At 39.7% G+C, this 115,343-nt stretch carries 108 protein-coding genes and 1 CRISPR repeat array (2 of these 109 cut by a window edge); of the genes, 63 read left to right on the top strand and 45 right to left on the bottom strand.

Annotated elements, in window-relative coordinates; translation table 11 throughout:
• A protein-coding gene (locus PL11201_RS21860) for an iron uptake porin (protein ID WP_079680946.1) crosses the window boundary here: on the bottom strand, positions 1 to 549 show its 5' end (the start). The gene continues 1,356 nt to the left of window position 1, outside the view; 549 of the gene's 1,905 nt are visible here — the first part of the coding sequence; the start codon lies at positions 547 to 549; its stop codon lies off the left edge, out of view.
• Positions 550 to 937: 388 nt separating this feature from the next.
• The gene (locus tag PL11201_RS21855) at positions 938 to 2,773 is read right to left on the bottom strand and encodes a vWA domain-containing protein (RefSeq protein ID WP_200816831.1); all 1,836 of its coding nucleotides are present in this window, start codon (positions 2,771 to 2,773) and stop codon (positions 938 to 940) included.
• Positions 2,774 to 2,794: 21 nt separating this feature from the next.
• Between PL11201_RS21855 and PL11201_RS27385 the strand changes: the two genes are divergently transcribed.
• The 3 genes from PL11201_RS27385 to PL11201_RS21845 all read left to right on the top strand — a co-directional run bounded on the left by PL11201_RS27385 (position 2,795) and on the right by PL11201_RS21845 (position 3,634).
• Entirely contained in the window at positions 2,795 to 2,920 is a 126-nt protein-coding gene (locus PL11201_RS27385) for a hypothetical protein (protein ID WP_255377738.1), read from the top strand.
• Between the two features lie 248 nt (positions 2,921 to 3,168).
• Entirely contained in the window at positions 3,169 to 3,291 is a 123-nt protein-coding gene (locus PL11201_RS21850; protein ID WP_079680945.1) for a photosystem II protein Y, read from the top strand.
• A gap of 91 nt (positions 3,292 to 3,382) precedes the next feature.
• The gene (locus PL11201_RS21845) at positions 3,383 to 3,634 is read left to right on the top strand and encodes a MoaD/ThiS family protein (RefSeq protein WP_079680944.1); all 252 of its coding nucleotides are present in this window, start codon (positions 3,383 to 3,385) and stop codon (positions 3,632 to 3,634) included.
• A 26-nt stretch (positions 3,635 to 3,660) separates the two neighbouring features.
• Here PL11201_RS21845 and PL11201_RS21840 read toward each other — a convergent pair whose 3' ends face one another.
• Positions 3,661 to 4,392, bottom strand: a complete 732-nt coding sequence (locus tag PL11201_RS21840) for a glutathione peroxidase (protein WP_079680943.1) — start codon at positions 4,390 to 4,392, stop codon at positions 3,661 to 3,663.
• Positions 4,393 to 4,725: 333 nt separating this feature from the next.
• On the opposite strand from PL11201_RS21840, the gene rpaB reads away from it, so the two are divergent.
• Positions 4,726 to 5,487, top strand: coding sequence for a response regulator transcription factor RpaB (rpaB, locus tag PL11201_RS21835; RefSeq protein ID WP_079681068.1), 762 nt, complete (start codon positions 4,726 to 4,728; stop codon positions 5,485 to 5,487).
• A 229-nt stretch (positions 5,488 to 5,716) separates the two neighbouring features.
• On the opposite strand, the gene trmB is transcribed toward rpaB, so the two are convergent.
• Both trmB and csaB read right to left on the bottom strand, forming a co-directional pair.
• A complete protein-coding gene (gene trmB / locus PL11201_RS21830; RefSeq protein ID WP_079680942.1) occupies positions 5,717 to 6,400 on the bottom strand; it encodes a tRNA (guanosine(46)-N7)-methyltransferase TrmB in 684 nt (227 codons plus the stop codon).
• Between the two features lie 30 nt (positions 6,401 to 6,430).
• A complete protein-coding gene (csaB, locus tag PL11201_RS21825; RefSeq protein ID WP_079680941.1) occupies positions 6,431 to 7,471 on the bottom strand; it encodes a polysaccharide pyruvyl transferase CsaB in 1,041 nt (346 codons plus the stop codon).
• Positions 7,472 to 7,582: 111 nt separating this feature from the next.
• Between csaB and PL11201_RS21820 the strand changes: the two genes are divergently transcribed.
• From PL11201_RS21820 to PL11201_RS21800, 5 genes are all read left to right on the top strand, one after another.
• Entirely contained in the window at positions 7,583 to 7,888 is a 306-nt protein-coding gene (locus PL11201_RS21820) for a DUF2499 domain-containing protein (protein ID WP_079680940.1), read from the top strand.
• A 54-nt stretch (positions 7,889 to 7,942) separates the two neighbouring features.
• Positions 7,943 to 8,239, top strand: coding sequence for a DUF3593 domain-containing protein (locus tag PL11201_RS21815; RefSeq protein ID WP_079680939.1), 297 nt, complete (start codon positions 7,943 to 7,945; stop codon positions 8,237 to 8,239).
• Between the two features lie 4 nt (positions 8,240 to 8,243).
• Complete coding sequence (locus PL11201_RS21810) at positions 8,244 to 9,458, top strand: phosphate/phosphite/phosphonate ABC transporter substrate-binding protein (RefSeq protein ID WP_079680938.1); 1,215 nt, start codon at positions 8,244 to 8,246, stop codon at positions 9,456 to 9,458.
• 37 nt (positions 9,459 to 9,495) lie between these two features.
• Positions 9,496 to 10,089 (top strand): hypothetical protein, encoded by a 594-nt coding sequence (locus PL11201_RS21805; RefSeq protein WP_234996797.1) that lies wholly within the window; start codon positions 9,496 to 9,498, stop codon positions 10,087 to 10,089.
• A gap of 107 nt (positions 10,090 to 10,196) precedes the next feature.
• Complete coding sequence (locus PL11201_RS21800; RefSeq protein WP_079680937.1) at positions 10,197 to 12,305, top strand: serine/threonine-protein kinase; 2,109 nt, start codon at positions 10,197 to 10,199, stop codon at positions 12,303 to 12,305.
• Between the two features lie 26 nt (positions 12,306 to 12,331).
• Here the strand turns inward: PL11201_RS21800 and PL11201_RS21795 are convergent, their stop codons facing one another.
• Complete coding sequence (locus PL11201_RS21795) at positions 12,332 to 13,708, bottom strand: NB-ARC domain-containing protein (RefSeq protein WP_079680936.1); 1,377 nt, start codon at positions 13,706 to 13,708, stop codon at positions 12,332 to 12,334.
• A 218-nt stretch (positions 13,709 to 13,926) separates the two neighbouring features.
• On the opposite strand from PL11201_RS21795, the gene PL11201_RS21790 reads away from it, so the two are divergent.
• The 3 genes from PL11201_RS21790 (at position 13,927) to PL11201_RS26245 (ending at position 15,520) form a co-directional block, all read left to right on the top strand.
• Entirely contained in the window at positions 13,927 to 14,106 is a 180-nt protein-coding gene (locus PL11201_RS21790; protein WP_079680935.1) for a hypothetical protein, read from the top strand.
• A gap of 255 nt (positions 14,107 to 14,361) precedes the next feature.
• Entirely contained in the window at positions 14,362 to 15,195 is an 834-nt protein-coding gene (locus tag PL11201_RS21785; protein ID WP_079680934.1) for a CFI-box-CTERM domain-containing protein, read from the top strand.
• 154 nt (positions 15,196 to 15,349) lie between these two features.
• Positions 15,350 to 15,520, top strand: coding sequence for a type II toxin-antitoxin system HicB family antitoxin (locus PL11201_RS26245; RefSeq protein ID WP_144017849.1), 171 nt, complete (start codon positions 15,350 to 15,352; stop codon positions 15,518 to 15,520).
• A 184-nt stretch (positions 15,521 to 15,704) separates the two neighbouring features.
• Here the strand turns inward: PL11201_RS26245 and PL11201_RS21780 are convergent, their stop codons facing one another.
• The gene (locus tag PL11201_RS21780) at positions 15,705 to 16,106 is read right to left on the bottom strand and encodes a type II toxin-antitoxin system VapC family toxin (protein WP_079680933.1); all 402 of its coding nucleotides are present in this window, start codon (positions 16,104 to 16,106) and stop codon (positions 15,705 to 15,707) included.
• Positions 16,097 to 16,297 carry a hypothetical protein gene (locus PL11201_RS21775; protein ID WP_079680932.1) on the bottom strand — a complete coding sequence of 67 codons (201 nt, stop codon included), beginning with the start codon at positions 16,295 to 16,297 and terminating at the stop codon, positions 16,097 to 16,099. The genes PL11201_RS21780 and PL11201_RS21775 overlap by 10 nt, the downstream gene beginning before the upstream one ends.
• A 237-nt stretch (positions 16,298 to 16,534) precedes the next feature.
• Between PL11201_RS21775 and PL11201_RS21770 the strand changes: the two genes are divergently transcribed.
• Together PL11201_RS21770 and PL11201_RS21765 are read left to right on the top strand one after the other, a co-directional pair.
• Positions 16,535 to 16,825, top strand: coding sequence for a hypothetical protein (locus PL11201_RS21770; protein WP_079680931.1), 291 nt, complete (start codon positions 16,535 to 16,537; stop codon positions 16,823 to 16,825).
• Between the two features lie 181 nt (positions 16,826 to 17,006).
• On the top strand, positions 17,007 to 17,192 hold the full coding sequence (locus tag PL11201_RS21765; RefSeq protein WP_079680930.1) for a type II toxin-antitoxin system HicB family antitoxin: 186 nt from the start codon (positions 17,007 to 17,009) through the stop codon (positions 17,190 to 17,192).
• 90 nt (positions 17,193 to 17,282) lie between these two features.
• Here the strand turns inward: PL11201_RS21765 and PL11201_RS21760 are convergent, their stop codons facing one another.
• From PL11201_RS21760 to PL11201_RS21750, 3 genes are all read right to left on the bottom strand, one after another.
• Positions 17,283 to 19,967: a PAS domain S-box protein gene (locus PL11201_RS21760; protein ID WP_079680929.1), complete on the bottom strand. Its 2,685-nt coding sequence runs from the start codon at positions 19,965 to 19,967 to the stop codon at positions 17,283 to 17,285.
• The gene (locus PL11201_RS21755; RefSeq protein ID WP_079680928.1) at positions 19,954 to 21,099 is read right to left on the bottom strand and encodes a response regulator; all 1,146 of its coding nucleotides are present in this window, start codon (positions 21,097 to 21,099) and stop codon (positions 19,954 to 19,956) included. Before PL11201_RS21755 ends, PL11201_RS21760 begins: the two co-directional genes overlap by 14 nt.
• A gap of 209 nt (positions 21,100 to 21,308) precedes the next feature.
• Positions 21,309 to 21,647 carry a ribbon-helix-helix domain-containing protein gene (locus PL11201_RS21750; protein ID WP_079680927.1) on the bottom strand — a complete coding sequence of 113 codons (339 nt, stop codon included), beginning with the start codon at positions 21,645 to 21,647 and terminating at the stop codon, positions 21,309 to 21,311.
• A gap of 556 nt (positions 21,648 to 22,203) precedes the next feature.
• Between PL11201_RS21750 and PL11201_RS21745 the strand changes: the two genes are divergently transcribed.
• Positions 22,204 to 22,596: an alr0857 family protein gene (locus PL11201_RS21745; RefSeq protein WP_079680926.1), complete on the top strand. Its 393-nt coding sequence runs from the start codon at positions 22,204 to 22,206 to the stop codon at positions 22,594 to 22,596.
• Positions 22,597 to 22,692: 96 nt separating this feature from the next.
• Here the strand turns inward: PL11201_RS21745 and PL11201_RS21740 are convergent, their stop codons facing one another.
• Positions 22,693 to 23,079: an SMU1112c/YaeR family gloxylase I-like metalloprotein gene (locus PL11201_RS21740; RefSeq protein ID WP_079680925.1), complete on the bottom strand. Its 387-nt coding sequence runs from the start codon at positions 23,077 to 23,079 to the stop codon at positions 22,693 to 22,695.
• A gap of 281 nt (positions 23,080 to 23,360) precedes the next feature.
• On the opposite strand from PL11201_RS21740, the gene PL11201_RS21735 reads away from it, so the two are divergent.
• Entirely contained in the window at positions 23,361 to 23,972 is a 612-nt protein-coding gene (locus PL11201_RS21735) for a hypothetical protein (protein WP_079680924.1), read from the top strand.
• Between the two features lie 61 nt (positions 23,973 to 24,033).
• The gene (locus tag PL11201_RS21730; RefSeq protein WP_079680923.1) at positions 24,034 to 24,447 is read left to right on the top strand and encodes a DUF1824 family protein; all 414 of its coding nucleotides are present in this window, start codon (positions 24,034 to 24,036) and stop codon (positions 24,445 to 24,447) included.
• Positions 24,448 to 24,533: 86 nt separating this feature from the next.
• Here the strand turns inward: PL11201_RS21730 and glgA are convergent, their stop codons facing one another.
• A complete protein-coding gene (glgA, locus tag PL11201_RS21725; protein WP_079680922.1) occupies positions 24,534 to 25,994 on the bottom strand; it encodes a glycogen synthase GlgA in 1,461 nt (486 codons plus the stop codon).
• A gap of 248 nt (positions 25,995 to 26,242) precedes the next feature.
• On the opposite strand from glgA, the gene PL11201_RS21720 reads away from it, so the two are divergent.
• Positions 26,243 to 26,806, top strand: a complete 564-nt coding sequence (locus tag PL11201_RS21720) for a hypothetical protein (protein ID WP_079680921.1) — start codon at positions 26,243 to 26,245, stop codon at positions 26,804 to 26,806.
• Between the two features lie 17 nt (positions 26,807 to 26,823).
• Here PL11201_RS21720 and PL11201_RS21715 read toward each other — a convergent pair whose 3' ends face one another.
• The 5 genes from PL11201_RS21715 to PL11201_RS21695 form a co-directional block, all read right to left on the bottom strand.
• Complete coding sequence (locus tag PL11201_RS21715; RefSeq protein WP_079680920.1) at positions 26,824 to 27,768, bottom strand: XdhC family protein; 945 nt, start codon at positions 27,766 to 27,768, stop codon at positions 26,824 to 26,826.
• 57 nt (positions 27,769 to 27,825) lie between these two features.
• Positions 27,826 to 30,135 (bottom strand): xanthine dehydrogenase molybdopterin binding subunit, encoded by a 2,310-nt coding sequence (gene xdhB / locus PL11201_RS21710; protein ID WP_079680919.1) that lies wholly within the window; start codon positions 30,133 to 30,135, stop codon positions 27,826 to 27,828.
• Positions 30,136 to 30,263: 128 nt separating this feature from the next.
• Positions 30,264 to 31,664 (bottom strand): xanthine dehydrogenase small subunit, encoded by a 1,401-nt coding sequence (gene xdhA / locus PL11201_RS21705; protein WP_079680918.1) that lies wholly within the window; start codon positions 31,662 to 31,664, stop codon positions 30,264 to 30,266.
• 98 nt (positions 31,665 to 31,762) lie between these two features.
• Positions 31,763 to 32,866, bottom strand: a complete 1,104-nt coding sequence (locus tag PL11201_RS21700) for a tetratricopeptide repeat protein (RefSeq protein ID WP_079681066.1) — start codon at positions 32,864 to 32,866, stop codon at positions 31,763 to 31,765.
• 170 nt (positions 32,867 to 33,036) lie between these two features.
• Positions 33,037 to 33,555 carry a hypothetical protein gene (locus tag PL11201_RS21695; RefSeq protein WP_079681065.1) on the bottom strand — a complete coding sequence of 173 codons (519 nt, stop codon included), beginning with the start codon at positions 33,553 to 33,555 and terminating at the stop codon, positions 33,037 to 33,039.
• Between the two features lie 283 nt (positions 33,556 to 33,838).
• Here PL11201_RS21695 and era point away from each other — a divergent pair, with 283 nt between their 5' ends.
• Positions 33,839 to 34,768 carry a GTPase Era gene (gene era, locus PL11201_RS21690; protein ID WP_079680917.1) on the top strand — a complete coding sequence of 310 codons (930 nt, stop codon included), beginning with the start codon at positions 33,839 to 33,841 and terminating at the stop codon, positions 34,766 to 34,768.
• 270 nt (positions 34,769 to 35,038) lie between these two features.
• A CRISPR array of direct repeats spans positions 35,039 to 37,914; the repeat unit is 37 nt; unit sequence GTTGCAATAACCAATAATCCCTTTCAGGGATTGAAAC.
• 73 nt (positions 37,915 to 37,987) lie between these two features.
• Here era and PL11201_RS21685 read toward each other — a convergent pair.
• From PL11201_RS21685 to PL11201_RS27190, 4 genes are all read right to left on the bottom strand, one after another.
• Positions 37,988 to 39,040 carry a Fe(3+) ABC transporter substrate-binding protein gene (locus tag PL11201_RS21685; RefSeq protein WP_079680916.1) on the bottom strand — a complete coding sequence of 351 codons (1,053 nt, stop codon included), beginning with the start codon at positions 39,038 to 39,040 and terminating at the stop codon, positions 37,988 to 37,990.
• Between the two features lie 331 nt (positions 39,041 to 39,371).
• Positions 39,372 to 39,575: a pentapeptide repeat-containing protein gene (locus tag PL11201_RS21680; RefSeq protein ID WP_369821849.1), complete on the bottom strand. Its 204-nt coding sequence runs from the start codon at positions 39,573 to 39,575 to the stop codon at positions 39,372 to 39,374.
• A 79-nt stretch (positions 39,576 to 39,654) separates the two neighbouring features.
• Entirely contained in the window at positions 39,655 to 39,978 is a 324-nt protein-coding gene (locus PL11201_RS27195) for an RNA-guided endonuclease InsQ/TnpB family protein (RefSeq protein ID WP_144017848.1), read from the bottom strand.
• Between the two features lie 10 nt (positions 39,979 to 39,988).
• Positions 39,989 to 40,423, bottom strand: a complete 435-nt coding sequence (locus PL11201_RS27190; RefSeq protein ID WP_144017847.1) for a helix-turn-helix domain-containing protein — start codon at positions 40,421 to 40,423, stop codon at positions 39,989 to 39,991.
• 187 nt (positions 40,424 to 40,610) lie between these two features.
• Here PL11201_RS27190 and PL11201_RS21670 point away from each other — a divergent pair, with 187 nt between their 5' ends.
• Positions 40,611 to 41,078 carry a YraN family protein gene (locus PL11201_RS21670; RefSeq protein WP_079680915.1) on the top strand — a complete coding sequence of 156 codons (468 nt, stop codon included), beginning with the start codon at positions 40,611 to 40,613 and terminating at the stop codon, positions 41,076 to 41,078.
• Between the two features lie 9 nt (positions 41,079 to 41,087).
• Here the strand turns inward: PL11201_RS21670 and PL11201_RS21665 are convergent, their stop codons facing one another.
• Complete coding sequence (locus PL11201_RS21665) at positions 41,088 to 41,477, bottom strand: hypothetical protein (RefSeq protein WP_079680914.1); 390 nt, start codon at positions 41,475 to 41,477, stop codon at positions 41,088 to 41,090.
• Positions 41,478 to 41,859: 382 nt separating this feature from the next.
• On the opposite strand from PL11201_RS21665, the gene queA reads away from it, so the two are divergent.
• On the top strand, positions 41,860 to 42,987 hold the full coding sequence (gene queA / locus PL11201_RS21660) for a tRNA preQ1(34) S-adenosylmethionine ribosyltransferase-isomerase QueA (protein WP_079680913.1): 1,128 nt from the start codon (positions 41,860 to 41,862) through the stop codon (positions 42,985 to 42,987).
• A 99-nt stretch (positions 42,988 to 43,086) separates the two neighbouring features.
• Here queA and PL11201_RS21655 read toward each other — a convergent pair whose 3' ends face one another.
• The 5 genes from PL11201_RS21655 to smc form a co-directional block, all read right to left on the bottom strand.
• On the bottom strand, positions 43,087 to 43,683 hold the full coding sequence (locus tag PL11201_RS21655) for a CHAP domain-containing protein (RefSeq protein WP_079680912.1): 597 nt from the start codon (positions 43,681 to 43,683) through the stop codon (positions 43,087 to 43,089).
• Between the two features lie 248 nt (positions 43,684 to 43,931).
• Entirely contained in the window at positions 43,932 to 45,020 is a 1,089-nt protein-coding gene (gene hppD, locus PL11201_RS21650) for a 4-hydroxyphenylpyruvate dioxygenase (protein WP_079680911.1), read from the bottom strand.
• Positions 45,021 to 45,056: 36 nt separating this feature from the next.
• Complete coding sequence (locus PL11201_RS21645; protein WP_079680910.1) at positions 45,057 to 45,764, bottom strand: SDR family oxidoreductase; 708 nt, start codon at positions 45,762 to 45,764, stop codon at positions 45,057 to 45,059.
• 184 nt (positions 45,765 to 45,948) lie between these two features.
• Entirely contained in the window at positions 45,949 to 47,340 is a 1,392-nt protein-coding gene (locus tag PL11201_RS21640; RefSeq protein ID WP_079680909.1) for a PIN domain-containing protein, read from the bottom strand.
• A 211-nt stretch (positions 47,341 to 47,551) separates the two neighbouring features.
• Complete coding sequence (smc, locus tag PL11201_RS21635) at positions 47,552 to 51,205, bottom strand: chromosome segregation protein SMC (RefSeq protein ID WP_079680908.1); 3,654 nt, start codon at positions 51,203 to 51,205, stop codon at positions 47,552 to 47,554.
• An 800-nt stretch (positions 51,206 to 52,005) separates the two neighbouring features.
• Between smc and PL11201_RS21630 the strand changes: the two genes are divergently transcribed.
• The 7 genes from PL11201_RS21630 (at position 52,006) to PL11201_RS21600 (ending at position 57,131) form a co-directional block, all read left to right on the top strand.
• Positions 52,006 to 52,524, top strand: coding sequence for a phycocyanin subunit beta (locus PL11201_RS21630; protein ID WP_079680907.1), 519 nt, complete (start codon positions 52,006 to 52,008; stop codon positions 52,522 to 52,524).
• 99 nt (positions 52,525 to 52,623) lie between these two features.
• Positions 52,624 to 53,112, top strand: coding sequence for a phycocyanin subunit alpha (gene cpcA / locus PL11201_RS21625; RefSeq protein WP_079680906.1), 489 nt, complete (start codon positions 52,624 to 52,626; stop codon positions 53,110 to 53,112).
• A gap of 162 nt (positions 53,113 to 53,274) precedes the next feature.
• On the top strand, positions 53,275 to 54,090 hold the full coding sequence (locus tag PL11201_RS21620) for a phycobilisome linker polypeptide (RefSeq protein ID WP_079680905.1): 816 nt from the start codon (positions 53,275 to 53,277) through the stop codon (positions 54,088 to 54,090).
• Positions 54,091 to 54,272: 182 nt separating this feature from the next.
• The gene (locus PL11201_RS21615; protein ID WP_079680904.1) at positions 54,273 to 55,142 is read left to right on the top strand and encodes a phycobilisome linker polypeptide; all 870 of its coding nucleotides are present in this window, start codon (positions 54,273 to 54,275) and stop codon (positions 55,140 to 55,142) included.
• Positions 55,143 to 55,223: 81 nt separating this feature from the next.
• On the top strand, positions 55,224 to 55,469 hold the full coding sequence (locus PL11201_RS21610; RefSeq protein ID WP_079680903.1) for a phycobilisome linker polypeptide: 246 nt from the start codon (positions 55,224 to 55,226) through the stop codon (positions 55,467 to 55,469).
• A 174-nt stretch (positions 55,470 to 55,643) separates the two neighbouring features.
• Positions 55,644 to 56,480, top strand: coding sequence for a HEAT repeat domain-containing protein (locus PL11201_RS21605; RefSeq protein WP_079680902.1), 837 nt, complete (start codon positions 55,644 to 55,646; stop codon positions 56,478 to 56,480).
• Between the two features lie 24 nt (positions 56,481 to 56,504).
• Positions 56,505 to 57,131, top strand: coding sequence for a HEAT repeat domain-containing protein (locus tag PL11201_RS21600; protein ID WP_079680901.1), 627 nt, complete (start codon positions 56,505 to 56,507; stop codon positions 57,129 to 57,131).
• A gap of 185 nt (positions 57,132 to 57,316) precedes the next feature.
• Here PL11201_RS21600 and PL11201_RS27425 read toward each other — a convergent pair whose 3' ends face one another.
• Entirely contained in the window at positions 57,317 to 58,246 is a 930-nt protein-coding gene (locus tag PL11201_RS27425) for a M10 family metallopeptidase C-terminal domain-containing protein (RefSeq protein ID WP_079680900.1), read from the bottom strand.
• A 388-nt stretch (positions 58,247 to 58,634) separates the two neighbouring features.
• Here PL11201_RS27425 and PL11201_RS21590 point away from each other — a divergent pair, with 388 nt between their 5' ends.
• The 5 genes from PL11201_RS21590 to PL11201_RS21570 all read left to right on the top strand — a co-directional run bounded on the left by PL11201_RS21590 (position 58,635) and on the right by PL11201_RS21570 (position 62,918).
• Positions 58,635 to 60,485 carry an N-6 DNA methylase gene (locus PL11201_RS21590; RefSeq protein WP_079681064.1) on the top strand — a complete coding sequence of 617 codons (1,851 nt, stop codon included), beginning with the start codon at positions 58,635 to 58,637 and terminating at the stop codon, positions 60,483 to 60,485.
• Positions 60,482 to 60,709 carry a type II toxin-antitoxin system HicB family antitoxin gene (locus PL11201_RS21585; protein WP_079680899.1) on the top strand — a complete coding sequence of 76 codons (228 nt, stop codon included), beginning with the start codon at positions 60,482 to 60,484 and terminating at the stop codon, positions 60,707 to 60,709. The genes PL11201_RS21590 and PL11201_RS21585 overlap by 4 nt, the downstream gene beginning before the upstream one ends.
• Complete coding sequence (locus PL11201_RS21580) at positions 60,702 to 61,940, top strand: type ISP restriction/modification enzyme (RefSeq protein ID WP_079680898.1); 1,239 nt, start codon at positions 60,702 to 60,704, stop codon at positions 61,938 to 61,940. Before PL11201_RS21585 ends, PL11201_RS21580 begins: the two co-directional genes overlap by 8 nt.
• A 113-nt stretch (positions 61,941 to 62,053) precedes the next feature.
• Complete coding sequence (locus PL11201_RS21575; RefSeq protein ID WP_079680897.1) at positions 62,054 to 62,221, top strand: type II toxin-antitoxin system HicB family antitoxin; 168 nt, start codon at positions 62,054 to 62,056, stop codon at positions 62,219 to 62,221.
• A gap of 136 nt (positions 62,222 to 62,357) precedes the next feature.
• Entirely contained in the window at positions 62,358 to 62,918 is a 561-nt protein-coding gene (locus PL11201_RS21570) for a hypothetical protein (RefSeq protein ID WP_234996796.1), read from the top strand.
• On the opposite strand, the gene PL11201_RS21565 is transcribed toward PL11201_RS21570, so the two are convergent.
• Positions 62,902 to 63,171: an FmdB family zinc ribbon protein gene (locus PL11201_RS21565; RefSeq protein ID WP_079680895.1), complete on the bottom strand. Its 270-nt coding sequence runs from the start codon at positions 63,169 to 63,171 to the stop codon at positions 62,902 to 62,904. The genes PL11201_RS21570 and PL11201_RS21565 overlap by 17 nt on opposite strands.
• 626 nt (positions 63,172 to 63,797) lie before the next feature.
• Here PL11201_RS21565 and PL11201_RS21560 point away from each other — a divergent pair.
• Together PL11201_RS21560 and PL11201_RS21555 are read left to right on the top strand one after the other, a co-directional pair.
• Positions 63,798 to 64,394: a hypothetical protein gene (locus PL11201_RS21560; RefSeq protein WP_079680894.1), complete on the top strand. Its 597-nt coding sequence runs from the start codon at positions 63,798 to 63,800 to the stop codon at positions 64,392 to 64,394.
• A gap of 83 nt (positions 64,395 to 64,477) precedes the next feature.
• A complete protein-coding gene (locus PL11201_RS21555; RefSeq protein ID WP_144017846.1) occupies positions 64,478 to 66,079 on the top strand; it encodes a tetratricopeptide repeat protein in 1,602 nt (533 codons plus the stop codon).
• A 179-nt stretch (positions 66,080 to 66,258) separates the two neighbouring features.
• Here PL11201_RS21555 and PL11201_RS21550 read toward each other — a convergent pair whose 3' ends face one another.
• Together PL11201_RS21550 and PL11201_RS21545 are read right to left on the bottom strand one after the other, a co-directional pair.
• The gene (locus PL11201_RS21550; protein WP_079680892.1) at positions 66,259 to 66,645 is read right to left on the bottom strand and encodes a type II toxin-antitoxin system VapC family toxin; all 387 of its coding nucleotides are present in this window, start codon (positions 66,643 to 66,645) and stop codon (positions 66,259 to 66,261) included.
• 2 nt (positions 66,646 to 66,647) lie between these two features.
• On the bottom strand, positions 66,648 to 66,878 hold the full coding sequence (locus tag PL11201_RS21545) for a type II toxin-antitoxin system Phd/YefM family antitoxin (protein ID WP_234996795.1): 231 nt from the start codon (positions 66,876 to 66,878) through the stop codon (positions 66,648 to 66,650).
• 186 nt (positions 66,879 to 67,064) lie between these two features.
• Between PL11201_RS21545 and PL11201_RS21540 the strand changes: the two genes are divergently transcribed.
• Positions 67,065 to 67,559, top strand: coding sequence for a DUF29 domain-containing protein (locus tag PL11201_RS21540; protein ID WP_079680891.1), 495 nt, complete (start codon positions 67,065 to 67,067; stop codon positions 67,557 to 67,559).
• Positions 67,560 to 67,745: 186 nt separating this feature from the next.
• Positions 67,746 to 70,664: an aminomethyl-transferring glycine dehydrogenase gene (gene gcvP / locus PL11201_RS21535; RefSeq protein WP_079680890.1), complete on the top strand. Its 2,919-nt coding sequence runs from the start codon at positions 67,746 to 67,748 to the stop codon at positions 70,662 to 70,664.
• 212 nt (positions 70,665 to 70,876) lie between these two features.
• Here gcvP and PL11201_RS21530 read toward each other — a convergent pair whose 3' ends face one another.
• Positions 70,877 to 72,826: an ATP-dependent nuclease gene (locus tag PL11201_RS21530; protein ID WP_079680889.1), complete on the bottom strand. Its 1,950-nt coding sequence runs from the start codon at positions 72,824 to 72,826 to the stop codon at positions 70,877 to 70,879.
• A gap of 279 nt (positions 72,827 to 73,105) precedes the next feature.
• Here PL11201_RS21530 and PL11201_RS21525 point away from each other — a divergent pair, with 279 nt between their 5' ends.
• A complete protein-coding gene (locus PL11201_RS21525; protein ID WP_079680888.1) occupies positions 73,106 to 74,320 on the top strand; it encodes a hypothetical protein in 1,215 nt (404 codons plus the stop codon).
• A gap of 100 nt (positions 74,321 to 74,420) precedes the next feature.
• On the opposite strand, the gene PL11201_RS21520 is transcribed toward PL11201_RS21525, so the two are convergent.
• Positions 74,421 to 75,056, bottom strand: coding sequence for a TMEM165/GDT1 family protein (locus PL11201_RS21520; RefSeq protein WP_079680887.1), 636 nt, complete (start codon positions 75,054 to 75,056; stop codon positions 74,421 to 74,423).
• Between the two features lie 430 nt (positions 75,057 to 75,486).
• Positions 75,487 to 76,698 carry an RNA-guided endonuclease TnpB family protein gene (locus PL11201_RS21515; protein WP_079681063.1) on the bottom strand — a complete coding sequence of 404 codons (1,212 nt, stop codon included), beginning with the start codon at positions 76,696 to 76,698 and terminating at the stop codon, positions 75,487 to 75,489.
• A gap of 180 nt (positions 76,699 to 76,878) precedes the next feature.
• Between PL11201_RS21515 and malQ the strand changes: the two genes are divergently transcribed.
• On the top strand, positions 76,879 to 78,375 hold the full coding sequence (gene malQ / locus PL11201_RS21510) for a 4-alpha-glucanotransferase (protein ID WP_079680886.1): 1,497 nt from the start codon (positions 76,879 to 76,881) through the stop codon (positions 78,373 to 78,375).
• A gap of 126 nt (positions 78,376 to 78,501) precedes the next feature.
• Here malQ and PL11201_RS21505 read toward each other — a convergent pair whose 3' ends face one another.
• A complete protein-coding gene (locus PL11201_RS21505) occupies positions 78,502 to 79,419 on the bottom strand; it encodes a helix-turn-helix domain-containing protein (protein WP_079681062.1) in 918 nt (305 codons plus the stop codon).
• 6 nt (positions 79,420 to 79,425) lie between these two features.
• Entirely contained in the window at positions 79,426 to 80,220 is a 795-nt protein-coding gene (locus PL11201_RS21500) for a pseudouridine synthase (RefSeq protein ID WP_079681061.1), read from the bottom strand.
• Between the two features lie 164 nt (positions 80,221 to 80,384).
• Between PL11201_RS21500 and PL11201_RS21495 the strand changes: the two genes are divergently transcribed.
• Entirely contained in the window at positions 80,385 to 81,143 is a 759-nt protein-coding gene (locus PL11201_RS21495; protein ID WP_079680885.1) for an LmeA family phospholipid-binding protein, read from the top strand.
• Positions 81,144 to 81,197: 54 nt separating this feature from the next.
• Here PL11201_RS21495 and PL11201_RS21490 read toward each other — a convergent pair whose 3' ends face one another.
• The 3 genes from PL11201_RS21490 to PL11201_RS21480 all read right to left on the bottom strand — a co-directional run bounded on the left by PL11201_RS21490 (position 81,198) and on the right by PL11201_RS21480 (position 83,997).
• Positions 81,198 to 81,743 (bottom strand): DUF456 domain-containing protein, encoded by a 546-nt coding sequence (locus PL11201_RS21490; protein WP_079680884.1) that lies wholly within the window; start codon positions 81,741 to 81,743, stop codon positions 81,198 to 81,200.
• A gap of 281 nt (positions 81,744 to 82,024) precedes the next feature.
• Positions 82,025 to 82,990, bottom strand: a complete 966-nt coding sequence (locus PL11201_RS21485; protein ID WP_079680883.1) for a heme o synthase — start codon at positions 82,988 to 82,990, stop codon at positions 82,025 to 82,027.
• Positions 82,991 to 83,070: 80 nt separating this feature from the next.
• The gene (locus PL11201_RS21480; RefSeq protein WP_079680882.1) at positions 83,071 to 83,997 is read right to left on the bottom strand and encodes a COX15/CtaA family protein; all 927 of its coding nucleotides are present in this window, start codon (positions 83,995 to 83,997) and stop codon (positions 83,071 to 83,073) included.
• Between the two features lie 358 nt (positions 83,998 to 84,355).
• Between PL11201_RS21480 and PL11201_RS21475 the strand changes: the two genes are divergently transcribed.
• The 4 genes from PL11201_RS21475 to PL11201_RS21460 all read left to right on the top strand — a co-directional run bounded on the left by PL11201_RS21475 (position 84,356) and on the right by PL11201_RS21460 (position 89,445).
• Positions 84,356 to 85,339, top strand: a complete 984-nt coding sequence (locus tag PL11201_RS21475; RefSeq protein WP_079680881.1) for a cytochrome c oxidase subunit II — start codon at positions 84,356 to 84,358, stop codon at positions 85,337 to 85,339.
• Positions 85,340 to 85,599: 260 nt separating this feature from the next.
• Positions 85,600 to 87,369, top strand: coding sequence for a cytochrome c oxidase subunit I (gene ctaD / locus PL11201_RS21470; RefSeq protein WP_079680880.1), 1,770 nt, complete (start codon positions 85,600 to 85,602; stop codon positions 87,367 to 87,369).
• Positions 87,370 to 87,465: 96 nt separating this feature from the next.
• Positions 87,466 to 88,089 carry a cytochrome c oxidase subunit 3 gene (locus tag PL11201_RS21465; protein WP_079680879.1) on the top strand — a complete coding sequence of 208 codons (624 nt, stop codon included), beginning with the start codon at positions 87,466 to 87,468 and terminating at the stop codon, positions 88,087 to 88,089.
• 159 nt (positions 88,090 to 88,248) lie between these two features.
• Positions 88,249 to 89,445 carry a hypothetical protein gene (locus PL11201_RS21460; RefSeq protein WP_079680878.1) on the top strand — a complete coding sequence of 399 codons (1,197 nt, stop codon included), beginning with the start codon at positions 88,249 to 88,251 and terminating at the stop codon, positions 89,443 to 89,445.
• 137 nt (positions 89,446 to 89,582) lie between these two features.
• On the opposite strand, the gene PL11201_RS21455 is transcribed toward PL11201_RS21460, so the two are convergent.
• Complete coding sequence (locus tag PL11201_RS21455; protein ID WP_079681060.1) at positions 89,583 to 91,085, bottom strand: CPBP family intramembrane glutamic endopeptidase; 1,503 nt, start codon at positions 91,083 to 91,085, stop codon at positions 89,583 to 89,585.
• A gap of 147 nt (positions 91,086 to 91,232) precedes the next feature.
• Here PL11201_RS21455 and PL11201_RS21450 point away from each other — a divergent pair, with 147 nt between their 5' ends.
• From PL11201_RS21450 to PL11201_RS21380, 16 genes are all read left to right on the top strand, one after another.
• On the top strand, positions 91,233 to 92,591 hold the full coding sequence (locus PL11201_RS21450) for a histidine phosphatase family protein (RefSeq protein WP_079680877.1): 1,359 nt from the start codon (positions 91,233 to 91,235) through the stop codon (positions 92,589 to 92,591).
• Positions 92,592 to 92,835: 244 nt separating this feature from the next.
• Positions 92,836 to 94,182 carry a dihydroorotase gene (locus tag PL11201_RS21445; RefSeq protein ID WP_079680876.1) on the top strand — a complete coding sequence of 449 codons (1,347 nt, stop codon included), beginning with the start codon at positions 92,836 to 92,838 and terminating at the stop codon, positions 94,180 to 94,182.
• A gap of 67 nt (positions 94,183 to 94,249) precedes the next feature.
• Positions 94,250 to 95,548, top strand: coding sequence for a DNA cytosine methyltransferase (locus PL11201_RS21440; protein ID WP_079680875.1), 1,299 nt, complete (start codon positions 94,250 to 94,252; stop codon positions 95,546 to 95,548).
• A gap of 101 nt (positions 95,549 to 95,649) precedes the next feature.
• Entirely contained in the window at positions 95,650 to 96,330 is a 681-nt protein-coding gene (gene deoC / locus PL11201_RS21435) for a deoxyribose-phosphate aldolase (protein ID WP_079680874.1), read from the top strand.
• Positions 96,331 to 96,343: 13 nt separating this feature from the next.
• Entirely contained in the window at positions 96,344 to 97,276 is a 933-nt protein-coding gene (gene recO / locus PL11201_RS21430; RefSeq protein WP_079680873.1) for a DNA repair protein RecO, read from the top strand.
• A gap of 164 nt (positions 97,277 to 97,440) precedes the next feature.
• Positions 97,441 to 98,721 carry an RNA-guided endonuclease InsQ/TnpB family protein gene (locus PL11201_RS21425; protein ID WP_200816830.1) on the top strand — a complete coding sequence of 427 codons (1,281 nt, stop codon included), beginning with the start codon at positions 97,441 to 97,443 and terminating at the stop codon, positions 98,719 to 98,721.
• A 118-nt stretch (positions 98,722 to 98,839) separates the two neighbouring features.
• A complete protein-coding gene (locus PL11201_RS21420) occupies positions 98,840 to 100,318 on the top strand; it encodes an MFS transporter (protein WP_079680872.1) in 1,479 nt (492 codons plus the stop codon).
• 58 nt (positions 100,319 to 100,376) lie between these two features.
• A complete protein-coding gene (locus PL11201_RS21415; protein ID WP_079680871.1) occupies positions 100,377 to 100,991 on the top strand; it encodes a hypothetical protein in 615 nt (204 codons plus the stop codon).
• Between the two features lie 89 nt (positions 100,992 to 101,080).
• Entirely contained in the window at positions 101,081 to 102,316 is a 1,236-nt protein-coding gene (locus tag PL11201_RS21410; protein WP_079680870.1) for an LL-diaminopimelate aminotransferase, read from the top strand.
• A gap of 138 nt (positions 102,317 to 102,454) precedes the next feature.
• Positions 102,455 to 102,631, top strand: coding sequence for a hypothetical protein (locus tag PL11201_RS26555; protein WP_159451567.1), 177 nt, complete (start codon positions 102,455 to 102,457; stop codon positions 102,629 to 102,631).
• 181 nt (positions 102,632 to 102,812) lie between these two features.
• The gene (locus tag PL11201_RS21405; RefSeq protein ID WP_079680869.1) at positions 102,813 to 103,727 is read left to right on the top strand and encodes a hypothetical protein; all 915 of its coding nucleotides are present in this window, start codon (positions 102,813 to 102,815) and stop codon (positions 103,725 to 103,727) included.
• A 3-nt stretch (positions 103,728 to 103,730) separates the two neighbouring features.
• Positions 103,731 to 104,066, top strand: coding sequence for a GIY-YIG nuclease family protein (locus PL11201_RS27560; protein WP_079680868.1), 336 nt, complete (start codon positions 103,731 to 103,733; stop codon positions 104,064 to 104,066).
• Positions 104,067 to 104,143: 77 nt separating this feature from the next.
• Entirely contained in the window at positions 104,144 to 104,449 is a 306-nt protein-coding gene (locus PL11201_RS21395) for a hypothetical protein (RefSeq protein WP_079680867.1), read from the top strand.
• A complete protein-coding gene (locus tag PL11201_RS21390) occupies positions 104,428 to 104,682 on the top strand; it encodes an addiction module protein (RefSeq protein WP_079680866.1) in 255 nt (84 codons plus the stop codon). The genes PL11201_RS21395 and PL11201_RS21390 overlap by 22 nt, the downstream gene beginning before the upstream one ends.
• A gap of 43 nt (positions 104,683 to 104,725) precedes the next feature.
• On the top strand, positions 104,726 to 104,965 hold the full coding sequence (locus tag PL11201_RS21385) for a ribbon-helix-helix domain-containing protein (RefSeq protein ID WP_079680865.1): 240 nt from the start codon (positions 104,726 to 104,728) through the stop codon (positions 104,963 to 104,965).
• 105 nt (positions 104,966 to 105,070) lie between these two features.
• Positions 105,071 to 105,373 carry a type II toxin-antitoxin system VapC family toxin gene (locus tag PL11201_RS21380; protein WP_200816845.1) on the top strand — a complete coding sequence of 101 codons (303 nt, stop codon included), beginning with the start codon at positions 105,071 to 105,073 and terminating at the stop codon, positions 105,371 to 105,373.
• Between the two features lie 152 nt (positions 105,374 to 105,525).
• On the opposite strand, the gene rppA is transcribed toward PL11201_RS21380, so the two are convergent.
• Together rppA and PL11201_RS21370 are read right to left on the bottom strand one after the other, a co-directional pair.
• Positions 105,526 to 106,206 carry a two-component system response regulator RppA gene (gene rppA / locus PL11201_RS21375; protein ID WP_079680864.1) on the bottom strand — a complete coding sequence of 227 codons (681 nt, stop codon included), beginning with the start codon at positions 106,204 to 106,206 and terminating at the stop codon, positions 105,526 to 105,528.
• Between the two features lie 263 nt (positions 106,207 to 106,469).
• Entirely contained in the window at positions 106,470 to 107,180 is a 711-nt protein-coding gene (locus PL11201_RS21370; protein WP_234996793.1) for a glutathione S-transferase family protein, read from the bottom strand.
• A gap of 34 nt (positions 107,181 to 107,214) precedes the next feature.
• Here PL11201_RS21370 and hisG point away from each other — a divergent pair, with 34 nt between their 5' ends.
• Complete coding sequence (gene hisG, locus PL11201_RS21365) at positions 107,215 to 107,859, top strand: ATP phosphoribosyltransferase (protein WP_079680863.1); 645 nt, start codon at positions 107,215 to 107,217, stop codon at positions 107,857 to 107,859.
• Positions 107,860 to 107,870: 11 nt separating this feature from the next.
• Here hisG and PL11201_RS21360 read toward each other — a convergent pair whose 3' ends face one another.
• The gene (locus PL11201_RS21360) at positions 107,871 to 109,619 is read right to left on the bottom strand and encodes a two-component system response regulator (protein WP_079680862.1); all 1,749 of its coding nucleotides are present in this window, start codon (positions 109,617 to 109,619) and stop codon (positions 107,871 to 107,873) included.
• Positions 109,620 to 110,189: 570 nt separating this feature from the next.
• On the opposite strand from PL11201_RS21360, the gene PL11201_RS21355 reads away from it, so the two are divergent.
• Positions 110,190 to 112,037, top strand: coding sequence for an ABC transporter ATP-binding protein (locus PL11201_RS21355; RefSeq protein ID WP_079680861.1), 1,848 nt, complete (start codon positions 110,190 to 110,192; stop codon positions 112,035 to 112,037).
• A 62-nt stretch (positions 112,038 to 112,099) separates the two neighbouring features.
• Here PL11201_RS21355 and PL11201_RS21350 read toward each other — a convergent pair whose 3' ends face one another.
• A complete protein-coding gene (locus tag PL11201_RS21350; protein ID WP_079680860.1) occupies positions 112,100 to 114,331 on the bottom strand; it encodes an AAA family ATPase in 2,232 nt (743 codons plus the stop codon).
• A gap of 195 nt (positions 114,332 to 114,526) precedes the next feature.
• On the opposite strand from PL11201_RS21350, the gene PL11201_RS21345 reads away from it, so the two are divergent.
• Positions 114,527 to 115,343, top strand: the 5' portion of a protein-coding gene (locus tag PL11201_RS21345; RefSeq protein ID WP_079680859.1) for an FtsX-like permease family protein. The gene runs 437 nt beyond the window's last position; only the first 817 of its 1,254 coding nucleotides appear in the window; it begins with the start codon at positions 114,527 to 114,529; its stop codon lies beyond the right edge, outside the window.

Here is a 115,343-nt window from a genome sequence, read left to right as displayed (position 1 = left end):
AGTTCCATCGGGATATCCCGCAATACACCCATAGCGTTCTACTAAGGATTGTAGAGCTTGGAACGCCCAGTCCGTCGGTTGAACGTCGGACAGTTGGGAGACGGAGGTAACTTGAGCTTGACGCTTGTTGCCCCGACCTTCACGACCATATTCATTAAGTTGTTGCATCACCTCGGCGTTATTGGCCGCATCGCTTTGAGGTGCTGCGTCGATATCCGCTAGGGGAATCTCGCTGTTAGCGGGAGTTTCGATGCCTCTACTCGGCCCAACTCCGGCATGGGGATTCACGGGAACCTGAGCTAACTGTTGCGGTAGGGTGAGGGTCAAGGTGTCCAAAGGACTTACGGAGACTTGCTCACTAATTTTTAACTCAGTTTGGATGGGTTCCAAAGGGGTTTCTGCCGGGGCAGATGCTTCGGTTGCCGCTGCAATTGCAGTGGGCCCGGCCTCAGTCACGGGTAACTCTGCGAATGCTGTCATCGGGGCTAATAAACTAGCTCCTAAGACGGCAGGACTGAGTAGCCATGCTTTCAGTAGTATTTTCGACACTCTATTTGCTCCTCACACGGGTCTAATTTTGATATTCTAGCAAGCACTTTCACCAAACCTACAACCATCAATTAAAATCTGGGATTTTTTTGATGTTGGTTTTGTTCCGACTTCACGGGTGGAAGTGTTGGCACAATCCAGTCCACAGGCTCCCACGGACAAGTTATCCGCCGAATATTATTCACTCACTTGATTGTTGTGAGGTTGTCTGTGGTTCCTGAATTTTTCAGATTCTATCAGACTGAATCTGATTTAACCAGATTATGCTGATCTGTTGGAAATCCCCATTCTACCCTAATTCCTGCGAGGCGGCTTAACAGATTAGAGCTTGGGCCATTATAACAATATCCACTCACTGGAGTATTAATATTATCTATATATTGTAATGCTATTGAATCAGACGCCGAATTTTGCCATAGGCGGCGTAGGATTTGCCGTCGGAAGACTCCCTGACTTCATCCACCACATAGAGCACCCCTTCAGCCCGAATATCCCGGGGAAACCGAATATTATAGTTAGGATTATAACCATCGGAAACCACTCGCGCCCGGAGTTTGCTCCCTTCTTTAACACATTGAATAATCACCCCATTTCCCACGGTATCAGTTGTTTCTAAGTCGGCAAAGGATTTGGGTGCTTTAACCGCCTGTAAATTCGTTGATTTTTGGGCTTTTGGGGTTCCCGCTTGGCGTTCTTCTCCGGGTTTGACTAACCGTTTAATTGTGCCTGAAGCCCGGTAAAAATCCCCATTTGCGGATAGTTTAATTTCTTCGACAATATAAGCCATTCCCGCTTCCCGAATATGGCGAGGAAACTGCACATTTAATTCGGGATTATATCCTTCAGAAATAACCCGAACTCGCAATTTTCCCCCCTCTCGAATACATTCTACTAATACCCCTTGCTCAAAGGCAGAAACCGCCTCTAAACTGTTAGCATCTCCGGCGTTAATTCCTCTGAGATTCAAGTCTTCTCGGTTACGGGTGCGAGTTTGATAGGATTGATCTCGCATTTCCTTACGACTGACGGAATCAAAATTTTTGCTTTCAATCCGTTGGGCATAATATTCTAATTGTTCAATTTCTTCGGCAATTTCAAAGATTTCATCTAATAATTTTTGCTGGATATCTTGAATCGCTGATCGTAGGATTTCCGATGCTTGTTTATACTGCCCTTGATCTGCAAGGTCAATGGCTTTTTCCTTAACCTGAGCCATGCGCAATTTACTAGTTTGTGCAAAAACCGATTGGTTAGGCTGAATTTGTTGCGCTTCTGTTTCTGAACCAATATTAATTGTAACCTTTAATTCCCCTAGAATTTGCTCAATACTATCATTAATAATCGTTTGATATTGATAATTGATGTGGAGTATGGGAAGTTGACCCAATATATTTTGAGGTGGAATGATCAGTTGCAGTGCTAACTGTTTGGCTTCCACTGCATAAACATCTCCGACAAAAACTTCTAAACCATTATCAATAGAATTAGTCCGATAATTATTTAATATTTCTCGAAGTTCAATTGACCCTTTCGGCTGTAATTTTACTGTTAAATTTTGTGCTACTACGGAGGTTAAACTTTCTAATTCAATCCGAAATACATCCGTCGCGTCATCTGGGGATTGAATAAAATAAAACCGCCCGCCGGACGCATCAGCCATAGCAATTAATAAATCTTCATTAAAATAGGTTCCAAACCCTAATGTTGTGGTAATAATCCCCTGTTCTGCTTGTTTTTGAGCCGTTTTAGTTAGAATTTGAGGATCGGTAATTCCGAGATTAGCTTGTCCATCTGTTAATAATAAAACCCGGTTTAAATATTCTGTATTCAGATGGGATTTAACTTGCTCACAGCCTAATAACCAACCCGCACTTAAATTCGTACAACCTCCGGCTTGAATTCGATTCAATTTTGAACAAATATCTGCTTGATTTGTAACCCGTTGGGGAGGTAAAATTACATCAGCTTGATCATCGTAAATAACAATAGAAATAATATCCTGAGCCGTCAAAGATTCTACTAATTTTTGAGCCGCCTTAATCGCACATCGCAGAGGTTGGCCCGCCATGGAACCGGAGCGATCAATAACTAAACTTAAATTTAATGGCCGTCGAGGGCCAGGATTTTCAGTTTTTTCTCCGTTGAAGTTCAGAATTAAATCAACGGAGGTTGCCGTATTAGTTGCAATTAATGAATGGGACAGAGAATAGTTAACCTGAATCATAACTCAAAATCCCTAGGATGAGTGAAAATTGAAAAATCCATTGATCGCTATAATAGCAAGTCTTGTCCGACTCGCAATTCTGGTTTCAGTGACGCTAAAAACTCGGAAATTTCCCTAGTTTTAATTGTGCCGAATAAATGCGAATAGCTGCCAAAATTTAAGATTTGCTTTTTTTTTGAATAGTCAGTGGTTCTGGTTCTAAGTATTTTAACTCAAGGATTGTAACAAAACTTTATATTCTGAAATCGGGTTCTCATTCTCCTGATCCTCTTAATCTGATAAAATATGAGTCAACAGAACTGGCAGAACAGCCTCAGTCCCCTCTTGATTACCAGAACCGTTGGAATCAAAACAAAAAGATGAGAGATGTTTAAAAAACTTTAGGAGGAGAATCTATGGATTTCGATTTTCGCATTTTGATTGTTCTATTACCCCTAATTGCGGCGTTGGGTTGGGTTTTCTATAATATTGGTGCTGTCGTCATCGGACAAGTTCAACGCTTTTTAAGTAAAAGTTAAACATAACTTATAGGCGATATTTCTTCCTATCCTGTGATGATACGGGGTAGGATTTTTTATTTAATATTCAATTTTGGGAATCATTTTTAATATGTCAATTACAGTGACGGTGAAACTATTTGCAGCGTTTCAGGAAGCCTACAAAATTTCAGAATTAGTATTAAGTTTCCCGCCAAAAACTCCGGTTTCTGCGATTTTAGATCGGTTAATTCAAGACCACCCAGAACTAGAACCATGGCGCACTGTAACCCAATTTGGAATTAACCTAGAATTCGTTGATCCTGATACTGAAATCCAGGATCAAGATGAAATCGTTTTAATCCCCCCGGTTAGTGGTGGTTAATTCCCTGAACTATTAAAAAGGAATTATTAAACTCCGAAATGTTTAGCTAAATCCTCAGAACCACCAATTAATTTTCCATCAATAAAAACTTGGGGAACAGTTGTACCTCCGGTGACTGCTTGTAAACTTTTGGTTGTAATTTCTTTTCCCAAAACAAGTTCTTCAAAAGCAATTCCTCGGTCTTTTAATAGGGCTTTAGCACGGGCACAGTAGGGACAACCTACTTTTGTAAATAGTGAAACTAAAGGGGGTTTAACTGCATTCGGGTTAATATATTTGAGCATAGTTTCTGCATCAGAAACTTCAAAGGGGTCGCCAGCGACTTCTGGTTCAATAAACATTTTTTCGATGACCCCATCTTTGACTAACATAGAATAACGCCAAGAACGTTTCCCGAACCCTAAATCGGTTTTATCGACTAACATTCCCATCTTTTCTGTAAACTCTCCATTCCCATCGGGAATTAAGGTAAGATTATCTGCCTCTTGATCTTTTGCCCATTCATTCATCACAAAAGCATCATTCACAGAAATACAAATAATATCATCAACTCCATTTTCCTTAAATACGGGTGCTAAATCGTTATAACCCGGAACGTGACTACTCGAACAGGTGGGGGTAAATGCACCTGGTAACTCAAAGACAACCACGGTTTTCTGTGAAAACAACTCATCAGTTGTTACATAAACCCATTCATTATTTTTACGAGTTCTAAATGTTATCTGGGGAACCCGTTGACCTTCATGATTTTCTAACATTGGTTTTACGTTTATTGTTGTTACTAATTAGGTATAATAACACTATTCATGTTTTGTTTTAAAATATTAACCCCCGTAACTGAATATTACCGTAAAATCGGAATTTGTTAAGTTTGATAACAAATTGGAAACGTATGTTATCATAATACACAGCAATCTTAGCAATCAGACTGAATCACCCACCCCAAAAACAAGTGAATTTTTGTCCCATCATGTCGCTGTGCAGGGATCGGAATTTGTCGGTTGAAGCAGTCCTGAGACCCTGCCAGCATTGATATGATTTGCTTTAGCTTTGCTCAATTAAAAGCCGATCCATCCATTATAAAACCAGATATGAGTTTACAAGCACAATTTGATGAAAAACGCAACGGCGAAAAAATTCTAGTTGCCGATGATGAGTCTGCGATTCGGCGGATCTTAAAAACTCGTCTTTCGATGGTGGGCTACAATGTGGTTGTTGCTGCCGATGGTTTAGAAGCGCTGGAAATGTTTGAAAAAGAAAGTCCTGATCTTTTAGTTTTGGATGTGATGATGCCAAAATTAAATGGTTATGGGGTCTGCCAAGAACTTCGCACAAAATCCGATATTCCTATTATTATGTTAACCGCATTAGGGGACGTGGCGGATCGAATTACGGGTTTAGAATTGGGTGCAGATGATTATTTAACTAAACCGTTTTCTCCTAAAGAATTAGAAGCTCGAATTCATGCGATTTTAAGACGGTTTAAAGATACAACTTCATCCCCTAATCTGAGTCCAGAGGTGATTCAACTCGAAGCGGTGCGGATTGATACGGTTAAACGACGGGTTTATAAGGGTGATAAAGTGGTTCCCTTAACCTATATTGAATTCAATCTTTTGGAGTTATTAGTTAAACGTTCTGGAAGTGCAGTTTCTCGTTCAGAAATTCTCAAGGAATTATGGGGTTATACGCCTCGACGGATTGCGGATATGCGGGTTGTGGATGTTCATGTTGCGCGGTTACGAGCAAAAATTGAAGAAGATCAACGCAATCCTGAATATATTTTAACGGTGCGCGGTGTGGGTTATTCGGCCCAACGTTTACCCGGTGTGGAAGAAGCGATTGGCGCTTAATTGTTTTCAAATAAAAATTTTTCAAAATTTAAAGGCAATTTTCTTTTTTCTGTTTTTTGTAAATTTTAAATCTCGATTTCCCCCCTAAAATTGCTCGAAATTTAGGGTCTAAAATCGAGAATTGGAGGAGAAGTATTCAGGCAAAAATTACAAGTCTGAATGTTTCTCCTCTGTTGTTTTAATCAGAGGTTTTGATAGAGCAGTCGGGCAAGCACAGTTACAACAAGGACTAATCCAGCAAACAAGTCCTTTCCCCCCTGTTCCCTGTTCCCTGTTCCCTGTTCCCCGCTATAAATAAAGCCCGATAAACGGGTTCATTTCTGTCTATGGTTGATTGTTCTCTTTCCGTGGCCAGGGGAAGGGGATTTTCCGTTAACCAGTCGTTTTGGGTACGATGAAAAGCGGGATGTTCAGAAAAGCGATCGCACATTTCCACGGCCACATCTTGTATATCAGATTGAACAAAAACCTCTGTTCCTGCTGCTAAATAATCAGCCAAATTATTCACTAATTCTGGTTGAACAACTCGGCGTTTTTGATGACGTTTTTTAAACCAAGGGTCGGGAAATTGAATACTGACTCGTTTTAAACATTCTGTTGGTAAGGATGCTAAAATTGGTTGAATTGAAGTATTAGCATTACAAAATAAATAATGTAAATTCGTTAATCCCAGTTGATCTCGGATCATATTAGCTTCCTCAACTAAGCTTTCTCTAATTTCTAGTCCCAAATAATTCCATCGAGGTTCTAATTGGGCAAATTCCCATAAAAATTGACCTCTAGCGCAGCCAATATCTAAATGAATGGGTTGGTTAGGATTAGCATAAATCCTTGACCAGTCAGGCGGAATCACCGGGTATTTATATTTTTGACTTAGGGGATTAACGTGTTGACGAACTCGGACGCGGGGCATAAATAATGACTGTAAATTGAACAATAGGATTTAGTGAAATTGGGAGTAGAGTAGTTCTTTATGAACTTTTGCCCGATCTACAAAAAACTCGATTTTTCCCTGGGAAAAGGGTTGATTATTCGCATAACAATCAATCCAGATTTTACTAATTAAGTTAGGATCTTCTGGGAGTTGATCAATTTCCCATCCGGGTAATTCTAATTCTTCCATTAAACGGCTAACTTTAGGATCATAACTCAAGGCAAAACAGCGACATTGTTCTGTTGCTGCCATAATTAAACTATGAAATCGCATTCCAATCAAAAATTCTACCCCTCGAAAGACTCCTTTTAATTGTCGCGGATCTTCTAAGAGCAGGACTTGACTATTTTCGGGTAGGGCTTGATGTAAAGTTTCGGCGATCGCTAAATCCTGAATGGGTTGAAACGGAATTAATAAAATAAAGGTTTGGGTGGCTTTTTGAAACGAGACTAAGGCTCTGGCAATTAATGATAACCGTTCGGGGGTCAATTGGGCGTGAGGTCGCAAAGTTAGGGCAACTCGGGGGGCGGGTAAATTCCACAACCCGGCTACGGGTCGAGATTCCAAGGCCCAAACCGGATCAGGGGCCAGAGAAAAGGGAATATTCCAGTTGGATAATAACCTCGCAGAACCCACGTCCCGCACGCTCACAGCACTACAGCCGGAAAAGGTTTTTTTTGCCAGCCATCGAGAAACAGAACGGTTCAAGGGGCCAATACCTTGCGCCCAGGCGATGGTTGTGAGTCCCATCCGTTGCGCTAATCCCATCAATCCACCATAATAAAAAGGACTGATGGCACTGGTCACATCTTGGATTAGGCTACCCCCACCCCAAATCAAAGCATCGGCGCGGCGCAGGGCGTTGAGAACTTCCATCCCATTCATGCGGTCGCAGGCTTCCACCTGATAATGGTTTTGGGTTTGGCTAGGGTTTCCCGACAAGATAATTGGTTCAACCGTAGGCGGTAGCATTTGTAATAGCGACGCTAACAAAGCCTCATCCCCCCCATTCCCCTTTCCATAATATCCACTACAAATTACCCGTTGCATGGCCTCCCGTTTCTCCAGTTACCAATATTAATATTAGATTGTACGCTAATTAAATTAACATAAATATCAGACCAAAATATTAATGAACTTTCTGTTATCGATTGTTAAATTATGCACGCTTTATCGATTCCGACCTGGGTAATTCATATTTCAAGTGTGATTGAGTGGATTGTTGCGATTTGGTTCATCTGGATTTATGGAGAAGTGACTCAAAATCGAGCTTGGTGGGGTCTTTCCTTCGCTATGTTACCATCTTTGGTCAGCGCCATGTGTGCCTGTACCTGGCATTATTTTGATAATCCTGCCTCCTTAGAATGGTTAGTTACCTTACAAGCAGCGATGACTGTGGTAGGAAATACGACCCTTTGTCTGGCGGCTTGGTGGATTTGGCGGAATGCAAATTCCGTTAAAAATTAAGGTATTTAGCTTGATTCTACACAACATTTGATTCCCTCTAACTTTTAAAAAACAATGTTTTCAAAAGATACTTTATTTGCGATTTCTCTATTTCCCTATTTAGGGTTTTTGTGGTTTTTAACCCGTTCTGGACAAATGCCCCGTTTAGCTTTAATTGGATTCTATGGAACATTAGTATTTGTAGCGGTAACAATTCCAGCGGGAATTTACGCTAAAGTTGCCTATGGGGAATCTTTAGCTAATATTGATTGGTTGCATGGCGGGGCGGAAGTCTTTTTAACCTTAGCTAATATTTTACTGGTTTTAGGATTTCGCCAAGCGGTAATTGAAAAACAATCCTCGCAAGAATAAAAAAATGAGTTCTCCTAAAACTAACCAGGCTTTTATTTTAACCATAAGTGCCATCTTGAGTTTATCTTTATTTGGCATTATGGTTTATCTTTTTGTCAATCCCAAAACTGGTTTAATTCCAGGGGTTATTTCGGAAGCTAAAAAACCAATAAACCGTTTAGAGACAAATTCTCTAACCATTGGAATTTTAGGAAAATCAGATGATTATACCCCATTAGTTGAATATTTAAAACAACAGTTTGGTGATCAAATTACTATTAATATTGATAGTAAACTCAGGGAATCTTATCAAGAGGTAAAAAACAAACTTGCCACTCAAAAATGGGATATTGCTTTTACCCTTTCCCCGATGATTTCTGTGGCTGCTAAAGATAATGGATATGTCTGGGTAGCGCGAATGTTTCCCCAGTCTTCACCCTATTATCAATCGGCATTATTTGTTGAAAAAAATAGTCCAATTCAGTCTATTTCTGATTTTCAAAATACCACCGTTATTGCTTTGGGAGATTTTAACTCTGCTTCTAGTTTTTATATGCCTAGTTATGATTTATTTGGTAAATCTCTACGGGTAACCATGGGACATAGGGGGGAAGTGATTCAAGAATTAGTTAAAACCGGGAAAGCGGATGTCGGTGCGGCATCCTATGAAGCGGTTAAAAATGATCCTAATTTTAGGGTAATTCAGATTAGTAGAAATATTCCAGGGTCAGGGGTATATCTTTCTCCTAATTTGTCAAATAATGACCAAAAAGCTATTACTCAAGCGTTAGTTAATGCTCCTACAAATATCAAAAAAAAAGCGAATTATGGTGTTGATGAAGAACCGGATTTTTCCTACTTTATCCAAATTAGTCAGAGAGCAGAAGAAGTATTAAAATGTGCGGATTTTACTCAAAATCCGGTTAACTTTTTTTGTTCTCCAGCAACTTCTACTATTTCAGAGTCTTTGACAACAAAATCTAATCAGATTAGAGGAATTGTTAATGGTTTAACCAGAGTAGAAAATCAAATGACTCGATTAACCTTACAAACCAAAGATCAAAAGATTTATTATGTTTTTCTGAATCCTAAAATTTTGAATCAGATTCCCAATGCAGGAAGTGGGTTAAATTTACAAAATAAAACTATTGTAATTAGAGGAGTTATTCCAGAACAAGAATCTAATAAAATTGATAAAATTATTATTACTGACTCCAATCAAATCAGTGTTTTAAATTAAAAAATTATCTAGCCGGAGGTCAACTATTATTCTTAAATTGTTTTTAATAGGTTTATTACCTATTGTTTTCACTCCAGAAAGTTTTCATCCATCCACAGTCGGTTTTGCTTCGCAAGAAAATCAACAGATTGTAGCTACGATTATTCCCGATTTTTCTATCCCTAAAATTACTCCTATACAACCTCCGAACATAGACCTTGACCAATGCAGTGAACTTCCTTCTGGCTACGGAATTCCTGGGTTTAGACCGGGTATTGATCAAAATCAAATCTTTCAGATGTTTGGGACTCCCGCAAAAATAGAAACTGGGTATTGGCCGAATACCCAAGCTGTTTTTTATCATTTAATTCCTAACCGTGTTAGTCTGGGTTTTTTGTTTGACAAAAAATCGCGTAAATTGCGACAAACAGAAGCAGCTTTTTCTCAAGAAGTTGATTTAAAAACTATTTTAATTACTCTCAATAGTATGTCCGGTTGTCGCTTAAATTCTACCTTGGAATTAGGTTTGAAAAGCGTTTATAACCGTCAATCTAAAGATTATTCTTTTGCTGTTGATTCACTCAAAGGAATTATTCAACGAGATCAATATGATCGAATTTATATTGGGATTTGGGAGGCGGATTTACATTAGCTTGCTTAACCCAAAAACTAAATTATTATTAAGATTGGGATTGATTTTAATTTGTTAAGTTATTCTAATGTAATACCCTAAAACTATCGGTATCTATACCAAATCCGATGAGTTATTGTTTAAATCCTTATTGTCGGAATCCTCAAAACCCATCGAGGATAACGGTTTGTCAAACCTGTGGCACAACTTTACTCTTAAAAGAGCGTTATCGTCCTGTAGAGGAAATCGGAGGCGGCGGCATGAGTCGCACATTTTTAGCTGTTGATTTAGATAGGTTAAATACCCCCTGTATTATTAAACAATTCTCTGCCCAATCTCATAAAATTTCTTTAGTTAAACAAGCAATTGAACACTTTAATCAAGAAGCATTACGTCTGCAAGAATTAGGCACTCATTCTCAAATTCCCTGCTTATATGCCTATTTTGAACAAGAACAACACCTCTATTTAATTGAAGAATGGGTTCCCGGAGAAAATTTACTTCAAGAATTAAATGAAACCGGGGCTTTTAGTGAAAATAAAATCATTAAACTTTTAGAAGATATTTTACTGATTTTACAATTTATTCATCAACATCATATCATTCATCGAGATATAAAACCAGATAATATTATTAGAAGAAAAACCGATAAAAAATTGGTTTTAGTAGACTTTGGCATTGCCAAACACAGCCTCAATTTAGTTCAAGCCCAAACAGGAACCTTAGCTGGAACCATTGGTTATGCACCTTTAGAACAAATAAGAGGAGGAAAAGCCTATCCCGCCAGTGATTTATATAGTTTAGGAATGACTTGTATTCATTTACTCACTCAAATTCCCCCTAATCAATTATTTGATCCATTTACAGGTGAATTGATTTGGCGATCACATCTCAAAAATATTAATAAAATCCTGAGTCAAAAATTAACCCAAATATTAGATAAATTACTCAAGGATTTAGTCAAAGAACGTTATCAAACCGTTGAAGAAGTTTTACAGGATTTAGCACCACAACCCCTAATTCCACCTGCGGTTAATATTCCTATCCCGCCACCGTCACCTTTAAACATTATTATAGCCACTGAGTTACAAGCGGTTACTTCTAATTTATTTTCTCAAAATCATCTGTTTTTTAAGGCTGATCCCATACCCTTATTATCCCATAATTCTTTATTGTTAGAACAAAATTCTAGTTTAATCGCCACTCTAAATCTGCCCTTATTACAGTCAAAAAAATTCATCTCTCAAACTCAATCAAAATCCCAATTACCTGATATTTTCCCAGAATATATTAACACTCTATCCGGTCATAAAGACACCGTTAAAGCCTTAGCAATTAGCCCTAATGGATATATTTTAGTTAGTGGAAGTCAGGACAAAACCTTAATAATATGGAATTTAAAAACCGGACAATTATTGCATCGCTTAATTGGTCACGAAGCCGCCATTACTTCCGTTGCCATTAGTCCCAACGGTCGTAAATTAGTTAGTGGGAGTTTAGACCGAACTTTAATTTCATGGAATTTGGATAAAAGAGCGATCGCCGACCGATTTTTTAGCCATTCCGGTTCCCCCTATAGTCATCGTTGTGGCGCTGTTTATGGCGTTGCTTATAGTCCCGATGGTTGTATTATTGCTAGTGGTAGTGAAGACCATAGTATTAAACTTTGGAATCAAAGAAACGGCGAATTACTCTATCGTTACTCTGAACATTTAGACGCTGTTTTATCGGTGCAATTTATTGATAATTCGGTTCACAATCAATGCTTATCTGTACCAACCAATAGTTGTCATAATCATAGTTTATTTGTCAGTGCAAGTAGAGATAGTACGATTAAAATTTGGCAATTGAGTCACTTAAAAAGTCTACAAACCCTAACCGGACATTTAGATCAAGTTTGTTCAATTGTTGTTAGTCCGACTCAACCTTTATTAGTTAGTGGAAGTGCCGATCATACCGTCAAATTATGGAATTTACACACCGGAGAATTAATTAAAACCCTCACCGAACACTCAGATTTGGTTTCATCTGTTGCGGTGAGTCCCGATGGTAAATGGTTAGCGAGTAGTAGTGGTGATGGAACAATTTATCTTTGGGATATTAGTCAACCGCAGCATTTAGGAATTTTATCAAGTCGTTTAGAAGGGTATCCTCCTATCATTTTTAGTCCCGATAATCAACGGTTTATTTGTTGTGGAAAAGATCATCAAATCTTCGTTTGGCAATTCAATATATAGCCACCGTTGTTGTTGTGCTTTAACACTCACTGAGATTGACTTTTCATATATTCTTTAATCACAGGTTGAAGACTCAAGTAAGATTCTTTATTATTCCTCGCTTGTTGAATTAAACCCCGTTTTTTCAAAGATTGTATCGCCCTGAAAAAATCGTTATCAGATGAAAGTTCTGTCGGTTTACTCAAAATATCTACTGTTTTATCTTGGTTTGCTAACCACAACATCAGAAGTTGTTCAGATTCGGATAACCGTTGATAATGTTGTTTAATCAGAGGTTCTAAGTCTCCTAAAAATATACTTTTATAGGATAAAAATTGCTCAACACTGTCATTAAATAAATCTTTTATCGTAGAAGCAATAATATTTAACCAGAGGGGGTTGCCACTATAAAGTTGAATCAGTTCGGGCCATTTGTGTTGATCTTTGAGTTTTCTATCCCCTAGGAGTTGGGTAGCTGATTCGCCTAAACCTTGAAGTTGTAGGGTTTTACAATAGCGGTTTTCGGTTTCTAAGTTGGCGATTTCGATGGGTTGTTCCCAACTGAGCAGGAGCAGACAACTATTGTGGGGAGATCTGCCAATTTCGGTTAACAGTTTACCATAGTTTTCATATTCTGGAAGATAATTTCCGACGAATTGACGGGGGGTTAAGGTGTCTTGGAAGTCGTCGAGGATGATTAAGCAACGGTGCGATCGCAAATCATCTAGGATGGAATGGCGGGACTGTAAATAGTTGATAATTGATGGATTTTCGCTCTTGTGAGTTGGGGAGAAAAACTCGATCAGGTTGGCTTTGAGGGCGTTGAGGGTAGGAAATTTGCGATGAGTTCGCCACAGGATGCAATCAAAGTTATCTCTGATTTGTTCTACCAGTTGTCTCGCCAGGGTGGTTTTACCCATACCCGATAATCCGGTGATAGTAACAATACGGCTATTTTCTGTGAGTATCCATTGTTTGAGGGTAGTGAGTTCGTCGGTGCGATCGTAGAAGCGATTATCGTATTCTGGGGCTTCGCTGAGGTCGTGGCGGGGTTGAGATTCTTTGTTAGAAGAGTGTGATCGTTCTTTTGTGGTTTTGGGATTATTATATAAATCGCTACAGACATTTATGTTATTACCAATTTGCACCCCCGTATTAAAGTAATAGAATATTCTATTTTCGACAAGAGACCGAACATTCTTTTTTTTTACATCCTCTCCCAACATATCTGAGAGGAGTTGCCATAATTCCGATGCCGACTTTCTGACGTGATCCTGACTACAGTGGTATTCCGAGGCAATATCCTTATATCCTTTACATTCCCATGCACCCTCTAAAATAGCCCGTTGCAGTGAGTCCAGATGTTTTCCTGTCTGAGCAAAAATCAGGTCATCCGTCCACTTCAAGGCTTCTTGAATCTCCATAGCTGTTAAATAGGGTTGTAGTTTTATCTACTTTATCGCTCTATTATCCCACATTATCCCCTTTTTAAACACAAAATCCCACATTTTCCTATTTTTTCAGTTTTAAACTCTTGATAAATACCCCCCTAAATCCCATTTTTGCGGGGTTGCAATATAAAAGTTAAAGTCAGATAATGACCACCAATAAGAACTTAATACTATTAGGGTAAGTAATAAACATGGCAAAACAAAAACTCGAACGAGTTAAAACACCAACTGGTTCTGAATATGAATGTGTTTGGGATGATCAAACTGGTGATGTTTACGTCGGGAATGAACACGCTGGCAGAGCAGTATCTAAGGAGGAAGCATGGCGTAAAGGCAACTATTACGCAACAACTCTGAAAAAAATGAAATAAGAAATGAAAAATCAATAACTCGCACAATTAACCCCAGAAGCATTTATCTATGGTGAACTATTGCTCAATTAGTCACCTTATTTTTTTCATTCCTTTGGAGAGACAAAAAGGATAGTTAAAAAGCAGACTGGATAAGGAAAGTAGCTTTGCAACCTTGACGAAAATAACGAAATTGGTGAGCAACGAGTTTGAGTAGCAATTCTACAGAAATTTTTAATAAAGATTAACACATCAATCCAAAAAAAAGGAGTCATTATGCCATACAAGTCTTATCGGAGTTATGACGAAGCTATAGCAGCATTTCAAAAAGCAATGGATAGAGGATTGTACTATCTTGAGCAAGGAGATGACAATAAATGTGAACAAGAATATGTTGATGCCTTGCAGGCTATTCGTAGCCTATACAACTTTTGGTCATCTCCTCGTAATTTAAAAGAATTCTATGTAGCAAGACTTTTCGAGTTGTATGATGCTCTAAAATCGATAATGGGTGTTGCTCAAAATAAGAAGACAAGAATCTATCTTGCTTTACAACTCAAGAAAATAGAAGGAAAATTGGCTGAATATGAAGAAATTTTTACAGCAGAGGAATTACAAGAGTATAATGATATACGCAACCCAAAGGGCAATATGCTTTATCCAATGACTGTTGATTTAATAATAAAATCAAACCAGGCAGAGGGTAATCAATATTCTTTAGATGAAATTCAAAAAAAATCTTATAAAGAAGAAGAAGATCCTATTTTGCAAGATATTAGAGACACATTAGGATTCATAAGTGGTTATGAGTTTGAAAATGGAAAGCCTAAGTTTCCTCTAGTTTTAGAGAAAAAATCATCATCAGGTTGCTTCATTGCAACGGCAGCTTATTCGACTCCAATACACCCTGACTTAGATACATTTCGTGCTTTTAGAGATAAAAAATTGTTAACTAATTGGATAGGAAATAAATTGGTTGAAATGTACTATCAATTAAGTCCTAGTGTTGCTGAATATATCAACCAAAAACCAGGAATTAAGAGATTTGTTAGACGGCAACTAGAACGTTTAGCGACGTGGATGAGAAATCAAGGAATTACAAGAAATTAATTGAGAAACCAGTTGATAGTCGGTGCTAGTTTTCCAAAACTGCGATCGCTCTTTTATTTCCCAGAAATGCGATCAAAGATATTGATAGAGCGATTTGCTAAACTAGATACTATCAGATATGCTAAATACATAACATCATTTCCTAAAAATATTGATGAAAACTAAAAGTTTAACTGCCATAATTTACAGAGAAGATAATAAGTACATAGCCGAGTGTCCAGAAGTAGGAACAGTTGACCAAGGCGCGACCATAGAAGAAGCGATCGCTAATCTCAAAGAAGCTACAAGACTTTATCTTGAAGAATCTCCTTTAATAATTGTGTAGGGGCGAGGCGCGCCTCGCCCCTACGATTATTTGGATTTACAGCTATTTGTACAAGGGATTATTTTTTGCAGAACAAATTGGGTATATCCTAAAAAAAATTAGATGGAACTAAAATTCCTCTCCATTATGGCGAAATAAAAATCAAAACGAAAATACCCAATTCCTTCGGTTTCCCTCATAGTTTTTAATTGGGAGAGGGAATTACCTCAATTAACCCCGTCTGAAAAGCCTGATCGTAAGTGATAATAGGCAGTTTTTCTAGTTCAGCTTGAGCCATCAGCATCCGGTCAAACGGATCTCGGTGTAAAATAGGCAAGTTTCCGGCTCTCAGACCATGAGCGATCGTGATGGTAAGCTCGTTGAACTTGGCTTGGTGTAATATGTCCTGATAATGCTCAACCAGAAATTTAGCTTCAGGCAGTTTCCCAATACGGTATTTGGTAGCAATTTCCCAAGCGGAAACACTGCTAACTAAAATGTTATGGTTCGGATGGCCAATGATATCTCGGCATTCTTTGTTAAGTTTGAGGTCATTAAAAAGCCACCAGAGGAGAATATGAGTGTCAAGGAGGTAGCTTATTCCCATTGCTGGAGTTCATCTTCGGGTAGGGGTTCAAAGAATGCGTCCCCCAGTTTTCCGGTGAGGAGTCCAGGGATACGAGGTTGGGACTTTTCAGGATTTAACCCTAAACGAAAATCCTGAATCATGTTATAAATTTCTGCTAGTTTATCTTCCGGGATATCTTGGAGTTCTTGCATGATTTGATCGATTATCATAAATCCTCCCAGGTTGAAAAAATATACAAAGCAAGTTCTAATTATTCATTCAACAAATCCTTGATTAGCAGTATTATTGTCAGATAAAAATAATAATTGTTTTATCTTTATTAATATCAACATCTTAGAATTATTATAGCATAACTGAGATCAATTATCAAGTATTGGTCTTTGATTTTTTAGAACTGCGATTGCATTATGGGGAAATAAAAATCAAAAAGACCACAGGTAAATATCATGTCATCCCTCGCACCAAACCACACACAACAAAACCCTGAAAATACAACAATCCTGGTTAGTCAAACGTCAGAAATAGAATGGGAGTTTGCGGAAATATGGGTTGATCCTTGGCTTTCTCCCCCTTATATTTTGATGTTAATTAAAGAACAATCTGGTAAATTTTCGATTCAAAATCCTGCACAAAACTATAAAACTATTTTTACCAGCGAGACTTATGAAGAAAGCCAAATGTGGTTACTAGAAGATGAATATGAACGAGTTACAGGTCGCTTTTGTCAACCCGAATGATGGCACAAGCGATCGCACTTTTTAATTGAAAAACCCAGTTGATAGTTGGTGCTAGTTTTTCAGAAATGCGATCGCTCTTTTATTTCCCAGAATTGCGATCAAAGATGTTGATAGATCGATTTGCAAAACTAAATACAGTCGGATATGCTAAATACATAAAAATCATTTCCTAAAAATATTGATGAAAACTAAAAGTTTAACTGCCATAATTTATAGAGAAGATGATATGTACATAGCCGAGTGTCCAGAAGTAGGAACAGTTGACCAAGGTGCAACCCTAGAAGAAGCGATCGCTAATCTCAAAGAAGCGACAAGACTTTATCTTGAAGAATGTCATTTAGTAGAAACAACCCCAAGATTAGTGTAGGGGCGAGGCGCGCCTCGCCCCTACGATTATTTGGATTTATAGCTATTTGTACAACGGATTTAGACTTGCTATATCTAGTATGATAACCTATTAATTTTCCAAAATAGCGATCGCTTTGGTTAAATCAATAATCACATCATACCGAAAATCATCGGCTAATTGAGTTAACAATTTACCAATCGACTCCTGAGAAGGTGGAATCTTTTTAATCGCTTCAGCCACTAACCGAGAATTAAGTTTTAGTCCAGCTTGATATAACTCTTGAACAATCGGTTTTGCCAATAATTCTAACACTTCTGGAGTTAATTCTGCCAGATGATTTAATTCTAAAGGGGAGGTTTCTAAATCCTCTAAATTTTCTTCATAAATAAAACTAACTCCTAAATATTGAGAGATTTTTTCAAATAACCAATCAACTCGGAAAGGTTTGGGAATAAAATCATCACAGCCCGCCGATAAAAATACTAATTGATCCTGTTGCAAAGCACTAGCACTTAAGGCAATAATTACTGTAGATTGACCTGCTTGTAAATGCTGTTTAATCCTTTGGGTCGCTTCATAGCCATTCATAATCGGCATTCGCATATCCATAAAAATTAAATCTGGTTGCCAATTTTCCCAAATTGTAATGGCTTCTTGACCATTTTCTGCTTCTTTTAATTGAAATCCCAAGGGTTTTAAAACCTTAATAACTAACTGTCTATTTGTCCAATTATCATCAACTACTAAAATCCGATAGCTAGGTTGGTTAGAAGCTAAACCGATGACTCGTCTGGTAAATTCTTGAGAACAAATATCGGAAAAAATAGCTAAACTAGCTTGAATATAAAATTGAAATATTGTGCCTTTTCCCACTTCACTATTAACGGTTATTTCTCCCCCCATTAATTGGATAAACTGTTGACTAATAGATAAACCTAATCCAGTTCCCTGTTGAGATTTTCGGCCTGTTTCAGTTTGGATAAATGGTTGGAATAGTAACTTTAATTCTTCTGCTGAAATTCCCGATCCAGTATCTTCAATTTCAAAGCCAATTAAAATTTGATTTGGGGATATCTTATTATTTAAGGGTTTAACTTTTAAAGTAATAAAGCCTTTTTCGGTAAATTTAATCGAATTTCCTAATAAATTAATTAATACCTGTCGTAATTTACTTTCATCAGTTTCAATATATTCAGCCAGACCCAAATCAGAAATAATATTAAACTCTAAACCCTTAGATTTAGCTTTAAATGCTAACATATCTTTAATCGAATCGAGGAGACGTGGTAAATCAAACTTAGTGGGATTTAATACAATTTGTCCCGCTTCAATTTTAGACATCTCTAAAACATCATTAATTAAATTCAACAGATGTTCCCCACTGCGACCAATAATATCTAAATGTTCTTGATGTTCTGCTAACAATACCCTAGGATTTCGCTTTAAATCTCGTTCTATTAGTTGGGTAAATCCTAAAATAGCATTCATCGGAGTTCGCAATTCATGACTCATGCGGGCGAGAAATTCACTTTTGGCACGATTTGCGGTTTCCGCCGCTTCTTTTGCTTGTTGTAAGGCAATTTCAGCCTGTTTGCGATCGCAAATATCCCGCACAATTGCACAACCGTATTCTTTATTATTATATTCTAAATAACTCAAAGTAATTTCCACACTAATTTCTTGACCTGTTTTGGTTAAATGAACAGATTCAAAGGTAAAAGAACCCTGTTGTTTTAACTCCTCCCAAGAAATCGACCAGGCATCCTCCAGGGCTTGAGCATCAATATCTTTAACCCGCATTTTCAATAATTCTTCTCTGGAATATCCCAAAGCATTACAAGCAGCTTCATTGACATCAAAAAAACGAGCCTTACTATCTGTAAACAAGAAATAATCCCTTGATTTTTCAATAGAAAATTGCGTTAATCTCAACTTTTCATTAATTTCTTTTCGTTCCGTAATATCTTCAATTACTCCCAAAATTCCAATCACATTTCCATCAGAATCCTGCATAGGAATCCGACTAATATCTAACCATAATTGTCGGCCATCAGCAGAAAGTTTTTGTTTGGGGGCAATTAAGTGCATTTCCGCTTGTTTAGATGCCATTACTCGCCGATCTTGGGCGCGAAAAAAGTCTCCAATTTTAGGATCAGAAAATAAATCATGATCGGTTTTTCCCATCACATATTCTGGACTTTCTAACTGAGCGGCTTCTGCCCAATTTGTATTACACCCTCTAAAGACTAAATTGGTGTCTTTCCAAAACACTTGCTGGGGAATATTATTTATAATTAAACGTAAATATTCTTCCCGTTCTTTAATATCTTCTTCGGCTAATTTACGTTGGGTAATATTCTGAATTTGACTCATCACAGAATAAGGTTTTCCCTGGGCATCTAAACGCAAATAACCATTGACAATCGCATAAACCCAATGTCCTTGTTTATGTTGATAACGTTTTTCGAGTTGAAATTGTGATATTTTTTGAGTAATTAACTGATTAAACGATTCCAAACTAATTTTTTGATCATCAGGATGGGTAACCTGATTAAATTTAAACTCCATCAATTCAGCTTTAGAGTAACCAACAAACTCGCAAAAGGAACAATTCACCTCCAAAAAACGCCCCTCTAAGGAAATTTCCACCATACCAATCGGAGATAAATGGAATAGGTCTCGCCAATGGGACTGGCTTTCTTGGAGTGCTATTTCCAGTTGCTGACGCGCTTTAATTTCTGCTTCGAGTTGCTGTTTTAATCCTGGTGTTTCTGACCCTTTAGAGTTTTTCATAATTACCTTGATCTAATTTTGGTAATGTAAAATAGAATGTGGTTCCAGTTCCCCATTCTGATTCTAACCAAATTTTCCCTTGATGACGTTCAACTATTTTTTTACAAATGGCTAATCCTACCCCACTACCTGGATAATCTTGATGGGTGTGAAGACGCTGAAAGACTTGAAAAATCCGATCAAAGTTTTCGGGTTTGATGCCTATGCCATTATCTTCAACCCTAAATAACCATTCTTCAGGTTTTTCTTGAACAGAAATTACGATTTTAGGCTGAATATTAGGCCGTTGATATTTAATCCCATTCCCAATTAAATTCTGAAATAACTGTCCGAGTTGAATCCGATCTCCCTTGAGAGTCGGTAGAGTTTCAGAAGCAATGATAGCACGACTTTCTTCAATAGCACTATGCAAATGACCTAAGGATTTTCTCAAAATTTCCTGACAGTCTGTCGGTTCAAAGTTACGTTTTTTGGTTCCCACTCGACTGTATTCGAGTAAGTTTTGGATCAGTTCTTGCATCCGAATCCCTTCTTCTAAAATTGGGCTAACATATTCCTCTGCTTCCTCCTCTAAATTGATTTCGGATTTTAGGGCTAATAACAGTTCTGCAAATCCAGTAATTGTTTGTAGCGGCTGCTGTAAATCATGGGAAACGACATAGGCAAATTCCTCTAACTCTTGATTGGAACGCTGTAACTCTTGATTTAATTGTTCTAGTTTTAAATTTTTATCTTGTAATTGTCGTTGTAAACGGCGAATGGTGAGTTGATTTTCAATCCGAGCAAAAACTTCTTCTATCTGAAAGGGTTTAGTAATATAATCCACACCCCCAACAGTAAAGGCTTTAACTTTATCGAAAACATCATCTAAGGCACTTAAAAAAATCACCGGGATTGCCGCCGTTTCTTCCTGCCTTTTTAGGCGTTCACAAACTTCATACCCATCGATTTCTGGCATTTTAATATCTAATAAAATTAAATCCGGTGGTTGATGCTGTACGGCCATTAATGCTAGTTTTCCATTAATAGCACATTGAACCTCATACCCCTGTTCACTTAAAGTTTTGGATAACAGTCTTAAGTTATCGGGGGTGTCATCAACAATTAAAATATGACCTTGATGATCTGACATAAAGTTTGTACCAAAAATCTGGGTTTAAAGCCTCGCCTTTTTAGAGCGACTTTTCCAGAATAATCTACTCAAATCCAGTTGTGAAAAAAAAGTATTCTAAAGGAATAGAGGTATAGGAGGTAGATAGGGGGATCAAGTTAACCCAAAAACCCCCAAATCCCCCTCTTTAATTTAGGGGGACTAGGCAATCTTTACCTCTGATTCGGTGATTACTGGCCTTCTACACTCTCCACACTCAGGGGAACCATATCGCCTTGAAACGTTAGTCCCAGAAACATTGCTTCTTTGGGTCGGATAATATTGCCTGTTAAAACGCAGCGTTCCTCTTGTTCGGCAATGGCGGAAATGTGGGCGCGGATATCTTCTCTGGTCAGGGAGGGTCGATAATCTCCCGATTTTTGCTGGACATAATTCCAAAGGATATCTCGAATCAATGCTTGATAGCCTTTGTTCTTGGCTAGTCCTTTTAATCTCTCTTTGAGATCCCGTTCTAGGCGAATGCTGGTGACTTCCATATCGGTTGTTGAGGTTCGAGGAAGGGTATACATAATTTTTTCTCCTTGAAAAACTAGACGTTTGTGTAATATTAGTGTAGTATAAATAACGTGAGATTAAAACTATCTAAATTAAGGTTTAGCTTTCTGGTGATCAACCTATCCCCACTCTGGCAAAATTCCAATCGTTTCAAGGGTTCTGGCTCCTATAGTGGAGTCATCCGCCCTCATGAAACCGGAACTTCTCTCGATGGGGGCCAGTCGTGGGGGGGTGATGGAGATCCACTCAAAGCCGACCCCACCCCGATATCTGCTCACCCTAACCCTCTGAGTATTTCAACATTTTTATTCGACTCACGAAGCGGGAGGTACAAATTTAGATGAATTGTACCCGTACCCAAACTTCAACCCAACTCGGTTGAACCCCCGCTTCCTCATCAGAACAAGAGGCGGGGGTTTGTGTTTGTGTTTGTGTTTGTATTAATTAGTGTAAATGGAGTCAAGCCATGACCAGCCCAACGGACAGATCCAATTCTCGTGTTAACCGTTAACAATTAACCCTCAACCCCTGATAAACCCTTGCTTTTTGCGAAAAGGGATCGATTAATCCATGCTGAAGTTAACTTATACCGAAACAACCTTTCATCTTGATCGCCTGAGTCAATCTCCCGAGCAACTGGTGGCGCTGCGGGTGAAGTTGGCAATGCGAATCGGCCAAACCATGGTCGTGCAGCCTAGTTCAGCCTCATTTCTTTTACCCGTGGGTTTACCCGCCCTCTCGATGTTGGAGGCGGCAGTCCGTCAACAGCAGTCAGAAGCGATCGCGTTATGTTTGGCGGATACAGAAACCTTAGAAGTTAGTTTAACCGGAACTTGGATCACAGTGGATCCAGAGGGTGAAACTGGAATTTTTCTGACTGTTTTAGGCGATCGCACGGAATCTTTACTCTATCACCTCTGGCAAAAAGCCTATGGCAGTGCTTCGGTGGTTCGGGATTATTAATTAGGGTAGGGAACAACAGCAAGAATGTACCCGATAGATTTGGGTATTAGTCCATGTTCCCTATTGCCTATTGCCTGTTCCGGTGTTCCCTATTCCCTATTTTTGATAAATTTCCAAGGGCAAATGATCCGGGTCTTGAAAAAAAGTATATCGTTTTCCTGTAATTTCATCTAAACGAATTGGTTCTACTTCAATCCCCTTTCCCAATAAATCCCTAACGCTTTGATCGATATCATCCACTTCAAATGCTAAATGTCTTAAACCACAAGATTCCGGTTGATTCGGCCGTTGGGGAGGATCAAGAAAGGAAAATAACTCAATCTGATCCTGGGTTCCCACTCGCAGATCTAATTTATAAGAATTTCGTTCTTTTCTAAAGGTTTCTTGAATAATTTCAAACCCTAAAAGATTCACATAAAAATCCTTAGATTTTTGATAATTAGAACAAATAATGGCGATATGATGAATTTTATTAATTTTCATGCTTTTGGATACAATCCCTAATCACTGACGTCCAAAATTTGGGCCTTTGCCAACGGTGTTAACTTCTGCTATTCTATTAAAGTCTATACTCAAAAACGCTTCAACCCAACTTGCTGTATTTGTCGCTACAATCTTGGCCCCGTCTAGCCATGGTCTGCAATTTTTCTTCCTCAAGACCTAGACTAAATTCCAAATATAGAGTATAATTATCGATAATTCCCAATCAAGACGCTATATCTAGTGTTAGGGAAAATCATCGTGCAGAATCTAGGTGTTTGCCCATGTCTCATAATTTAATTCAGGCTGGAGTAATTGTTCCGAGTCAATGGCCCCTAGCCCGTGTTTGGTTGGAAGTTGCTACCTTACTGAGTATCGCACCTCGAAACATTGAGCGCCTAGAATTCTGGCAACACCAAATTTGGGTAAAAATTGAACAGAAAAAAGCCATTTTTGTCAGCTATCGTCGCCTGCCCCTCTGGAAAGAAACGGGGTTAGACGCGATTAAAAATTGTAGCGATCGCCCCTACTTAGATCAACTGGGGGAAATGCTCAGTTTAGAAGTGAAGCAATACCCAACTCAGTATGACTCCTCCGTCCTAGAAGCATGGCGTTCCGCCTGGGCGCAAAAATCCCAACAATTCAAACTCGAAGCCCAACGTCAAGCTCAAGAAGAAGAACGTCTCAGACCCCTGCGGGAACGTCAACAAGCAGGTCAACAGTGGCACGACGGCTGGAAAACCGTTTTGCGTTACTGCAATAGCTTTGATGGCTTAGAACGCCTGGCCCCCGAACTTAAACAACAAAGTCAAGAATTTGCTGACCTGCCCCAAGGGGAAACCGCCATGGAACTTTGGCATCAACGGTGGCAAGAACTCGCCCACGCCACCGCCTAGTCCAGTGCCGCGCCTTGGGTGTTCTCTGATTTCTAACCCTAACTTCAAAGCCTAATTAATTATGATATCCCCATTAACTATTCCAGAAGCTCAAGCCATTTTAAAGGGCTTTCTTTGTACAGATGAAATTTCCCCTATTTCTGATCCAGAAAAGGTGAAAATTCAAGCCGCATTATTATTACTTAACAGTGAATCAGAATATCAAATGATTGGCATTTGTGCTGATTCCATGGCTCAGGCTTTAACCGCATTAACAGATTATTTAAAAGCCTTTGAATATTCAATTAATCTGGAAGATCATGCCTTAGAACCTGTCTCGGAATCTGTCTATTTAAAATTTAATGGTCGCAGTCAAACTTTCTATATTAGTCCCTATTTAGAAAAATATCGCGGGGTACTAATTTCCTTTCAATCCACCGAAGAAAATGGAATTAATGGCGTATACGGACATTTTCCTTTAGATTTATTTGCCTAAATTAATAACTTATAAAGTTCAAAATTCAAAATTTAAACCGTTTTAAACTTTGAACTTTGAACCTTAATTCTAGTAGACATCAACCCTTAAACCACCGCACCAGCAGAGGGTTGGGGAGGTTGGGGGGGTTGGGGAGGTGCGGGTGGGGGTGCGGGTTCATTAGAAACACCGCCATAACTATCCATCACATTGTTGTAAAGTTGGATATACTCTCTAGCGGAATTTTCCCAGCTAAAGTTTTGACTCATCGCCCGACGTTGCAGTTCTCGCCATTGATCTTTAAACCGGAACGCTTCAGAAGCCCGAACCATTGAGGTATAAAAATCTAAGGGTTCATAGCGATCGAAACAGTATCCCGTGCCCTGATAATTAATCGGATCATTATAGGATACCGTATCGACTAAACCGCCCGTCCGTCGAACAATCGGAATACAACCATAACGCATCGCCAACATCTGACTAATGCCGCAGGGTTCAAACCGACTCGGCATAATAAAGGCATCACAACCCGCATAAATCCGCCTTGATAGGGCATCATTAAACAATAATTGCGTCGTCATCCGACCCGGATAACGGGAAGCCATGTGCCATAATTGGGTTTCATAATAGCGATCGCCCGTTCCCAAAACAATCAATTGACAATCGCTATAGGATAGGAATTGATCCATAATTTGAATTACCAGATCAATCCCTTTCTGTTCCACCAATCGAGTGACCATCCCCATTAAAAAAGTATTAGAATTAACTTCTAATCCCACTTCTTCTTGAATGGCAACCTTATTGGCGCGGCGATTTTCCAAAGTATCCGCCGTAAACCGTTCGGGAATATAAGGGTCAGTCGCTGGGTTATAGGAATTCGTATCAATTCCATTTAAAATTCCCGTCATTTTACCACTGACAAAGGAAAGTAACCCTTCTAAATTTTCCCCATAAGCTGCGGTTTGAATTTGTTCAGCATAAGTGGGTGAAACCGTTGTGACGCGATCCGCCGCTTGTACCGCCGCCGCCATGGTATTGTGACCCTGCATATACCAAGGACACCAAGTAATTCGTTCCAAATACCAACGCCAAGGCCCTTGATATGCTAAATTATGAATAGTGAAGATTGTGGCAATATCTGGTGTTTCTTGCATCCAGACGGGGATCATTCCGGTATGCCAGTCATGGCAATGAATGATATGGGGTTTCCAATAATTCCAGGCAAATTCCGCCGCGCCACTAGAAAATAAAGTGAACCGCCACTCCTCATCCTCTCCGTAATAAACACGACGAGGCATAAAAGAGGGATGCCCAAATAAATATAATGGCACATCCGTTTTGGGAAATACCGTTTCAAAGACAGCAAAACGCTGATACATGGCATTTCCCCACCAGATCGGGTCTTTTGGGACTTTGATCTTATCGGCGAGAAAGCCATAATAGGGCATAAAGATGCGAACATCGTGTCCCATTGCCCGCAATACCTGCGGCAAGGCACCGACCACATCTCCCATCCCACCTACTTTTGCTAAAGGTGCCGCTTCTGCGGCGACAAATAGAATTCGCATTTTAATTTTGCGTTCCCTTAGTTGCTCCGTAACGTCATCATACCTCTGGTGGGCGTACTATTGAAACGCTTTAATCTAGTTTCGGTGAATTAGCGATCTAGGTCAATCGAAAAGGGAATGTTCACTTCAAAAGAATTTCAAAATAGTATTGTATGTTGCAATTAGCAGTAAGTTTTACCGAAATCAACTGAATTGATGCTGTAGCTAGAGATTCGGTTATCAATGCCTTTTCGCAGGAGATTCAAAAAATGCTTGATCAACTGCTCAGTTATGTTTCATTTGGGAGTAGGTTTTGCCGGGTATTGACCCGACTTTCCCCCCTGGTTAATACTTTAGCCTTAACGGTAATCGCGGGTTTTGGGGGAATTGCCTCGGCGAACACCGTTTTACTTTCACAAAATCCCCACAATCCGGGCTCAGAAACCGCCGCTGTCCAAGGTCATTTTCTTGGAGATGGGGTTTATCTCTATGGTGAATCTCCCCAACCGGAACAAATTGGACAATCTTATATGGTGTTTGAAGTCAAGCAAGGTCAAGTAACCGGGGCGTTTTATATGCCACGTTCGTCCTTTGACTGTTTTACTGGAGTTCCTCAAGGAAATCATCTGAGTTTAAATATTATTGACAGTTATACTCAAGAGACCCATTCCTATCAAATTGGTTTGAATAATACTGCTGTTGTAGCGACAACCGGAGGTCAAGTTAGCGAAAATAATCTGGTTTTAGAAGGATTTCATCGTCTTCCTAATCCTAGTGAAAATGATACTCGGATTTTGAATCAATGTAAAGCCGATCTGAATTCAAGGCTTTAGCTGAAACCGCCTCAAACTTAAGGTTTCTGTTTTTCTCGATAAACTCGAATTAATTCTGCCCCAATACTAATGGCGATTTCTTCAGGAGTTAATGCGCCAATTTCTAATCCGATGGGAGCATGAATTTTTTCGAGTTGGTGGGGAGAAATTCCAGATTCTTGTAAATCTTGGTAAACCCAGTTAATCCGTTTTTGACTCCCTATCATTCCAATATATTGATAGGATAAATCCCAATTTAAAATCACCTTTAAGGCTTCAATATCATAAATATATCCTCGATTTACCAGGACAATATAGAGATTTTCATGGGATGTTAGTTGTTCCAAAACATTGCTAACACTTTGATTAAAAATTTGAACCCGGGGAGGAAATCTTTCTGGATGGGTTAACTCAGTCCGAGAGTCTTGGATTATAATTTTAAAGCCAATAAAATCAGCTATTTGAGATAACTTTTCTCCGACATGACCCGCGCCTATAATTAATAAAGTTGGAGGTGGTTTTAGGGTTTCTATAAAGGTTTGATCAGAGATTAAAATTGGGTTATTTTCGGGCAGTAAATAGGGAAAAGTTTTATCAAAATAAGTTACAAGGATAACAGATTTTCCTATTTCTAAATCCCGTAAAATTTTTTCCGTTAATGCGATCGCTTTTTTCCCTGACCATCTTTCTAATAACACCTGCATTAACCCCCCACAAACCCCCTGGGTTTCCCGCTCAGGAGCACCGGATAAATCAATTTCAACTAATTGCTTTTTTCCGGTTTTTAAAACTTCCCCAGCTTGCTGAATAACTTTAAATTCTCCCGCGCCTCCTCCAATAGTCTCAAAGGTTCGACCATCGGCACAAATGAGCATTTTTGCCCCCATTTCTCGCGGGACTGAACCCTTAACCCGGGTGACGGTTGCCACCACCACATCCCCTTGATTTAAAACTTCAATAAGTTGTTGATAGAATTGAATCATTATAACACAAGAAAGGCAAGTAATCAATAGAAAACTGGATGAATAACTGCAATTATTTTAACAATCAACTAATTTTAATTGTACCTGTTCAATGGCATTTAAAATTGCTTCTGGGGTAGCAGGAGAAGCTAAAAAAAACGAATCGATTTGACTAAAGGCTGCAATAGCTTCTTTAATCGCTTCTCTAACCGAAATTGCTAACATAAAAGGAGGTTCTCCCACCGCTTTACTCCCATAAATTACCCCATCCTGAGCCGCTCGTTTTAATAAGTCAACCTTGAAATTTTTAGGAACTTCTTTAATTGTGGGAATTTTATAGGTGCTTGGAGCAAATGTTTTTAATCTTCCCGAGTCATCCCAAACCAATTCCTCCATCGTTAACCATCCCATTCCCTGGACAAAACCTCCTTCTATTTGTCCGATATCAATTAAAGGATTTAAGGATTCTCCCACATCGTGAACAATATCCACTTGGCGCAGTTTAAAAGTTCCCGTAAATCCATCGATTTCCACTTCACTAACGGCAGCACCATAGGCATAATAATAGAAGGGTCTACCCTTGCCTATTTTGGGATCATAGTAAATATTGGGGGTACGGTAATAGCCCGTTGTAGATAAACTCACCCGTTGATTATAGGCTTGTTTAACCACTTCATTAAAAGCTATTTTTTGACTGGGATAACTTTGACAATAAATCCAATCTTTCTCAAAAATTAATTCTTGAGGTTCATCCATATTTAACAACTTTGCTGCAACTTTTGCCAGTCGTATTTTAAGGATTTCACAGGCATTTTTTATCGCTTGACCATTTAAGTCTGAACTACTAGAAGCAGCCGTAGCCGAGGTATTTGGGACTTTATCTGTACTCGTGGGCATGATTCTAAACCGTTCAATATTCACCCCTAATGCTTGGGAAGCAACCTGTAACATTTTCGTTTGTAAACCCTGACCCATTTCCGTCCCCCCATGATTGAGTTGAATACTCCCATCTAGGTAAATTAAAATTAAAGCCCCTGCTTGATTATATTCGGTTTTGGTAAAAGAAATTCCAAATTTAACTGGAGTAATGGCTAACCCGCGTTTTTGATAATAATTATTTTGATTAAATTGTGCTATTTCTATTTTTCGCTGGGCAAAATTAGAGTTTAATTTCACTTCCTCCCAAACCCTTAAAATGCGATTATCAAAAATTTCTTGACCATAATGGGTTGTATTGGTTTCTGCTTCACCATGATAAAAATTACGTTCTCTGACTACTTCAGGAGGTAATCCCAATTTACGCGCAATTCTATCGATGATTTCTTCAATAATTACCATGCCCTGTGGCCCCCCAAATCCCCTAAAAGCCGTATTAGAAACCTTATTTGTTTTCAGGACTTGACCTCGAATTTCTAAGTTAGGAATATAATAACAATTATCCAGATGAAACATCGCCCGTTGTAAAATAGGGAAGGATAAATCCGCACTCCAACCGCCATCGGAATATAAATCAATATCTAGGGCTAAAAGTTGACCTTTTGAGTTAAATCCTACTTGATATTGACCTAAAAAAGCATGGCGTTTTCCAGTAGTGATCATATCTTGATCTCGTTTGAGTCGAACTCGCGCCGGACGTCCGGTTTTTTGAGCGGTTAAAGCGGCGATCGCTGCGGTGGGATTAGCTTGGGTTTCTTTGCCTCCAAACCCTCCTCCCATGCGTAAACAAGTGACCACAATTTGATTTCTAGGAATGTCTAAAACCTCTGAAATAATTGCTTGAGTTTCACTCGGATGTTGGGTGGAAGAATAAACTTGATAATGGTCTTCCATATTGGGAATAACCCAACTGACCTGAGTTTCTAAATAAAAGTGATCTTGACCTGAAATTTCAATCTCTCCGGTTAAAATAAAATCAGATTCTTGTAAAGCATTAGCAATATTTCCCCGACGCATAATATTTTTATCGGCGTGAACACTATTATTTTGTATTGCGTCTTTAATTGTTAAAATTGGGGTTAATACTTCATAGTCAATTTTTATAGTTTCGGCTGCTTTTTGGGCTAAAATTTCTGTTTCTGCAACCACCCACACTACAGGTTGACCCCAATAATTAATTTCATCCGCAGGTAATAGGACTTCATCGTGTTTAATGGTTCCCGTGTTATTATAACCTTTGATATCATTGGCGGTTAGAATAGTCACAAACCCTGGAATATTATCTAAATTTGAACTATCAATTTTTAATAGTTTGGCTTTAGCATAGGGGGATAATACGGGCCATAAATATAACATTCCGTTAGGTAATCTTTGGTCGTCGGTATAAATCGCTTTCCCCGTAACATGACCGACAGCACTTTCATGAGGTTTAGAGTTACTATTTTCTTTCATATTTTTATCCTTAAATTCGTTGTTACGCGTTGTTGCACGTTGTTGCGCTTCAGCGCAATCTTTACAAAGCTACTATATTTGTTGTTGCGCTTGAGCGCTCCCAATAAGGGCTAAAGCCCAACAACGTTTTAGAGGGGAGAAAACTCTAGGAAAAACTTTTCAAACAAATTAGCAACTAATCGTTTTCTATAACTAGCACTTCCTCGTAAATCCGTCAAGGGATTAAAAACATTTTTTAACCTCATTTTAGCTTGTTGAATTGTTGCCAAATTCCAGGGTTTTCCGATTAACATTTCTTCAATCTCAATCGCTCTGAGCGGAATTGCTGCGACTCCACCATAGGCTAGTCTAGCATAAATAATTGTATTATTTGTATCCAAATCAATGGTAAAGGCTGCGGAAACAATACTAATATCATCTGTCCCCCGTTTTCCCACTTTATAGGATTGACTAAAACGCCTTATCGTATTTTCAGTAACCGTTTTAGGCATAATAATTGAAACAATTACTTCTTGGGATTGTAATTGAGTTTGACGATAACCCTTAAAAAAATCAGCAATAGCAATAATTCGTTCTCCGGTTAAACTTTCTAACCGAATTTGAGCATCTAAAGAGAGTAAAACCGGGGCTAAATCTCCAATGGGAGACGCTGTAGCAATATTGCCTCCAATGGTAGCACGGTTACGAATTTGTTTACCCGCAAACCAGGTTAACATTTCATCTAAACTCGGAAATATTCCCCTTAATTGTTCTTGAATATAACTCAAAGGAATAGCCGCACCAATTTCTACGGTATCTAAATGGTAGTGAATTTGTTGGAGTTCTGCAACGGATTCTAGGGAAATTAGGGTGGGAAATTCTTGGCGATGATGACTGATTTCTAAGCCTAAATCTGTTCCTCCTGCAATTAATTGAGCTTGGGGATATTCTTGTAAAAGATTGAAAACTTCTGAGAGTCGAATGGGGCGGAAAAACTGTTGACAAGAAGTAATATATTTGATAGAATTAATTTGTAAATCAATCTCTTGTAAACGTTGGCTAAACTGATCAACGGGATGGGAATTGTTAACAGCTTCTGCGGCTTTCATAATCGGCAAATATCCCGTACATCGACATAAATTCCCCTCTAAAGATTGATAATCAACCTGACCTTTATAATACGCAGCAAATAAACTCATAATAAAGCCCGGGGTACAATAGCCACATTGGGAACCCCCCAAACTAACCATCGCTTCTTGTACCGGATGCAGACCGTTTTTTCCCACACCTTCAACGGTAATAATTTCCCGCCCCGCCATCGTTGCTAGGGGAATTAAACAACTATTTATTGCTAGATATTGGGGTTGTCCGTCCGCCCCCTGACCAATAACCGCAACGGTACAAGCGCCACAGTCTCCATCCCCGCAACCTTCTTTTGTTCCTACCCGTCCACTACTGCGCAAATAGTCTAATAGGGTGAGGGTGGGGGAAAGGTCTTGGATATCGACTTTTTGACTATTAATTATTAGGCTAAAGGTGTTATTTTGCATAAGCTAAAGAAGAAATATTAAAAATAAGCTCAATTCTAGCTCAAATTAGAGGGATTATCTAATACCCTAAACGTGAATTATTTCCTATTCCCTATTCCCTACAATTTCAAAAATACCAAACCACTATATAAATGAAAAGCATTATCCCAAACACTTTCGGATTTTCGAGATAAATCAATATGGGGTTTAATCCGACCGAGAAATTGAGTATAATCTAATGTGGTTTCAGCAAAGGGTGTAAACTCAGACCAGAGTTGAGCATGAGTTAACAATAAATTTAACTGTTCTTTTAACAAATTCCAATGAATTCTATTAGTATTTTGGGAAGCGGGTATGGTTTCCGGGGAAAATTGAGTAAAATCAACTCCTTGTTTAAAATCATAGTTTTGATCACAAAGTCTTAAAATACAACCCCGTTTAGGCAAATGTAGATCACAAATTTGAGCGTAATCTTGGGTGGTTTCTTTATGGCGAAATCGTTCGGATTTAGGACGACGGGGATCATAATCTAAGGACTCTACAAACATAGGTAATAATCCTTCTACCCGTTGGGTAACTTCCTGCCAATTAAAGGTCATAGACCCTAATTGCTCCTGTTCATTTTGACAAATAATAGTCGGTTGAGGGGATAAACTTTGAATTGATTGTATCCGAAAAACCTGAAGTTTTTGAATTTCCGTTAAAGCCACCCAAAATACCGGAATTCCGGCTTCTAACATTTCTTCACCATAAACCTTTAATTCTCCCATTTCCCCGGTTTTATACAGACGCCACCCGCGACTTTGTAGCTGCATTCGGGCGGTATAGGGATCGGTTTTTAACATTCGGGCTAGGGTTTGGGCGGCGATTTGTTTTTTTTCTGGGGCCAAAGGTTCTAAAATTAAAATCCCTAATTCTTGATTTTTCGGGTCAGCTTTAGCTTGAATAATCGCGTCTTGACGTCGATTTTGTTCAATATCTTCAATTCTTTGTAACCCCTGACGCGCCTGGGAGACAATTTTAGGGTTTGTCGCATCTTTAAGTAATTTACGATAAACCTTTTCGGCGGTTTCCAATTTATCAGTCCCTTCATACCAACGCCCAGCATACAACTGTACCCAAAAATTCTGGGGTTCTTGTTTTTGCAGTTGCTTGAGAAGTTTGGCGGCTTGGCGGTAGTCCTGACGGTCTAGTGCTTCTGCAACTTCTTCGAGTTCTTTCATGGTTTTATAGAAGGGAACAGGGAACAGGCAATAGGCAATAGGGGGAAAAGACTTGACCATCGTGACTGCTATAGCCTCTTGCCCTAATATTATTGTGCCATTTCTTCTAAAATAAAATCACCTCCTTTGCCATGAACAAAGAAGGTGAAAATTAAGAAGATTAAATCAACTTATTTGGGGCAAACGGAAATATTGTTAGCATTCAGAACAACTGTTCCAGCGCTTTGCTGTTGGATTAAAATAGGGTTGCCTGTATCACTTTTGATGATTAAAGGACTTAAAGCCAGACACCCTTGAACCAGTTCGCCCCATTCTTCCACTTTGCGAGTGTATTCAGCCCGAATCCGGGGAACATCATCTAAGGTAATACCATTGGGGATCGGAGGTAAGTTAGGGATGAACACCGTATCGGTAATTACTGCATCACTGGTGATACTTTTATCAGTCCCTAATTCATAGATAATCGGAAACTTGAAGGCCGCAGGTAGGGTTCTATCCGGGTAACCCAGGTCGGGTAAGGCGTGGTAAATGGGGGGGTCAACCCGTCCCAGATCGGGATCTTTGGGTTGATATTTATAGTCAAAGTCAGAGGGCACTACAGGTGTCCCAATAGGATTTTGAGCGACAGCAGGTAACTGTAAAGCTGCTGCGATTAGGGCGCATAGGCCACCAACCAGTTTTGAATTCATCGTTTTCATCTCCTCAATCTCACCAACGTAAAAATTAACGGACTCTGGACGTAAAGTTGATTCTGGTTTGATCAACACTACTCCCATGGCACTGTACAGAACTATAACCTATCTTAACCCAGATTCAGAAAGGGTTTCTGCGATCGCCTTGAGTTCGAGTAGGTTTCTATCTTAGATTTTGATAGACCTACCTGGCAACTCTATCAAATTTTAGTCTGTATATCAAGGGAAAGGGGCTTGGGTTAGAATAGCAAGGGACTATCACAACTGGAACAGAAATTGAATGGATGGGTCTGAAGGTGTAACAATTCCCTTACCGCCAGAGGGATATAAGTCGGGGTTTGTCGGAATTATTGGTCGCCCGAATGTGGGGAAATCGACTTTGATGAATCAGATGGTGGGTCAGAAAATCGCCATTACTTCCCCCGTGGCTCAAACGACGCGCAACCGTCTGCGGGGGATTCTGACCACGGCTGAGGCTCAAATTATTTTTGTCGATACCCCGGGAATTCATAAACCCCATCATCAACTGGGTAAGGTTTTGGTACAAAATGCCAAGTCGGCGATTTCCTCCGTTGATGTTCTGTTGTTGGTGGTCGATGGGTCTGTGGAGGCTGGAGGTGGCGATCGCTATATTATTGAGTTACTCGAACAAGTCAAGATTCCGGTGATTCTGGGGATGAATAAACTGGATCAACAACCGGAGGATACGGTGATTATTGACCGGAGTTATGGTCAACTGGCCCAACCCCATGAATGGCCCGTGGTCAAGTTTTCAGCATTAACGGGGGAGGGTGTCAATGATTTGCAACAATTATTAATAGATCGTTTAGATCCTGGCCCCTATTATTATCCCCCAGATTTGGTAACGGATCAGCCGGAACGCTTCATCATTGGGGAACTAATTCGAGAGCAGATTTTACTCCACACCCGGGAGGAGGTACCCCATTCTGTAGCGATTTCCGTTGACCGGGTGGAGGAAGACCCGAAAATTACTCGGATTTTATCTACTATTCATGTTGAGCGTCCTTCCCAAAAGGGAATTTTAATTGGCCATCAGGGCAGTATGTTGAAAACCATTGGCAGTGATGCCCGCCAACAGATTCAAAAGTTGATTGATGGTAAGGTCTATTTGGAGTTATTTGTGAAGGTGCAACCGAAATGGCGTCAGTCCCGCAGTCAGTTGGCGGATTTGGGTTATCAGGTTGAATAGCCGTTTCTAGGATATGGTTTGCGCTAACCTATAGCTGTTCAAAATTGGAGGGGGATTTTTGGGTCTGAAAGGTTTATCTATTATGGGTTTGAGGTGTCTCAAGGCTTCAAGGAGGTTGGCGCGATTCTTGAATACCTTATGGGAATGGGGTTTTGGCGTTTTTTTATTTTTGCGTGTTGACAAGTCGATGGCTGAAATGGTACTTTACGATCAGGTTGTCGGAATCGTACCTCGAAAACTAAATATATCAAGGGTTTCAGAAGCCTGCGGGTTGCAATAACCAATAATCCCTTTCAGGGATTGAAACTCAAAATAACCTTTAAGATGGGAAGCGATCGCGATGGTTGCAATAACCAATAATCCCTTTCAGGGATTGAAACTTCATCCGTTTCGGGCTGTGGGTCGCTATCATTCGGTTGCAATAACCAATAATCCCTTTCAGGGATTGAAACATTCTCGGATTGATTTTGATAAAGATGGAAAATTTAGGTTGCAATAACCAATAATCCCTTTCAGGGATTGAAACTTGAGCTATATAGGAATAAGGTTGCCTCCGTGATTGGTTGCAATAACCAATAATCCCTTTCAGGGATTGAAACGAAAAAACTTGGGATATTTGTTAGCCCGTTCGAGTGGGTTGCAATAACCAATAATCCCTTTCAGGGATTGAAACAGAATTACAAATGGTAAACGCGACGGCGTTTGCAAGGTTGCAATAACCAATAATCCCTTTCAGGGATTGAAACCTACTTTGAAATATTCCCGAATCTCCCGCCCCTGTTGGTTGCAATAACCAATAATCCCTTTCAGGGATTGAAACCCATTGATAGAGACGTTAGCTCTGAATCCTTTCTAGGTTGCAATAACCAATAATCCCTTTCAGGGATTGAAACTGCGACCTGCCTGGCTCTTCTGGCTGGCAATATCGGTTGCAATAACCAATAATCCCTTTCAGGGATTGAAACGGTATGGAATTCCCCGTGCCATGAGAAAATTAGGGGTTGCAATAACCAATAATCCCTTTCAGGGATTGAAACACCTTTAATGGCCTGGAATTTACTCTTAATGTTTGGCGGTTGCAATAACCAATAATCCCTTTCAGGGATTGAAACGCTTTAAACCGGACAATCCTCGCCCTGACCCTTGGTTGCAATAACCAATAATCCCTTTCAGGGATTGAAACATCTGTCCCTAGAGATATATCCTTGAGACGCAATAAAGGTTGCAATAACCAATAATCCCTTTCAGGGATTGAAACATTCCGGTTTTATTCCCAATCAAACTAATAGCGCCACAGGTTGCAATAACCAATAATCCCTTTCAGGGATTGAAACTTCGGATTTGAGAGAAAGCGGCTCAACGGAACAGGGTTGCAATAACCAATAATCCCTTTCAGGGATTGAAACACCCAACATGATATACCATCTTTAAGGTGAATAGTGGTTGCAATAACCAATAATCCCTTTCAGGGATTGAAACGTTCAACATTAAACTTTGTTACGATTCGGATATTGGTTGCAATAACCAATAATCCCTTTCAGGGATTGAAACATTATTAACGGCGGTCAATGGGGGGATTACTACGCGGTTGCAATAACCAATAATCCCTTTCAGGGATTGAAACTTATTTGACGAGGCAGGCGCTTTGATGTTTTCTAGGTTGCAATAACCAATAATCCCTTTCAGGGATTGAAACAGGTTCCTGCGATTGGAGTTGTGGCGGGTGAAAAGGTTGCAATAACCAATAATCCCTTTCAGGGATTGAAACAAAGATTCAGTATCGGGTATTAGGTGAGGGTTGGTGGTTGCAATAACCAATAATCCCTTTCAGGGATTGAAACCGACTCAACTCTAGGGAATCCCATCTGTTGCCAGGGTTGCAATAACCAATAATCCCTTTCAGGGATTGAAACGAAATGATTAATCTCACTCGACTAGGGGCAATCTTTGGTTGCAATAACCAATAATCCCTTTCAGGGATTGAAACAAACTATCTGCCATATCTTTAGATGCTTTTAATTGGTTGCAATAACCAATAATCCCTTTCAGGGATTGAAACGACAAAACGCTCCAACTTAGACTATAGGCTTCAAGTTGCAATAACCAATAATCCCTTTCAGGGATTGAAACCGAAAATTGCCAATAGGGGATTAATTGCCAGAGACGGTTGCAATAACCAATAATCCCTTTCAGGGATTGAAACCAGGAAGTCTATAGCCCAGTCTAACCAAGGATACGGTTGCAATAACCAATAATCCCTTTCAGGGATTGAAACTGTATGTATTGGAACTATGAAACATCTTCGCCCTTGTTGCAATAACCAATAATCCCTTTCAGGGATTGAAACTGATCTCCTCCGGTGGCTTCAAAAATATCTTGAATTGTTGCAATAACCAATAATCCCTTTCAGGGATTGAAACTTCCACAATCTTCGCTACTTTATCTTGAATAGAAGTTGCAATAACCAATAATCCCTTTCAGGGATTGAAACATCGGAAAACTCACAATTCATGGAAGCGATCGCGTTGCAATAACCAATAATCCCTTTCAGGGATTGAAACCCATTAATAGCAAATTCTAAGATGGCTTCTTGATGTTGCAATAACCAATAATCCCTTTCAGGGATTGAAACGTAGAAAATAATCCCATTAGAAAGCACCAACTATTAAAAGAGGTTGCAATAACCAATAATCCCTTTCAGGGATTGAAACCGTTGTTTAGACCAGAGGAATATTTGAGGCGATCCAGTTGCAATAACCAATAATCCCTTTCAGGGATTGAAACAAAAGTTTGTCCGGGCTGTAGTTGTGGACAAGCCCCGATTGTTGCAATAACCAATAATCCCTTTCAGGGATTGAAACAAAAGGCAGATAATGGGCGGTGCGAGTCAAGCTGAGTTGCAATAACCAATAATCCCTTTCAGGGATTGAAACTCTATCGTTGATAAACTCATTGATTAAATTCCAGGTTGCAATAACCAATAATCCCTTTCAGGGATTGAAACTCATTTTATTAAATGTAATGAGCATCTTCTTCATAGTTGCAATAACCAATAATCCCTTTCAGGGATTGAAACCAAGGGGGATTAGTCCTTCTCCAAAGCAGTGATGTTGCAATAACCAATAATCCCTTTCAGGGATTGAAACGCAAAATAGATAAAATAGTTGTTGTTGCTTTAGCCCCTAGAAAGAGCGCTAAAGCGCAACAACGTATCAAAGTTTATTTCCAACCTGCGCGATCCATAATTTGAATCGCCTGGGAATTGAATTTTCCGTAGGCTGCAACATTGATCGGATTACTTTTAAATGTGCCAAAACTCGATAGCACAGGAGACACAGGAACACCCGCAACTACAGGATATTCAAAAGCACTTTGAGCAAAAATCTTTTGAGCTTCAGGACTCGCTAAATGCTCTAAAAATTTAATTGCTCCCGCCTTATTGGGGGCATTTTTAATTACCCCAGCCCCGCTAATATTGGTGTGAGTTCCCTGGGCCCTTTGGTTGGGGAAAAATAAACCCACCTTACTGGCGATCGCTTTATCTTCGGGTTTGGGAGAGGCGACTAAACGCCCTAAATAATAAGTATTAGCTAGGGTTAAATGTCCCACACCCGCCGCCACAGCTTTAATTTGAGAAACATCATTTCCCTCCGGGGGTCTAGCAAAATTAGCCACAAATCCTTTCACCCAAGTTTCCGTAGGAGCCGTTCCACTTTCTCCAATCATCGAAGCTACTAAGGATTGATTATAGATATTATTAGAAGAACGAGCTACTATTTTTCCTTTCCATTTAGGATTGGCTAAATCTTCATAGGTAGAAAGTTGAGCCGGATTCACCTTAGATTTATTATAAACAATCACCCTCGCCCGTTTAGAAAACCCAAACCAATTACCATTCGGTTCCCTTAAATTCGCTGGAATTACTTGATTTAAAGTAGCGGAAGAAATCGGTTGAAAAATTCCCTGTTGTTGCGCTCTCCAAAGATTTCCCGCATCGACGGTAATCAGAATATCCGCCGGACTATTGGCCCCTTCGCTCTTAATCCGTTCTACCATTTCCTCAGCTTTTCCTTCCACCAGATTAACCTTAATCCCAGTTTTTTGGGTGAAACTTTCATAGATCTGATTATCAGTATCGTAATGGCGGGCGGAGTAGACATTCAGAACTTGGGGGTTAGCTTGCGATGGCTCCATCGGGCTAAGTCCACCCGCAGCAACTACAGCTAAGGCTGTTCCCAGGGTGAGAAACCCACGTCTAGTGATTTTGTTCATCGGGCTTTAATGCAATAGTTTATCAAGAAGACAGTATACAGTTAATGCTATAAATTCTCAATAATTGTTTTTTAAGAACACTTGTGGTAATATAATCGCTTTTTACCGTCAATCAATTTGAGGAGAATTTACCCGATTTTGAAGGGCTTACGGGCTTAAATATCTGGGTTAAGCTGAATCTGAGTTAGGGAATAAATGATTTAAGTGATTAAGATTCTTTTCTCAAGAGTCTAAAAATATTGCTAATTATAGTCAAATGACTAAGATACAAAAATATTCACAGGTTATATTTGCCCCCACCTGTGAATATTGATTGTTGAAATTGAGTATTTCAGCTTAGCTTAATCACAATCAAGGGTATCGCGGGTCTTTCGAGGTTGACATCTTGGAGTTTCGCCCCAAATAAACTAACCCCCCGCAAATCCGTATGGCTAAAGTTGCTTCCGCGTAAATTGGCAAAGCCAAATTCTGAGTCGGTTAGGACTTGGCCAGAAAAATCGGCATTTAACAAAGTCCGCTTTTCTTGAACCTCCACTGGCTAAAGCCGAATGGATTCTTTTTTCACAGGCTCTTAACTAGGATGTATCCCCCGTCAGATCGCCTCCAAAAGCAATTTAAGTCACGGATGTACCAGCCGCCACAATATTTAAACCTCTATCTCGAATCACCATAGAAGCAGCAATATCTCTATCAATTTCAAATCCACATTCATGACAATGATGGACTCTTTCACTCAACTCTTTTTTGCCTGTGTTTGTCCCACAATTAGGACAAATCTGTGAGGTGTAATTTTTATCTACTTTGCAGAAATAAGTGTCAGTTTGGCTGCTAACATATTCTAGGATTGTGAAAAATTGTCCTAATCCCATATCTAAAGATTGCTGACCAAATAAACCTTGACTCCATGACGTGAAATTGATATCTTCTACAAAGATCATTCCCACATCTCTACAAAGTTGATGAGCCAATCTGAAATGATAGTTTTTCCGTCTGTGCAGAACAGGGTAGATTAAAAGATTTTATCTTCTTTTTATATCTAGGAAATCCCATATTCTTACTTTTCATATCATTAAATGCCCGATCTAATTTTCTCAAGGTTTGCTGCATTGCCTGAGCATTACCAGATTTGAGAAAAGCATTATTTTTCTTAGCTAAAGTTAACTTAGCAGATTGATTATGATATGACGGGTATTCAAAAGGTTCTACTATGTATTCACTATTGAGTGAACACATATTTACCTTACAACTACGAGAATTGTACCAAAGCTTTCTTTCATACAGAGCATAATTCCAAACGGATTTACAAACATCCAAATTATGCTCAATTATTTCTATTTGTTCTTTAGTTGGTTTTAACTTGTAGTTGTAAGTCAGATTAAGCATTCGACGGGAGTGCCAATGTTATTTCTCTATCCTAGCTGGATTTTTCACAAAAAGTTAGGTTGATTTGTAACTTCAATAAAAGTTAATATAAAGCCATCCGACGCTATCGCTAAAGGACGGGGTTTTAATCCCAAATTTTCGATAAAATTCGTACTTACAAATTCTTGTATTTTTAATCCTAGATCCGATGTCTAAATCAAGAGTAATTGGTTCTTTAGGGGAAAAACTGGTTGGCCATTGGTTAGAAACACAAGGCTGGCAGATTTTGCATCATCAATGGTATTGTCGATATGGAGAAATTGATTTAATTGCCGTTGAAACGGGAGAATCGGGAATTTTAACTTTAAGTTTTATTGAAGTGAAAACTCGTAGTCAACGGAATTGGGATCAGGGGGGACTTTTAGCCATTACTCTAAAGAAGCAAGCCAAAATTATTCAATCGGCTGAATTATTTTTAAGCGATCGCCCCCAATTCCTGGAATACGCCTGTCGGTTTGATGTGGCTTTGGTCAGTTGTGTTCGCTACCCAACTCAAACATCCATCTCAGAGGAAGTTTCCAGCTTTTTCCCGCGTATAAATATCGGTCAGTCTGTATTGATAAACGGCTACCAACTGATTCTACAAGACTATATTGAATCAGCATTTAGCGAATAATCGAGGAAATTAAGCTAAGGCTTCGGGACAGTACCCTAAACCCCTAACAAATTGAGTTCGGAAGGACTCAACATCTTCGCGGTTAGGAATTCCATGGGAAACAACCGCGACTTGGTAACGACGCATGACACTGAGGGGAGATTGTCCCGTTTCCAAACCCCAAAGGGCCATTAAAATCCGCATATCGGGTTCATAGGGAACACCCAATTCCTGCATAAAAGCTCTGAAGTCTCCGTGTTCCTGGGGGGTGAGATATTGACACATTTTGACTTTAACAATCCAGCCATTAATTTGGTGAATCACCGTAATAAACTGAACAGGGAAAGAATGATTCGAGCATAAAAAGTCTATGACTCTCAGGGTAAGACTGGTATTAGCAAGGTAGTAGAGGTATTCCATCGGTGATCTCCTGCATGACTGTTCCGCTTTGTTTGTTGCTCAACTCCAGTCTGGAACTCTGCAACAAAAAGCAATAGGAGCGGTATTTTTGCTTGTCCTGTAACCGTTGATTCAGGTCTGAAGTTGAAACGGAGCCAAAAATGATCAGACTCTTATGAACGCCAGATCTGTAGGTAACATAACCCTATACCTATTATATTGACAAGATTAGGGATAATAAGATAGGGGAAAAGCACCCGATTTTCCATGGGGGATTCTACCCAAAAGTTACTTGAGATCAGGGTATAACTAATCAAGATCACCACAGGGATCTGCAAATATTGAGTTGCTCTCCCATGAGATAATGTATAAAAAAAAATTGGGTAAAGGATAATTAGAAAAAATGGATCAGTTAGATTATCAGTTAGAAAGCTATAACTATGAACTGCCAGAAGAACGGATTGCTCAAAATCCAGTTGTACCAAGGGATCACTCTCGTTTGCTCGTTGTAGATTCTCCAGACTCCCATCTTCATTGTCTATTTAAGGATTTACCCGAATTTCTCAGACCCGGGGATTTACTGGTACTTAATAATACCCGTGTACTTCCGGCCCGTCTGTATGGACACAAAAGTAGTGGGGCGGCGGTGGAAGTATTACTACTAGAAGAAAAACAGCATCATTGCTGGTTGGCTTTAGTCAAACCGGGTAAAAAATTTAAACTGGGTTCTGTAATTGAGTTTGAACTGAATCCTACCTCAAAAAATAATTGGAATTGTGAAGTATTGCGGGCGACGGTATTGGAAACCGATGAAGAAACTGGGGGAAGGTTATTAAAATTTGAAATTCCACCAGGGAAGTCCCTAATTCCGTTTTTAGAAGCCTTTGGCAATATTCCGTTTCCTCCCTATGTGACGGAAACCGAAGCTTTACCGGAACAATATCAAACGATTTATGCAGAACGTTCCGGGGCTGTCGCTGCACCGACTGCGGGGTTACATTTCACGGAAGAATTATTTCAGCGTTTACAATTAAAAGGAATTGATCAAGCTTTTTTAACTTTGCACGTTGGAGTTGGAACTTTTCGACCTGTTGAAGCCGATCATATTATTGACCATCAAATGCACGGAGAATGGATTGAAGTCCCGGCGGAAACCTTTAGAAAAATTGAAAAAACCAAAGCATCTGGGGGGAGAGTGATTGCTGTTGGAACAACTTCTGCACGGGCATTAGAAGGGGCTGCAATCGCCACAGAAACCTCCCAAGAATCAAGGGTTACAGGCTATTGTGGGAAGACTGATATTTTTATTTATCCTGGGTATCAATGGCGGATTATTGATGGATTAATTACTAATTTTCACTTACCTAAATCCAGTTTATTAATGTTGGTTTCGGCACTTATTGGACGGAAACGTTTACTCAATTTGTATCAACAGATCTTAGAACAACCTCCTAACGAGTTCGGACAACAATATCGGTTTTATTCCTTTGGAGATGCCATGTTTATCTCTCCAGAAAGTGTGATGGAATAGGGAACAGGGAACAGGGAACAGGTAATGGGTAATGGGTAATGGGTAATGGGTAATGGGAGGAAAATACTTCACCCTATTGGTGTGTTCCCTGCTATAAAATCAGGACTTATTTTTTTTCCCAATTAATTGATCAACTAAATTTTTGTGGTAATTCGGTGGAACTTTAACCACTTCACGCTGGGGTGGGGTGGGGGCTGGGGTGGCGGGACGGGAGGCTTGAACTTGAGTCGGGACGGAATTAGTATAGGGGGGACGTCCGAAGCCTAAAATGATCCCCCGAGTTCGGTTTCGGCGCATAACTTCGCCCCCATTAGCATCATTACCCACTCCCGTATTTCCCTCAATACTGATAATACTGCCATCGGATTTAACCGATTCTACGATCCCAACATGATCGGCAATTCCATCCCCCCGCCAACAGAAAAAGACCACATCCCCTGCTTTCGGCTCTTGAAACCATTGACCCCGTTGTCTAAACCAGGACACCCCATCGGGACAGTAGGCGAACCCCTTGGAACTTCTAATGGGCAGGGGTAAACTAATTTTATCAAAACAATAGGAGATAAAAATTGCACACCAAGGAACGTAATTCATGCCGTACCATTCACCGTACTTATTACCATTACTACCCGGGGGATATTCGGTATATCCAATTTCACCCGCAGCAACATTAATTAAATTACCTACAGTTGTCATAAGAATTCTCCAAAATTTTAAATTGATTCGGGATAGAGTAGGCTGATCAGTGCGCTACCTGTAGATTTTGGGACGAGATTTTCCGCCTTTACTACCCATATTTTACTCTTTTTCTTTCTAACATAGGGAATCAAGGTTTTGATATCTTAAATTATTCTTAAGTTTCTTTAAAAAAAGATAACATCTGAATTCCTAGTCCATATTTTATGTTCAGGGAAATTTATGGGTAATCCGAATTAATTCTAAAATCAGGAATAATTTTGATTGGTGCGTTTAATTTGTTCCCGCTCTATGGCTTCAAATAAGGCTCTAAAATTACCTTCTCCAAACCCTTGAGCCTGTCTAAATTCACCTTTAATTGTAAAAAACTTTCGTTCAATAAATTCCAAGAAAAATGTCGGTTTTTCAAAAATAGGTTGGCTAAAAATTTGTAATAGCATTGCTTCCGGGTTTAATGCTTCCCAATCTGCTAAGATTTGGTTGACTTTTAATTCTTCCCAATTCACCGATGGGTTTTGATTTTCCCAACGGTTTTTGGATTGCAGATAATATTCATCAGGAACCGTTAAAAAAGATAATCCTTTTTGTTTTAAATTCTTGACTTGTTGTACTAAATCTAAGGTTCTCAGGGCAATATGTTGAATCCCCGAACCTCGATTAATGTCTAAAAATTCTTGAATTTGAGAATTGCTGGATACGGGTTCGTTAATGGGAAACTGAACTTGACCTTGAGCATGAACCAGGACTTGACTTTGGAGTCCTGAACGTTCCGTTTGAATATCAAAACTTTGTTTAGGCTGAAATCCTAAATAATCTTGATACCAAGAAATTGCTGTTTTTAAGTCTCCAGATTCTACATTTAAAACAACATGATCAATAGTAAGTATCTCGGGGGTAGACATAGGAATAATATCGAAAAAACCAGGAATAGCTTTGCCAGGTATTGTTCCTATTTGTTCAACTAAAGTATGACGTAAACCCTGCCATCCTTCTAGGGTTAACCATTTTAATTTTCCCCCCGAATATTCCTGATATTTTAAGGGATAAATTATCTGAACTCCTTGTTTAACAAGCTGTTCAAGTCTTAATTCTAAATCTTGAACTTGAAAGGCGATGTCTGCAACTCCCGACGGATGAAATCGCAAAAATTTAGTAACAGGACTCTCAACCGTTAGAGGTGAAGATAGGAGGAAATAAACTGAACCTTGGCACACAATTTCTGTTTGGGTATGACCAAAGTTCCGACTCTTAATGCCTTGAAATCCTAAATTGTTTATAAACCAGTTCCGTGTTCGTTTGGCATCTTGAACATAGAAATGGATATGATCAAACTCCATAATTCTCCGTTCAATAAGCAATCATATAATATAAATTTAGAAAAATAAATGGCTTTCCGGTTGAATATTAATTTCCATGGGAACCGCTTGGGGTTCAGCTGCTAAGGCAAACATAATAGAATTAGCAGCAGTTTCTGCACTCAACATTTTTGATCGGTCAACTTTTAAACTGACATGATCCCAAAAAGGCGTATCCACACCGCCAAAATAAAATAGGGTAACTTTAATTCCATAGCGTCTGACTTCATCGGCAAAACATTTACTAAAACCCACTAAACCAAATTTAGAAGCACAATAGGCACTAGACATTGCCATAGAATGTTTTCCTAAAATTCCGACAACATTACAGATATGTCCTGATTTTTGTTGCTTCATAATATTAGCAGCAGCCTGACAGGTATAGGCAGATCCTTTTAAATTTAGATCTAACATGGCATCTAAATCAGTCGGTTCAATTTTATTCCATTGTTTTAAAATTCCCGCCCCCGCCGCATTTACTAAAATATCAATTTGACCGAAATAATCAACGGTTTTTTGGATTAAATTCTCGACCTGTTGGGGGTCAGTAATATCCGTTGGGACAATTAACAATTCCGTTGGGTCTAACTCCGTTGCTAAAGCTTCCAATTGACTGCTATTCCTCGCGACTAAGACCAGTTTTGTTCCCATTTGGGCCAATTTTCTGGCGACGGCTGATCCAATTCCTCCTGTGGCGCCCACAATGATAGCGACTTTATTGTTCATTTTCCTTTATATTTCTTAACAATCATCTTTATTAGTATAACAAATTATCGTTCCCCCTGTAGAGACGTGCCACGGCGCGTCTCTCTACTCTCTCTCTACATCATACGGATGCGTAGGAAATATTGAAGGATGGAATATAAAATACCGCAGTACAGACGAGACACAGACGCGCCATGGCACATCTCTACGGGGAATTTAACTTAACTCTCCAATCTTTATCAGTTTTTTCTAAATTAAAGGCGGTGCTTAGATTTAATAGCTTTTGAAAATTGCCACCTAATCTTAATTTTTTAATAATTTTAGTAATAGAAATCCCATATTTTTGATGAAATTGGGTTCCTAGAATAGACAATGAAACATTATCCTCCGATGAATTTAAAGTAAGTTCTTGGATAATTTTAATTAAAGCGGTTTCTAAATCTTCCAAAGATTCAATCAGAATTTTTTGAGATAACTCCGTATTTAATAACGCAACAGGTTCGGTTACAGAAGATTGAATCTCAAATAGAGTCACATAGCTAGGAGATTTTTCTGAAGATTTATGGACTACAAAAATATGGGGATTTTTAACAAATATATCTCGGGCTTGATAATCCGAAAAATGGGCAGCTACCACTTGACTAATGGTTAAATCGTAGGCATCTTTATATAAAAGATCAACTCGATTCAGTTTAATCCATTGACAGTGAGAGTGTTTTTGTTCTAGTTTGATAATCTCCTGTAATTGTAGAATAAATTGATCTAAAGTAGGAATTTGAGGAGCGGTTTTCAAAGAATAGGTATTCACTTGACTGGTGCGGGTATTCAGCACTGTAAGATTAGTTTTATTTTTAGTGACTTGATAAACAGTTAATCCATGGGTTTGTAGGGCATTACACAAATGGGTTAAGCCGCGGTCAGAAGAACAAACTAGAACCTCTTTTGCCGTGGGATAATGTACAAAAATAGATGACCCCACCGTTGACATTTTTAAATCCGCACTATCTTTTCCCGGGGGAACATGAATGAGTTGATAACTCCGTTGATGATATTCTAAATCTTTTTTTCCCATACTCCGCCAGTTAGCAAAGGCAACTTTAATTTGCATGGGATATAAGCAAATAGTCTCTAAAAATTTTTCCGTTTCTATATCTAAAGTCAGATTTTCAACATCTAATAATAAAATACTAATTCCGCTTTCCCTGGGATTTCTACCATTTAATAATTGAGAAGAAGAATGATCAACTAAAGGATAATGAGCAAATAGGGCAGCCACATTGGGGTCTGTCAGTTGTTCGAGTTTAGCAATTAAGACTTTATATTCAGGAGAATGTAAGAATTCAATACTAAACAATCGGCTGAGATAGGCTTTAAGTTTTGTTAATAGTTCCTCTCGATTTCGAGCTTGACCTAATCCCTGATTCAGTTGACGAATCAGTGAGGATTGATGTTCAGATTGTTGCCAAGGAATATGGCGATAACGGGGATTAATCCAGTCAGGATATTGAACGTTCACTAATGTTCGACAAACATAGTGACTAATGGCAGGAACAACCAGGGTTCCATTCTCTTGAATTGTGCTGGCTTGCTTAAACATAACCGATACAAAATGCTAACAATTCTGTCTTGAATCCTAGTAGCATGGTGACATTTTACCTCAAAATGTCAACTTTCATCTAAAAAAATCACTGAGCAAGAAAATTGCGGTTTTTAGTGTTATGAGGTTTTTAAGGAAACACAAAGACACTAAGGCACTAAGAAAGACAGAAGGATGTCAAGGGGGTATTCAATAAAATTTATAGCGGTTTTTAGAGTTTAATTCCGAGGACTTGGGTGTAAGCGCCTCTAGCTTGGGTGACGCCGATGGTGCGTTGGGAGGCTTCCATCATCGGACGACGCAAACTAACAACAAGAAATTGAGCTTGTTCGGTTTGACTTTTAATCATTCTAGCCAATCTTTCCACGTTAGAACCATCTAAAAACATATCGACTTCATCGAAGGCATAGAAGGGTGAAGGACGATATTTTTGTAGGGCGAAAATAAAGCTTAAAGCGGTTAGGGATTTTTCCCCCCCGGACATGGAGGTTAACCGTTGGACGGGTTTACCTTTGGGATGGGCGATTAAGTTTAAACCACTGGTAAAGGGATCTTCTGGGTTATCTATTTCTAAATATCCATCTCCTTCTGAAAGTTGAGCAAAAATGGTTTGAAAGTTTTCATTCACGGCATCAAAGGCTTCTTGAAAAGCTCGACGGCGGAGGGTGGTAAAGTTTTCAATTCGCAGTAATAATTCGGTTCTTTCTCCTTCTAAAGTAGTGAGTTTTTGGGTTAATTCTTCTAAGCGGGTTTGGGTGCGTTCAAATTCTTCTAGGGCTAACATATTTACGGGTTCTAAGGCTTCCATGCGTTTTTGCAGCGATCGCAAATCCCGTTGCAAAGCCGCTAAGTCTAAGTTATTCGGTATATTGGGTAAGGGTTCGGGGAGTTCAATTTTAATTGCGGCAATTTGTTCTAATTTAATCGTTAATTGTTCCCGTCTTCCAGCTTGAGTTTCTTGCAATTTTTCAATTTGCCAGTCTAATTGTTGTTTAGCTAAACGCAATTCTCCTAAATTAGTTTCTATCTGATCCCGTTGTCTTTTTTCTTCTCCCAATTTGGCTTCTACTTTGGATATATTCCCCCGAATTTGTTGAATGGTTGTGTGAATTTCTGCTAACTGATTCTTGACAGTTTCTAACTTTTGGGTTAAAAACTTTTGTTCCTGACGAGTGGCTTCTAATTTCTGATTTCCGGCTTGATTTTTTTCTTGTAAACGGGTTTGTTGATTTTCAATTTCTGTTAACCGTTGTTGCACGGTTCTGAGGGCATTCTCTTTTTGTTGAAGCTCGGTTTCTTGGGTTCTTAATACCCCTTGGAGTTGTTGCCATTCACTATGACTGTGGGTGTCTTCAAGTTGGGCTAGGAGTTCCCGATCCTGTTGTAATTTTGTTTCTAAATTGGGAATTTCTGCCTCTAAATTCTTTAAGCGAATTTGGGCGGTATTGAATTCTTGGGTATTTTTTTCTAATTGCGATCGCAGTTGTTCTTGTTGATTATTTAAGGTTCTAATTTCTGACTCTAATAGAGATACCTGTTGTTGATGATCTCGCAACGTTTGTCGAGCTTCATTCAGTTCTAACGCTCGCTCTTTCACCGTTTGACTCGCTTCTATAATACTCCGGTTACAGCGTTCTAAAATGCGTTCAATTTCTTCTAATCTTTCCTTTAATGCCGCAATATTTCGGGCTTCGGCTGACCCTTGATCCGTACCAAAATGTAAGCTAGACCGAGAAGCTACACTTCCCCCGGTCATCGCTCCGGTGGTTTCTAATAATTCGCCTTCTAAGGTCACTATCCGATATTGTCCTAATACTTTTCGAGCATTAGAGAGATTATTAAATACTAAAGTATTGCCAAAAACATAAGCAAAAATATCTTGATAACGGGGTTCATATTCAATTAAATTCACCGCTAAATCAATTAACCCCGACACATTTCTCATCGTGGCTAAATTAGGCAAATTAGAACGATTTCCCTTAATTTTGTTTAAGGGTAAAAATGTCGCCCGTCCCGCTTGTTGACGCTTCAAAAATTCAATTGCCGCCGCCGCCACACTATCATCTTCCACCACAATATTACCCAACCTCGCCCCGGCGGAAGTTTCCAGGGCTAACTGATATTGGGGTTCCACCTGTCCCAACTGACAAACCAACCCACAAATGCCCGAAATTCCCGACTGAGCGATGATTTTAGTCGCATAACTGCCCGTTGCTTCTTGCTGCGCCTGATGTTGCGCTTCGGACTTATCCAGTTTGCGCTGACGTTCCCGTTGTTCCTGTAATAGACGGGTTTGGGTTTCCTGCTGCACCTGTAACTCCGTTTCCACTTCCGTTACCTGTTGGGTCAGGGTCGCTACCCGTTGAGCCGTCCCATCCCGTTGATTTGTGGCGGTTTGCAACTCGATCGTTTTTTGCGATAACTCCTGAGCTAAGGTGGTAACAGACTGTTGCTGTTCTGAAAGTTGGCGTTGCAGTTGTTCAACTCGCTCCCGCAGTCGCGCTTGTTCAGTCCGATGGGGGTCAAGGGTTTTCTGGAGCGTTTCAATTTGGCGATGTAGTTCTGTCTGTTGCACCATCCAGCTTTCCGCCTGTTGTGCGACTTCTGAGGTGGCTTCGCGACCTCGTTCTACCGTTGTTTGTAGACTATCCCGTTCCCGTTGCCTTTGACCCAAATTCAGGGTTTCCTGATCCTTTTCAATGGCTAGACCATCGAGGGCTTGATAATGTTGGCGCAGTTCCTGTTCGGTTTGATGAATTTGGGTGATCGTCTGTTGGATGGCGGTTTCCAGTTCCGCAGACCGGGTTTGCAGTTGACTCTGTTGTGCTTCTTGGGTGGCCAAACTAGACTGGAGGGCAATTAGTTCTTCTTCACCCATAGCTTTAACTAGGGCGTTGAGTTTTTCTAGTTGAACAGATGTGGTTTGAATTTGCTGATCTTGGTGTTGACGCTGTTCGTTTAGATCCGTTAAGGTGCGATCATCAGCTTCTATTTGTTCCCGCAGTCGTCCCTGTTGTTGTTGGAGGGTCTGATAATTGAGAACCGTTTCCCACTGGCTTTTTTGTTGAAATTCTTCTCGCAGTTGTTGATATTTTTCCGCCTTTGCCCGATCTTTGTCTAAGCGATCGCGTTGGGCTATTAATTCTTGTTCTACGATCCGGCTCCGTTCTTCTCGATCCTTCACCGCATCTAATTTTTCCTTGGCTAAGGTAATTTTCCGATCAAAGGAAGCTACCCCCGCCAACTCATCAATAATTTCTCGACGTTCCCTGGGTTTCATCGTAATAATACCCGTAACATCCCCCTGTAAAACCACGTTATAGCCTTCGGGATAAATTCGCAGTTTATTTAACTGTTCGTGGAGTTCGGTTTGGGTACAGGCTTCCCCATTAATATAATAAGTCGAGGTATAGGTTCCCTGTTTCGTTACCCGCAGTTTTCGGGCAACCGTCCATTCTGATGGGGGTTCATAATTTGGGATCGATAGGTCATCCCCCGGTAGAGACGTGCCATGGCGCGTCTCAGAGGTTTCAGTTTCAGTTTCTGGGGATAAACTATTATCAATTTCTTTGCTATCACTCCCCAAGGGTTCACCGTCGTAGTCGGAGAGGTCAAAGGTAACGGTAACGAGGGTTTCAACCGTTCCCTTCCGGCTTTGAGCATTATTTACCAAGTCAGGTAAACGTTCCGCCCGCATTCCCTTGGAGGACGATAACCCCAGGGCAAATAATAACGCATCGAGAATATTAGATTTGCCGGAACCATTCGGCCCAGAAACGACCGTAAACCCGGGTAGTAATGGCACGGCTGTTGTACCACCAAAGGATTTAAAGTTAGTGAGTTCGACGCGCTTGATATGAACCATTGGGACGAATTTAGGACGGATAATGTGAGTGGGGAGACTCACACGACATAGTTGTCTCAAGAATCAACAATATTAACAGTTTAGCCTGGATCAAGCAAGGATAGGGGGATGGTTCAACCACGCTCAGTATTCGATCACAAGTCAAAGGTGGAGATCAAGCCATCTTAAGTCTTGATTACCTCAACATTTAACTGGATTATGAACTGTAAAGAAATACTACGCAGGGTTGTCAAAATCTCCAAAATATTCAGTGGTCTGTGACTCAGAATTCAAGTATTCAAAATCATTAGTTATTTAAGTAAAAATACTTATTTCTATTCTGGGAAAATTAGAACTGTTACGGTTAAGCAAAATCCATCACCAGCCTAGACTATGATCTCCTAAAGGCTATTGTATTCAGTGATTCCAGGTTCTAGTAAGGTGAATATTTTCATAAAAATGAGTATTTTTACTTAAATAAAATCAAGGAGTTCTGATGGCAATCTTAATGAAAGATACAGTTCTTAACAAATTTTAACGCAACAAATTGCGATAGCGTTGTATAACTAATATCTGAAGGGCGAAGACAACAGCCAAATGTTAGTCTGCCGAAAATTGATTAACATTTGATTAAAAAAGTTTAATGTCCTTTCATACAATGATGTAGAATTTCTAAGGTTCCTCTAAGTCAGGCTAAGGTTATTCCCAAAAGGGTAACGGTAGCCAAACAAGAGAGACTCTCAGGAGTCAGGATCGGGGAGACCCATCATTTCACTCTAAAGCAAAAACAAAGTTAAGCAAGTCAAGTAGGAGATTAATCCATGTTTGATGCCTTTACCAAGGTGGTTTCTCAAGCTGATACCCGCGGCGAAATGTTAAGCACCGGCCAAATCGATGCTCTGAGCCAAATGGTTGCCGAAAGCAACAAGCGTTTAGATGCCGTTAACCGGATCACAGGTAACGCTTCCGCCATTGTTACCAATGCTGCTCGTGCTTTGTTTGATGAGCAATCCCAGTTGATTGCTCCTGGTGGTAATGCTTACACCAACCGTCGTATGGCTGCTTGCTTACGCGACATGGAAATTATTTTACGTTATGTCACCTACGCAATTTTTGCTGGAGATGCTAGCGTTCTTGATGATCGTTGCTTGAACGGTCTGCGTGAAACCTACTTAGCCTTGGGCGTTCCCGGTGCTTCCGTTGCCGTTGGCGTTGGCAAAATGAAAGATGCAGCTTTGGCTATCGTGAAAGATCCCGCAGGAGTTACTCCTGGAGATTGTAGTGCCCTGGCTTCTGAAATCGCCAGCTACTTCGACCGCGCCGCCGCTGCTGTCGCCTAATTTTTCAGAAATTAGATTTTCATAACTCCATAGAAGTCCGAATTAAAAGGCTTCAATCTGTACCTCAACTTTGTAAACCCATAGGGAGATAACTCAAGAATGAAAACCCCCCTGACTGAAGCAGTAACAACCGCCGATTCTCAAGGCCGTTTCCTGAGCAGCACTGAACTGCAAATCGCTTTCGGACGTTTCCGTCAAGCCAAAGCTGGTTTAGAAGCTGCCAAAGCTCTGAGCGCCAAATCTGACAGCCTGATCAGCGGTGCTGCCCAAGCAGTGTATAACAAATTTCCCTACACCACCTCATTGCAAGGGCCTAACTACGCTTCTACCGAGCGTGGTAAAGCCAAATGCGCTCGTGACATCGGTTACTACCTCCGTCAAGTCACCTACTGTTTAATTGCTGGTGGTACAGGGCCTTTGGATGAGTACCTGATTGCTGGTGTTGATGAAATCAACCGGACTTTTGAACTGTCTCCTAGCTGGTATGTGGAAGCTCTGAAATATATCAAAGCTAACCATGGTCTGACTGGCGACGCAGGTGTTGAAGCCAACTCCTACATCGACTATGCTATCAACGCTCTGAGCTAGACTTAGCGCGCTTGATGCTCCTAAGCGGTAAATAGCTGTTAGCAACTGGGTTAACGGTTGTTTAACGCTTAGGGGCATCTTTAGTTATTACCGTCGGTGTCTGAAATTAACAAAGTTTTTCTTTTTTGTCTGTTTTGAAAATCTCTTACGGAGCATAAGGATATGGTTGGCTTGCTTGAAGGTAGCCGACTTGGTATCCGGGCCTTTGAAGAAACAAAACCCGTAGAACTACGGCCCAACTACACGGAAGCAGACGTGCAAACCGTGATTGTGGCAGCATATCGTCAGGTGATGGGCAACGAACACCTGATGTCGCGGGAACGGCTCACTAGCGCGGAATCTTTACTGCGCCAAGGACAAATTACCGTTCGGGATTTTGTCAGAGCTATTGCTTTATCCGAGGTTTACCGGACTAAGTTTTTTTACTCTAATTCTCAAACTCGGTTTATTGAGTTAAATTACAAACATCTGCTCGGTCGCGCCCCTTACGATGAGTCGGAGATTGCGTTTCATGTCGATCTCTATAATCGTCAGGGCTATGAAGCGGAAATCAATTCTTACCTAGACTCCCAAGAATATCTGGATAATTTTGGGGAAAATATTGTTCCGTATTATCGGGGCTTTTCTACCCAGGATGGACAGAAAACCGTGGGTTTCAACCGCTTGTTTACCCTCTATCGTGGGTATGCCAGCAGCGATCGCGCTCAAAACCAAAAGCAAAGTCGCTTAACTTGGGAATTGGGCCGAAACTTGTCTTCTCCGATTCAAACCTCGGAGAATGGTCAAAGTCTAGCAGGTACGACGGGCGGGAGTCGTGGACAACTCTACCGCCTGAGCGTGATGCAAAAAGCAACACAGTCTCTGCCTCAAGTGCGCCGTACCCAAACTGAATATACCGTACCCTATGACCAACTGTCTACTCAGTTGCAGCGAATTCATCGCGCCGGGGGGCGGGTAATGAGAATTACTTTGGCATAATCTCATTAATTTTAACCTTAATGCCAGTTTGTGTCAGAGGAGTTGGAGTTTGGGCGGATTCTTAACCCGAGACCCCTAGACTTGATTCCTCTGACTAACAAACCTTTAATAGCGAATCAATGCACGCTACAATCGCAACTTGATTCTCGGTCATGTTCTTAAATGTAAGAGGAGGATTTTAGGTGGCCATTACAACAGCAGCATCTAGGCTAGGAACTACTGCGTTCCAAGAAACGCCTCGTGTTGAACTGCGACCAGATTGGACTCGGGACGATGCTCAACGGGTAATTCGTGCCGTTTATCGCCAACTGCTGGGTAACGATTATTTAATGAGTTCTGAGCGCCTGAAAAGTGCTGAATCTCTGTTGACCGATGGTAGCATCAGCGTGCGGGAGTTTGTCCGTTCCGTTGCTAAATCAGAACTGTACAAAACCAAGTTTTTCTACCCGAATTTCCAAACCCGTGTGATTGAACTCAATCACAAACATTTACTGGGTCGTGCTCCCTATGATGAATCCGAAGTGATTTTCCACTTGGATTTATACCAAAACCAAGGCTATGACGCTGATATTGATTCCTATATTGATTCAGTCGAATACCTGGAAAACTTTGGGGAAAATGTGGTTCCCTACTATCGCGCTTTTGAAGTTGAACGGGGACAAAGAACCGTTGGCTTTACTCGGATTTTCCGGTTATATCGCGGTTACGCCAATAGCGATCGCTCTCAAATAGAGGGTAATAGCTCTCGCTTGGCTAAAGAACTGGGTGAAAACAGCACTTCTCCAATTGTTGGCCCCTCGGGTGGTAGTGGAGGTTGGTCTTATCGTTCCTCCGGTCAAGGTGTGGTTCCCACTACGGGATTCAGTACAGGTGGAGTGTTAGGACAATCTGATCGTAGCTATCGGGTTGAAGTGGCTGGAATTAATCAGCGTCGATATCCTAAAGTGCGTCGCAGCAGCAAGTCCTTTATTGTTCCTTACGAACGCTTATCTCCTCTACTTCAGGAAATTCAACGCCAAGGTGGTAAAGTCGCCAGTATTACGCCTGTTTAGGACGTTTTTTTAAACAGGGGGCGCTGATCAGCAATCCCTGTTTATTGTTTTTGTACAACTTTATTAAATTAATTCAAAATAATGTTAGGTCAAGTTGCAGTAGGACAATCCTCCGCGTCTCCATCGGGAAGTCGCTTTTTTCGTTATGAAGTTGTGGGTTTACGTCAATCAGATGAAACCGACAAAACCGACTATTCTATTCGTTCTAGCGCCAGCCAATTCATTATTGTTCCTTACAACCGCATGAACCAAGAAATGCAGCGTTTAACGCGGCTGGGCGCGAAAATTGTCAGCATTCAACCTTTAACTTCTGATGCAGAAGAATAATTAGGTTTATCGAAATTCAAAACAGAATTTAACGATACGACAAACCTGTGTTTAATTCAAACATGAAGATTTGTAGCCAAGTATTTTATATCTAAAATACTTGGCTTTTTTTATTCTCGGATTGATTGCTAACTGCTATGATCAATAAGGTTGACAATAATAGACTTTGACATAATGCCAGATTTTGGTTCTGAATCAACAGAAAACAATACCACTCAAGAGGAAGAATCTTTAACCATTGAACAGGCGATCGCCAATCTTTGCCATGAAGAACTCGGACGTCGCTATTATGCGGCTTGGTGGTTAGGACGTTTTCGAGTTAATGAACCTGCGGCGGTAGATGCCTTGATTTTAGCTTTAAAGGATGAATCCGATCGCACCGAAGAAGGCGGTTATCCCCTACGCAGAAATGCGGCTAGAGCTTTAGGAAAACTAGGAGATAGGCGAGCAGTTTCGGCATTAATTGAATGTTTAGACTGTGCTGATGTTTATGTGCGAGAAGCCGCAGCACAATCCTTAGAACAATTAGGGGATGAGCGTTGTATTCCGGCTTTAATAAAATTATTAGCCGGGGGATTAGAAGTCGCTCAATTTGTGCAGGGAAAACCCTATTTAGTTCAACCCTATGATGCTATTTTAGAAGCATTAGGCAGTTTAAAAGCCACCGTTGCAATTCCGTTTGTTCAACCCTTTGTAGAGCATTTTGTTCCTAAAGTTAAGTATGCGGCATTGAGGGCAATGTATCAATTAACCGGAGAACAGGGCTATGGAGAACAGTTAATAGAGGCTTTAAAAGGGAAGGATTTAACCTTACGTCGCACCGCTTTAATGGACTTAGGGGCAATTGGATATTTACCCGGGGCAAAAGCGATCGCCCAAACCTTAGCAGAAAATAGTTTAAAATTAATAGCCTTAAAAGGAGTTTTAGAACATCAATTAAGCGATACTTATGATTTAATTTTGTCTGAATCAGCAATTGAAGTCATGGAATTAATGGATTCTTTGTTATAAAAAATATTAGCTAATAGTAAAAATATGACTGTACAAACATTAATTCAAGATGTGGAAAAAGCCGATTCTGCTACTGCTTTATTAGATGCTGTTTCTGCTTTGGCTCAGGCTAATTCTGTGGAAGCAATTCCGACATTAATTACGGTTTTAGGCTATAATAATCCTGGGGCTGCGGTGGCTGCGGTGGATGGATTAACTCAGTTGGGTGAACCTGCGGTTATCCCTTTATTAGAACAATTAGATGGTTACAATTATGGGGCAAGGGCTTGGGCTGTTCGTGCCTTATCAGGGATTGGTGATCCTCGTGGTTTAGAGGTTTTATTAGAATCCGCCGGAAGTGATTTTGCTTTGAGTGTTCGTCGGGCTGCCACCAGAGGATTAGGGACTATTCGCTGGGATAAATTACCTTCTGAACAACTTGCTGATGCTCAATTTGAAACTTTAAAAATATTACAAAAAACCGTAGAAGATCCCGAATGGATTGTTAGATATGCGGGTATTTTTGGGTTAGAGGGTTTAGCAATAGCTATTCAGAAAACGCAACCAGAATGGTTTAATAAAATTCAAGAACAGTTACAACAATTAGAAAATATTGATGAAGTTCTAGCAGTTAGAGCTAGGGCAAAATGGGCAATTCAAAAATTAGCATAACATGAATATTTTAAATATTAGATGACCCCCTAGATCCCCTTTTTAATCGGGAATATGTAGCCAACATTTACGAATTGCATATTAGACCTCTTGCAAAAGTTATTCAAACCATCATTAGAATAAACGGAATAATGCAGGTTTTAGTTAGTGTTGCAAGAGGTCTGAACATCGGGAGATAAAAATAGTTAACCCAGAGTAAAATCGGAAATATTAATGCTTGTAGATACCGCTCCTTTAAAGATAGCTAAAACTTTTCCCGTATCCCCAATATTGACGATAGTATCATTAGCATAAACACCAGTACCTTGAACAATATTTACATTAGAAATATTCTCAATACCTTTGAGCAAAATACGATCAGTTCCTGGCTGAAAATCCATAATAACATCTGCAAAATCAGCGTTAGGATAGCTAAATTTACCTGTCAATACAAAGGTGTCAACGCCAGCGCCACCAGTGAGAATATCTTTCCCACCACCCCCATCTAATAAATCATTACCGTCGCCACCATCTAAGGAATCAAGTCCTCGTCCTCCTAACAGGATATCGTCCCCAGAATTTCCCACAAGGACATCATTTCCTCGATAACCTGTTAAATAATCATTTCCGGTAGTTCCCGTCAAAATATCATCTTGATTGGGAGGCAATAGCGGATTATTAGTTTGTCCGTTATTCCCTTGATTGGGAGGCAATGGCGGATTATTAGTTTGTTCGTTATTCCCTTGATTTGGAGGCAATAGCGGATTATTAGTTTGTCCGTTATTCCCTTGATTGGGAGGCAATGGCAGATTATTAGTTTGTTCGTTAGTTTCCTGATTTGGAGGCAATGGCGGATTATTAGGTTGTTCGTTAGTTTCCTGATTCGGAGGCAATGGCGGATTATTAGGTTGTTCGTTAGTTTCCTGATTTGGAGGCAATAGTGGATTATTAGGTTGTTCGTTAGTTCCCTGATTCGGAGGCAATAGTGGATTATTAGGTTGTTCGTTAGTTCCCTGATTCGGAGGTAATGGCGGATTATTAGCTGGTTTGTTATTCCCTTGATTATTGGGAACATTTCCCTGAATCGGCGAATTTTGGGGATTTTTGAGAAGTGTTGATTCTGTGTCGATAGCCATAGTAAAATCTCCCTTAATTAAGTTTTTGAGTTAAGTTGCTAGTTACTTTTTTTATTTGAACCACTCGAACAACACCCCCAAATCCAGGGATTGCTACTTTGAAATTTTGGGTTAGCTCTAACTAACAACTTACCTTGTGTAATATTAACGGTTATGAAAATTACAAGAATAATGCTGTTTGGATTACAATTTTGTAATTTTACAGCTTTTGGCCATTCCCTTGCCAAATATAATGACTTTCCACCTCAACAGTTAAACCAATAATTGCGATAGTTTCTTCCCAACCCGATGCTAATTAGTTCTTCTTTCTATTATAGATCATTTTATCGAAAGAATGAAAATTTTATGAGAACATATAAAAACTAGGATTAATTTGGGAATGATTAGCATGAATTTTGAAAATTATTTGCGATCGCTTCACAAAAATTTACAACGAGGAAGTGAACGCACCCACTATCCTACTTTAAAAACCTTATTAGATCATCCTTCAGAACAAATTGAAGCCAGTATTGAAGAAAAAGGAAATAAAGCTGGAATACCTGATTTTACGGTTAGAAAAAGCGAGTTATTAATTGGATATGTAGAAGCCAAAGATTTAGGAATAGATTTATCAATCGTCGAAAAAACAGAACAGTTAGAACGTTATCGAGAATCCCATATTGGGGCTAACTTAATTTTAACAAATTATTTAGAATTTCGTTGGTATATTAACGGGAAACTGCGCTTAAAAACAGTTTTAGGAGAACAAGTTAATCATCAGATTCAACTAATTGATTCTGAACCGACAAATCAATTAATTCAAGGATTTCTGAACTATCAGGGTGAAATGATTAATAACCCTGAAGACTTAGCAAAACAGATGGCACGATTGACAAAAGCCATTCGTTATGCAGTTATAGAAGCCTTAAAATTAGAAACAGAAACCGGACAACTGCATCAACTTCAAAAGGGATTTCAAGAGGTTTTATTACCGAATTTAGAACCATCTACTTTTGCAGATATGTATGCTCAAACTGTCGCCTATGGTTTATTTACAGCTAGAGTTAGTCATGCTCAAAACCCTCAAAATTATGCGTTTGAACGGCGCACAGCCGGGTTATATATTCCCGATACCAACCCGTTTTTAAAGCGGTTATTTAATACCGTTGTTGATACGGATGCGCTTTCTCAAATTAATTGGGCTGTTGACGATTTAGTCCAGCTTTTAGCCCAAGTTAATATGACGAATATTTTAGAAGATTTTGGCAAAAATACCCGACAGGAAGATCCGGTTGTACATTTTTATGAAACCTTTCTAGCGGCTTATGATGCCGCCTTACGGAAAAGTAGAGGAGTTTATTATACACCGGAACCTGTGGTATCTTTTATCGTGCGTTCAGTGGATTTAATTCTGAAAAATCGGTTTAATTTAGCGTTAGGTTTGGCAGATTATAGTAAAGATAAAACCACCCAGCAGCCGAGGGTACAAATTCTTGATCCGGCAACGGGAACCGGAACATTTCTCTATACTGTGGTGAATCAAATTTACCAAAATTTAGAGGAAATGGGGTTAGGAAGTAGTTGGAATGATTATGTTAAGGATCATTTATTTAATCGTTTATATGGATTTGAATTGTTAATGGCTCCCTATGCGATCGCCCATTTAAAATTAGGATTACAATTGCAAAATTATGGTTATCAATTTAAAGATAAACAACGGTTAGGAATTTATTTAACTAATACCTTAGATGAAGCGTTAAAAAAATCCGATATATTATTTGGTCAATATGTTGCCCAAGAAGCCAATGAAGCCGCAGCAATTAAGCGAGATTTTCCGGTTATGATAGTCATAGGTAATCCCCCTTATTCGGGGCATTCTGCCAATAACAGTGAATGGATATCAGAATTAATTAAAGACTATTATTATGTAGATGGTGTACCATTGGGAGAACGTAACCCGAAATACTTACAAGATGATTATGTTAAGTTTATTCGGTTTGGACAATGGCGAATTGACCGTACAGGTTCGGGAATTTTAGCATTTATTACCAATCATGGTTATCTGGATAATCCTACTTTTCGAGGGATGAGACAAAGTTTAGAGAAAACCTTTGATGAAATCTATATAATAGATTTACATGGTAATAGTAAGAAAAAAGAAGTGACTCCCAATGGTTTACCCGATAAAAATGTATTTGATATTCAGCAGGGAGTTGCAGTTTGTTTTATGATTAAATATGCCCAGGAGAAAACAAGATGATCCGAGCCCCAAAATTTACAGCTATCATTGAGCGTGAAGGTGATGGTTATGTTGCTTTATGCCCAGAACTAGATATTGCTAGTCAAGGTGATTCTATTGAAGATGCAAGAAATAATTTGATTGAAGCTTTAGAATTGTTTTTTGAAGAAGCTGATCCCTCAGAAGTACAAAATCGCTTACGTTCAGAAGTGTTTGTGACTCAATTGGAGGTAGCAAATGACTAAATATTATCATGTTGATATTTGGGGTTCACGAGAATATAAGTATAGTTATCTTAATGAAAATGATTTTACTACAATTGAGTGGAAAGAAATTTTTCCTACTTCACCTTTTTATCTTTTTATTCCTCAAAATCAAGATTTATTAGTAGAATATAACCAAGGCTGGAAAATTACTGATATAATGCCCGTTAATTCAAGTGGTATTAAAACCCATCGAGATCACTTCGCTTTAGATTTTGATGCTGATGTACTTCAAAAACGGATAGAAGATTTTATAAACTTAAATATTACCGATGATGTTATTGCTCAAAAATATAATATCAATGATACCAATGAATGGAAAATAAAAGAAAGTAGATATTTATTGGCAAATAATTGTGAATGGGAAAAATATTTTACCCATTGTCTTTATCGCCCTTTTGATTGGAGAAATTATTATCATCATCAAAATATATCAGAAAGACCTAGAAATGAAGTAATGCGACATCTAATTAATATAAATCATCAAAATTTAGCTATAGCTATAGGTCGTCAAGGACAAGCAGTAGATGATCCAGAATGGAGTTTAGTTACAGTTTCCAAAACCTCTGTAGATACAAATATCTTTAGACGTGGCGGTGTTAATATTTTTCCTCTCTACATTTACCCCGATATCGAAAACGATCAATACAACTTATTTACGGAACGTAATTCTAACTTTTCTCCTAACTTCCTGAGTGAAATTAAAGCAAAATTAGGATATATTCCCACCCCGGAACAGATATTTTATTATGCTTATGCCATTTTCCATAGTCCCACCTATCGTCAACGATATGCAGAATATTTAAAAATAGATTTTCCTCGCTTACCCCTAACCAGCAATGAGCAATTATTTAAAAATTTAGCCCAAAAAGGCGAAGAATTAGTTAAATTACACTTAATGGAATCTCAACAACTTAATCGTTTAATTACCAAATATCAAGGCGAAGGAGATAACAGCGTTACAGAAGTAACTTATAAACCGCAACAACAACGAGTTTATATTAATAAAACCCGTTATTTTGAAGGGATACTGCCGGAAATTTGGGGATTTAAAATTGGCGGGTATCAAGTGTTAGATAAATGGTTAAAAGATCGTAAAAAAGCTAATCGTAGTTTATCGTTTGATGATGTTTTGCATTATCAAAAAATTGTGATCGCGTTAACAGCAACTTTAACTATTATGAAAGAGATTGATCAAATTATTCCTGAATAGCCGATTCAATAAAACTGATTTAATTCAAAATCCGATCTATAATAACTAATGAGTTAAACAATTCCCTCTAACTCAACATTTTTGATGGTTAAATATCACCAGGAAAAAACCTTATGAAATGGCGTGTTATTTTAGAACCTGACCCTGAAACCGGAGATTGGGCTGTTTGGTGTCCAGAGTTACCCGGTTGTGTTTCCGCAGGTGAAACGGAAGCAGAAGCTTTAGAAAATATTCGAGAAGCGATCGGAATTTACCTCTCGGTACCTTACGCAATATTATGATCAATGCTGATATTCCAGAAACAGAATGGAAAACTGAGTAGAATAATTTTGATGCAGTAAACCGCTTGCGGTGAATTCCTTTTCCTCCCTATAGCAAGATAGCAAGATTGCCTGCTACAATATTGATACCAAGGAGGTGATTTTTCTGTTTGCTGTAGACTTTCCCTTTAGGGATGAAGAACCGCGTAAATCTCAGGTCATAATGCCGATAGAAGATCCTTGGAGCCTTTCTAGCTCGGTCAAACCTGCTGATTTACTCAAATATTATGGCTTTGAATTAGCAGACCAGACCCCGGAACAAATTATTGATCGGTGGCAAAAAAAATATGATCCAGATTGGTTTTTACCCGCTATTTTAGAATCTTTATATCAGGGACGCTATAAAGCTATTTCTGTGGAACATATCTTAGTTTATTGGCAAAGACGAGGACAAAAAATTCATCATTTTACTCCAGAATTTGAACGTTTAATTTGTCATCGTTTTCCCCCAAATTTATTACTAGGGAGTCAAAATAAAGATACATCAATAACAGAGCAAAACCTTAAACTATCTGAAAACAATGAATTAGAACCGAATCAAACCGATAAATTATCCCTAAAACATCCTGATTTTTACAAGAAGTTAAAGGGATTCATGGATGATACAGAAAAGGAAAAAGGTAAACATCAATCTAGTTCAGTTAATCCGAAGCCGTGACATTTTCATAAACTCCCTGATCTCGTTTGACTAACTTCGTAAATCCGGCGTTCTTGTAATCGGCATTAGAAGTAGGAATAGATAGCATCGGCGCACTCAGCACCCGACGAACTGGAGCATCTTTAGGAGTATCTCCCAGGTCACAGTTGGCTAACTGACAAACTTCACCCCAGGTAGTGATCTCTTGGGTCAAGGAGTGCATCACTTCTACTGTTTGGTTGTTGCTGGGACAGAAATAATCGTAGATTGGCATAGTGGGACTTAAACAAAAATAAGGGTGGAAATATTTGACTTTTAATGACTTGATCTCTATCTAATTGTAATTAAACTATATATACAGCCCTTCTGTACCCGTCATAACTGAGAGTACAGGGATGCCGTATATAGTACGGTAAGTTGGTAGGATTATTTTACTATGTAGACCGTCTCATAGATTCCAAAGAATGTCAGGCTTTAGGTGATCGCAATTTGTGGGAACTGAAGTTGGAGCAGCAGGACTTAGGGAGAGCCACTACTTTGACTCAGGGCGGGATGTGAATACTGCGATCACGGCTAATAGCATTGACTTTGGTTTAGTGGGGTCTGTTGCGGCGCTATACTTCATTCGATACCCGCAGATTCGGTAAAAAACCCGGTTTCTTTAGTCGGAGTCCTTAAGCCTTGACTAATTCAAGCTGATTGGGTATTTTTCTTCAGATAGCATTTTGCTGTTATCATAAAAGGATTATTGCTTTTGTTATAAACATTGAAAAATAAATTACTATTGCCTATTGCCCATTGCCTATTGCCTTGAATTAGTATTAATTTAGTATACCATATTAACTGCAATCAAAAGTGTTAAACAAACTGTCAGATATAGCTGTAAATGAGGATTAATCCATGAGTGATTTTAAACCAACTCCCGAAACAAATATGACAACTACTCAACTTTTAGACCGCTATCAACTCCATGATGCGAATACCCTAAAAACTTGGGCAAGTTTGCATGGAATTTGTCAACAGGATGATCTATTTGCTCCTGCAGAAGTCAATTTAATTGATCATGTTCATCATCATATTTATAATTTGGGAATGACCATTGACGAGTATCAAAATTTCTTAAATCATCGTCTCAATCGAGTCCAAGCTACGGTAGAAGTTCAGCCACCTATTATTGATCAAAATCCCGTTTCTGATCAGATCATAACCGACGCTTCGCAGGCCGTAGAATCCTTAATGGAACAGTATTCTGAAGCCATAGAATTCATGGGGGAAAAGATTGCAGATCACTTCATTGACGAATTAGACTTATCCGTAATGCGTCATCTGGCGAAAAAAGTCAAAGAACGTCAATTATTAAATGGTCAAGTACCTAAACCCAATCGTTTTTTAAGAACTATTCAAGCGGTATTAAAACCGAAAAACAGTCCTTTATTAACCTCTCCTTCCCCTGAAGAAAGCACCGTTCAAATGGAAAGTAATCACCGTTTAGGTTGATTAGAAAGTAGATAGTAGTTTAGGTTGATGGTTAACCCTTAACCTTCAACCCAAACCCTCAACCCTTGACTCAAACTGACCCAATGGACTCATCTTTAAATCCCAAGACTTTTGTTAAATATTTATATCAACAGGCTAATTATTATTTAGCACATCAACAGGTTGATCAAGCACTTTCTGTTTGTTTGGCGGCTCTTAATTTAGATCCAGACTATGCACCCATTTCTAAAATGTTAGGGGTGATTTGGCAAGTGCAAGAGGATTTTGAACAGGCGGAATTTTGGTATCGGAAAGCCCTGAAACTACAGCCAAACTATGCAGAAGTTTATGGAAATTTAGGAGATATTTATAGTCAAAAACAAGACTGGGAAACGGCAATTTTTAATTATCGAAAAGCGATAGAATGTAATCCTAATCTGGCGGTAGTTTATCTAAATTTAGCCAAGGTTTTGATGGAAATTGATCAACAGTATGAAGGGGAGGAACTCTGGTATAAAGCCTTGCATTTAGAACCAAGTTTAGGGACATTTACTGACTATTTAAACCTGGGAAATCGAATGTTTCAAAAACGGGAAATCAATCCAGCAATTTTTTGTTATCAAAATGCCATTCAAGCTAACCCAAATGGGTATGAACCCTATCATAATTTAGGAGAGGTTTATATGCAACTCCAACAGTGGGATAAGGCTATTCAATTTTATAGTCAAGCTGTGGAGAGGAATAATCAAATGTTTGCTTCCTATCTGGGTTTAGGGAATGCGAATAAACAATTAAACAAATGGGAAAATGCAATTCATTGTTACCAGCGAGCCATAGAATTAAGTCCCACAGCCTATTTACCCCGTTTTCAAATTGCGGAAATCAAGCTTAAATTACAACAATGGGATGAGGCGATCGCTTGTTATCAAGATGCGTTAAAATTAGAATATAAAAATCCGTTTATCTACTTATCTTTAAGTCGAGCTTATAGTTATCAAAAACAATGGGAAGAAGCGATCGCAGCTTCTCAAAAAGCCCTACTATTAAGTCCTAATTTACCCCATGCTCATACCCATTTAGGTAACTTTTTATCGGAAATCGGGGAATTAGAAACCGCCATCCAAGCCCATCAAAAATCCCATCATTTAAGGGGATGGAATTCTAGTCTGGAGAAAGATTATCGTTTTACCAAAGATTGGTTTAGCGTTAATATTCCCAACTGGGAAAAAGCCCTATCTGCTTTTGCTGACTGTCCTGAAATTCAAGGCTTAGAAATCGGTAGTTTTCAAGGGATGTCAGCTTGTTGGTTACTTGATCATATTTTAACCCATGCTACGGCAAAAATAACCTGTATCGATTTAAGTTTTAAACCGGAATTTGATCTAAATATCACTAAAACCGGAGTAGCCGAAAAAGTCACCAAATTAGAAGGATATTCCCAAGAAATCTTAGCAACCCTAACTCATAATACCTACAATTTTGTTTATATTGATGGCTGTCATTTAGCCTCGGTGGTCTTACAGGATGCTTTGCTTTCTTGGAATTTACTTAAACCGGGAGGAATTATGATTTTTGATGATTATGAATATCGAGATCCTGAACACCCTGAAGAAGATACGGGTAAAGGAATTGATCAATTTCTTAAAACCATCTCTCAACCCGTCAAAATTCTGTATCAAGCCTATCAATTAATTATTCAGAAATGAGGAAACAGGAAAACTCGCCCCTACAAACTCACAATTTTCCGAGTTTAGATTTGAGAGAGTAACTCCGTACAATTATTGAATTAAAAATTGCGATCGCCTTTCTTCTATTAATCGTTGAAAAAGGGCGATCGCTCTTTTTTAATTTAATTTATAGAAAAGTGATCGCTATGCACAAATGCCTACTCTAATCTGTGAATTGGGTATAAATTAAATATAGAATCTTGACTAATAATAGAAATATTTTCAACAATACTTTGTGCAATTAATAATCGATCAAAGGGATCTTTATGATAAAAAGGTAATTGACAAACCAAGTTTAAATGACTCAGTTTAATTTCTAGTAAATTAAAATCTTCTAGCTGGAGTTTTTCTGCTATATAGTCCTCTAATGATACCGATAAAGCTAGTTTTCCTTGACTTTGCTTAATTGCCATCTCCCAAACACTTGCCACACTAATATATTTGATGTTGTTTATATCTTCAATTAAATTTCGCGCCCTCCCATTGAGTTTTTCATTCCCTGAGAAAAACCAAATTAGTGCATGGGTATCTAATAAAACTTGCATTTCTAATCTTGAAATTCTTCTAAAGGATCATCAAAATCATCAGTAATAGAAATAATTCCTTTATCTGTTCCAAATAAAGCAGGACGTTGAGATTGTTTTTGCTGAAATAAAACCAATTTTAACAAAGGTTTTTTATTTTCTGTAATAATAATTTCTTCTCCATTTAAAGCTAAATCAAATAATTCGGAAATTTGGGAAATTGCCTGTGTAATTTCTATGGAAGACATAGCCATCTAGTCGAACTCTATTATTTACTGATTATAGCAGAGAATTTATATTTTCTCCTCGTACTTTTTGTTCCCTGGTAAAACCTAGAAGTGAAAAAAGATGTGTTCGCTTTTTTATTGAAGTTGCGATCGCCCAATTTGACACCTATTTTAAAAAACAATATAATTCCTTCTATCCTCTGAATTAATATTATGGATATAAAACAGAGCGCATCCTTTCAAAAAAGCTCCTCTCTTTATGAACAAGACTTTTATGGATGGACACAGCAACAAGCTAAACTACTACGGGAAGGCGCATTAGATCACCTTGATATGATCAATTTGGCTGAGGAGATTCAATCTTTGGGAAAACAACAAAAGCAAGAGTTAAAAAACCGTTTAGGAATCTTACTCGGTCATTTACTCAAGTGGCAGTTTCAACCCAATAAACGCTCTAAAAGTTGGTTTGTGACCCTGCGCGAACAACGCCGAGAGATTGGCTATTTATTAACAGAAAATCCCAGTTTAAAACCCTATCTTCCTGAAGCATTACACAAAGGTTATCAAAGTGGCATTGACTTAGCTGTACGCGAAACCTCCCTGAATGATCAAGATTTTCCCACAGAATGTCCCTATACCCTAGACAAAGTTTTAGACACTAGCTTCTTCCCTGGAGAACCTTCCGATCACTTTCAGAACCAGAAATAGATCTGAAAGATATCGGAATAGGAGTAGACTAATTTAGACTCACTCTATAATTTTAGCTTAAATCTATAAAAATAAGCAGGTTATTGTTAACAAATCCTTGAATTGATCAACTATTCCTATCTCTTGTCTTCAGACTTTGCTAGACTAATTTTAATCAAAGTCAATAGTTGAATCAATCGGAGCTTCATGTTAGAGATTACTTCCTCAACGAACACCCAGATGGAAACCATACTATCTTCCGCCCCCAAGGGTAACGGAAACCCCCCGCAGTCCCAGGGGTTTGCCCAACGGCATCTAGGCCCCAATCCCGTTGAGATTCAACAAATGTTAGAATTGTTGGGGGTTTCGAGTTTAGAAACCTTAATTGAGCAAACCGTTCCTGCTAGTATTCGCCTCAATCATAGCCTAAAATTACCAGAAGCATTAAGTGAATATGCGGCTTTAAATCAATTAAAAGCGATCGCCTCTCAAAATAAAGTCTATCGTTCTTTTATAGGCATGGGATACTCCGATTGTATCACACCCGCAGTGATTCAAAGAAATATCCTGGAAAATCCCGGTTGGTATACCGCTTATACCCCCTATCAGGCTGAAATTGCCCAAGGTCGCTTAGAAGCTTTATTAAACTTTCAAACCCTAATTATTGACTTAACCGGATTAGAAATAGCTAACGCTTCCCTATTGGATGAAGCCACTGCCGCCGCCGAAGCCATGAGTCTGAGTTATGCCGTTTCTAAAACCAAAGCTACGGGCTTTTTTGTCTCCCAAGATTGTCACCCCCAAACCATTGATGTGGTGAAAACCCGAGCAATTCCCCTGGGCATTGAGATTATTATTGGAGATCATCATACCTTTGATTTCAATACTCCTATTTTTGGTTGTTTGTTGCAATATCCGGCAACGGATGGGACAATTTATGACTATCGAAACTTTATCGAAACAGCCCAAAAACATCAGGCTTTAGTTACCGTGGCGGCAGATATTTTAAGTTTAACCCTATTAACACCTCCTGGGGAATTAGGAGCAGATATTGCGGTTGGAAGTACCCAACGGTTGGGGGTTCCCCTGGGTTATGGAGGCCCCCATGCAGCCTATTTTGCCACCAAAGAAGCCTATAAACGCAACGTTCCGGGTAGGATGGTTGGTGTGTCTAAAGATGCCCAAGGAAACCCCGCTTTGCGGTTGGCATTACAAACCCGGGAGCAACATATTCGCCGGGATAAAGCTACCAGTAATATTTGTACCGCCCAGGTCTTATTAGCGGTCATTGCGAGTTTATATGCGGTGTATCATGGGCCGTCTGGACTACAACAAATCGCCCAAACTATTCATCAGTTAACCTTGACCTTAGCAGAAGGGTTAAAACGGTTAGGGTATGTAATAGGAACAGAACCCTTTTTTGATACCATTAAAGTCAAATTAGGGAAAAAATCCTTAACGGAAATTCTGTCAGCATCCCAAGCTAAAAAGATTAATCTCCGAGTCATTGATGATCAAACCGTTGGTATTAGTTTAGATGAAACTACAACCCCTAAAGATTTAATTGATTTGTGGGAAATCTTTGCTGAATCTGAATTAACTTTTACGGTTGAAGATGTTTTAAATATATCGGAAAACCTAACTGCATTTACCCGAAAATCTGCCTATTTAACCCATCCGGTTTTCAACAGTTACCATTCAGAAACCGAACTTCTGCGCTATATTCATCGTTTGGAAACTAAGGATTTGTCCTTAAATACATCCATGATTCCTTTGGGTTCCTGTACCATGAAACTTAACGCTACTGCGGAAATGATTCCGGTAACTTGGCCAGAATTTGGAAAACTCCATCCTTTTGCCCCAAAAGACCAAACCCAAGGCTATCAAATTCTGTTTGAACAATTAGAAAACTGGTTAGCAGAAATAACAGGATTTGCCGGAATTTCGTTACAACCCAATGCAGGTTCCCAGGGAGAATATGCCGGATTATTAGTTATTCGCCACTACCATGAAAGTCGAGGAGAAATTCATCGAAATATCTGTCTAATTCCCGAATCTGCCCACGGAACAAACCCTGCTAGTGCGGTGATGTGTGGCTTTAAGGTGGTTCCTGTTGCCTGTGATGACCAGGGCAATATTAATATTAATGACTTGCAAGCCAAAGCTGAAAAACATCAAGAAAATTTAGCCGCCTTAATGATTACCTATCCTTCAACTCACGGTGTATTTGAAACCGGAATTGAGGATATTTGTACGATCATTCACAGCAATGGCGGACAGGTTTATATGGATGGGGCAAATATGAACGCCCAGGTTGGGTTATGTCGCCCCGGGGATTTTGGGGCCGATGTCTGCCACCTCAACCTGCATAAAACCTTCTGTATTCCCCACGGGGGCGGTGGGCCAGGGATGGGGCCGATTGGGGTCGCTGCCCATTTAGTTCCTTTTCTCCCCGGTCATGGGGTCGTAGATATCCCAGGAAGTCAAACCGGGGCCGTTTCCGCGGCGCCTTGGGGGAGTGCGAGTATCCTGGTGATTTCTTGGATGTATATTGCCATGATGGGGCCAAAGGGATTAACAGAAGCGACAAAACTGGCAATTTTAAATGCGAATTATATTGCCCATCGTTTAAATAATTATTACCCGATTTTGTACAAGGGAAATCAGGGATTTGTTGCCCATGAATGTATTTTAGATTTGCGGGGCGTGAAGAAATCGGCGGGCATTGAAGTTGATGATATTGCCAAACGATTAATGGACTATGGATTCCATGCCCCGACGGTATCCTGGCCCGTAGCAGGAACTATGATGGTCGAACCGACTGAAAGCGAATCTAAACCGGAATTAGATCGGTTTTGTGATGCGATGATTGCCATTTATCAGGAGATTTCCCAGATAGAATCGGGGGCGATGGATGCCACTAATAATATGTTGAAAAACGCGCCCCATACGGCAATTTCATTACTGTGTGGTGAATGGAATCATCCCTATTCACGGGAACAAGCGGCCTATCCCGCCCCCTGGACAAAAGAACATAAATTCTGGCCGTCTGTGGGACGAATTGATAATGCTTTTGGCGATCGCAATTTTGTCTGTTCGTGTTTGCCCATGGATGCCTATGAGTAAAGGCTAGTTTTTTTCCGGGCAATGTAATTCCAAATCATTCAAAAAATGCAACATATCTAGTCTCCTTTGATGAACAGGGGACTAGATATTCAAGTGTAAAAATTTTACAATAAAACCTTTTGTATCTTCGTGATTAATTTGTTATTAAATCACAGATAGTTTTAGCTTTGCAAGACTAAGACTGTCTTTAATATCCTCCAACGGTTGACATTTCAAAGTTGTCTTAAAAAGTCCCACTCATCAAACCATACTGATCTATCTACAGCTTTAAGTAAATCCAGAAAATCCCTTTCTATATTAAATGAAATATGATACGCTTGTAAAGATTCATCTAATATCTGTTTAACATCTTCTTTTCTAGTGAGTTTAAAAAACGCTCCACTTTCCAGAGTATTATTGATATGATTCTTACATGAAATAGTGAGATCAACATCAGTTTTATTAATAAATTTATATTTGAATATTGTATATAGACTTTCTTGGATCGCTATATATCTGTACGTTGTTTCTTTAAGACAGTTATCATTCAAATATTTTTCTACTAAATTCTGTCTTATATTCTGATATGCAGTATTCAAAGAGCCCAACAGTTCTTCTTGATCAATATCCTGGGAATACCTATTTTTAACCCATTTTACTAATAAACGACTGAGTAAATCTAAATCCGTCAGCAAAATCGCTTCAAACGTATAAGCTTGTGGAATATAGGTTTTTAAACTTAGTTTTTCTTCCATTTTTTGAGCAAGTTTTACACGATCTTCATCTATCAAAAAATCCCTATCTATAATTAAAACAGATTTTTCCCAGAGAGTTCTAGTATTTTTAATAGCAGAAAAAACCGTTTTATAGTGTAGTATTTCTTTAAAAATATTGTTAATTCCATTTAATACCAAAAAAACATATTTTTTCGTATTTCTAGGAGATACACTTTTTTGCAAAAGCAAATCAATTGCCCTAGCATCATCTTCACCCTCCACAAAAATTAAGTGATCAGCTTCAATGGCATTAATAAAGTCTAAACCATTAGGACTTCCTAAAGAACTGAGGATAGGATTTATCGGAATCGGATAAATACCCTTAAAACGCTCGCCCAACCTCTGGATTTCAGTATGACCCAGGGGTTTATAATAATTTTCAGCACTATTTTGATCTAAATGAAATAAATGATGTAGGGATGAATGCCGAATGATGGTTTCATTATGGGTCGTGATTAATAATTGATTTTGGTTAGAAAACCTCGTCAGTATTTCTAGTAAACGCTGTTGAATATCCCTGTGAATATGACTATCCGGTTCATCAAGCAAAACTAGATTCATATCAGTTCTCTGTTCATAATAATATAAATTTAACAAAATTTCTATTATCTGTAATGTACCACTTCCCAATAAAGCAATATCTTTTTCAGTATCTCTACTATTGAGTTTGTAATTGATAATTACCCTAGTATCTTTCTGAATATCGCTGGAAGTAAAAAACTCGATTTGTTCTTGATTATTAAACAAAATATAAGACAAATCAGAAATAAAATTATTATATAATGATAAATCTTGTTGCTGCTTATATAAAGAATATAAACGATTACGCAGTACCGTTGCCGACTCTCTCATTTGAATCGCTTCCCGAATTTGAGGATTAGTTGCAAAATTCTCGCGTTGGCGAATAGCTAACACAGGAGAAGCATAATATAATCCGATGGGGAAAGGAAAATTTCTAAAGAATCTATTAAATTTTTCAAAGTCATAAGTCGTAAAATCCATCAGTTCAATCACATAATTTAATCCAGATGAACTAATTCTAAATCCTATTTTTATCTGTTCATTTTCATGTTCTAATTCTGCATCAATTTCTATTTTTTTATTTTTGTCACATTGATTAAAAATATCTTCAAAATTCGGATTACAGACACTATGAATTTCTTCAAAAGGAAAATATTTTTCCTGAGTATTCCCCAAGATGTAATCGCCTTTTCTATAGTTTTTAGTTTTTCTTCCTGCCTGACGAATCAATTTATTAAAGCATTCATGCCACAGAGAAACGACTTCCAGAATGGTTGTTTTACCGGAATTATTTTTACCAGTAAAAATATTGATATCAGAATTCAATTGAATTTTGGTATCTTGAAAAGATTTAAAATTTTTAATCTGAATTTCCTTGATGTGCATATTTTTATTGTAAAGTTGTAGATCGTTTTTACTGTTTAACGTTTTACCTCGGTTTTAGGATAGATGTCTGTGACTTATAGTGTAACATAGTAATTTGATGCGATCGCAACTTATCAAACAATGAATCAATCCCCTATTATTCCAATGATATTACAGAAATTAATAAAGCTGTCCAAGCACCTCACCACGATAATAATTGCTATAACTTTAGGTTTGATAACTTTTTGAGCTATAATTAAATACTAACCCAACCCTAGAACACTTTACCTATTATTGATTATGCTTGTATTTTTTATTCATGGTGTCGCCACAAGAGATGCTTGCTACTCATCAAATTTACAACAATTGATCAAAACAGAATTTAGTCACCGGGAAGAAAAAAATCCTCATTTTTATGCTAGTTTTTGGGGTTCTGCCTTAACTGATATGGGGAAAATATGGAATGGTATTGATGAGGATTTAGCAGCCAGTAAAAAGAAATATTCTAAAAGTGATAGTGAAGAATTTTTTCGATATCGAACGTTTAGAGAAGGCTTATTTTCTCAATTTCTTGGGGATTTCTTTACCTATATGAATCCTGATAAGGGTCGAGAAATTCGCAAAACAATCGCTCAACAACTCTATAATTTTATTAAGGAAAACCCTAATGATTCTGAACTTCATATTGTTGCCCATTCGTTAGGAACTGTGATTTTATGGGATGTTTTATTTTCAGATCGATTTTCGGCGAAAGACCCCGCTTTATCTATTCGAGCTATGATTCGAGAATTGGAAAATCAGACAGATGTGAAACTTAAACATCAGGTTAATTTGAAGAGTATCACGCTCATGGGTTCGCCCATTTTATTGATTAACATGATGTTAGATGTGCGTCCCGAAAAAGTCCATCAATTTGCTCATTCCTATTCTTCTGAACAGCCTTTAAGATGGCTCAATTTAATTCATGCTTCGGACTTAATTGCTTATCCTTTAAAAGCGAGTTTACATCTGGCTGAAAATAGTTGTCTGAAATTTACAGATGAGTATTTATTAGAGGATGTTAACTTGGCTGAAAAAACAGCTAGAAGTTTAGGTCAAACTGACTTAGCAATGGTTTTAGGTTCTAGTGATGCCCATAGTAGTTATTGGAATTGTCCTCAAACTTCTCGATTAATTACTAATAATATTTTGAATCAACCAAAAGCTGTTTTTCCCAATTTCTTAAAAACCGTAATTTACCATTTATCTCAAGTTAAGGGGATGACACCTATATCTCAAGTGATGGGAATTCAACTCAATGATCAGAGCAAGAATATTTCAAAGGGAGATCTTTATTTGAAATTTCCTGATAAAAGTGGGAAAATTTATTTATTTGTTAATGCTATTAACGTCCATCATGTTTATGTATTAGATAGTGATGATGAACTTCAATTCGGTGGCTATGTGGGTTGGATGGATCAGGACGGGTTAATGAAAAAACTAGAGTTAATAAAGGCTTTGATGATTAACCGTTAATTTATCTAATTATGATCAGAACTCATCTCTATCAGATCATCTGTAGTGCCAGAGTCCTCGCTGGCTAACTACAGGCTACACCAACGCACTACACTTAATATCAAGTGGCAGTAATTCTCACCCCTTCAAATAATGCCACCGCACTGAAAATAAGGAATAGAAAACCTCCAATAGCTGTAATAGTCCGTTCTGAAATTTTTCCCTCAATTAATTTCCCTCCTAATACCGCAATAGCCGCACAAATTGTATGTCCAACAATTCCCCCCATAATCACCCCTACAGGGTTATAAAATGTAGCTAATGCAATCGTCGCAATTTGAGTGCGATCGCCCCATTCTGCCACAAAAGTTAACACAAAAGCTTCTAATAAAACCCCCCATTTACTTTTTCGTTTCGGAAACTGATTTTCGGCTTTTTCTACTACTTCTAAGGCTTCTTCTTGTTCATCACTAATCCCCGCACCTTTCGGCATTTTACTGGCATCATATAATAACTTAAACCCAAATAAGGCGAACAAAATAATCTCGGCATAATGAATATAAATCTGAGGTAAGAAAGCAAATATCCGCCCCACACAAACCGAAAGAACTGTCATTGTTGCCAATGCAGCTACTACCCCGATAAAAACTAATTTCCTATCATTTTTTAAAGATAAAATAACCGCAATAAAAAATGTTTTATCCCCAAGTTCAGAAATAGTAATCAGTAAGAGTGCAGCCGTAAAAGCAGTGAGCATAATTTTAATATCAAGAAATAGGATAGTTAAAAGCACAGGATTAGGCTTTCCTTCTGAATTAGTTTATCAGAAAATCCCTGAATATTTAAGTATTTTTATAAATTTAAAATTCTGATTTTATTCATAAATGAATCACAATATTTTCATAATCAATTCATTTTTATTTAACCCATAAAATATTAATAAAAATCTTTTAAAAATTCAATCCTTAAATCCTTTATCCCTAGAGTTGGCTAAAACCAGCACAAATCCATCCTTTCCTTGACAGGACTTACGCACAAGACCAAAGAAACCGGGTTTCTGGCCCTAATTTTGCTGATGAAATCGAGATTTCTCTTTCAGAAACCCGGTTTCTGCGTAAGTCCTACTTGACAAAATTTATCCAACCGGATATTCCCCTTAGTCTTGACACTCCCACCCCTACGCTACGCTAAGGGGTGGGATTCTCGCATCTAGCCCAGTCAAATAGAGACAGTTGAATGTACTCTTGTTTGACTGTATTCACCGAGTTCAGGGGTGTGCCAAACACCCCATAATTTAAACCGGATGAATCCATTACAGAAGCATCTCTCTGTAGGTTTAAATCACATGAAAAACTATCCCATTGAGATAGATTTCGTGCTGCATTCAAATCAGAATTATGGTAGTGACCATTAGGGCAATTAAAATCGTGTCGATTTCTTTTACCAATAACACCACAGGTTGAACAAGATTTAGATGTGTATGGTGCAGGTCTTTTAATTAATTTCAATCCTTTCAGAGCTAACTTATAATTAAGTTTTTGCTCCAAAGAATAATAAGACCAATTATGTCGAGATTGACCAGAATCAGAACGAGATTTTTTGCTCTGCTTCATGGTTTTACGACAACCTTCCAAATCCTCAATCACAACATCAGCGTTATGAAATTCAGCAAAACGAACAATTCGGCGACTAATAGTATGGTTAATTGCATCCATCCATCGTCGCTCTTTTTTGTTCCATTTCTTTAAAGCTCGAAACTTTTTAGCTTCTTGAAGTTGTTGTCTTCTTTGTTGAAAATAACGTCTCCGATGCTTGACACTGTGACCTTTAAAGAACTTGCCAAAACCCTGTTTAGGTGCAACTACCGCTAAGTTATTTTGCCCTCGGTCACATCCCAATCTTTTCTCTGTCTTAACTTCTGGAACATCCTCAGTGATTGACAGATAGACATACCACTTATTTCTATGTTTAATTAACTTAAAAGATCCTCCTTGAATTGTTTCCTCTAATAATCCATCTAAAATGGTTTGCCAGTGAGCGGATGCAACTTCAATGGGGATTCTTTTTTCACCCTTGAGAGTGGGGAAGCTAATTGAATAAGTATTTCCTTTCTGGGTTAACTTCCAGTTTTGGTTGTTAACTTCTACCGGAAGAACTTTATATTGTTTAGTTTTACGACCCGTAGGGGATGTGGTATGTCGGATTACTTGGTTAACCAGGGCAGATTTTAACTCGGACATGATTTTAGCTGTTGTCATTTTACGCCGTTCTTTGATTGGCAATGACAACAACTTATTAGCAATCCGTGTGTTTTCTACCGTCATTTGCTCAAACATTTGAGCTTTACAACGGTTGAGATCCACGAATTTTAATTTGATAGTCCGAGTTATCTTAGTCATGACTCTCATTAACCTTCACTCCGCCTAAAGGCGGGTATTCTACATCCCACGCTTAAAAGACGTGGGCTTTGAATACGGTTATTGTAAGATCAGAAGATGGATCTTAAACATTGATTTAATATTCAATGGCAACTTGACTTGATCCCTGGCAAATTTGTATAACCCTTATCGTTAATCCCTATGTCATTTCCCCGTTCTAGCGGTATCCTACTACATCCCACATCCTTACCAAGTCCCTTTGGCGTTGGAGATATTGGCCCGGTCGCCTATCAATTCGTTAACTTTTTAAAACAAAGTGCCCAAAAACTTTGGCAAGTCTTACCCCTTGGCCCGACTGGATTTGGTAATTCTCCTTATTTATCCTATTCTGCTTTTGCGGGAAATCCCTTATTAATTAGTTTAGAACTCTTAAAAGAGGATGAATTATTAACCGATGAAGACTTAGCAAATCCGCCGGATTTCCCCAAACATATTGTTAATTTTGACGCGGTTAAAGCCTTTAAAGAAAAACTGTTTCATCAAGCTTGTGTTACCTTTAAAGCCAATGCCACAAAGGAACAGGAAGAAGAATTTAATCAATTTTGTTCTCGCAGTAACTATTGGTTAGATGATTACGCCATTTTCATGTCACTGAAAGAGGCATTCAACGGAGAAAGTTGGAATCAATGGGAAGCAGGAATTGCCCTGCGAAAACAGGAATATTTACATAAATGGGGAGAAAAGTTAGCTAAACCCATTTATTATCATAAATTCCTCCAATTTCAATTTTTTAAACAATGGTCAAAACTCAAACAGTATGCCAATGAACAAGGCATCCAAATTTTTGGAGATTTAGCGATTTATGTTGCCCATGATAGTGCCGATGTTTGGTCACATCCTGAAATATTTTGTTTAGATGAAGAAACCGGAGAAGCAGCATTAATGGCTGGAGTTCCACCAGATTATTTTAGTGCCACAGGTCAATTGTGGGGAAATCCGGTTTATAATTGGGAACGTTTACAACAGGACGGATTCTATTGGTGGCTACAACGAATTGAATCTTTATTAAGCTATTTAGATTTAGTTAGAATTGATCATTTTCGGGGTTTAGAATCCTTTTGGGCTGTTCCTCAAGGGGAAACAACCGCGATGAATGGTCAATGGGTAGACGCACCGGGAAATGCCTTTTTTAGCTTATTAAATGAGAAATTAGGCGAATTACCGATTATCGCCGAAGATTTGGGAGTTATCACCCAAGAAGTGGAAGAATTGCGGGATAAATATGGTTTACCCGGCATGAAAATCCTACATTTTGCCTTTGATTCCGGTTCAGGCAATCCCTATTTACCCTATAATTACGGTTCAGCTAATTGGGTAGTTTATACCGGAACCCATGATAACGATACAACGGTGGGTTGGTTTAACCGTCGGAGCTTACAAGAACAAGCCCGAGTCACCCGTTATTTAGGCTGTACCTCCGGTTATGGAATTCATTGGGATTTAATTCGGTTAGCGATGTCCTGTGTGGCGAATCAAGCGATTTTCCCCCTCCAGGATATTTTGGGTTTAGGGAGTGAAGCTAAAATGAATATGCCAGGGGAAGCCGAGGGAAACTGGGCTTGGCGTTTTCAACCAGGAGTATTAACCGAAGAAATCGGAGAACGCCTCAAATTCCTGACTGAAACCTACGGCCGTTAAATCAGTTATCAGTTATCAGTGAAAGAAGCAAGTTTATTCGTAGGGGTTTGGTCTCCAAACCCAGGCGCAAAGAGGGTTTGGAGACCAAACCCCTACAGGTTTAGATCACAAATCCTACAAGGATTGCTATAGTTTAGATAAATCTTCGGCTTTGAAGACTACTTCTTCCACCCGACCGGGTTCACCAAGACGTTTGGCCTCTCCGTTATTAACAGTTACTAGAACCCCTCCAGCATTTCCCGCGACGACAACTACATTATCTTTCGCTTTCCATCGACGTTCTGTTCCTCCTTGTAACGTCCCTTCAAATTCCGTTTTCCCATCGACCTCAATCAAAACCCAGGAGGTATCTTTAACCACAATGCCTACCTCTACAGCTTTATTCGTTGTTGACTGGTTAGGGGGCTTGGTTTCTGGCACTTTTTCCGTTGTTGTGACCTGGGTTGTTGTTGCTTTTGGAGTCGTCGCTGGAGTAGCAGAAACTAATTGACTCGGGGGTTGAGTTTTCGGTGGAACGACGGCCTGACGGAGTTGGGGATTAGTTTCTGGTGGGTTGGGTGTGGCAATGGGTTCACCCGATACACCCGCAAAATTAGCTGTTTTATTCAGATAAGAAACCCCATTAATCGCACAAATAATTAATAGAATATAAGTTAAGTAAAGATGGGTAGGTCTTAATTGGGGAAGGGTCAACAAATTAAGTTTTGATTTCATCCCCACTTGTTGAGGTTCGGGGAGGAAAAAGTTAGCTAGTTCTACTCCATTTAAACCCAAAGCATCGGCATAGGTACGGATTAACCCTTGGGTATAAACGGGTTCTGGTAGTTGTTCTGTCCTAGCTTCTTCCAAAGATTGTAATAAATGGGAACGGATTCGAGTGTAAGCCGCTACCATATCCAAAGAGAGGGAATGACCCAGACGAGTTTCCCTGAGTTGTTCTCCAATTTCTACTAATCGCTGAATCAGTTCAGCATCATAAGAATTAAGGGTTGGGCTAGGATTTTTAGCCATTTTAAACGGTAAGACAAATAAATCAGTTTTCATAATCATTTACTCCTTGATATCTACAGGGTGAACGGGCACACTAACCAATGGGGATGAAATGGGATTTCGTAAAAACTCAATTTCCCAGGCACTCAGAGAACGATACTCACCTTCTAGCAATAGGGACTGTCCAGGAGGTTGGAGTTGAATTGAGCCAATGGCAGTTCGGTGTAATTTAATCACTGGATAACCCAACTGTTCGGCAACTCGGCGAATTTGCCGATTTCTCCCCTCATATAAAATCACTTCTAACAAGGTCTGGTGATCTGGATTTTGTTGGATACACCGAACTTGAGCAGGTAGTGTTTTTCTCCCTGCTAATAGGACACCCTGACGCCAAGCCTGTAATATTGAATCCGATGGATTTCCAGCAACCCAGACTTGATAAGTTTTAGGAATGAAATGACGAGGATGAGTTAAACGAAAGGTTAATTCTCCATCGTTGGTAAGTAATAATGCCCCTGTAGAATCCACATCCAATCGTCCCACCGGATGAATCCCTTGACCCACACGCATTTGGCGCGGAAGTAGATCCAAAACGACAGGTCGTCCGTTGGGGTCTAAACAAGTCGATACAACTCCTATCGGTTTATTGAGTAATAAGTAGACTGGCGCAGGTCGGTAGGAAGGTTTAATTGGCTTCCCATCAACCTCAATTTGATCGCAATTCGGATCGGCTTTTTGTCCCAACTGGGCTAAATTGCCATTCACCCGTACCCGTCCCGCTTGAATCATTTCTTCAGCGCGACGCCGGGAGGCAATGCCCCATTGAGCCATAATTTTTTGTAGCCTTTCGTCCATGCTGATCGGTGACTGTCGTTGACTACGGGTGGATGGGTTAAAACCACGGTCGGGTTTTGTCATAAGTCGGGAGACTATGTACAAATATTACAACAATCCGCAATTAATCCTACTATCAATCTGAGTTCGGTGTGAAATAATGTGGAAGTGATTCTGGAGTGGCTATGGCATTTATTCAGACCGGGGGTAAACCCTTAATTGGAAGTCTATTATCAACGGCAGTTGGGCTTTGGTTGCGATCGCAAGTTGACAAAATTGATCACCTGCACCTCAATATCGAAGGAAGTAATCGTGCTTTACTCTCCGGGGATATTCCAGGGGTGTCTGTCGCAGCGGAGAATGCCATCTATCAGGGTTTACATCTGACTCAAGTCCAATTACAAGGGTCAAATATTCGGTTTAATCTGGGTCAAATTTTAAAAGGTCAACCTTTGCACCTGTTAGACGCTTTTTTTGTGACAGGAAATCTACACTTGAATCAATCGGATCTAAATCAATCTTTACAGGCTCCGATGTTAGTCCAGGCATTAAACGAGTTTGTTTTGTCCCTGTTGATCGCTCTTACCCAGACCCCATCCCCATCTTCCTATGATTCCCAACGGAAGGAAAATGATTCTTGGGTTCAATCGGTTCAACGGATTCAAGACCCCCAAATCACCCTAGAAACCGATCATCTAATTTTAAACTCCCAACTGCTTTTTGACTCAGGCGAACTATTATCTTTTCAATTAAAAACCGGATTAGAAATTGCTAATTTCCGTGAACTGATGTTGGTTCAGCCCCAAGTCCAAATTTATGACATTAATACCGAACTACACCTAGATAATTATATCATTGATTTGGGTTCTGATATCAAAATTCAAAACTTAATTTTATCCCATGAATTACTTGAAATTCAAGCCACACTCAAAGTCAATCCCTAATCAGTTATCAGTCATCAGTCATCAGTTATCAGTCCATTCCCCATTCCCCATTCTTTAAGGCTGCAACGTGGACACCAACGGCCAAGTCTTAATAATAAAAATAATAACCGCAACAATTCCTAATACCAATTCGATCACATTACCTAAAATTGAACCGATAAAAACACCAATACTAGCCTTAAAAGCCGGCTTAATTCGTTCCGTTAATTTAACCTCCCGTTGATAGAAAAATTCTCCAATAAAAGCCCCCAAAATCGGCCCAATTAAAACCCCTAATAACGGCCCTCCAAAGGGTAAAGCGGGTAAAAGTCCAAATAATCCCACAACCAATCCAATAATTGCACCAAACTGCGCCCATTTACTCGCCCCAAACTGTTGTAATCCCAAAATTGTCGCTAAATAGACAATCACCATACTCACAATTAAAATCGAAATTACCACAATCATCGGTGCTACAATTCCCGTGAATTTTGTGGCAATTCCCCAAACTAAAATAGCTCCTAAAATTAAACTGGTTCCAGGTAATAAAGGAACAACAATTCCAATAATCCCGACCATCATACAAGCAATCACAATCCAATACAAAACCCAATAGTTCATAAATTCAAACCCCAAGCGAGTAATTAATATGCACAACTATACTTAAGATTAACCGATGCGACCGCATAGTGGGACTTAAACAAAAATACTGATATAGCAAGAGGCAATAGGGAATGGGCAATGGGCAATAGGTAAATACTTACTATAAGTAGCTTTTAGCTTTCAAGAATGTCCTAATAGATGTGGCAACTGCTATATAGCCAGCCTAAATCATTAGACTGGCTATATTTAGGATGGCTATAGTTATCTTTCTGATCTTACCCACCCTACAAATGTGGGGTTTATAGCAATCCCAGGGGCAAAGATTCACTCAATGCCATCACCATGTCATTCGTAACGGGTAAACTATCTACAACCATTGCCAAACACAATAGCATTAAATAAAAAATGGAATATTTAAACAGCGATCGCGCTACATCTCTTTCTGAGGGAGATTGTAATAATTGCCAAGCTTTCTGTAGGAAAATCCCCCCTAAGATTAAAGCGATCGCGGCATAAACAAAACCACTGGTATGCAAAGGATAAACTAACAATAGGGTTGAGGGAACCATAATTAAGCTATAAATCCAGATTTGTTTGGCTGTAACTTCATCCCCTTCAATTACAGGTAACATCGGAACCCCAACTTCCTGATATTCATCTCGGATCATCATGGCTAAAGCCCAAAAATGAGGCGGTGTCCAGAGGAAAATGATTGCAAATAATAGCCACGCTGCCCAACTTAAATCTCCGGTAACTGCCGCCCATCCGACTAAAGGAGGAATCGCTCCAGCAGCACCTCCAATCACGATATTTTGAACACTATGACGTTTTAACCAATGGGTATAGATCAGGACATAAAAAACAATTCCTGATAGGGCGAGACAGGCTGTTAATAAGTTAGCAAAAACCGTCAGTAAGCTAAAAGAAGTAATAGCAAGAGCGATCGCAAAAATTAGGGCATCAAGGGGTTTAACTCGACCCGAAGGAATCGGCCGCCAACGAGTCCGTTCCATAATGTAATCAATATCTCGGTCATACAAACAGTTAATTGTATTGGCAGAACCCGACGCTAAAGCCCCCCCGGTTAAGGTTACTAATAACAATAGGGGATCAACTTCTCCTTTTGAAGCTAACCACATTCCGGCGGAGGTAGTAATTAATAACAACAGAATAATTCTAGGCTTGGTCAGTTGATAATAACTTTGAAGCACTTGCAAAATATTCTCGTGGTGTCGGGAGACCTGGGTTTGAATCACTTCTTGCATGAATTATGACCTAAATTGTTCACTAAAAACCAAAAACTGATGACTCGTGGAGGGTAGAGACGTACCATGGTACGTCTCTACTACACTGATAACTGACGATCCCGGAGGGCGAGAATACTAAAACAAACTAAAGTTCCCAGAAGTGTAGCACCCATCGCTTGATGAGCAACAGTCAGGGGTTCCACCTGTAACCGCATTTTATAGGTAGCGACCCCCAAAACAATTTGAGCCACTAAACAAATTCCGGCGATATTTCCCAAAGTTCTCAGTTTAGGATGTAAGGCAGAAGTTCGCCAAACCCCGACAATCAGGGTTAGGGTGGCCAGGGTGGGGGGAACCACTCCGAAAATATGACTATTCATCACCGTACAGAGTTGGGAGGTTCCCAAACATTGATGTAAAGCCCATTGAGAACCCACTAAGGCTCCTAAAATACTTTGTAAATAGACTAAAATTGCTGCGGTAAGACTGATCCAGGGTAGCTTTCCCACGGTTCGGGTGCCTTGATAGGGCAGGAGCAAACAACCGATAATCAGCAGAGTGGAGAAAAATAGTAAAGCGGTTCCTAGATGGGCGGTCACAATATCAAACCGCAGGAGTTGGGTCACCGTCAGCCCTCCTAAAACCCCTTGAAACAGAATTAAAGCCAGGGCAAATAGGGCAGCCCAAGGTAACCATTTAGGTAAGTGCTGTCGATCCCACCAGGATAATCCCACCAGGGCGATCGCACCCAGTCCAATTACGGCCGCATCCAAACGGTGAAACCATTCTAAAAAGACTTGTAGATTCATTTGGGCGGTGGGCACTAACTTCCCGTAACACAAGGGCCAGTCAGGACAGGCTAATCCAGCATTCATCACTCGGGTTGCACTGCCAACGGCCATCAAGAGTAAGGTAGCAATACTCAGTTTCCAGACCAGACGGCGGATTCGATCCTGGGCCTTAGAGCCGTTCTGTTGGGTCTGGGGGGTTGATAAACTGGCATCATGAAGGACAGTATGGGTCATGGGTTCTAGCGATTGAACTTGACTAATGCTAATTGAAACATGATGGTTAATTCTACCTATCTCAGTCGAAAATGTGGTATGCAGATGAACAGACTTAAGATCAGTTTTCCGATTTGGGGCGGTTTGTTAGGGGTTGACCGTTGATCCGACAGCCCAATTCTAAAGAAAATCTATGAATATTACTCAATCTCATTCTGTGAGTTTTGTGATCTGTTTTACCGTAGAGGCGGGACTTTCGATCGACAATCAACCCTAATGTTCAGGTTTCTCAACCAGCCATTAAAATTACCTGTATGTATATAGCAGTATCTTCCCATCCGATATCGGTGTTGGGGATGGTCAATAAGGAGGAATCAACGTGAAAATTCCGAGTTCAATTTTGACCCTACTGGTGGGGATCGGGATTACTCTCGTATCTCTCTGGTATGGTCAAAACCACAATTTATTACCTGTGGCTGCCACCGAACAGGCGGCGGAAGTCGATGGTCTATTTGATATTATGATGACCATTAGCTTCGGCCTAGTGCTGCTGGTAGAAGGAGTGCTGGTGGTCGCGGCGATTAAGTTTCGGCGTCGCCCTGATGACAACACCGACGCGGCCCCGATTCACGGGAATATTCCCTTAGAAATCGTCTGGACAGCGATTCCGGCGGTGATCGTGTTGGGAATTGGTATTTATAGTTTTGAAATCTATAACAATATGGGGGGACTTGATCCGATGGCCTCGGGTCAACATTCCATGCACGCCCACGGCAACATGAAGGGATCGGCGATCGCAGCCCCCTTAATTGACGGTCAAGACTCCCCAGAACTCACCCAAATTGCCTTGGGAATTGGGGCCTCTCCCAGCCAGGAAGGGAAAGCCGCGGCCGTGAATGTGGATGTTACCGGATTACAGTTTGCCTGGATTTTTAATTACAAAGAAACAGGGATTAACGCCGGGGAACTCCATGTCCCCGTGGGTCAAGAAGTGCAGTTAAATATGAGCGCCCAAGATGTGATCCATGCCTTCTGGATTCCCCAATTGCGGTTAAAGCAAGATACGATCCCCGGTCGGATCACAGAACTGCGGTTTACCCCCAACAAGCTCGGAACCTATCCGATTGTCTGCGCCGAATTGTGTGGTAGTTATCATGGGGCGATGCGATCGCAAATGATTGTCGATACCCCGGAGGATTATCAAGCCTGGGTGGCAGAAAATCTGGTGGCGAGTAACCCTGACCTGCAAAAAGCCGTCGCTATTAATCCCACAGAACTTAGCGAGGGCGAATTCTTAGCCCCGTATGCCAACGAAATGGGGATCAATTCTGATGTGATTACCCAAATTGATCATCACTCTTGAGACAGCAGAGCAAAGTGCAATTAAGNGATTAAAGTTACAAAAGCAAAATAAAAGTTTCTTAATTCAATTGTACAGAACAGAGGAAACAAACACCGAAAACAGACCTATGGGGCGTTAACTATAGGTTTGACACTATCCATTATTTCCTCATCTCCCGGTACTCCCCCTGCCTCCCCTGCCCCCCCTGCCTCCCCTGCCTCCCCTGCCTCCCCTGCCTCCCCTGCCCCCCTGCTCCCTATTCCCTATTCCCTCAGAAACCTATGGCACAAGCACAACTTGATCTCCCAACCAGTGTTCCCCAACCTCATCATGAGGAGGAACGGCGTTGGCAAGATTTTTTTGGTTTTAGTACGGATCACAAAGTCATCGGGATTCAATATCTCGTTACGGCATTTTTCTTTTATTTAGTCGGTGGCGCCTTGGCTACGGCCGTTCGGACGGAACTGGCTACCCCCGATCCCGATTTTGTCACCCCGGAAGTCTACAACAGCCTATTTACGGTTCATGGCACGGTAATGATCTTCCTGTGGATTGTTCCGGCAGGTGGGGGATTGGCTAACTATTTGATTCCCTTAATGGTGGGGGCCAAGGATATGGCCTTTCCCCGTTTGAATACCGTGGGTTTTTGGTTAATTCCTCCGGGGGGAATTTTGCTGTTAGCCAGTTTCTTGGTGGAAGCCCCCCAAGCGGGTTGGACGTCTTACCCGCCGTTAAGTCTATTATCGGGCCAGGTGGGAGAGGAAGTTTGGATTCTCAGTGTTTTATTGTTGGGAACTTCTTCGATTTTGGGGGCGTTAAATTTCTCCGTGACCATTTTTAAAATGCGGATTCCCACCATGGGATTGAACGATATGCCCCTGTTTTGTTGGGCCATGATCGCCACGTCCGCTTTGGTGCTGTTATCGACTCCGGTTTTAGCCGCAGCTTTAATTCTCCTTTCCTTTGATTTAATTGCCGGAACCAGTTTCTTTAACCCCACTGGGGGCGGTGATCCGGTGGTTTATCAGCACTTATTCTGGTTTTATTCCCACCCGGCGGTGTACATCATGGTCTTGCCCTTTTTTGGGGTGATTTCCGATGTGCTGCCCGTTCATGCTCGTAAACCGATTTTTGGTTATCAAGCGATCGCCTATTCCAGTTTAGCCATTAGTTTTTTAGGCCTAATTGTCTGGGCGCACCATATGTTCACCAGTGGAACCCCAGGTTGGTTACGGATGTTCTTTATGATCACCACGATGATCATTGCCGTACCCACGGGTATTAAGGTCTTTGGCTGGTTAGCCACGATTTGGGGCGGAAAACTGCGCCTGAATAGCGCCATGCTCTTTGCCATGGGGTTTCTGGCTACCTTTGTCATGGGCGGTGTCACCGGAATTATGGTGGCGTCGGTTCCCTTTGATATTCACGTTCACGATACCTATTTCATCGTGGCGCACTTCCACTATGTTCTGTTTGGTGGGGCGGTGTTTGGGGTGTTTGCGGCCATTTATCATTGGTTCCCGAAAATGACCGGACGGATGATGAATGAACCCTGGGGAATTGTTCACTTTGTCCTTACCTTTGTGGGGACGAACTTAACCTTTATGCCCATGCACGCTTTAGGGTTACAGGGAATGCCCCGCCGGGTGGCCATGTATGACCCCCAATTCACCACGCTGAATCAGGTTTGTACCCTGGGTAGTTATATCCTGGCCGTTTCTACCTTCCCCTTCCTAATTAATGCGGCTTGGAGTTGGTTCAAAGGGCCAAAAGCTCCCGATAATCCCTGGGAAGCCCTCACCCTAGAATGGATGACATCTTCTCCCCCTCCGATTGAAAATTTCCTAGTCACCCCGGTATTAAAAACAGGGCCCTATGACTACGGTAGTCGTAAAACCTTGGCGATTCGTCAACGGTTAAAACAAATGACTGGAGATCGTCCCAAAGAAGTTGGAGTTCCCCTATCTCAAGCGAAATCTTCGACTTTATTTACAGATTCCGGTGCACCTACGGTGTTAGAAGGGGAAAAGGATATCAATAATCACAGTTAGGGTTGGGGTTAAACTCTCCCATGAATTAGGAATTGTGAATTACAAATTAATTCGTAATTCCTAATTATTTCTCTGTAAACTTCACTGAGTTAATTCATGCAAGGTTCAGCCATTAACGACTCTCAAACCGTTGTGGGATATGCACAAGAGGCCACTGCCTCAACCCATGAACACGCAGAACATCCCGATTTGCGAATGTTGGGGGTGGTGGTCTTTCTGGTGGCGGAGAGTATGATCTTTTTGGGTTTATTCTCTGCCTATTTAATTTATCGGGCTATGTCCCCGGTTTGGCCGCCCGAAGGAACAGAACGGGAATTACTACTTCCGGCCATTAACACGGTGGTTCTGATTTCTAGTAGTTTTGTCATGAACCAGGGGGCAATTGCTATTAAGAAAAATGACTCTGCGGGGTTGCGAAATTGGTTTATTGCCACGGTCATTATGGGGTTAACCTTTTTGGCTGGTCAAGCCTATGAATACAGCCAGTTAGGGTTTGGATTAACCAGCAATTTATACGCCAGTTGCTTCTATGTTTTAACCGGGTTTCACGGGTTACACGTTACCTTTGGAGTCGTATTAATTTTAGCGGTTCTCTGGCGTGGGCGCAAGGCTGACCATTACAGCAAAGAATCCCATTTTGGCCCGGAAGCTGCCGAATTATATTGGCACTTTGTTGATGTGGTTTGGATTATTCTGTTCATTTTGTTGTATTTGTTGTAAATAGCAATCAGTTGTAGGGGCGGGTTCTTTTAAATCTTTGTTATACCGTGTATCTCGATGAACCCGCCCTTACTTTTAAATCTTTGTTATACCGTGTATCTCGATGAACCCGCCCTTACCCGTTATCAGTTTGATCATTTAACTTAGGAAATATCCTCAATGAATAGCGATAGTTTAGAACAGGCTAAAAACAGGGAACAAGTATTTGATAATTTCCAAAAAATTGAGTATGAAATTGGGGCGAATTTAGATAAATTTGCTTTTTTAGATCAAGGATTGGAGAAGTCTCCCTATCAAAATCATATTCAAAATTATTCCCAATATTTAAACCGTAAACCTTTACAATATAGTCCCTATCCTGCCCTGGGAAAAATTCCTTATATTGATCAAGAAAGTTTGGCTTTTCTCCATCCTCAAATCGAAGAAGCCTGTATTAGTTTGGGGAAATTTGAAGCGGGAGAACTTCACACGATTTGGCTGGGAAGAAATCCCCTAAAAACCACACAATTTTGGAGTACCACTAAAATTATTCCGGTGCTGAATACCTTAATTCAAATTGATCAAAAATTTCCTAAATATGATGTCAACAATTTAAAATTACAAAATTCCGATAACCGGACTGCAAACTTTTGCCTAAAAACTGCGATTGAAGATATAGTTAATTATAAACACAAAGTTGCTAGTTCTAACGCTTTAGCTGCTCTATTTAAAAGATTTGAAACCCGCTCTAATTTAGAGAAATGGCTGCAAAAAATCACGGGAAATTCAACTTCAAATTTTCAAGGTGATTATGGAGAAAATCCAGTATTTTTAAATCCTGAAATTGTTGATCCTGATACTAAAACTACTATTTTAAAAGCGGTTTTAGATACTACCAAAGGAGATAATTTTGTTTCAGCTTATGATTTAACTCGTCTCATTTCTTTAATTGGATGGCATAATTATTTACCCGCCCAATCTCAACTTCCTAACCTTCCAGAAAGAAACTTCAATTGTTTGGTTAAAGCCCTGGGTCAAGACCCGGCTCGTTATGTGGATGTCGCGTTAAAAACTTTGGGAATTGAACAGTTGATTACGTCTCCAGTTATTCTTTCTAAAATGGGTTATGGAGATAGTACAGTTCGGCAAACGGTAGAACTCTGCTATGTGGCGTTTGTACAATTTATTGACCCCTTACCCAATGCTAATCAAAAACCCTCGGAATTCCGAACCTTAGCACTTACTTTAAGGGGTGTAATTCCTATTAATAATAAGGAGGATTTTACTCAACAAGCATTGGAGTTAGATGCCAGAATGGCGGCAGAAGTCACGGAAATCTTTCGTCGTGTTGTTGTAGAAAGTTTAGATAAACTATAGCTGATTCCCCTTAGTTGTTCAGAGGAGAGGGATGGGAGTGTGGAAACTAGGGTGTTCCTCTCCCCTCTTTCATGGAAGGTTTTCACGGGGGTGTGCTTCAGACCTGAGAGTATCAATTTCTTGTCCGATTAATCCCTCTAACTGCCGCCACTGCCCAAAACATATAAACTCAATAAAGTGCCACTATTCCATAATCCGTGCATGAACATTGGTGCTAATAAATTGCGCGATCGCGTATACACAAACCCCAGAACAATTCCTAACGTCATTAATGGCAAAATTTCCGACACATTAAAATGCGCCACGGCAAAGAGAAATCCACTTAAAAGAATCGCACTTCCCAGGGGAAGATAACGGGTTAAAGACGGTAATAAAAATCCTCGAAACATCATTTCTTCAAAGATCGGCGCCGCGATGGATGCGGTGATAAAAAATATCCCTAAAGCTACACTATCTTGACTTTCTAAAGCAATGGGTAATAAAGGATTACTGCCTCCTTGTCCGTCCCAAAATTTCTGATTAATTAAAGACACTAAAATCACTAACGGTAAAGCAACTAAATATCCACCCAAACCCCAAACAAACCAATTATCTTTGAGTTTGAAAGTAAACCAACCTTCGGGTAAGGGAAAATAGGGCTTAATCGAAAAATACAAAACCGAAAAGCCTCCCAGCATTAATAATAAATAGGTGATTAAAATATAAACCGCCTGAGTCCTAACATCAAAACTACTGGGCTGAAGATTTAATCCTTGAAAAACCGCCCTTAAAGTTAGGGGAATAAAGAATTGCCCTAATAGGGAAAAACCCACTACAAAAACCTGTAAAATAATTTCCCCATTCCAAGGAATTAACCAGGCTACATCCATATTGGTTGCTAAAACAGAATCCTTGCCTTTAAAAATTAATTGAATGCCTAAAACAATGGCTAATAATAATCCCATGACTAATCCTAGCCCCGGAATAGCACTGACAACCATTAACTTAAAAATCGCTTGTTCCGAGCGTTGCTGTTGTTGCGTTTCCAGGGTCACCAAGGCTTCTGGACGCTGTTGTAACGTATAGAGTTTAACTAAAGATTGATAACGAAACCAACCCTCTAAATAGTTTTGGACAATGGGTTCAGCATCGGGCAATAATCGGGCGGGAGTTTGCCATAATCCGATTAACACCTGTGCTGTTTTTGCGGTTTTAACTGGACTTTCCGGTTCCGATTCAACTAAACTTTTCCAAGTTTCTATAGCTTGATCAGCAGATCCAATTTGTGTTTTTAAAATCCCAATTCTCAGTTTTAAATCTCGATTCAGTTGTTCTAATTCCTGTAAAGAACTAGCTGTTATTTGTTCCTGATTTTCTTGGAATTTAGTTAAATTTTTGGTAACAGATTCTTCTACCTGTTGATATTGTTTTAGGGCTTCCTGTACCGGAGTTTTACCAATTAAATTATCGCGTAATGTGATTAAATTACCGGCTTCTGTCCCTTTCCCTTGCCATTGGGAAGCATGAAGCAGTAAATTGGTTTGATACAATTCTAAACGGCTTTGAATTTGGGGTTGAGTCCAACTATTGAGTAATGATAAACCCAAAAAGCTAATGGCTAATAAGGTTAAAATTGCTAAAATCCAGCGTTTGGGTGTCATGATTTCAAAACGTAAGAATAAAATATTGCCGAGTTTGAGCGGTGAAACCCAACATTCTAACTGATACTGTTCCAAACAAGGTACAATGACATCTGGCTTAAATTCGGTTCAGTCCAGAGTCCAAAATTCCCACTCCTCAATTTAACAATGACGACCCGTGTAATTCTTGTCCGTCATGGTCAAAGTACCTATAATGCCCAAAGTCGAATTCAAGGTCGCTTGGATGCCTCTGTTTTGACAGAGAAAGGTTCTGTGGCCGCGCAAAAAGTCGGTGACGCCTTGAATGGTTTAAGGTTTGATGCTCTCTATTGCAGTCCTTTGCAACGGGCGAAACAAACGGCCCAAATCATCATCACCCACCTGTCTGACCCCCCAAAGGTTCAACCTAGCGACCTGTTAATGGAAATTGATCTCCCCCTGTGGGCGGGGATGGAACGTCAAGCGGTGATGGAACAGTTTCCCCAAGAGTATCAGAGGTGGCACGACTCGCCCCATGAGTTCTCAATGCAGATTCCCACACCGGAAGGAGAAAAACAATATTTTCCGGTCTTAGCATTATTTGAACAGGCGAAACAATTTTGGCGGGAAATCTTAGCCCGTCATCAAAATCAAACGGTTTTATTAGTGGCTCATAATGGAATTAATCGAAGTTTAATTGCGACGGCTTTAGGAATTCAACCGCAATTTTATCAAAGCGTACAACAGTCTAACTGTGGGATTAGTATTTTGAATTTTACTAATATTATCCCCGGAGAATTGCCAAAACCTGCGGATGTCCAGTTGGAGTCAATGAACTTAACAACTCATGTTGGTCATAAATTACCTTCTGTACGCCCGGGTCATCAAGGGCCACGGTTATTATTAGTTAGACATGGGGAAACGGAATGGAACCGCATGGGTCAATTCCAGGGACAAATTGATGTGCCGTTGAATGATAATGGTCGAGAACAAGCTCGGAAAGCGGCGGAATTTCTCAAAGAAATTAAAATTGATTTTGCGGTAACAAGTCCCATGGCTCGTCCCAAGGAAACCGCAGAAATTATATTACAAAATCATCCGGGGATAGAGTTACAATTAGAACCGGAATTTTGTGAAATTAGTCATGGTTTATGGGAAGGTAAATTTGAAGCGGAAATCGAACAATCTTACCCCGGATTATTAGGGGAATGGAAGACAGCACCCCAAACGGTTCAAATGCCTGAAGGCGAGAATTTACAACAGGTTTGGCAACGTTCTTTAATCGCCTGGAAGCAAATTGTTGAAACCTATAATCACCAAAATGTCACAATATTAGTGGTTGCCCATGATGCGATTAATAAGGCACTCTTATGTCAATTATTTAATCTGCCTCCCGATCATTTTTGGAACTTTAAACAGGGCAATGGTGCGGTGACGGTGATTGATTATCCCCAAGGAATTGAGGGTTTACCTGTGTTACAAGCGGATAATATTACCAGTCATTTATCGGGTAGTATTCTCGATAAAACGGCGGCTGGAGCGTTATAGTTGACGGTGGAATTTTAGCTAAAAACTCTTGATTATAGCCGAGATTTAGATCCCCCTAAATCCCCCCTTAAAAAGGGGGACTTGGATCTCCTGTTCCCCCCTTGTTAAGGGGGGTTAGGGGGGATCATTGACTTGGGATCAGATCAAGGAAATTCTGGTTTGATCGCCTACTTTTAGCCTGAAGTTGACACTAATGCGTGGCACGTCTCTACTGCACCCTAAAACCAACACCTGATACTGGAATATGAATTGTCAACTTTTAAAGCAAGTTCGTGTAATTGATCCGGTTTCTAAACGAGATCAAATTGCTGATATTTTGGTGATTGATGGTTATATTAAAACCATTGAATCTGAAATTAATGATTATCCAGAAAATACCCTAATTATTAATAGGGAAGGCTTGATTTTAGGGCCGGGATTAGTTGATTTATATAGTCAGAGTGGGGAGCCGGGATTTGAAGAAAGGGAAAACTTAAATTCTTTATTGAATGCTGCTGCTGCTGGCGGATTTACTCGGTTAGCAGTTTTACCGAATACTATTCCAGCCATTGATAACCCGGCAACGGTCACATTATTACAACAAAGATCGGAAAAAGTTACTATTCTCAATTATGAGTTTCAGCGTCCAAAATTATATCTTTGGGGTGCATTAACCCAAGATGTTGCAGGTCAACAAATGACGGAATTGAGTGAATTAGCAGATGCGGATATTGTGGGTTTTACTGAGGGTAAACCTCTGGAAAATTTAGCCTTATTAAGAAGAATATTAGAATATTTAAAACCTTTAAATAAACCCTTAGCCTTATATCCGTTTAATAGCCAATTAGCCGTTAATGGAGTCATGCGAGAGGGGCATGATTCCATCTTATGTGGTTTGCCCGGAATCCCCCAATTTGCGGAAACCGCAGCCTTAGCCGCGATATTAGAATTAGTAGAAGTAACGGCAACTCCGGTTCATATTATGCGGGTTTCTACGGCGCGAAGTGTAGAATTAATTGCCCAAGCTAAGGCCCGTAATTTACCGATTACCGCCAGTATAAGTTGGATACACTTATTATTAAATACCGCATCTATTAATCGGATTTGGAATCGACCCTTAGAAGATGACGACCCAACAATTCTTACTTATATTCCTCTCCCCTATAACCCTAATTTAAGAGTTGATCCTCCCTTGGGAAATCCATCGGATCAACAGGCTTTAATTCAAGGACTGGAAACGGGAATTATTGATGCGATCGCCATTGATCATACCCCCTATTGTTATGAAGAAAAAACCGTTGCTTTTGCCGACGCGCCCCCGGGTGTGATTGGGTTAGAATTAGCCTTACCCCTATTATGGGAAACCTTTGTTGAGTCGGGGCGATGGTCAGCCTTAGATTTATGGGGATTTTTAAGCAGTAACCCGGCTATTTGTTTACAACAAACCCCCTATTCTATTCAACCGGATCAACCCGCAGAAATGATATTATTTGATCCTAAAAATTCTTGGGTTGTTAATGCCAATACCCTAAAATCTCGCTCTATTAATACTCCCTGGTTGGGGCAACAAATTACCGGGCGGGTGATCAAAACTTGGTCGCCTGTATGTTAGTATATCTTAGGGATTATCACAACAACTTAGACTCTAATTTAACATTTTTTAGTAAAAATAATTGACTGTGAAGACTCAAAAACGACCGATTGCTGTAGATTTGTTTGCGGGTGCGGGAGGCATGACCCTGGGTTTTGAACAGGCTGGATTTGATGTTTTAGCCGCCGTGGAAATTGACCCGATTCATTGTGCAACCCATGAATATAATTTTCCCTTTTGGCAGGTGTTTTGTCAAGGTATTGAAACCCTCAAGGGATTAGAAATTAGACGGAATTCTGAGATAGGTGATCGGGAGATTGATGTGGTGTTTGGGGGGCCACCTTGTCAGGGTTTTTCGTTAATGGGAAAACGGGCTTTTGATGATCCGAGAAATAGTTTAATGTTTCACTTTATTCGGTTAGTTGATGAATTAAAACCGAAATATTTTGTTTTAGAAAATGTTCCGGGTTTAACGGTGGGAAAACATCGACAATTTATTACTGAGATTATTGATAAGCTGCAAAGTCAGGGTTATCAAGTCGTAGAAAACTATCAAGTTTTAAATGCTTCCTATTATGGTGTCCCTCAAGATCGATCGCGTTTATTTATTTTAGGATCTCGCCAAGATTTACCCTTACCTGGTTATCCTCAACCCATCACAAAACCGCCAAAAGTTAATCCTAAAATTGATAATAAATTCAATAACTTTTCTCCCTGTCCGACGGTTTGGGATGCCATTGGAGATTTACCAAATATTGAACAATATCCTGAGTTATTCCTAAAAGATTATACCTTAGCGGAATATCAAAAACCAAGTAGTTATGCTCAATTATTGCGAGGATTACTTTCGGTTAAGGATAATTTTTCCTATCCGAGAATCTTTGAGAAAAATCTGTTAACCTGTAGCTTGCGATCGCGCCATTCTCCCACATCTACCGCCCGATTTGAAGCAACGGAATGGGGAAAAACGGAAAAAATTAGTCGATTTCATAAACTCCATCCCCAAGGTTTATGTAATACTTTAAGAGCCGGAACACCTAGCAACCGAGGCGCCTTTACTTCCCCCCGTCCAATTCATCCCTATACCCCCCGTTGTATTACGGTTAGAGAAGCCGCCCGCTTACATTCCTATCCCGACTGGTTTAGATTTCAAGGGACAAAATGGCACGGTTTTCGACAGGTAGGAAATTCTGTTCCGCCCTTATTAGCTAAAGCAGTGGCGGGGGAAATTATCAAACTTTTGGGGATAATTCCCAGTCAACCAACAGAAAAGAAAAAATTAGGTGATGATGCGTTATTATATTTGAATCTATCCCAAGCGGCCAAACACTATAATGTTGATCGCCATGTAATTGAGCCTAGAAAAAGAAAAAATCAGAGTAAATAATTTATATAAGTAGTTGCACAAAATAAATTGTTCCCTTGTACTCAAGAATTTAAAATTGCTCTATAATAGAACTAATCTCTCACTGAATTACTATAAATTCTATGGCTAAATCTATTAATCCTAAAGGATTAGATATTACTCCCTATATTGACCATACCTTACTGAATCAAACGGCAACACCGGAACAAATTCAACAGTATTGTTATGAAGCAGAAAGATATAAATTTGCCAGTGTTTGTGTGTTTCCCAGTTATGTTAAATTCGTGAAAGAATTTCTGCAAGGAAAATCACCCAAGGTTTGTACTGTGATCGGATTTCCTACCGGAGCGACAACTTCTAAGGTTAAACTCTATGAAGCTCAAGAAGCGGTTGAAAATGGCGCGACGGAGTTAGATGTGGTGATTAATTTAAGTTGGTTAAAAACTAGAAAAACCGAAGACTTGCATCGAGAAATTGCAGAAATTTGTGAAGAAACCGGACAAACGGTTAAGGCAATTATTGAAACCAGTGTACTAACGGAGGAAGAAAAATGTTTAGCCGTTGAGGTCTTAATGGATACGGGAATTGCCTATATTAAAACCAGTACGGGATGGTATGGTGGGGCGACCGTTGCCGATATTGAATTGATTAAATCCGTGACCAAAGGACGCATCGGAATTAAAGCCTCCGGTGGCATTAGTACCTACCAACAAGCGGTTGATTTAATTGTAGCAGGAGCCACTCGTTTAGGCACTTCTCGCGCCGTTGATATTTTGAAAACAGAAACTAAAAAAGAGAGTTAATAGACAAGATTCAATGAGTAAAACCTATAGTGCTACGGGGATTAATTTAAAAGCCCAACCCTTTGGAGAATCCGATCGACTTTTAACCATTTTAACCCGGGAATTTGGCTTAATTAAAGCCATTGCCCCCGGAGCTAGAAAAGCAAAATCTTCCCTAGGGGGACGGAGTGAATTATTTGTTGTCAATCAATTATTAATTGCGAAAGGGCGATCGCTCGATAAAATAACCCAAGCCGAAACCGTCACCACCTATGGAGGCTTAAGTAAAAATTTAGGTAAATTAGCCGCTAGTCAATATTTAGCAGAATTAGTCCTCAGTCAAGCCCTCGGCGACCATCAGCAAGAGGATTTATTTATCCTCCTGAATGAACATTTAAACCGTTTACAAACTCTTTCTAATTCCCATTTAGTTGCTAATTCTACTCAAATTATTGCCTGTTTAACCCAAGGAATTTTCCATCTTCTCGCCCTAGCGGGAACCGCACCTCAAGTCCAATTATGTTGTTTAACTCAACGACGACTTCAGCCTAATTTTACCGATGAACATTGGCGGGTTGGGTTTAGTATTGAGACCGGGGGAATTATTAATTTATCGGAGTGGACTCCATCCGCTCTCAAACCGAAAAAACCGATTCCCGTTGCCTCAAAAACCCCTATACTTAAGGAGTCTGGGAACCTTTACACCATAGAAAGTGTGCCTCAACCTCAACTGAAAATTAATACAAAACTGACCGCCGGACAGTTAGCAATTCTGCAACACTTAGCCCAACCTGAACTCCTTGACCCAGAGGTGTCATCCCGATCTGAACTGATTCTGGCTTGGGACTGGATGACCGTAGAACGGACATTACGGCAATATACAGAATATCATTTAGGGTGTTGTATCCGTTCCGCGTCGCTGATTGATACCTTTACCCACCAATTTATTATTGATCCCCCGTTTTAATATTAGTCATGCCACCGATCCAATTAATCATAAAGTCAGGATGGGAGTGTGGAAACGAGCGTGTCTTTAGACCTGAGAGGAAACACGACCCAGGGGAATTTATTCCCCTAGAAATATGTAGTTATGCTATCATAAAAAACAACATGGTCGTGATAGTCGAGTCAATGACTAAGACAAGTAAAACAATGGGAGTACAGCAAACATTATTGTCTCCAGATCCAGAAACCCGTGCATTATTAGAATACCTTTGTCAACAATCAGGTAAATTGTACAACACGGGAATTTATTTTGCTCGTCAAACATTGTTTAAGACGGGTAAGTTACTAACTGGAAAGTTTGATTTAGCATCCGAACCATCGGTATCAAAATCTTTATTGGCACAATCAATGCCATCAACACCGATGCAGCAAACGTTAATATCGGTAACAGAATCCTTTAAATCTTTTAAGAATCTAAGGGATCTGTACATCACAGGTCAATTACATTTTCGACCTAAACCTCCTGGTTATTTAAAAGGTTCTAAACTGTTTAAAGTTGCCTACCCGAATTCGGGAGGACAAAGACCAACATTAATTGATTGTCAACTTAGATTTGCCCTCGGAACAACAGTTAAAAGATGGTTTGGGGTATCTGAATTTTTCTTACCGATGCCATCAAACCTTGATTATTCCAAGGTTAAAGAGTTTACAATTTTACCCAAGAATGGTGCTTTTTACTTAGAAATGTCTTATGAAGTAGAAAAACAAAAACACAATTTAGATATTAACCAAGCCTTGTCTATTGATTTAGGGACTGCTGATAATTTAGCAGCTTGTGTTGATACTTTGGGAAATTCTTTTCTAGTTGATGCCAGAGCGATGAAAGCTATGAATCAACTTTGGAATAAAAAGGTATCAACCCGCCAAGAAGGTAAACCCCAAGGATATTGGGATAATTGGTTGGATCATGTAACTCGTAAACGCAATCACCAAATGCGTGACGGGATTAATAAAGCTGCTAAACAAATTATCAACCATTGCCTAAAATCCGGTATTGGAACTTTGGTGATGGGTTGGAATGAAGGATTTAAAATTCATGCAAATCTAGGGAATTTGAACAATCAAAAGTTTGTTCAAATGCCTTTGGGTAAATTAAAATCCCGTGTCAAACAACTTTGTGATTTACACGGGATTAGGTTTATTGAAACCGAGGAAGCCTATACTTCAAAAGCTAGTTTCTTAGATGGAGACTCCCTGCCTAAATACGGTGAAAAACCGATGGGGTGGAAAGCATCTGGAAACAGAATTAAGCGTGGTCTTTATCGGACGTCTGATGGTTTTGTTGTTAACGCTGACTTAAATGGTGCAGCTAATATTCTAAGAAAAGTATCGGGAAGATTAGGTATATCACTTAATCAACTCAGTAGACGATCCTTGGCAATCGTAGCGAGAATTAGATTAAACTAATTCTGTCCGCAGAATCTCACTGTCTTCAGGCCTGAGAGTGTCAATAAAATGTTAGGGAGAGAGTGTCTATTTTCGCTCAAACCTGACTGCTCTTAGAATACTGATTTAAAATTATAAGATGCGATCGCCAGATTTAGAAAAAAACTTGAAATTCCATCCACCCTTAGCCATTATGAAAGATTGGGAGACAGACTCCTTGATAGAAATTACCCCGTCTAGTTCCGCAGAATTGGACAATGGAAAAAATAATTACGATCACAATAGCCCTATTCCTGAACCCCCAGGGGAACAAGAAAGGGGATTTTTACCCGTCCTAAGAAACAAAAATTTCCTCGCCCTTTGGAGTGGACAACTGTTTTCTCAACTGGCGGATAAGGTTTATTTAGTATTAATGATTGCCATTATTTCGACTCGCTTTCAACAGGCTGATCAAACCATTAGTGGTTGGGTATCGGCAATTATGATGGCGTTTACTATTCCGGCAATTTTGTTTGGAGCGGGTGCGGGAGTATTTGTTGATCGATGGTCAAAAAAAGCGGTTTTAGTGATTACCAATCTATTACGCGGGGGTTTAGTTATGGCTTTACCCCTAATTTTATGGCTGTTTCAAGATCAATATTTTGGTCTGTTACCCGTAGGATTTTATATTTTATTAATTACTACTTTTTTAGTCTCTACCCTGACTCAATTTTTTGCCCCGGCGGAACAATCAGCGATTCCTTTAGTCGTGGAAAAACGTCATTTATTATCCGCGAATTCTCTGTATACTACAACCATGATGGCTTCGGTAATTGTAGGGTTTGCGGTGGGAGAACCCCTATTAGCCCTGGCGGATTTAATTGCTAATCAAATCGGTTTACAATCCATCGGAAAAGAATTAATTGTCGGGGGAGAATATGTGATTGCCGGGTTGATTTTAATGCTTTTAAATACCCAAGAAAAAAACAATAATTCCAACCATGAACAACCCCATATTTTAGAAGATTTACGGGATGGAATTCGTTATTTAAGCAATCATACTTTGATTAGAAATGCTTTACTCCAATTAATTATTCTGTTTTCAATTTTTGCCGCCCTAGCGGTTTTAGCCGTGCGTTTAGCGGAAATTATTCCCGAGATTAGTTCCTCCCAGTTTGGCTTTCTCTTAGCTGCTGGAGGGGCGGGAATGGGTCTTGGAGCAACGCTTCTGGGGCATCTGGGGCATCGATTTACTCATTTTCAATTGGCGTTAATGGGTTCTTTTGGAGTCGCCGGATCATTAGGGGGATTATCCCTCTTTAATGAACAATTATGGCCGACTTTAATCTTAATTTTCGGCTTAGGAATTTTTGGGGCAATTGTAGCAATTCCCATGCAAACCACAATTCAAGCGGAAACCCCGGAAGCAATGCGCGGAAAAGTCTTTGGTCTTCAGAATAATGCGATTAATATTGCCTTGAGTTTACCCTTAGCTTTAGCGGGATTTGCGGAAACCTTAATTGGGTTATCTAATGTGTTTTTGAGTTTAGCAGGATTAGCGATCGCCGGGGGTTTTATTACTTGGTTAATCTCTCGAAATGCACCCCATATTATAGAAGGAGAGGGGGAAAAATTCTAGGGTATGTAAGCGTTCTTTGTACCCACCCACAACCAACCTTCAATAACCTTAAAATCCCATGGAAAATGATATTCTGCTGTTAGAAAAAGTAGCTCAATTTGTGTTAACAGGTAATGGAGAAAAGCCCAATTCTTCTATTGTCGCTGAAACCTTAATTCGATGTGAAAATCAAGCCAAAAAAACTAAAGAAAAACATAGCTTTGAATCCTTGATTGGAAACTGGCGACTCTGTTGGGTGAGTGGAACCCAGAAAATCCGTAAACAAGCCGGATTTGTTAAAGGTGGCGGACTTTATATTCCCAGTTTTTTGAATTTACAAATTATTTATTCTCGACATCCCCATCCCCTATTAAAAATAGAAAAACCCCCAGAAATAGACGCAGGAATTATTCAAAATTGTGTTAAATTAAATCAGTTTAATTTAACTCTAACTGGCCCCGCAAAGTTTTTAGATAAAAAGAATATTCTCGCCTTCGATTTTACCTATGTTACCTCCAAACTTTTTGGCTTAAATCTCTATGAAGGTAAAATGCCTGGAACCTCCAGCAATTCTGAAAAATTTTATCAAGATTCTATTAAGAATCAAGCCTTTTTTGCCTTTTTTGTGATTACTCCCAATCTAATTGCAGCTAGGGGTCGAGGCGGTGGTCTTGCCCTGTGGACAAAAGTTTGAAAAAGCGATCCCAAACCCTTGTATGATAGAAGGTTCAGTTACTTTTGAACACTGAAATTACACCCTAAATTTTGCATTGGTAATCAACTATGGCAACCCTTAACGATAACTATCTCAAACTCAAAGCCGGATATCTATTTCCCGAAATTGCCCGCCGGGTGAATGCTTTTGCAGAAGCCAACCCCGACGCCAAAATCATCCGTTTAGGCATTGGGGACGTCACCGAACCCTTACCCGCAGCCTGCCGTCAAGCCATGCTTCAGGCCGTCGAAGACATGGGCAACCGTGACACCTTCAAAGGTTACGGCCCGGAACAGGGTTATGGTTGGTTACGCGAAAAAATTGCCGCCCACGATTTCCAAGCTAGAGGTTGCGATATTTCCGCCGATGAAATCTTCATTTCCGACGGTTCAAAATGCGATACCGGAAATATTTTAGATATTTTTGGAGATGATAATATTATCGCCGTCACTGACCCGGTTTATCCCGTTTATGTCGATACAAATGTGATGGCAGGACACACGGGAGATGCTAATGAAAATGGAGAATATGGGGGTTTAGTTTATATTCCAATTACGGCGGAAAATAATTTTACTGCTGCTATTCCGACCCAAAAAGTGGATTTAATTTATCTGTGTTTTCCTAATAATCCCACGGGGGCAACGGCAACTAAAGAACACTTAACCGCCTGGGTCGAATACGCTAAAGCTAACGGTTCTATTATATTATATGATGCGGCTTATGAAGCGTTTATTTCTGACCCGAATTTACCCCGTTCTATCTATGAAATTCCTGGGGCAAAAGACTGTGCGATTGAGTTTCGTTCTTTCTCCAAAACCGCCGGATTTACGGGAACTCGTTGTGCGTTTACGGTAGTTCCAAAAACCTTAACCGCTAAAGCTAAAGATGGTTCCGATGTGGAATTATGGAAGTTATGGAATCGTCGTCAAGCGACTAAATTTAACGGTGTTTCCTATATTATTCAACGGGCGGCGGAGGCGGTTTATTCAGACGCAGGAAAAGCTCAAGTTAAGGCGTTAATTCAATTTTATATGGAAAATGCCCAAATTATTCGGGAGCAATTAACGGCGGCGGGATTAAGTGTTTATGGGGGAGAAAATGCCCCCTATGTTTGGGTGAAAACACCTCAAGGTTTATCGAGTTGGGATTTCTTCGATAAGCTGTTACAAACCTGTAATGTTGTGGGAACTCCGGGTTCTGGTTTCGGTGCGGCGGGGGAGGGTTATTTCCGTATTTCTGCTTTCAATAGTCGGGAAAATGTAGAAGAAGCTATGCGTCGAATTACCGAGAAGTTTAAGGTTTAAATTGTTGGGTGGGCATTGCCCACCTTGTTGCATCTAGTAAAACCAGAAACAACCTCATGGGGTTGACCCTATGGCAAAAATGACTTATCATTGCCATAGGGTCAACCCCATAGCAATTTATCAAATAAGGAAGCACCTATGACGCAACCCAAGAAATTCGGTGAAGAGCCAGAAGGTTCATACGGGAAAAACAAGACGATAACCATTGGCGGAATTCCTATGACAGTTTACATGATGCCTAATGGTGAATATCGATGGTCAATGAGACAAGTTAGTAAAGCACTTGGATTCAATGGAGGAATGAAGGATGGTTAAGCGAAACCCTGTGAGCAAAAGGTAATGCTTTTTAGCTTAGGTTGAGGTACAGAATTTACTAGATACATAGTTGCATCTAGTAAACAAAGAAAAAACCTCATGGGGTTGACCCTATGGCAAAAATGGCTTATCATTGCCATAGGGTTAACCCCATAGCAATTTATCAAATAAGGAAGCACCTATGACGCAACTCAAAAAATTCGCTGAAGAGCCAGAAGTTTCATACGGGAAGAACAAGATGATAACCATTGGCGGAATTCCTATGCCAATCTCCATGATGCCTAATGGTGAATATCGATGGTCAATGAGACAAGCTAGTAAAGCAGTTGGATTCAATGAAGGATGGTTAAGCGAAACCCTGCGAGCAAAAGGTAATGCTTTACATAGGTTGAAAGGCTATGGTTTTAAAGGAGACTATGAATCTCAACAAGAACAAGGCTTTATTGAGAGCTATTTGATTTCAACTGAAGACTTTATGGCGGTTATAATGTATGCCGTCCTTGTAGGAGAGCGCCGACCTGCAATTAGTTTGATGGCGGCTGCGATGCAGGAGACATTAGAACGTAGAGCAGATCACGCTTTTGGAGTAGTAAGAGATGAAGATGAATACATCCAAAAGTTTGAGTATCGTAATGCGTCAATTATGCTCAATATAGATTTAAGGGCAGCAATTGGAGAATGGATTGAAAATAATCAAAGTTCAATTCAAGAGTATACTAAAGAATACTCTATAAGAGGTGGAGCTAGGGGAATATATGCTTCTGCTCTTGGTAAAATTTATCAATTTTTATTTGGTAAATATAAAAAAGAAATCAATAAACACCTAGATATAGCAGATTACAAAACACCTAAAGATCATGTTCATGTTAATCAACTACAGCGAATTACCCAGATAGAGGATTTAGCTGCAAAGTACATACGGCGTAAAGGTATGAATCCTATTGAAGCAATTGCTTCTGCTGCTGATGCCTTAATGATTGAACCGGAAGAACCTAAACTAGGAGACCGTATAACTAGACAAGATGTTCATCGGGTACTTGATGCTAAAAAGGCTTTATCAGCTAACAATAATAATAAAAACAAAAAGAAGAAGTAAATTATGGAAATTACAAATTTGCCACAAGTATCAATAAAGGATCGGCATTTTTTACCTCGAACTTCAGGAATTTACTTTGTTGTCAACGAATTAGGCGAAGTTTTGTATATTGGTAAAACCAAAAATTTGAGGCAGCGATGGCAAAATCATCATCTTATAAATTACAACTGGAGGATAGTTTATTTTGAAGCTGAATACTGTAGTTTACCCGGATTAGAAACTCAATTAATTCGTAAATTCTTACCTCGTTTGAATAAACAACATTGCCACACTGTTTACACTGTGTTGGCATACCGTAAGAAACTACTATCTTGTCTCCCTCAATCAAAGAATTTTTAAGTTAGTAACTTGGGTTGAAAAAAATACAACCCAAGACTAAACTTTTCTTTTCAGGTCAACAGGAGGATATATATAGAATGATGAACTGGAATTATCGTGTTTTTCAAGAACCTAATGGTGACTATATCATTCGTGAAGTCTTCTATGCCGAAGATGGAACAATTATCAGTTGTACACAAAATGCAGTAGAACCCATCGGTCAATCTTTAGAAACGTTAGCTAGGGATATTGAAGCTTTTCAAGAGGCGTTAACTTTACCTCTCTTAACGTTAGCCGATATTCCTATTAGTACAACTAAAAAGCGTCATGATGAACGCCATAATAATATTTCTCATGAACAGTTAATGGCAGAACTTGGATTATGCGAACCGTTGAGGAATTAATTACAGAAGCATTATCTTTACCCAGTGCATCGAGAGTGCTTCTCGTCGAGAAATTAGTCGAAAGTTTGGAGTTTGATGTTGATGAAACTATACAAACACTATGGATAACAGAAGCAAAACAGCGTCGAGATGAAATTCGGACTGGTGTAGTGCAACCGATACCAGGGGAAGAAGCATTAAGTCAGATTTTGAGGAGTGTAAATTATCTGGCTAGTACAATTTCTTATCCCTAAAGTTAATCTATAATTAAAATACCATTTACAATTTCTAAAATCTATGCCTGAAACTAAAATTAGTTTAGATGAACCCCTGCAAAATGCTCTGGCTGAAATTTCACGAGAAACGGGAAAAACTCAAAGTCAATTAATTAGCGAAGCAGTTGAACAATTAATTAAAGACTATCAACGGCAAAACCGATATTTATTAATACAACAAGCTAAAGGAGTATGGGCAGATCGAGAAGATATAGATATCCCTGATTTACAACATTTACGTCAGGAATGGCAGAGATTTTAACAATTTTTATTGGTCAATATGCCTAAGATTTTATTAATTGATACTGATGTTTTAATCGACTTTTTACGAGGGTGATCGCAAGCTGTTACTTACTTAGAAAATTTAATAGAAGAATCTATTTTAATTTCAAGTATTACTGTTGCTGAACTTTATTCAGGCGTTCGGGAAGGGAAAGAAAGAGAGGTGTTAGATACCTTTTTTCTTGCCTTTAAAATTGTACCTATTAATGAAGAAATTGCTATTAAAGGAGGATTATATCGCCGAGATTATGGAAAAAGTCATGGTGTAGGACTGGCTGATGCGTTAATTGCTGCTACTGCTGAAGTTAAACAAGCTCACTTAGTAACTTTGAATCAAAAACATTTTCCAATGCTAGATACTGTAATTGTTCCTTACAAAAAACAATAATTTATTGATCTATCCTACTAGCTCGTATAATTTTAATTGAGTTAGATCACATCATTAATAATATTTATTATGAACAATTAATGGTAGAACTTGGATTATGCGAACCATTGAAAAATTAGCACTATTTGGGGAAATTTAACCTTTAATTTTAACTATTCTCCCAAACGATATCCTTTCCCATAAACCGTGTGAATTAGGGGGATTTCCCCGGTAGTTTCGATTTTTCTTCTTAACAGGCGAATTTGTGCTGCTAATACATTGCTGCTCGGTTGTTCACCCGCTCCCCAGAGATGTTGATGAATTTGATCATGGGTTAATAATTGTCCTGGAAAGCGCATCAAATAAGCTAAAAGTTGGCTTTCTTTTTCTGATAAATCAATCATACGTCCACCTCGATAGGCGAGTTGATTATCGAGGTCTAATTCTAAGTCTAATACTTGCAAACGGTTAGAATTAACGGGGGATTCTATAACTTGATAACGACGTAATAAGGCACGAACCCTAGCTAATAATTCGCGTAATTCAAAGGGTTTCATTAAATAGTCATCTGCCCCGGCATCTAATCCTTGAACTCGATCATCTAGGGTGTCTTTTGCGGTTAAAAATAGAATCGGTGTTTGATCTGAATGCGATCGCAATTCCTGACAAATTTCTAAGCCGGATTTTTGTGGCAACATCCAATCCAAAATCAATAAATCATACGGATTTTGACGGGCTAAATCACAACCTAAATCCCCATCTGTGGCAATATCAACTGTATAGCCTTCCCGGGTTAATACCCGGCTTAAAGGTTCTGTTAATTCGACTTCATCATCAACCAATAAAATTCTCATAATTTGCTAATATTATCTCAGGATAAAGTTAATATAATTAACAATAATTTTCCCAAAATCATGGTCTGTAGGGGCGGGTTCAAATAAATCTATAATATCCACAAATAACCTACCTAAACCCGCCCCAAACTAAACCCGCCCCAAACTCAAATAAATCTATAATCAATTGAATATTAAGCAGGGTTGGGCGGGTTTTGAACAGTTATTTTTGGGAAACATAAATTTTTACAAAACCCGCCCCTACAAGTGATCATAAAAACCATTCAAAAGTGCATCATTTCTGGTTCTAAATAAGCCGCATCAATCCATTCCTGCATGGCTGGAAGTGACCAAATTTTTTCGACATAAGCCTGTTCAATTTCTCCTAACTTGACATCATAGGTAATAAATCGAGAAATAACCGGGGCAAACATCGCATCTGCAATGGTAAAATTTCCGAATAAAAATTCACCGTGAGCGCCGTATTGTTCCCGACATTCGCGCCAAATTGCCGTAATCCGATCAATATCGGTTTGTACGTCCGGTTTCATGCCTTCTCTGGGGTAACGAGTCCGACAATTCATCGGCATTTGTTGCCTTAAATTGATAAATCCGGCGTGCATTTCATAACTGATACAGCGCGCATAAGTCCGGGCTTCTAAGTTTTGCGGCCATAAATCAGGAATAAAATTTTCAGCAATATATTCACAAATGGCTAGGGATTCCCAAACCGTTAAATCTCCGTCTAATAATACCGGAACTTTTCCCGATGGAGAATAGCGCCGGATTTGTTTGTAGGTGTTGGGATTACCTAAATCAATCAAAATTTCAGAAAAATTAATTCCGGCTTGCTTCAGAAGAAACCAAGGACGCAATGACCAAGAAGAATAATTTTTGTTGCCAATCACCAGAGTTAACTGTCCCATAATCTGGTAAATAAAAGTTAGGGTAATTATTGCCGTTTCAACAGATACCGAATTTTCGGCGAACTGCACTGATCAATCCTAAATCCTATCATTTCTCATTCCTATGATCACCGTAGCACTGCCTAAAGGCGCTTTATTGATAGAAACTATTCGACTTCTGCAAGCCGTTGGACTTGATTTTAGTGCTTTTTTAGATCCCGGCAATCGACAACTGCAAATTCATGATCCCACTCAAACGGCCAAGGCGTTATTAGTGCGGGCGCAGGATGTCCCGGTTTATGTGGAATATGGTCAAGCCCAGTTAGGCATTGTTGGTTATGATGTCCTGCGGGAGAAAAAGCCTCAAGTCGCTTCACTAGTTGATCTCAAGTTTGGCAAATGCCGGATGTCGGTTGCGGTTAAACAATCGAGTCCCTATCAAATTCCGGTAGAGTTACCGCCCCATAGTCGGGTCGCTTCTAAATTTGTCCACTGTGCCAGTGAGTATTTTGAGAGTTTGGATTTACCAGTGGAAATTATACCATTATATGGCTCCGTTGAATTGGGGCCTATTACGGGAATGTCTGAAGCGATTGTAGATTTAGTTTCTACGGGTGCAACATTGCAGCAAAATGGATTAACGGAAATTGAGGTGTTATTTGAAAGTACAGCCTACTTAATTGCCCATCCCTTAAGTTATCGTTTGAATACGGGCGGACTGAAAGATTTAATTACTCAAATCCAAGCACAACTAACTGTTAAAGCGTAATTTTGGGGGATTTAATGCTCCAAAGTTGATAGGGGTTTAGTCGTTGTTTCTTGGGCGTTTGCCCTCAGCATTTGCTCAAAAACCTGGGCTTCTACGGGACGACTAAACCAATATCCTTGTAGACAATCACAGCCATAATCTCGCAAAAATTCTTGTTCGGCTTTGGTTTCTACTCCTTCTGCAATGACTCTCATCTCTAAACTATGGGCCATGACAATGGTGGCTTTAACAATGGCTGCATTTTTAATATGATGGTTAACGTCTTGAACAAAACAGCGATCTAATTTTAAGGTATCAAAGGGGAATTTTTGCAAGTAGCTTAAGGAGGAATAACCCGTCCCAAAATCATCTAAGGACAATCCGATACCTAAATTTTTGAGTTCATTGAGAATCGAAACGGAACGTTCTGGATTTTTCACTAAAACACTTTCTGTTAGTTCTAATTCTAAACAACTTGGATCTAAATTAGTTTGCTTGAGCACTTGCATCACATAGCGTCCTAAGTTCCGTTGATGAAATTTTACTCCCGAAACATTCACCGCAACGGAGATTTGAAATCCCTGATTTTGCCATTGTTTTAACTGTTGACAGACTTGACGAATCATCCATTCATCAATTTCTACAATTAAATCATTTTCTTCCGCAATACTTAAACATTCAATCGGAGGAACTAATCCCCGTTGGGGATGTCGCCACCGAAATAGAGCTTCTGCTCCGGTAATTTTTCCGGTTTTTAAGTCAAGCTGGGGTTGATAATGGATCGTAAATTCTTCTTTCTCTAAAGCATGATGCAGATCAATTTCTAAGTGAAACCGATCTTGAATTTTTGCCCAAATTTCATTTGTATAGAGAAAATAGGAATGGGTTCCCTGTTGTTGAGCCTGACGCAACGCAATATTAGCTTTGATCAGGAGGTTATCAAAATCATCATCATGTTGGGGATATAAGGAAACCCCTAAACAGCAACCTAATAATAATTTATAGTCGGAAATTTTAATCGGTTTAGATAAACAATTTAAAAGTTTTATGGCAATTTCTTCAATTTCATGATCATCGGAAATCGGAGGCAAAACCAAGGCGATTTTTTCACTTTTTAATTTAACTACAAATCCAGCCCTTTGCATTTCATCATGAATCCGATTAATCACCGCCTGGACTAAAATATCCCCATAATTTGTACCTAAATAATCTTGAAATCGTTCTAAGCGATCTAAACTTAAAATAAATACTGGAACCGACTGATCCGGTGAGATAATGTCTCTAATAATTTGTTTGAATTTACTCTGCAAATTCAATTGTGCTGATAAGTTGATATGAGATTCATCATTAAAATTTCCAACTAATTGAATCAAGGTTTCAGACTCGGAAATTGAGGTGGGATTCTGAATTTGTTCTTGTTTGTTAAATTGAGCTTGAATGGCGGCTAAGAGTTCAGATTTACTATAGGGTTTAGTTAAATAGTCATCCGCGCCCAGTTCCATCACCCGGCGTAAATTACTGCGTTCATGTTGGGCGGTTAAACAAATAAAAGGAATAGATAGGGTATCGGGGTTACTTCTTAACTGTTCTAGGACTCCATACCCATCTAAATCCGGCATAATTAAATCACATAAAACTAAATCGGGTTGTTGGTTTTGAATCATTTCGATCCCGATTTGTCCATTATCGGCTTCGAGAAGTTCAAATCCTTCAGCATGGAGAATTTTTAGTAAACTCCTACGCAATAAAACATCATCTTCAATAATTAGAATTGTTTTCATGGTTTCTACTCTATCCTCAAATTCTATTTATAGTTCCTAATAGACTATAAATCCTTTAGCTATTCATTATCTGCGATCCCAACTGGATAGGTTTCTTTAAAAAAGATAAAGAACGTTATATCCATTAAGATATATCGTTAATTCTTGAATTGATGTGATATAAAAACGACAATTATGTGAGATTTTATGCCAGAATATGTGATCTGCATCGTTAAAAAGTGACCTAAATCATCACAATTTGCGTATTTACACGGATTGAAATGGTTTAAAAAACATTTTTTCCCTAAATTTGAGGCTTTGGGGTATAACAGGCCGCGTCGTGAGCCCCATTCGACAAGCTCATGACAGGCTTCGACTTCGCTCAGGAGAGCCTTGTCGAACGATAATAGGGAATGAGTTTGCTGGATTTAGAAGTGTCTTAACTTTGCTGTGTAGAGCTATAGGAGTTATTTGGAGTTGGATGTCCTGGATACGGATTTTGCACCGAGGGTGTGATGCCCCAAGGTGGGATCTGACCATCAGGCGTGTTAGACTTTTGTGAAGTGAAAATCACTTAAATTTTAAGTTGGAATGACTACCCTAATTTCTCCTAACAATACCCCTCAAGAACAGAACTCCCGTGAAACAGATTGGCGCTTACTTGTGCGAATTGCTGAGTATGCAAAACGGAATCGACGGTTATTAATTTTGTGCTTGATTTTATTAATTCCCCTCTCGGTTTCCGGTGCCGTTCAACCCATTTTAATTGGACAAGCGATTTCTCTCATCCGTCAGGAACCGACAACCCATCCCTTACTCAGAGAAATGTCTCTATCGGATGGATTGAATGTTTTGGCTATTATCCTTCTAATTACTATTTTAGCTCGATTTTTATTACAATCAATTCAAGGATATTGGGTGCAAAAAATAGGTCAACAAATTACGACGGATATTCGGAATGATTTATTTGATCATGTCACTTCTTTAGCGGTGAGATTTTTTGACCGCACTCCAGTGGGACGATTAATTACCCGTTTAACTAGTGATGTTGATGCCTTGGGTGATGTATTTTCTACGGGTGCAATTGGGATTGTTAATGATTTATTTTCCATTTTAGTCATTGCCATTTTGATGTTTATGATGCAATGGAAATTAGCCTTGATTTTGGTTTTAATGATGGTTCCGGTAACGGCTGTAATTGTTTATTTTCAACAACAATACCGGAAGGCTAACTATAAATCAAGAGACGAACTTTCTAATCTTAATTCCCAATTTCAAGAAAATATGGTGGGAATTGGGGTTGTACAATTATTCCGTCGAGAAAGATTTAATTCTGAATTATTTCGAGCTACTAATCTTCGATATATTAAAGCCGTTGATCAAACTATTTTTTATGATTCGGCGGTATCCGCAACCTTAGAATGGATTGCCTTAATTGCCATTGGCGTTGTTTTGTGGTTTGGCGGCCGACAAGTTGTGGAAAATGAATTGAGTTTTGGGACGTTATCAGCTTTCATTTTATATGCCCAACGATTGTTTGATCCCCTACGACAATTTGCCGAAAAATTCACCGCCATTCAATCAGGATTAACCGCCATTGAACGGATTAATAATATTTTGAATGAACCGATAGAAATTCAGGATCTTGATCAAGTTACTGCCCATCTTTCTACCCTAGATTCTGATGATCAAAATTGGGTGCAAATGGGAGAAATTCGGTTTGAAAATGTTTGGTTTGCCTATAAAGAAGATGACTATGTGATCAAAAACCTCGATTTAACCATTCGTCCTGGGGAAAAAGTCGCCTTAGTCGGGCCAACGGGCGCCGGAAAAAGTACGATTATTCGACTCTTGTGTCGATTATATGAACCCACTCAAGGACGAATTTTAGTCGATGGCATTGATATTCGAGAGTTACGTCAAACCGAACTTAGACGTCATATTGGGGTGATTTTACAGGATGGTTTTTTATTTGCTGGAGATGTTAAAAGTAATATTACCCTAGGAGAATCCTATAGTTTGGCAGAAATTAAACAGGCTGCGGAAAAAACCAATATAAATCATTTTATTGAACAGTTACCCCAAGGATATAATACCGAACTTCGAGAACGGGGAACGAATTTATCCAGTGGTCAAAAACAACTGTTAGCCTTTGCCAGAGCAGCAATTCGGAATCCTCAAATTTTAGTTTTAGATGAAGCAACGGCTAATTTAGATGTGGGAACGGAAGTTTTAATTCAAGAAGCCTTAGAACGTCTGTTAAAAGAACGTACCGCTATTATTATTGCTCACCGTCTTTCAACGATTAGAAATGTGGATCGGATTTTAGTATTAAAACGAGGGCAATTGGTTGAGTCGGGAAGTCACGACGAACTCCTGGCACAAAATGGGTTATATGCGAGTTTATATAACTTGCAAATGTTAACAATACAGGAATAGGTAATGGTTAATTACGAATTACGAATTACGAATGGGTAATAAACTGATGACTGATAACTGATTTATATGCCCGTTGATGGAGTGGTGAGGGGTTTATTTAACTCAATCGGAGGTTGCTCTGCTGCCTCTGGGGTGGGGGTCGGCGCGGGGGAAGGTTGATCGGGTTCAACGGGGGGCTGTGCCCGTTCTACCGGAGGTTCGTAGGTGTCCACGGGGGGTTGATATTCCGGTGGCGGTGCGGGAGGATTTAACCATTGTTGCCAATCTTGGATTTGGGTCTGGGCTTGGGAATAGGCGGTGCTTTGAGGGGGAATTTTCTTTAAGATGCCAATGGCACCGGGAACATCATAGGTAGATTGATCTAAACCCAGTTGCAATAGATTTTGACCCCATTGATCAATTAGTTGCTCAACCCGACCTCTTAATTTACTGGAATTGGAGACTTGATTCGCCATTTTGATCGCCGCAGCGTAGGAGTCAGGTGTGCCAGGGGAAGCCAGAACTTCTGAATTGCGGAGATTTTCGGCATCCCGGAGTTGACTATTCCATTGGCTAATTTTGGTTTTGGCTGTGTTGTATAAGACTACACCCGAACTAATTTGTTGGGCCTGGGCGATCGCCTCGGCATAACTACCTTCGGATGCTAACTGTTCCGCCCGATCTAAGATGGGTTGATATTGTAGTCGTTGACTGCGATCCGTCCATTGAGCAATCTGATTTTGAGCATTTTCATATAATGTTCGTCCACGACCAATTTTTTGGGCCTGGGCGATCGCTTGTTTCAGGGAATCGGTATCACCAAAACTGGCCAATTGTTCCGCCGTCTCTAACAGGGGTCTATCTTCAATTTCTTCTATCCGCCTTGTCCAACTGACCATTTCGGTTTTGGCTTCGGTGCCCCTCGGGTTCGAGGCGGGGATGGTTTGGACTTGGGCAATAGCCGCCCGCAGGTCACTCACGCCCCCAGGTTGAGCTAATTGTCGCGCCCGTTCTAGGGTAGCAACATCAGCGATTGATTCTTGCCAATTGCGGATATAGGATTGGGCTTTTTGATACAGGGGCCGATCTTGACCGATTTTTTGAGCTTGGGCGATCGCATTTCTCAAGCCCACAACCGTATCTAATAAAGCCGGAACATTGGCTTTTGCTAAGACCGTAAAATCCTTAACATTTTCTTGTAAATTGGCACTACCTGGAATTTTATTCGCAATATTAATCGCTTCTTGCCAATTGCCATTTTTTAGGGTTTCTTCGGCTAAAGTCATGATTTTATTACCTATAGTGGTAATTTCTTTTTGTCCAGCATCTTTTAAATAACTCTCAGGAGAAAGTTTTTCAATTAACCCGGCTGCCTCTATCCATTTCTCTAAACTGCTTTGGGCGATCAAACTTCTAGCTTTGGCTAATTTTTGGCTATCTTCACGGGTAATAGCAATCAAATCTGTTAGTGCTTGATATTTAGTGGTTGCCCAATAATTATTTCCTAAATTCAATAATAATGTTGCTTCTTTAAACGCCAAATTTAACTTTTCTTGGCGCATTAATTCCTCAGATTTTTGATAGGTTTGTTCCGCTTCATCCCAAATAGAACGCCATTGGTCAATGCGTTTGGAAACTTGGGCGGCCGCTGGGGTATGTTCGGGGGTTTTTTCGGCGGCGGCAATGGCTTCTGAAAGTTGTCCAGCTTGAAACATCTCCTCTGCCAAATTCAAAATATCCATTGACCATTTTTCAATTTGGCGATTAATTTCAGGACGTAGGGGATGATCTTTTGATAGACTATCCACTAAATCAATGGCAACCAATAGGTCTTGAACGGTTTGTTTATTGGCGGCGGATTCTGCACAATATAACCGCAGGGAAGCCGAGGCTATGGGCCAGAAAATTTTGGGACAATTGGGTAAAGCGGGCAAACGGAACAACAGACTCATCGCTAAAACCCCAATTCCCCCCGGAACTAAAATCAACAGGGCTAAAACCAGGGGAACTAGATTAACTGGAATGGTTTTGGGTAGAACAAAGCGTTGGCGTTTTTCGGGTTGAGGAGAAGATGACCCTTGAGACGGCTGATAAAGAACAATCTGGTTGGCTGTTTCGGTTAATTCAGGGGAACTGGGAGTTTCATCGACCGTTACGGGTTGGGTATTGCCAGTTTCCAAACTCGTGCAAAGTTCTTTGAGCCATTGGGCACGACTTTTTCTCACCAGGGAACGAATGGGAATTTGGGGTGAACTCCCTGAAGCAGTCTTGTTAGAAGATTGGCTTTGACTTTGTTCTTGTTGGTTTTCGCTCATCACAATTAACTCAAACAGCTTGAAGCAGACTAAGATTCTAAACCCATTCAACGCCAGGGGGACACAAGAGGGTTCTTGGGTGTTATAGCATTACGGAGACTCAAACAGCAAGGGGATCAAGGGAGGGAAGGAGGGCAGGGTTACAGGTAACGACTGTTATCCTTATATAATAGCCCTGTCCCTGCCCTCTAACCTATGGCTTCCCTTGCTCGAAAAAACCTATTTGAAGACATTCCCCGTTTTTTGGTCGCTCAAGCTGGGATTATGTTTGCTGTTAGTTTAGTGACAATTCAAAATGGGATTTTAACCGGGTTTATTCGTTCTTCTTCCATCCTAATTGATCACTCGAAAGCAGATTTTTGGATCGCTTCTAAGGACATGATTCACTTAGAGTTAACCATGCCAATTTCTTTGGAACGGATGACCCAAGCTCAGGCTGTTAATGGCGTTGAACGAGCAGAAGCCTTTATTTTTAGAAATGCCCGTTGGCGTGATCCCCTAGAGAATAAAATTCATGCCGTTACCGTGGTAGGTTCCGACCCCAATGGAGAATTATTTTCCCCTTGGAATATTATTCAAGGAGATGCTAATGCTTTAAAAAATCCCTATACAATTATGGTCGATGAGAGCAAATTAAATGCTCTGAAAATTAAAAATATTGGTGATATTGCTAAACTCGGAGGATTAGAAGCCAAATTAGGAGGAATTACCCAGGGAACCCAATCAATTGTCAGTAATAGTTTTATCTTTACTTCTTTAAAAAATGCTAATGCTTATGTGAATAGCCCCGTAAAAACTCAAACCCTTTGTCAACTTCAAAATGATGATCTACAATGTACTCAAAGTTATGAAGATCAATCCTCTAATCAAAAACCCCTGAATTCTCCGCCCCCAAGACAATTAAATCTAGCTGATCCCATTACCTATGTTTTAATTAAAGCTAAACCCGATCAAGACTTAGCCCAACTCAAGCAAAAACTCCAAGAAACTTTACCTAATGATGTGCAAGTTT

The organism is Planktothrix sp. PCC 11201 (assembly GCF_900009135.1).
Taxonomy (GTDB): domain Bacteria; phylum Cyanobacteriota; class Cyanobacteriia; order Cyanobacteriales; family Microcoleaceae; genus Planktothrix.
The sequence above is the reverse complement of the archived record's forward strand: the minus strand, read 5'-3'. Positions and strand labels throughout refer to the sequence as shown.

Bases quoted from the DNA above. Each gene is read 5' to 3' on its own strand.
- PL11201_RS21855 (WP_200816831.1), bottom strand. From the start codon at position 2,773: ATGATTCAGGTTAACTATTCTCTGTCCCATTCATTAATTGCAACTAAT.
- PL11201_RS21850 (WP_079680945.1), top strand. From the start codon at position 3,169: ATGGATTTCGATTTTCGCATTTTGATTGTTCTATTACCCCTAATTGCG.
- PL11201_RS21845 (WP_079680944.1), top strand. From the start codon at position 3,383: ATGTCAATTACAGTGACGGTGAAACTATTTGCAGCGTTTCAGGAAGCC.
- PL11201_RS21840 (WP_079680943.1), bottom strand. From the start codon at position 4,392: ATGTTAGAAAATCATGAAGGTCAACGGGTTCCCCAGATAACATTTAGA.
- rpaB (WP_079681068.1), top strand. From the start codon at position 4,726: ATGAGTTTACAAGCACAATTTGATGAAAAACGCAACGGCGAAAAAATT.
- trmB (WP_079680942.1), bottom strand. From the start codon at position 6,400: ATGCCCCGCGTCCGAGTTCGTCAACACGTTAATCCCCTAAGTCAAAAA.
- csaB (WP_079680941.1), bottom strand. From the start codon at position 7,471: ATGCAACGGGTAATTTGTAGTGGATATTATGGAAAGGGGAATGGGGGG.
- PL11201_RS21820 (WP_079680940.1), top strand. From the start codon at position 7,583: ATGCACGCTTTATCGATTCCGACCTGGGTAATTCATATTTCAAGTGTG.
- PL11201_RS21815 (WP_079680939.1), top strand. From the start codon at position 7,943: ATGTTTTCAAAAGATACTTTATTTGCGATTTCTCTATTTCCCTATTTA.
- PL11201_RS21810 (WP_079680938.1), top strand. From the start codon at position 8,244: ATGAGTTCTCCTAAAACTAACCAGGCTTTTATTTTAACCATAAGTGCC.
- PL11201_RS21800 (WP_079680937.1), top strand. From the start codon at position 10,197: ATGAGTTATTGTTTAAATCCTTATTGTCGGAATCCTCAAAACCCATCG.
- PL11201_RS21795 (WP_079680936.1), bottom strand. From the start codon at position 13,708: ATGGAGATTCAAGAAGCCTTGAAGTGGACGGATGACCTGATTTTTGCT.
- PL11201_RS21790 (WP_079680935.1), top strand. From the start codon at position 13,927: ATGGCAAAACAAAAACTCGAACGAGTTAAAACACCAACTGGTTCTGAA.
- PL11201_RS21785 (WP_079680934.1), top strand. From the start codon at position 14,362: ATGCCATACAAGTCTTATCGGAGTTATGACGAAGCTATAGCAGCATTT.
- PL11201_RS26245 (WP_144017849.1), top strand. From the start codon at position 15,350: ATGAAAACTAAAAGTTTAACTGCCATAATTTACAGAGAAGATAATAAG.
- PL11201_RS21780 (WP_079680933.1), bottom strand. From the start codon at position 16,106: ATGGGAATAAGCTACCTCCTTGACACTCATATTCTCCTCTGGTGGCTT.
- PL11201_RS21775 (WP_079680932.1), bottom strand. From the start codon at position 16,297: ATGATAATCGATCAAATCATGCAAGAACTCCAAGATATCCCGGAAGAT.
- PL11201_RS21770 (WP_079680931.1), top strand. From the start codon at position 16,535: ATGTCATCCCTCGCACCAAACCACACACAACAAAACCCTGAAAATACA.
- PL11201_RS21765 (WP_079680930.1), top strand. From the start codon at position 17,007: ATGAAAACTAAAAGTTTAACTGCCATAATTTATAGAGAAGATGATATG.
- PL11201_RS21760 (WP_079680929.1), bottom strand. From the start codon at position 19,967: ATGAAAAACTCTAAAGGGTCAGAAACACCAGGATTAAAACAGCAACTC.
- PL11201_RS21755 (WP_079680928.1), bottom strand. From the start codon at position 21,099: ATGTCAGATCATCAAGGTCATATTTTAATTGTTGATGACACCCCCGAT.
- PL11201_RS21750 (WP_079680927.1), bottom strand. From the start codon at position 21,647: ATGTATACCCTTCCTCGAACCTCAACAACCGATATGGAAGTCACCAGC.
- PL11201_RS21745 (WP_079680926.1), top strand. From the start codon at position 22,204: ATGCTGAAGTTAACTTATACCGAAACAACCTTTCATCTTGATCGCCTG.
- PL11201_RS21740 (WP_079680925.1), bottom strand. From the start codon at position 23,079: ATGAAAATTAATAAAATTCATCATATCGCCATTATTTGTTCTAATTAT.
- PL11201_RS21735 (WP_079680924.1), top strand. From the start codon at position 23,361: ATGTCTCATAATTTAATTCAGGCTGGAGTAATTGTTCCGAGTCAATGG.
- PL11201_RS21730 (WP_079680923.1), top strand. From the start codon at position 24,034: ATGATATCCCCATTAACTATTCCAGAAGCTCAAGCCATTTTAAAGGGC.
- glgA (WP_079680922.1), bottom strand. From the start codon at position 25,994: ATGCGAATTCTATTTGTCGCCGCAGAAGCGGCACCTTTAGCAAAAGTA.
- PL11201_RS21720 (WP_079680921.1), top strand. From the start codon at position 26,243: ATGCTTGATCAACTGCTCAGTTATGTTTCATTTGGGAGTAGGTTTTGC.
- PL11201_RS21715 (WP_079680920.1), bottom strand. From the start codon at position 27,768: ATGATTCAATTCTATCAACAACTTATTGAAGTTTTAAATCAAGGGGAT.
- xdhB (WP_079680919.1), bottom strand. From the start codon at position 30,135: ATGAAAGAAAATAGTAACTCTAAACCTCATGAAAGTGCTGTCGGTCAT.
- xdhA (WP_079680918.1), bottom strand. From the start codon at position 31,664: ATGCAAAATAACACCTTTAGCCTAATAATTAATAGTCAAAAAGTCGAT.
- PL11201_RS21700 (WP_079681066.1), bottom strand. From the start codon at position 32,866: ATGAAAGAACTCGAAGAAGTTGCAGAAGCACTAGACCGTCAGGACTAC.
- PL11201_RS21695 (WP_079681065.1), bottom strand. From the start codon at position 33,555: ATGAATTCAAAACTGGTTGGTGGCCTATGCGCCCTAATCGCAGCAGCT.
- era (WP_079680917.1), top strand. From the start codon at position 33,839: ATGGATGGGTCTGAAGGTGTAACAATTCCCTTACCGCCAGAGGGATAT.
- PL11201_RS21685 (WP_079680916.1), bottom strand. From the start codon at position 39,040: ATGAACAAAATCACTAGACGTGGGTTTCTCACCCTGGGAACAGCCTTA.
- PL11201_RS27195 (WP_144017848.1), bottom strand. From the start codon at position 39,978: ATGATCTTTGTAGAAGATATCAATTTCACGTCATGGAGTCAAGGTTTA.
- PL11201_RS27190 (WP_144017847.1), bottom strand. From the start codon at position 40,423: ATGCTTAATCTGACTTACAACTACAAGTTAAAACCAACTAAAGAACAA.
- PL11201_RS21670 (WP_079680915.1), top strand. From the start codon at position 40,611: ATGTCTAAATCAAGAGTAATTGGTTCTTTAGGGGAAAAACTGGTTGGC.
- PL11201_RS21665 (WP_079680914.1), bottom strand. From the start codon at position 41,477: ATGGAATACCTCTACTACCTTGCTAATACCAGTCTTACCCTGAGAGTC.
- queA (WP_079680913.1), top strand. From the start codon at position 41,860: ATGGATCAGTTAGATTATCAGTTAGAAAGCTATAACTATGAACTGCCA.
- PL11201_RS21655 (WP_079680912.1), bottom strand. From the start codon at position 43,683: ATGACAACTGTAGGTAATTTAATTAATGTTGCTGCGGGTGAAATTGGA.
- hppD (WP_079680911.1), bottom strand. From the start codon at position 45,020: ATGGAGTTTGATCATATCCATTTCTATGTTCAAGATGCCAAACGAACA.
- PL11201_RS21645 (WP_079680910.1), bottom strand. From the start codon at position 45,764: ATGAACAATAAAGTCGCTATCATTGTGGGCGCCACAGGAGGAATTGGA.
- PL11201_RS21640 (WP_079680909.1), bottom strand. From the start codon at position 47,340: ATGTTTAAGCAAGCCAGCACAATTCAAGAGAATGGAACCCTGGTTGTT.
- smc (WP_079680908.1), bottom strand. From the start codon at position 51,205: ATGGTTCATATCAAGCGCGTCGAACTCACTAACTTTAAATCCTTTGGT.
- PL11201_RS21630 (WP_079680907.1), top strand. From the start codon at position 52,006: ATGTTTGATGCCTTTACCAAGGTGGTTTCTCAAGCTGATACCCGCGGC.
- cpcA (WP_079680906.1), top strand. From the start codon at position 52,624: ATGAAAACCCCCCTGACTGAAGCAGTAACAACCGCCGATTCTCAAGGC.
- PL11201_RS21620 (WP_079680905.1), top strand. From the start codon at position 53,275: ATGGTTGGCTTGCTTGAAGGTAGCCGACTTGGTATCCGGGCCTTTGAA.
- PL11201_RS21610 (WP_079680903.1), top strand. From the start codon at position 55,224: ATGTTAGGTCAAGTTGCAGTAGGACAATCCTCCGCGTCTCCATCGGGA.
- PL11201_RS21605 (WP_079680902.1), top strand. From the start codon at position 55,644: ATGCCAGATTTTGGTTCTGAATCAACAGAAAACAATACCACTCAAGAG.
- PL11201_RS21600 (WP_079680901.1), top strand. From the start codon at position 56,505: ATGACTGTACAAACATTAATTCAAGATGTGGAAAAAGCCGATTCTGCT.
- PL11201_RS27425 (WP_079680900.1), bottom strand. From the start codon at position 58,246: ATGGCTATCGACACAGAATCAACACTTCTCAAAAATCCCCAAAATTCG.
- PL11201_RS21590 (WP_079681064.1), top strand. From the start codon at position 58,635: ATGAATTTTGAAAATTATTTGCGATCGCTTCACAAAAATTTACAACGA.
- PL11201_RS21585 (WP_079680899.1), top strand. From the start codon at position 60,482: ATGATCCGAGCCCCAAAATTTACAGCTATCATTGAGCGTGAAGGTGAT.
- PL11201_RS21580 (WP_079680898.1), top strand. From the start codon at position 60,702: ATGACTAAATATTATCATGTTGATATTTGGGGTTCACGAGAATATAAG.
- PL11201_RS21575 (WP_079680897.1), top strand. From the start codon at position 62,054: ATGAAATGGCGTGTTATTTTAGAACCTGACCCTGAAACCGGAGATTGG.
- PL11201_RS21565 (WP_079680895.1), bottom strand. From the start codon at position 63,171: ATGCCAATCTACGATTATTTCTGTCCCAGCAACAACCAAACAGTAGAA.
- PL11201_RS21560 (WP_079680894.1), top strand. From the start codon at position 63,798: ATGAGTGATTTTAAACCAACTCCCGAAACAAATATGACAACTACTCAA.
- PL11201_RS21555 (WP_144017846.1), top strand. From the start codon at position 64,478: ATGGACTCATCTTTAAATCCCAAGACTTTTGTTAAATATTTATATCAA.
- PL11201_RS21550 (WP_079680892.1), bottom strand. From the start codon at position 66,645: ATGCAAGTTTTATTAGATACCCATGCACTAATTTGGTTTTTCTCAGGG.
- PL11201_RS21545 (WP_234996795.1), bottom strand. From the start codon at position 66,878: ATGGCTATGTCTTCCATAGAAATTACACAGGCAATTTCCCAAATTTCC.
- PL11201_RS21540 (WP_079680891.1), top strand. From the start codon at position 67,065: ATGGATATAAAACAGAGCGCATCCTTTCAAAAAAGCTCCTCTCTTTAT.
- gcvP (WP_079680890.1), top strand. From the start codon at position 67,746: ATGTTAGAGATTACTTCCTCAACGAACACCCAGATGGAAACCATACTA.
- PL11201_RS21530 (WP_079680889.1), bottom strand. From the start codon at position 72,826: ATGCACATCAAGGAAATTCAGATTAAAAATTTTAAATCTTTTCAAGAT.
- PL11201_RS21525 (WP_079680888.1), top strand. From the start codon at position 73,106: ATGCTTGTATTTTTTATTCATGGTGTCGCCACAAGAGATGCTTGCTAC.
- PL11201_RS21520 (WP_079680887.1), bottom strand. From the start codon at position 75,056: ATGCTCACTGCTTTTACGGCTGCACTCTTACTGATTACTATTTCTGAA.
- PL11201_RS21515 (WP_079681063.1), bottom strand. From the start codon at position 76,698: ATGACTAAGATAACTCGGACTATCAAATTAAAATTCGTGGATCTCAAC.
- malQ (WP_079680886.1), top strand. From the start codon at position 76,879: ATGTCATTTCCCCGTTCTAGCGGTATCCTACTACATCCCACATCCTTA.
- PL11201_RS21505 (WP_079681062.1), bottom strand. From the start codon at position 79,419: ATGAAAACTGATTTATTTGTCTTACCGTTTAAAATGGCTAAAAATCCT.
- PL11201_RS21500 (WP_079681061.1), bottom strand. From the start codon at position 80,220: ATGGACGAAAGGCTACAAAAAATTATGGCTCAATGGGGCATTGCCTCC.
- PL11201_RS21495 (WP_079680885.1), top strand. From the start codon at position 80,385: ATGGCATTTATTCAGACCGGGGGTAAACCCTTAATTGGAAGTCTATTA.
- PL11201_RS21490 (WP_079680884.1), bottom strand. From the start codon at position 81,743: ATGAACTATTGGGTTTTGTATTGGATTGTGATTGCTTGTATGATGGTC.
- PL11201_RS21485 (WP_079680883.1), bottom strand. From the start codon at position 82,990: ATGCAAGAAGTGATTCAAACCCAGGTCTCCCGACACCACGAGAATATT.
- PL11201_RS21480 (WP_079680882.1), bottom strand. From the start codon at position 83,997: ATGACCCATACTGTCCTTCATGATGCCAGTTTATCAACCCCCCAGACC.
- ctaD (WP_079680880.1), top strand. From the start codon at position 85,600: ATGGCACAAGCACAACTTGATCTCCCAACCAGTGTTCCCCAACCTCAT.
- PL11201_RS21465 (WP_079680879.1), top strand. From the start codon at position 87,466: ATGCAAGGTTCAGCCATTAACGACTCTCAAACCGTTGTGGGATATGCA.
- PL11201_RS21460 (WP_079680878.1), top strand. From the start codon at position 88,249: ATGAATAGCGATAGTTTAGAACAGGCTAAAAACAGGGAACAAGTATTT.
- PL11201_RS21455 (WP_079681060.1), bottom strand. From the start codon at position 91,085: ATGACACCCAAACGCTGGATTTTAGCAATTTTAACCTTATTAGCCATT.
- PL11201_RS21450 (WP_079680877.1), top strand. From the start codon at position 91,233: ATGACGACCCGTGTAATTCTTGTCCGTCATGGTCAAAGTACCTATAAT.
- PL11201_RS21445 (WP_079680876.1), top strand. From the start codon at position 92,836: ATGAATTGTCAACTTTTAAAGCAAGTTCGTGTAATTGATCCGGTTTCT.
- deoC (WP_079680874.1), top strand. From the start codon at position 95,650: ATGGCTAAATCTATTAATCCTAAAGGATTAGATATTACTCCCTATATT.
- recO (WP_079680873.1), top strand. From the start codon at position 96,344: ATGAGTAAAACCTATAGTGCTACGGGGATTAATTTAAAAGCCCAACCC.
- PL11201_RS21425 (WP_200816830.1), top strand. From the start codon at position 97,441: ATGACTAAGACAAGTAAAACAATGGGAGTACAGCAAACATTATTGTCT.
- PL11201_RS21420 (WP_079680872.1), top strand. From the start codon at position 98,840: ATGCGATCGCCAGATTTAGAAAAAAACTTGAAATTCCATCCACCCTTA.
- PL11201_RS21415 (WP_079680871.1), top strand. From the start codon at position 100,377: ATGGAAAATGATATTCTGCTGTTAGAAAAAGTAGCTCAATTTGTGTTA.
- PL11201_RS21410 (WP_079680870.1), top strand. From the start codon at position 101,081: ATGGCAACCCTTAACGATAACTATCTCAAACTCAAAGCCGGATATCTA.
- PL11201_RS26555 (WP_159451567.1), top strand. From the start codon at position 102,455: ATGACGCAACCCAAGAAATTCGGTGAAGAGCCAGAAGGTTCATACGGG.
- PL11201_RS21405 (WP_079680869.1), top strand. From the start codon at position 102,813: ATGACGCAACTCAAAAAATTCGCTGAAGAGCCAGAAGTTTCATACGGG.
- PL11201_RS27560 (WP_079680868.1), top strand. From the start codon at position 103,731: ATGGAAATTACAAATTTGCCACAAGTATCAATAAAGGATCGGCATTTT.
- PL11201_RS21395 (WP_079680867.1), top strand. From the start codon at position 104,144: ATGATGAACTGGAATTATCGTGTTTTTCAAGAACCTAATGGTGACTAT.
- PL11201_RS21390 (WP_079680866.1), top strand. From the start codon at position 104,428: ATGCGAACCGTTGAGGAATTAATTACAGAAGCATTATCTTTACCCAGT.
- PL11201_RS21385 (WP_079680865.1), top strand. From the start codon at position 104,726: ATGCCTGAAACTAAAATTAGTTTAGATGAACCCCTGCAAAATGCTCTG.
- rppA (WP_079680864.1), bottom strand. From the start codon at position 106,206: ATGAGAATTTTATTGGTTGATGATGAAGTCGAATTAACAGAACCTTTA.
- hisG (WP_079680863.1), top strand. From the start codon at position 107,215: ATGATCACCGTAGCACTGCCTAAAGGCGCTTTATTGATAGAAACTATT.
- PL11201_RS21360 (WP_079680862.1), bottom strand. From the start codon at position 109,619: ATGAAAACAATTCTAATTATTGAAGATGATGTTTTATTGCGTAGGAGT.
- PL11201_RS21355 (WP_079680861.1), top strand. From the start codon at position 110,190: ATGACTACCCTAATTTCTCCTAACAATACCCCTCAAGAACAGAACTCC.
- PL11201_RS21350 (WP_079680860.1), bottom strand. From the start codon at position 114,331: ATGAGCGAAAACCAACAAGAACAAAGTCAAAGCCAATCTTCTAACAAG.